This is a genomic window from Sphaerotilus natans, from assembly GCF_900156335.1.
In the GTDB taxonomy this organism is placed as follows: Bacteria; Pseudomonadota; Gammaproteobacteria; order Burkholderiales; family Burkholderiaceae_C; genus Sphaerotilus; species Sphaerotilus natans.
In genome coordinates this window covers 1-86,816 of the sequence record NZ_FTMZ01000021.1, presented here as the reverse complement: position 1 = coordinate 86,816, position 86,816 = coordinate 1, and the positions used below count along the sequence as shown (strand labels likewise).

Sequence of the window (86,816 nt, the reverse complement as noted above, 5' to 3'; positions counted from 1 at the left end):
GCACCGAGTCCAGCAGGGCGAACACCCGGCTGAACGTGTCGTGCGAGGCGATGCCCTGCTCGAAGGGCAGGAAGCGCCGCAGCCACTCCAGCTTGAACTCGCCCCACTCGCTGACATCGACCCAGTCCTCGGCGCCCGCGGCCACCGCGCACAGCGCCGTCAGCAGCAGTTCCTGCAGCGGGTACTGGAAGCGGCCGGTCTGCCGGCGCGGATCGGCCAGGTCTTCAAAGTGCTGCATCAGCTCATCGCCGGGGGCCGTCGGGTGGTCTTGCATCGTGTCTTGGGCTGCGAGGTCGGGCTGGATTGTTACCACTCAATCGGGGTGGTGGCTAATGCAATCGCCCTGGCTGCCTACCCGGCAGTTCACTTGGGTCAGCGTCTCCGGCAACCCCTCCCGATTTTCTGAGCTGCCTACCCGGCAGTTCACAGCAAGTCGAGCGCCGTGATCGCGGCGCTGGCTTTCTGAGCTGCCTACCCGGCAGTTCACTCGTGCAGCCCGAGCACGTCGCGATCCTGGCGTTTCTGAGCTGCCTACCCGGCAGTTCACTGGAAGCGCGAGTACGACAACCGTTACAACATTTTCTGAGCTGCCTACCCGGCAGTTCACCCGGGCGCTGCCCTGGCGCTGGGGGCTCAGGGTTTCTGAGCTGCCTACCCGGCAGTTCACATGGCTTGCATGATGGTAGTTCCTAGGGTAGTTTTCTGAGCTGCCTACCCGGCAGTTCACTTTCACGCGCGTTTCTCTCAACAGGACCACTTTTTCTGAGCTGCCTACCCGGCAGTTCACGGCGCTGCGCGAACAAGGCCGAGAGGCCGAGGTTTCTGAGCTGCCTACCCGGCAGTTCACGTTGAGGGACTGCTTCAGTTCAGGCGCGATCTTTTCTGAGCTGCCTACCCGGCAGTTCACGAATTGAGGGGGCGCGCCGCGCGCCCGGCACTTTTCTGAGCTGCCTACCCGGCAGTTCACACAGCTACTACAACCACCGCACCGGGCATGGTTTTCTGAGCTGCCTACCCGGCAGTTCACACGAAGAGCCGGTGGCTTACGAGGCGCTGATTTTTCTGAGCTGCCTACCCGGCAGTTCACCGAGTCGGTGATCGACTTCAACGCCGGACGCTTTTCTGAGCTGCCTACCCGGCAGTTCACAGGCGTGGCATCCGCTGCCGCGGCGCGTTGCTTTTCTGAGCTGCCTACCCGGCAGTTCACAGCCAGACAAGGCCGGCCTGCCAGCGGGGCATTTTCTGAGCTGCCTACCCGGCAGTTCACTCGGGATGCTGGCAAGCATCAACCCGCATGAATTTCTGAGCTGCCTACCCGGCAGTTCACAGGACATCCGGCAGCGCTGCGTGATCGACGAGTTTCTGAGCTGCCTACCCGGCAGTTCACTAGCACTGCGCTGTTGCCGGCCTGGGCCCAGTTTTCTGAGCTGCCTACCCGGCAGTTCACTAGAGCTGGCAGACACCCAAGTGCTTGTCGCGCTTGGACATTCTGCCAGATCCTGGCGCGAGACCCTCTTTCGGGGGCCTGCGCTAAGTGCTTGATTTTTAAGGAGCGGAGGCCGCCGCCCCGAAAAAGGGTCGTCAGAACCAGGGCACGGTGGCCGTGGCGCTGAGACCGTAGGCGTTGAAGGCGCCGGGCACCGGAGCGTCTTGCGGCGGGCCGTGCTGGATGAACAGCCGGAAGTGCTGGCCCGTGCTGCTGCTGCGCAGTTGCAGGCTCGGCAGCTTCAGGAAGGCTGCGACCTGATCGGGGATGCGCTCGCGCGCGGTGGCCTCGTCGATCTGCTGACGCCGCATCAGCCGGCGGCGCATGCGCTCCGGGCTGCTGTGGGATTGCCGTCGCGACACGCAGCAATGCCGAGCCTGTGCCGGCACGGCAGCGATGTCGCCGATCGTCAGGTGATCGCGCATGCCCCGCAGCCACGCCGTGTCCATCAGCATGGCCAGCGCCTCGCGCGAGCCATGCAGCCGCAGACACAGCCCCAGCTCAAGCCCCTTGACCTCTGGAAAGCTCACGCCGATGCAGGTGCAGCCCTGCGCAGCCAGCGCCCGGTGCAGCTTGGCGTACAGCGCCTCCATCAGCGCCAGAGGACCGAACTCGGGGTCCGGCAGCAGCCGGAGATCGAGATGGTGATCCATCGTTGTCACCACTCAGTCCTTGCCGGCATCACCGAAGACGCCACCCCGGACCAGCGTGGCCATCACGAAGTGCTGGTTCTCCAGGCTCGGGATTTGGTCCTTCAGCAGCCAGTTGTCCAGCAGCGTGTAGAAATCGGCCTTCTTGACGGGCGGCCGGCAGGCCGTGCCCAGCGTCGTCACCGAGCCATACGGCTCGACGGCGATCGGGCCGATCTGGTCTGCGGCAAAGTCCGGGTACCAGGTGTCGATCGTGCGCAGCGCGTTGCCGATCTTCTGCGAGTGCATGCCGGCGATGCCGCCGACCGTGTACAGCGTCTTGCTCTTGCCGGCCTTCTCCTTGTCAAGGATGAGTTCCTGGGACGGGAACACCTCCTGCCCGGCTCCGATGCGCACGAAGGCGGTCACCTGCAGCAGCACATGCCGCTGCCCCGCCAGCCCCTTGGCGATCAGCTCGCCCACGGCCTCGACCGCACCCGCCTGCTCGACCGGCAGCGCGTCGAAATTGCGCAGCGACAGCGCCAGCGCATCGAAGGTCCAGGTCTGCGCCGCCCGGCCCTCGACCCAATGCGCCACCTGCACCTCCACCTGCTCGGCCCCGACGCGGTTGCGCCACAGGAAGCGGCCGTTGGCCAGGTTGGCCGCATAGCGCCGCGCCAGCTCGCCAAAGCCCTGCGTATCGACATAGCCCTTCACGGTCGCCAGCAGCTTGGCCTGGTAGTCGGCGCTGTTGCAGGCCGAGGGCGTGCCGGCGCCACCCAGCACCCGCAGCGTGAAGGTGACCTTCAGCGTGTCGGCGTCCGCCGGCAGCGCGGCCACGTCGACGGTCTGCAGGTTGGGGTTCTGGATCGCCGCGTCCAGCTTGGCCGGATCGGCATCCTTGGTCTTGAGCCGGTTGGAGATCGTGCCGCGCACCGATTTCGCGCGCACCTCCACCGCCGGCCAGCCCGCGCTGTCGCCCCGCGCCTCCCAGGCGCCAGCGAAGAACAGCGCGTCAGACGGATCGAGCTTGCGCTCGAAGGCCAGGACGGATGCGGTGACCAGACCGGTCGACTCTTTCTTGGTTGCCATGATGAATCTCTCCTTGAATTTAGACGTAGTTGAACGGGGAATCTGGGTCTTCCAGCAGCTCTGACGGGGCAGATGGCTTCAGATCCACTTCGGGATACGGCTGAGCAGAAGGCCGGTAGGTGTTGCGGCAGCGGTAGAGGCCAGTGGCAGGGTCGTGATCGGGCCACCACATCAGATCGGTGGCGTCCCCCAGCCGATGCGGGCTGATCCATTGCCCCAGGCTGTAAATGCTCTCTACGAAACAAAGCGGCGTATTGCCGTCACGCGCACGGGTCACCGCGCCGGCCTCATGCAGTGCTGACAGCGCGACATAGCCCACCGGAATCGGCACGATCCAGCCGGGCCGCCGCTCGGTCTGCCATTCAATCTGTTCGGTGCCATCCGGAGCGTGGACACGCTGCGCACGCTGGGTCAGCGCGACCGTATCCAGCCATGCGTCCAGCAGCGTGGCATCGGGCGCCTCAGCACGCAGACCGGTCAACCGGCTGACAAGAAGATCGTCACGCGCCACCAAGGCAAAACCGGGCAACCAGCGTCGTGCCAGCCGACGCCATGCGCGGTCGCGTGCCTCGGCTTCGTAGTGCAATGGAAACGGCAGCAGCGCCGGCATGGTCTCCCGTGGCGAAGCGGACAGCGAGGGCATCACGCTGCCACCGGCCACCCGCATGCCGGCCAGCGTCTCAACCACGACACGGGCCTGCTGCTGCAGCGTGGCGTGATCGGCATGCGCCATGCCGGTGCCATGGAGACCGAACACCAGCGTGATGTCAAGATGCGCCCGCCCCTCCTCAACGATGGCTGACGTGCTGCCGTCCTTGTCCACCGGATTTCGAGTCAGGTTGAAACTGTACTCGTGCTTCGAGGTGGCCACCTGCGCCTGCAGGTCGTGGCAGATCACACCAACACTTCTGAACTCGAAGGGCGTCAGCGCCCCGAGGCGACGCTGGAGCGCGTGCATCAGCCCAGTGAACGCCGTGATGGATGGAAACCCCCAGGTCAGTGGACTGGAAATGGCGTTGGCGTTCTGGATGCGCAGCCTGGGCAGCACCAGCAGATGGTTGATGTCGGGCCGTTCAGTCGGCATGGTTCAGCTCCTGCTCATGATCGGCCAGCGCTTCCAGCAGATCGCGGCGCCAGTGGGCATGCTCGGCATCGCCCATCTTCAGCGCGTCGCTGGCGCCAAGCTGCGCGTTGAGCCAGTTGGCGTAGCGGCCAGCCAGCTCGTGCTGCCAATCGTTCCGGAGACATCCAGGCGAGCGGTCCAGGAAAGCCCGCTCGCAGTCCGGCAGTCGGCATTCGGGAACATCGCTCCAGCCTGGTGGCAGCTCGCGCATCTCGGCCGAAAACAGCAGGAACTGGTCATTCAGCTCGTCGGCCAGATCGTCGCGGGTGTCGCGGGTTTCCTTGTTGCGGGGCGGCTGGGTGGCAAGGAAGCTACGCAGTTCGCGAACAAGCCGGCGCACCTCCGGCCGCCGGCCGAAGCGGTGGAACAGCGTCTCGGTCTGCAACAGCGGCACCACGTCGCGGCTGCGCCACTGCGGTGGCAACGAAGCCAGCAAAAAATTGCTGCCGCGCCGCTCACTGTTGAGCTGACTGATGTTCTGGGGCTTGGTGCCGCCCAGATTCTGCTCGGCCAGATGCGGCCAGATGCGAATCGGGCGCTCATGAAATTGACCAGCCTTGCGGGCGTTCTGGGCCTCCTGCACCGCATCACCGAATCGCTCGGTGCGCAGCCGCTTGAAGACCCGGTGCGCCAGCGAGGTCGCATAGAGTGGCGCCAGCAGGTGGTAGTGCTCATCATCGAGCGCATCCGTGCCGGTCAGCCAGTAGAGCTGCTTGAGCTTGCGGTGCGAGGCGGGTGTCGGACAACGTTGACCGGTGATGTCAGCCAGCAGGGCCGTCTGCTCAGCCCGCAGCCCGAAGGCAAGGCCGATATCCTCGTCTCCTGCCTGCAGATGATCCAGCAGCGAGCGGCTCTCGAACCGCGTCGCCATGAGCACGGCAGCCAGATCGGCGACCTTCTTGTTCACCGCGCCATTGCCAGTGGCGTCAAGATCGAAGTCCTCGCCGAGCACATGCGAACCCACTTCCTGCAAGGCGTGCATGTCCTGTGGTCGGACCAGCAAGTTGGTGGCCATACGCACCGGCGGATCCGGATGCACCGCCTTGACCAGATGCGTTGCCAACTGCACTTGGCCGATGTACTTCAAGCCCTCGTCAAGCAATTGTGGCCACCGCCACGTCTCACGCAGGGCTGACCGGCGCGCTTCTGCGGCGGCGTCGCTGCCCTTGACCTGATCCAGCAGTTCGGCAAGCCGCTGCTGAATCGCGTGATGAATATGCTGCCGGATGTCTGCCGGCCTCCCTGAAAGATTCGGCACTGTCGGCCCTCCTTGGATCATGAGTCAAATGCGCCGCACGAACCCCAACACAGGGTGGGAATGCCAGCCCTGCGTGCTGTTCGGCAGACTCAACGTACCGAACCGCTCGGCACAACGCTGGAGTGACATCTCCATCGCATCGGCCAAGGTCTGCAAAGCCATGGCGTAGTCGGTGTCTGCCCATGGCACGATGCCGGGCCCCTGCACACGGTCATCAGGCCACGGCAGATGGCGAGCCTGGATCGGCGGATAGTCCGGGTGACCGGTCTTCTGGTCGATGACCTCGGTCAGTTCGATGCGATCGGGATCGTCGTCGCTAGGGCGCAGGCACAGGTCGATCTGCTGCCGATGATCAGCGCGGAACGGCTGGTGCTGCGGCAGCAGCGCGGTCATCAACACATCACGAGCCGGCCGGTCCCACCACCACCAGGCCGCCTCTCCGGTCGGCAACCCCTGATATGCAGCGGATCCGGCCCGCGGAGGCAGCAACGCCCGCTGCAGGCGATGGTGCTCCAGATCGACCCAACGCTGGGCCGACTCCAGCGGTTCAGGCTGCCGGATGCGCGGCCGGGCATCGACCACGCCGAATTCCTCGCGGCGCAGCAACTGCGGCAGCAGGTGGTGCTCCAGCAGGGCCGTCTTGTCCTCAAAGCCTGGCTTGCAATACACCGGCTCACCTGGCCTCCGACTGAAGTAGCGCAGATTGGTGTTCCAGACCCGCACGTTGGGTGTGCTGCATGCCCCCTCGCGATGACGCCGCACCCGGCCGACCAGCTGGATCAGTGACCGCATCGACGATGGCTCGACGATGGCCCAGTCGTAGTCGTGATCCCGACCGACCTCGGTCACCGGCGAGCCAAGCACGATGAACATCTGCTGCAGCGCCTGCGGATGGGCATCCAGCCGGGCGCGGATGTCGGGCAGATCGAACACGGCATTGGGCCGACGGCGGTCCAGGGCCGCGTCGAGGCGCTGCTCGATGTTCGAGCGCACCAGCAGCGGAAACTGCGAGTGGTAGACGCAGAGATGGATCAGGTGGCCTTCCTGCACGCCTGTCTCGAACAGCTTGAGCGCCACCTGCACCAGCGGTTCGATGTTGGCCATGCGGATCAAGCCGAAACTGACGCGCCGCTGCGGATACCGGGGATCAGGCACCGCATGCAGCGTGTGCAATTCGACGGCATGACGGCGCAGCAGCAGCGCCAGTGCGGCGTATCGCTCCTCGTCGCGACCGACTTGCTGCAGGTCGCGTACGTCAATCAGAGCACAGCGGCGCCGGGCCTGCGTGGCCGCCTGTTCGGCCAACTTGCCACTGCGCTGCGCTGTGAACTGCTCATGGGCCTGTCTGAAATGATCCAGCGTCGGGCAAGTGGTGGCCTGTCGCTGGAACTCGTCCACCCACAGACACACCACCTCGGGTGGCACCCCAGCCCGCCCAGGCTCAGCGCCACGATGGCGCTGGAATGCAGTCCGGCCAGCCCGGTAGGCCATGAACAGCCCCTGTACCAGCGAGGGCGTCAGCGTGGCTGAGGACAGCAGCACACGACTGCCAAGCAGCCCTGCCCAGTGGACGAGCCGGGTCAGTGCTGGCAGGTCAGCCAGATCGAAATCATCCGGCTCGTCGATCACCAGATCACTGGTGAGCAGACGCAGCATCGGGGCAATCTGCCGGCCGCCACGCAGGCTGTCCGTGACCGGAACAAGATGGTCGATGGTGCAAACCAGGATCGGTGCCACGAGCAGGCTCGTCACCTTTGGATCGTGCAGCGCGCGAGCCAGCAGCGGGTGATGGGTATCGATGGCAGCGTCACCACCGAATTCGACCGAGCCCTCTTCTTCCGGCTCCAGCAGCAATGCCTGCTGAGAAGCCGAACCGGTGGCCTCCGCACGCTGCTCGAAGTGATCGAAAAGTGCCCGACTTGCGCTGCCACCGACCCGAATGGCCAGTTGCTCGTCCTTGAGCTGCAACCGCTGCTGAAACGCCCTCCCCGTCTGCAGCGTCAGCGTGCGCAGCCCCATCGCGAAAACGCAGCGCATGCCCCGCTCAGGCTCAGCAAGGGCATCCATGATGCGGGCATTGGCCAGCGTCTTGCCGCAACCGGTGCTGGCCATGTTAACGATGAAAGCCCCATGTTGTTCGGCCGGGACTCGCTGTTCGGTCGCCAGATCAGCAGCCTTGTCCTGCCATCGGAAGCGTTCATCAGCACTTCGTTGACGCAGCAGCCGGGGCCGCCCCAAGTCAGGCAGGCTACGCCTCAGGCTGGGAAGTGCATGAGTGATGGCACGGCTGTCGGCCGCAACACCCAGCAGGTGCTCATCCAGGGTCTGATTGCCTACGGTGCGTCCGCGCAGATCCTTGCGGGTATTGGCCAACAACGTACAGCCGGCTGGCACGCTCAGACGCCCATCGGCCTGACGCTCGTCGGAGCCTTGCACACTCAAGCTGGAATAGTGATGGTCAGCCAGCATCAACGCCATTCGGCTCAGATGCATCACCCACGGCTCATCCAGCCATGCGAAACCAGCACGTCGATCAGGCCGCTGCACCAGGGCAAGCAGCCTTGTTGCCAGCCGGCGCGCCTGGGTACGCCAGTGAGGCAGTGTCACGGGCAGGACATGCGGGTCGAACGTCCAGTACGGCCGAACCTGTTCAGCAGGCGCACCGGCCACCACCTCGCTCCAATCGGCCTGCATGTGCAGCAAGGCATCACACAGACTCTCAGCGCCGAAACGGCCGCTCGGGCAACCAGCAAAGCGTTGCTGTCCGTGCTCATCATGAGCCGGCAACACCGGCAACCGATGGTGCGTCACCACCAGCCAACCGACCGCCTGCGCCAGCGGGGCGTGTTTCAGCGCCGCGAACGGTGTCGGCAGCGCACCGCTGTCCACCCCGTCGCGGCGCAGGCGGCGCGTCCAGGTGGCGTCATCCTCCGGGGTCGGCGCGATCAGCCGCTTCAGCCAGGTGGCATCGTCGTCGGTGCCGACAAACGCCTCGAACAGCCGCAGCGACACCCATTCATGCCGGTACTGGTTGCGCTCGGTCAGCCGGCCGGCCAGCCGCGCCTGGAAGGCCTCGCTCGCCTTGCCCAGGTCGTGCAGCAGCGCCGCCAGCGCGGTCAGCAGGTGGATGTCCTCGCCGGTGTGCCAGTCGTTCTCGTCGTTGGCACGCAGCACGTTGCGGAAGGTCGTCTCCGTCGGCACGGCACCCTGCGCATTGAAGCGGCTGGCATCACCGACGGTCCACAGCAGCTCGCTGTGGTCCAGCCCGCGGATCCAGTGACAGGCCACCGCCGTGTTCCGGCGCGCTGTCTTGCGCAGCAGGCGCCGCAGCGTGTCCAGCCCGTCTTGCGTGATCGGCGTCTGCCAGGTCCGGTCCCCACGCCGCTCGGCAAACTGATCGAGGATGCGACGGGTTTCCACCAGCGCGCGCTTGTCGCACTGCGAGATCAGCAGGATGTTCATCAGGACGGGATCGTGGGGGTGGTGGCCGTGCGGGCCTGAGCGCCCAGTCGCTGCGCGACATCCTTGAGCGTGTCGATCATGAAATCGAGCGACTCGCTGCGGGTCAGGGTCTCGATGCAGGCCTGGCGGAACTCCTGCTCGGTGTCCCCTCGCATGGCGGAGATGAAAGCCTGCGGCAGGATCACCGCATCCTTGACCAGATCGGCGACATCGAACACCAGCCCGCCGCGCCGCGTCTTGCCATGCAGCACCGCCAGACCATGCGGCAGGCCCAGCACCCAGGTGGCCGAGGCCCCCAGGCCATAAGCGAGATAGTTGCCGTGGTCAAGAAACCGGTTGGCCGTGTCGGTGCTGTCGCCCCGCTGGCTGCGGGTGAACTCGCCATAGCGTGTGGCCTGCGCGGCCAGCCGGTAGAGCTGCTTGGACAGACGCGCCTCCTCGGTCAACAGCGCCGTGTGGTCGGCCGCGCCATCAATCGCCTGAGAGGAGGCGTCCAGCAGCGCGTCCAGCGTCGCCAGATCAGGGCTCCAGCGCTCTCGATTCAGCGTGCGACTGTCGCGCCAGGCTTGGCGAACACGGCGCAAGCGAATCTGCTGGAAATCCCGTGCGGCCTGCAACCTCAGGCGGTCGTCAAACCAGAAGCGCACCCAGCCCTGGAGATATTCCGTGGGTCGGTATTCGCTCTGCGGCGACATCCATGCGATGTCGAGCCCACCGTCCGTGGCAGCGAACAGTGGCGTGCCACCGCCACCGCAGAACCCCACCATCACGCCGGCCTTGGCCAGCTCGCGCATCGCGGCCTGGGTCAGCGATGTGCCGGTGCCCAGAAGGATGGTCGTCGTGTTGGCGATCGGGATATTCCAGTACAGCGAGCGCGCGCCCTGCTCTGTGACGTACTCGACCCGCCCGCCGTTGACAAGCACGCGGCAATGCTCGAGGTAGTAGAGATTGGCGCGTTTCGAGTGAAGGATGCTCTTGAGGTCTGCGGCCCCGATGTCCTGCATTGACGATGACTCCCTTGCATCTGTGGCTTGTGCCACCTGTGTTTCTGCAAGGATCGTCGCACCGAATTGGGGAACAACATCGGCGGTTTTTCACAGATCAAGCTGCCGATACATCTGGTCGGACTGCAGCCTCTCGTCATCCAGAACGCCCCGAGCGTCTGCCCACCCCGATCACGGCACCGCCGGCAGATACCCCATCACCCCGAACAACGCCCCCTGCGGATCCTGCAGCATCGCGAAGCGGCCGATCTCGGGAATGTCGGTCGGGGGCAGCAGCACACGGCCACCGAGCGCGGCGCATTCGCCGGCGGTCTCGTCGACGTTGTCGACCGTGACATAGCTGCCCCAGTGCGGCGACATCGCCGGCGGGGCGTCGGGTGGCATCGGCATGATGCCGGCGACCGGCTCCGACCCCGATCGGCCTGCTCGGGCACAATGCCGCCCACCATGAGCCTCGTCTTCCCGCACACCTTCGTCCCCTGGTTCCGTTCGGTGGCGCCGCACATCCATGCGTACCACGGCAAGACCTTCGTCGTCGGCATGGCGGGCGAGCTGATCGCCGCCGGCAAGCTCAACGCCTTCGCGCAGGACCTCTCGCTGCTGCATGCGATGGGCATCCGCCTGGTGCTGGTGCACGGCTTTCGGCCGCAGGTCGACGAACAGCTGCGCGCCAAGGGCCAGACCTCGCGCTACAGCCACGGCAAGCGCATCACCGATCCGGTCGCGCTCGACTGCGCGCAGGAAGCCGCCGGCCAGCTGCGCTTCGAGATCGAGGCCGCCTTCTCGCAGGGCCTGCCCAACACGCCGATGGCCAACTCGACGGTGCGCGTCGTCTCGGGCAACTTCCTGACCGCGCGGCCGGTCGGCATCGTCGACGGCGTCGACTTCATGCACAGCGGCCTGGTGCGCAAGGTCGACGCCGGCCTGATCCGTCGCGCCATCGACATCGGCGCGCTGGTGCTGCTGTCGCCCTTCGGCTTCTCGCCGACTGGCGAGGCCTTCAACCTGACGATGGAAGACGTGGCCACCGCCACGGCGGTGGCGCTGCAGGCCGACAAGCTGATGTTCCTGACCGAGATCGCCGGCATCCGCGAGGACCTCGACGACCCGGAGAGCGCCATCGACACCGAGCTGTCGCTGGCCGAGGCGCGCCGGCTGCTGGAGCGCCTGCCAGCCCCCACCCGTCCGACCGATCCGGCCTTCTACCTGCAGCACTGCGTCAAGGCCTGCGAGGGCGGCGTGGAGCGCTCGCACATCCTGCCCTTCGCCGCCGACGGCTCCATCCTGATGGAGATCTTCACCCACGACGGCGTGGGCACGATGGTGGTGGACGAAAAGCTCGAGAGCCTGCGCGAGGCCACCTCGGACGACGTCGGCGGCATCCTGCAGCTGATCGAGCCCTTCGAGCGCGACGGCACGCTGGTCAAGAGGAGCCGCACCGAGATCGAGCGCGACATCGGCGCCTACACCATCATCGAGCACGACGGCATCATCTTCGGCTGTGCCGCGCTCTACCCTTATCCGGAAGCACGCACCGGCGAGATGGCGGCGGTCACCATCTCGCCGCAGGTCCAGGGCCAGGGCGACGGCGAGCGCATCCTCAAGCGCATCGAGCAGCGCGCCCGCGCGATGGGCCTCGACAGCATCTTCGTGCTGACGACCCGCACCATGCACTGGTTCGTCAAGCGCGGCTTCCAGCAGGTCGACCCCGACTGGCTGCCCGAGGCGCGCAAGCGCAAGTACAACTGGGACCGGCGCTCGCAGGTGCTGGTCAAGAAGCTGAACTGATCCCTCTCCACGACAAGAAAGGAAGAACCCCCATGGCACGTACCGTCCAATGCGTCCTGCTGAAGAAGGAAGGCGACGGCCTCGACTTCGCGCCCTATCCCGGCGAGCTGGGCAAGCGCATCTACCTGAACGTCTGCAAGGAAGCCTGGCAGCAGTGGCTCAAGCACCAGACCATGCTGGTCAACGAGAACCGCCTGAACCTGGCCGATGCGCGCGCGCGCCAGTATCTGGCGCGCCAGATGGAAAACTACTTCTTCGGCGCTGGCGCCGACCAGCCGACCGGCTACGTGCCGCCGTCGGCCTGAATTCCCGGGCACAGCCCCGAAACGAGCCAAGCCGGCCGCGTGCCGGCTTTTTTGCGTCCGCTCACATCACGCCACGCTGCGGCAAACCAGACCGGAATTCGTGGACAAAAGAACACAATTGCGAATGATTCACGTTAATTGCTATCATGCACGGGCTCACCAACCTGCCGGCCCTGGCCGGACTGTCATGACTGCAAAGAACACCCTGAAGACGCTCGCCGGACTGATTTCCTGCCTCGGCGCCCTGGCGGCCACCCCGGCCCTGGCCCAGGAACAGGTGCTGAACCTGTATTCGGCGCGGCATTACCAGACCGACGAAGCCCTGTTCTCGAATTTCACCAAGGCCACCGGCGTCAAGATCAACATCGTCAGCGCCGACGATGCCGGCATCCTGCAGCGACTGAAGAGCGAAGGCGCCGCCAGCCCGGCCGACGTGATCCTGCTGGTCGATGCCGCGCGGCTGTGGTTTGCGGAGACCAATGATCTGTTCGCACCGGTCAAGTCGAGCTATCTGGAGCAGCGCATTCCGGCGCAGCTGCGCGGCAAGGACGCCGGCCAGGGCTCGGAATGGTTCGGCTATTCGACCCGCGCCCGCGTCGTCGTCTACAACAAGCTGAAGGTCAAGCGCGAGGACGTGGACAGCTACGCCAAGCTGGCCGATCCGAAGCTCAAGGGCCAGTTCTGCTCGCGCAGCGGCTCGCATCCCTACAACCTGTCGCTGTTCGGCTCCTATCTGGAGCATGCCGGCCCGGCCGCGACCGAAGCCTGGCTGAAGGGCCTGGTGGCCAATCAGGCGCGCGACCCCAAGGGCGGCGACACCGACCAGATCAAGGCCACCGCCTCGGGCGAATGCGGCGTGGCGCTGAGCAACACCTATTACATCGCCCGGATGATGCGCTCGAACAAGCCCGACGAGCGTGCCGCGATGGAGCAGGTCGGCGTGGTCTTCCCCAACCAGCAGAGCTGGGGCACGCATGTGAACGTGGCCGGCGGCGCGATGGCGCGCCATGCCAAGAATCGTGTCGCCGCGGTCAAGTTCCTCGAATATCTGGCCACCGATGACGCCCAGCGCTACTTTGCCGACGGCAACAACGAATATCCGGCGGTCAGCGCGGTCAAGATCTCCAACCCGGCGCTGGACACGCTGGGCACTTTCAAGCAGGAACTGATTCCGCTGTCGGCCGTGGGTCAGAACACCCCGAAGGTGCAGCAGATGCTGGACCGCGCCGGCTACAAGTGACACCACGCAAAGTGGCGCGGTTCAGGATAACTTCCTGATTTTCCCAACGGGGATGGACAGCACGGGCGGATTGTTTCTAGAATCCGCCCGCACATCCATCCACCCTTCCGTTGGGAAAACAACATGAGCACGTATCAGGAACTCCTTGCCCGCCAGCAGGAACTCGCCCGCGAGCAGGCAGAACTCGAGCGCCAGATCCAGGAAACCCTGCGCGCCGAGCGCGCCGGCGTGATCCAGCAGATCAAGGCCATGATGGCCGAGCACGGCCTGACGGTCGCCGACCTGAGCAGCGGAAAACCTGGCCGCCCGGCCCGCTCGGCCTCGTCCGGAGATACCGCGCCGGCCCGCAAGGTCGCGCCGAAATACCGCGACCCGGACACCGGCGAGACCTGGTCGGGTCGCGGCCTGAAGCCGAAGTGGCTGTCGCACGCGATCGAGAATGGCCGCACGCTCGAGGAATTCACGATCACCCAGTGATCGGATCGTTCACCGGCCAGACCGGTGCTGCAAAAGCTGCCTGCGGGCAGCTTTTTTGTTGGTGCGCGCGGCGCATCCGTGTCTGGAAATGTTTCTGATACATTTGCGGACTTTTCCAGATGCTGTCAGCAGCCTCGGCAGCAAAACCATCCAGTACCCAATCAGATCAGACTTTGGCGCGTCTTAAACCTTGCGAAGCCGTTCGGCATTGACATCTGCACACACCGTCCCTATCCTCGCCGGTGACTTTTCTCACACTTCCTCACCCATGACAGGCTTGCGCACAAAGACTCGCTCGAAGATGCTGATCGGTTCGGTGCTGCTGGCCCTGTCGATGAGCAGCACGGGGGTCCGGGCTGCCCCGGAAGATGCGGCAGATCCGATCCTGCGCTTCCTCGGCCAGCAGACCCAGAAAGCCTCCGAGACCGCCTCCGACCTGATCATGTCGGCGATGAACTTCCTGGGCGTGCGCTACCGCTTCGGCGGCACCAGCGAGGAAACCGGTTTCGACTGCAGCGGCTTCACCCGTCATGTCTTCGAGAACAGCGTCGGCCTGCTGCTGCCGCGCCGCGCCTCCGAACAGGCCGAGGCCGCCGGCCTGCTGACGGTGCGCAAGGAAGACCTGAAACCCGGCGATCTGGTGTTCTTCAATACCATGCGCCGCGCCTTCTCGCATGTCGGCATCTATGTCGGCGACGGCAAGTTCATCCATGCGCCGCGCACCGGCAGCTCCATCCGGGTCGACGACATGAACCAGTCGTACTGGACCAACCGCTTCGACGGCGCACGCCGCGCACCGCAGGTCAATCCCGACGCGCCGGTGGTGCTGCGCTGAAGCATTGACGTGCCTGACGTCGCGCAGATGCGCGGCCGGCCCTTCGGGCACAATCGCGCCTCATGTCCGAACGCAACATCATCGCGATCCATGACCTGCGCAATCCGGCCTCAGGCGCGGGAATCCCGGAAATACCTGCACTGCCTGCAGGCGCCGAACTCTCGTCCGGCCTGCTGGCGGATTCCCTCGGACGCACGCTGCACGACCTGAGAATCTCGGTCACCGACCGCTGCAATTTCCGCTGCAGCTACTGCATGCCGAAGGAAGTCTTCGACAAGGACTATCGCTTCCTGCCGCAGACTGCCCTGCTGAGCTTCGAGGAAATGCTGCGCATCGCGCGCATCTTCGTGGCCTGCGGGGTACGCAAGATCCGGCTGACCGGCGGCGAGCCGCTGCTGCGCCGCCATCTCGAGGATCTGGTGGCGATGCTGGCGAATCTGCGCACCCCGGACGGCGCGCCGCTCGACCTGACCCTGACCACCAACGGCTCGCTGCTGGCGCGTAAGGCGGCTGCGCTGCGTCAGGCCGGTCTGCGCCGGGTCACCGTCAGCCTGGACGCGATGGATGATCGCATCTTCCGGGCGATGAACGATGTGGACTTTCCGGTGGCCGACGTGCTGGCGGGCATCGATGCGGCGGTGGCGGCCGGCCTGGGCCCGGTCAAGGTCAACATGGTGGTCAAGCGGGGCACCAACGAGCACGAGATCGTCGCGATGGCGCGCCATTTCCGCGAGCGCCACGGCGGCCAGGTGGTGCTGCGCTTCATCGAATACATGGATGTGGGTGCCACCAACGGCTGGCGCATGGACCAGGTGCTGCCCTCGGCCGAGGTGCGCGCGCGGCTGCATGCGGCTTTCCCGCTGATGCCGCTGGACGCCGCCCAGCCCGGCGAGACGGCCGAGCGCTGGGCCTATGCCGACGGGCGCGGCGAGGTGGGCTTCATCTCCAGCGTCACCCAGGCCTTCTGCGGCGACTGCAACCGCGCGCGGCTGTCGACCGAAGGCCAGCTCTACCTGTGCCTGTTCGCCGAACGTGGCCACGATCTGCGCTCGCTGCTGCGCGGCGCGCATCCGTCGGGCCGGCCGTGGAGCGATGCGGAGATCGCCGCGGCCATCGGCCTGATCTGGCAGCGCCGCGACGACCGCTACTCGCAGCTGCGCGCCAGCCAGCCGGCCGAGACCGCCACGACGGAGGGCAGCGGCCGGCGCCGCATCGAGATGAGCTACATCGGCGGCTGAGCGCGCTGCCGCCGTCGGGCCGCTCAGGCCTTCATCAGCAGGCAGACCGCACGGGCCTCGATCGACTCGCCGCGCCCCACCGGGCCGAGCTTCTCGGCGGTCTTGGCCTTGACGTTGACGCAGGCCACATCGAGACCGACGCAGCGCGCGATCGACTCGCGCATCGCGCTGATGTGCGGCGCCATCTTCGGCGCCTGCGCGACGATGGTGCTGTCGATGTTGACGATCTGCCAGCCCTCGGCGCGCACCCGGCGCGCCGCCTCGGCCAGCAACCGCGCGCTGTCGGCGCCCTTGAACTCGAGCGCGGTGTCGGGGAAATGCCGGCCGATGTCGCCCAGCGCCGCCGCGCCGAACAGCGCATCGGTGATGGCGTGCAGCAGCGCATCGGCGTCCGAGTGGCCGAGCAGGCCGCGCTCGTGCGGGATGGTCACGCCGCCCAGGATCAGCGGCCGGCCAGCGACCAGCGCATGCACATCCCAGCCCTCGCCGACGCGCAGCGCCGGCACCGTCATCGCCGTGGTCATCATGGCGGTCATGCGTGGGTGTGGTGGTGGGCGCCCGCCATCGCCGGCTTGTCCTTGTCGATCGCCGGATGCATGTCGTCCATCCACAGCACCTGATCGGCATAGCACTGCAGGTCGGTGGAGAGGTTGGACATCGCGCCGTGCAGCCAGAACTCCTTGTGCAGCTCGGACTTGATGTAGGTGATCGCCTCCTGGAAGTCGCCGTCGCCGGCCGACAGGATCAGGCGGTCATAGACGCCCTGGGCCGCCAGCTTGACGATCAGCGTGGCGATGCCGACATCCACGCCCTTCTGCACCGAGCGGTGGAACTGGTGCGAGCAGTTCGGGCAGGTGGTGTTCAGGTCCTTGATGGTGTAGAGCTGCACGCGCATCTTGGGGCCGCGCGGCGGCGCCGACTTCAGCCAGCTGTGAAAGGCGTTCTGGCTCTCGGTGGCCGCATCCGGCGTCGAGTTCAGGTAGTAGCACTCGTGCAGCGGGCCGCCGTTGGCGCGGGTGATCTCGGCCTTGAGCTTCAGGTAGTCGAAGGGCCGGTTGCGGCCGTAGTTGAAAAGATAGGCTCCGTCAACAATCCAGACAGTTTTCATGTGTTTTGTCTAAGTGAATCAGCAAAAACCAGATACGGTTGCGCATCATGCCACGATGGGCACAGGCAGAAATTAGACCGTGCCGAGCAGCCGCTCGGCGAGGGCAAAGTCCTCGGGCCAGGTGACTTTCAGATTGAGCAGGTCGCCGCGCACCAGACGCGGATCGTGGCCGAGAGCCTCGATCGCGCTGGACTCGTCGGTGAGGTGCTCGCCGGCCTGGCGCAGCGCCGGCTGCAGCAGGCCCAGGCGGAACATCTGCGGCGTCTGCGCCGCCCACTTGCCGGCACGGTCGACGGTGGCGGCCACCCGCGCATCCGGCCCCTGCGCGACCTGCTGCTTCAGGGTGTCGGCCACCGGCAGCGCCAGCAGGCCGCCGACCTCGTCGTCCCTGCAGGCGTCGATCAGCCGGTCGACCCAGGCCGGCTCGACCAGGCAGCGCGCGGCGTCATGCACCAGCACCCAGTCGTGCGGCATCACGCCCTGCTCGAGCAGCGCCTGCAGGCCGCCGGCGACGCTCTCGGCACGGCTGGCGCCGCCGCAGCGCGCCACCCGCAGCCGCGGGTCATGGACCAGCTCGCCCACCGCCGCCTCGAAGGCGGTGTCGTCCGGCGACAGCACCACCAGCACCGAGGCCAGCCGCTCGACCTGCAGCAGCGCGCGCAGCGTGTGCACCACCATCGCCTCGCCGGCGATCGCGCGGTACTGCTTGGGCGCGCCGGCACCGGCGCGCTGGCCGACGCCGGCACAGGGCACCAGCGCATGACAACAGGGGGACATTCCGATCAGCATCCCGCGATTGTCGCCGCAGTGGCGATAGAGTGCCGTCTGCACCCCACCCTTGCACACTGCACAGCCATGAGCGACTTCCCGCAGGACATCTACACCGAACCGTCGGGCTACAGCCTCGACACCCTCGCCTGCCTGGGCCCGCTGCGGCGCATGGCCGGCGTCTGGACCGGCCGGCGCGGCCTGGACGTCAAGCCCAAGGCCGACGGCCCGCGCAAGCAGGCCTATGTCGAGCGGCTGGAGCTGCAGCCCATCGACCCGGTCACCAACGGCCCGCAGCTGCTCTACGGCCTGCGCTACCACACGCACATCACCAAGCCCGAGCAGGTCAAGACCTATCACGAGCAGGTCGGCTACTGGCTGTGGGAGCCGGCCACCGGCGGCGTCGTCCACACGCTGACCATTCCGCGCGGCCAGGTGGCGATGGCCGCCGGCCAGGCCAGCGCCGAGGCCGACCACTTCGAGCTGCACGCCACCCAGGGCCTGGACACCTGGGGCATCTGCTCCTCCCCCTTCCTGGACCATGCGTTCAAGACCACCGCGTTCCGCATCCGCGTCGACTTCCATGACGACGGCAGCTGGTCCTACGAGGAGGACACGGTGCTGCAGATCCGCGGCCGGGACGAGCCCTTCCACCATGTCGACCGCAACCACCTCGAGCGCGTCGCCGAAGCGACGCCCAATCCGCTGGCGCGGGTGAAGGCCGGCTGAGCGGCCGGCCGGCAGGCCCGGGGCGGCGCGCCTAGAATCGCCGCCCATGCAGCTGCCCCAGATCGCCCCCGGAAAACGCTACACCGTTCCCCGCCCGACCGGCTCGGCCGACGCGCTGCTGCTGGCGCGCTTCGCCGAGCGGCAGGCCGGGCAGAAGAAGGTGCTGGCCGTCATCACCGCCGAGCCCGCCGACGTGCAGCGCCTGCCCGACGAGCTGGCCTTCTTCGCCCCGGGCCTGCGGGTGGCCGTCTTCCCCGACTGGGAGACGCTGCCCTGGGACACCTTCAGCCCGCACCAGGACCTGATCTCCGAGCGCCTGGCCACGCTGTGGCGCATCCACTCCGGCGAGGTCGACGTGGTGCTGCTGCCGGCCACCACCGCCCTCACCCGGCTGGCGCCGCCCGCCTTCCTCGCCGGCTACACCTTCCATTTCAAGAAGGGCCAGAAGCTCGACGAGGCGGGCCTGAAGTCGCAGCTCACGCTGGCGGGCTACCAGCATGTCAGCCAGGTCGTCTCGCCGGGCGAGTACGCGGTGCGCGGCGGCCTGATCGACCTCTATCCGATGGGCTCGGCCGTGCCCTACCGGGTCGATCTGTTCGACGACGAGATCGACTCGATCCGCGTCTTCGATCCCGACACCCAGCGCAGCCTCTACCCGGTGCCGGAGGTGCGGCTGCTGCCCGGGCGCGAGTTCCCGATGGACGAGCGCGCGCGCCAGGACTTCCGCGCCCGCTGGCGCGAGAAGATGGAGGGCGACCCGAGCAAGGCGCGCCTGTACAAGGACATCGCCCAGGGCATCGCCGGCGGCGGCATCGAATACTTCCTGCCGCTGTTCTTCGACGAGCCGGCCACCATCTTCGACTACTTCGGCGAGGGCGCGGTGCTGGCCCTGCACGGCGAGGTGGGCGAGGCGATCGAGCGCTTCCACGCCGAGACGCGCGAGCGCCACCGGCTGATGCAGCACGACCCCGAGCGGCCGATCCTGCCGCCCGAAGAGGTCTTCCTGCGCCAGGAGGACTTCTTCCAGCGCTGCAACCGCCATGCGCAGCTGGCCATCCGCGGCGCCGAGCCGGTCGAGTGGGCGCGCCCCCTGCCCGACCTGAGCATCGACCGCAAGGGCCAGGAGCCGCTGCACCGGCTGGAGGCGCACCTGGCGCGGCTGAGAAACGAGGCGGCAGGCGCACGCCTGCTGCTGGTGGCCGAGTCCGCCGGCCGGCGCGAGAGCCTGCTGGAGCTGCTACGCGATCACCGGCTGGAGCCGCCGGCGGTGGACTCGCTCGCCGCCTTCCTGGCCGGCGAGCACCGCTACGCGATCACCACCGCGCCACTGTCGTCGGGCTTCATCTGGACCGAGGCCGGCCCCGGCGGCGCGGTGCAGATCGTCACCGAGACCGAGCTGTTCGACAGCGCACCCACCACCCGGCGCCGGCGCCGCCAGGAGGCCACCAGCGATGTCGACGCGCTGATCAAGGACCTCTCCGAACTGAAGATCGGCGATCCGGTGGTGCATTCCAGCCACGGCATCGGCCGCTACCAGGGGCTGGTCAGCATCGACCTGGGCGAAGGCCCGACCGAGTTCCTGTTCCTCGAATACGCCGACAAGGCCACGCTCTACGTGCCGGTGTCGCAGCTGCAGCTCATCAGCCGCTACACCGGCGTCTCGGCCGACGAGGCGCCGCTGCACAAGCTGGGATCGGGCCAGTGGGACAAGGCCCGGCGCAAGGCCGCCGAGCAGGTGCGCGACGCCGCCGCCGAGCTGCTCAACCTCTACGCCCGCCGCGCCGCGCGCGAGGGCTTCGCCTTCCGCTACGCGCCGCAGGACTACGAGGCCTTCGCCGCCAGCTTCGGCTTCGAGGAGACGCCCGACCAGGCCGCGGCCATCCACGCGGTCATCCAGGACATGATCAGCCCGCGGCCGATGGACCGGCTGGTCTGCGGCGACGTCGGCTTCGGCAAGACCGAGGTCGCGCTGCGCGCGGCCTTCGTCGCCGTGACCGGCGGCAAGCAGGTAGCGCTGCTGGCACCGACCACGCTGCTGGCCGAGCAGCATTACCAGACGATCGCCGACCGCTTCGCGCCCTGGCCGGTCAAGGTGGCCGAGATGAGCCGCTTCCGCTCGCCCAAGGAGGTCAAGGCGGCGATGGAGGGGCTGGCCGCCGGCACCATCGACATCGTCGTCGGCACGCACAAGCTGCTCAGCCCCGACACCAAGTTCAAGAACCTGGGCCTCTTGATCATCGACGAGGAGCACCGCTTCGGGGTGCGCCACAAGGAGCAGATGAAGGCGCTGCGCGCCGAGGTCGACGTGCTGACGCTGACGGCCACGCCGATCCCGCGCACGCTGGGCATGGCGCTCGAAGGCCTGCGCGACCTCTCGGTGATCGCCACCGCGCCGCAGCGCCGGCTGGCGATCAAGACCTTCGTGCGCAACGAGAACAAGGGCACCATCCGCGAGGCGGTGCTGCGCGAGCTCAAGCGCGGCGGCCAGGTCTACTTCCTGCACAACGAGGTCGAGACGATCGAGAACCGGCGCCAGGCGCTGGCCGAGCTGCTGCCCGAGGCGCGCATCGGCGTCGCCCACGGCCAGATGCCCGAGCGCGAGCTCGAGCGCGTGATGCGCGACTTCGTCGCCCAGCGCCACAACCTGCTGCTGTGCTCGACCATCATCGAGACCGGCATCGACGTGCCGACGGCCAACACCATCGTCATCTCCCGCGCCGACAAGTTCGGCCTGGCGCAGCTGCACCAGCTGCGCGGGCGCGTCGGCCGCAGCCACCACCAGGCCTACGCCTACCTGATGGTGCCCGACATCGAGGGCCTGACCAAGCAGGCCGCGCAGCGCCTGGACGCCATCCAGAGCATGGAGGAGCTGGGCTCGGGCTTCTACCTGGCGATGCACGACCTGGAGATCCGCGGCGCCGGCGAGGTGCTGGGCGACAGCCAGAGCGGCAACATGATGGAGGTCGGCTTCCAGCTCTACAACGAGATGCTGAGCGAGGCGGTGCGGGCGCTCAAGGCCGGCAAGGAGCCCGACCTGCTCTCGCCCACCGGCTTCTTCGGCGGCACGACCGAGGTCAACCTGCACGCGCCGGCGCTGCTGCCCGACAGCTACTGCCCCGACGTGCACGTGCGCCTGAACCTCTACAAGCGCCTGGCCACCGCCGACCGGCTGGACAGGATCGACGCGATGCTGGAGGAATGCACCGACCGCTTCGGCAAGCTGCCCGCGCAAGGCCAGGCGCTGTTCGACCTGCACCGGCTGCGGGTGCAGGCGCGGCCCTACGGCATCCAGAAGATCGACGCCGGCCCGGCGGTGATGAACATCCACTTCCGCCCCAACCCGCCAATCGACCCGATGAGGATCATCGAGCTGGTGCAGAAGAACCGCAACGTCAAGCTCGCCGGCAACGACAAGCTGCGCATCGAGCGCGCCTATCCGGACGCCAAGGACCGCGCGCAATATGTCCGCGACATCCTGCGCGCGCTGGGGCAGCCGCTCAGCGCGTGATCGAGCCCACCGCAGCACGCACGCCCCCCATCGTCATCCTCGCGAAGGCGAGGACCCACGCCCGCCCCGCCATCCCGCGTGGGTGCCCGCCTGCGCGGGCATGACGGAAGGGGCGGGCCGCAGCCTCTACCGCCGCAGCACGCCCGCCCCCCCCATCGTCATCCTCGCGAAGGCGAGGACCCACGCCCGCCGCGCCCTGCCGCGCCATCCCGCGTGGGTGCCCGCCTGCGCGGGCATGACGGGAAGGCGGGCATGACGGAAGGGGCGGGCCGCAGCCGCTACGCCATCCGCATCCGCCCGGTCGTCGAGGCCGAGGCAGTCGGGAAGACCAGCCGCGAGCGCAGCTCCCGGTAGGCCTCCCAGTCGAAACGCTCGAGAAAGTCGACCGCCCGGGCCGCGCCTTCGCGGAACAGCTCGGCGCGGGTGGTGTCGTCCATGCTGAAGTCCAGCCAGTTCACGTCGCGGCAGGCGATGTGCTGCACCAGCTGGCGGTAGTCGTGGTTGTTCGACAGGAAGTCGTAGTCCAGCGCGTGGCGGGCCGAATCGAAGATCGCGCCGAACAGGCTCAGCGGCCCGTCGATGCGGCGCCGGCGCTCATCCTGCTGCAGCTTCACGCCGAAGGTCGGCCGGGTCGGAATGCGGCTGTAGTTGTGGAAGAGATGGATCGGGAAGTTCGAGATCACCCCGCCGTCGACGAAGATGCCCTGCGCCGGCAGCCCGCCCTCCTGCGCGGCGTCATAACCGACTGCATCGCGCCAGCGCCGCACCGCACCGTCGTCCTGCGGCACGCTCAGGCGCAGCGGCTCGAAGAAGAAGGGAATCGACATCGACGCCCGCGCGAACAGCGCCGGATCGGCCCGCGCCGGGTCGGCGAAATACAGCGCCGCATGGTCGGGAAAGACCACCTTGCTCTCGGAGGCCACATCGGCGGCGACGATCGCCAGCCGCCCGCGCGCCTCCTGCGGCTCGAGCAGCCGGTTCTGACGCCAGTTCCACAGCCCCGGCGGGGGCTCGGCCAGGCGCGCCTGCAGCGCCTCGAGCGTGCTCACGCCCTCGCGCGCCAGCACGCCGTGGATCCAGTCCTGGAAGACCGCGCCCGGATTGAGCCCGAGCCGCGTCTTCAGCAGGCCGCGCACCCGCCAGGCCCGCCAGGCCAGCCGCCAGGGGCTGGGATCGGGCGCCAGCGCCGCATCGATCAGCCGGCGGCTGCGGCGCCCGCCGTCGACGAAGCCGCGAAAGTCCAGCGCCGCCAGATCCTGCAACAGCTGCGGCCCCTTGGCCTGGGCGGGCGGCCCCAGCGCCGCCAGCAGCAGCGCATTGATCGAGCCCGCCGACGTGCCGCCCACCCCCAGGAAGCGCAGCCCCGCCTGCTCCAGCGCCCAGGTGTAGCCCACCAGCGCGATGCCGAGCATGCCGCCGCCCTCCATCACCAGATCCACATACTGGTGGCCCTGCTGGTCGACCAGGTCGCTGAAGCGCTTGTCGCGCAAGCGCTCCAGGCGCGGCATCAGCGCCTGCAGCGACGGATGACGGATCAGTGCATCGATGTCCATGGCCTGTTTCTCCCCCCGGAGATGACACGGAGTGTCTCAGGCGCGCAGTATCCACCGCGGGCATGACAGGCGCATCCTCGGAACGAAGGAGATGGGAAGCAATCGTTCCCCGCCTCCTCGCCCTCACCCTCGCTTGGCCACCAGCGTCAGGATGTCGTAGCTGGCCACCAGCTCGCCGTGCTGGTTGCTGACCTCGACATCCCAGGCCACCACGCCCTGGCCGACGCCACTCGGATCGACCCGGTTGCGGTCGATCTTGCGCTTGCAGGTCAGCCGCGCGCGAATGGTGTCGCCGATGCCCACCGGCTTGACGAAGCGCAGCGTGTCCAGCCCGTAGTTGGCCAGCACCGGCCCCGGCGCCGGCGACACGAACAGGCCCGCGGCCGCCGACAGCACAAAATAGCCGTGCGCGATGCGCTGGCCGAACTGCGTCTGCCGGGCAGCAACCTCGTCGAAGTGCATGTAGAAGAAGTCGCCCGAGATGCCGCCGAAGGCGACGATGTCGGCCTCGGTCACGGTGCGCCGGTGCGTCAGCAGCGACTCGCCGACCTGCAGATCCTCGAAATGGCGCCGGAAGGGGTGCACCTCGGTCTCGATGACCTCGGCGCCGCGCACATGCTCGCCGGTGATGGCCGCCAGCATCGTCGGCGAGCCCTGCACCGCGGTGCGCTGCAGCAGGTGCTTGACGGCGCGGATGCCGCCCAGCTCCTCGCCGCCGCCCGCGCGCCCCGGCCCGCCATGCTTGAGCGCCGGCAGCGGCGAGCCGTGGCCGGTCGATTCCTTGGCCGAGACGCGGTCGAGCACATGCACCCGCCCATGCAGCGCCGCCATCGCCGGCACCACCTGCGCGGCCACCCGGGGCGAGTGCGTCACCAGCGAGGCCACCAGCGAGCCGCGCCCGCGCGCGGCCAGCTCGACCGCCTCGTCCATCGAATCAAACGGCATCAGCGTGCTGACCGGGCCGAAGGCCTCGACGTCGTGCACCGCCGCGTCGCGCCACGGGTCGCGGCTGAGCAGCAGCGTCGGCGCGAAGAAGGCGCCGTGATCGGTGCCGGCGCCGAGCGGAATCACGTCGGTGCCGCCGCCGCAGACCAGCTCGGCGTGCTCGCGCAGGCGCGCCACCCGCTCGGCCACATCGGCCTGCTGCGCGTGCGAGGCCAGCGGGCCCATCTTCACGCCCTCCTGCGCCGGATCGCCCACCACCACCCGGGCCAGGCGTGCGCGCAGCCGCTCGGCCACCGCGTCGAGATGGCGCCGGGGCACCAGTGCGCGGCGGATCGCGGTGCACTTCTGCCCGGCCTTGACCGTCATCTCGCGCGCGACCTCGCGCACGAACAGCTCGAACTCCTCGTCGTCCGGCGTCACGTCATCGGCCAGCACCGCGCAGTTGAGCGAATCGGCCTCGGCGTTGAAGGGCACCGACTGGCGGATCAGGTTCGGGTGCACCCGCAGCTTGGCCGCGGTGTCGGCCGAGCCGGTGAAGGTGACCACGTCGCAGCCGTCGAGCCGGTCGAGCAGGTCCCCGGTGCCGCCGATCACCAGCTGCAGGCTGCCGGCCGGCAGCAGGCCGCTGGCATCGATCAGCCGCACCAGCGCCTCGGTCAGGAAGCTGGTCGCCGTCGCCGGCTTGCCGATGCAGGGCATGCCGGCCAGGAAGCTCGGCGCGAACTTCTCCAGCAGGCCCCACACGGGAAAGTTGAAGGCGTTGATGTGGACCGCCAGGCCACGGCGCGGCACCAGGATGTGCGTGCCGGCAAAGCCGCCGCCCTTGCCCAGCGGCATCGCCGGGCCCTCGTGCAGCACATTGCCTGAGGGCAGCTCGCCCGAGCCCAGGCTGGCGTACGCGAACAGCGTGCCGATGCCGCCCTCGATGTCGATCCAGGCGTCCTGCCGGGTCGCACCGGTGGGCGCGGAGGCCGCGTAGAGCGTCTCCTTGTGCTCGAGCAGGTATTTCGCCAGCGCCTTGAGCCGCTGCGCGCGCTGCTGGAAGTCCAGCGCCAGCAGGCCGCGCAGGCCGGCGACACGGGCGAAATCGACCGCCTCGGCGAAGTCGATCGCCTCGGCGTGGGTGTGGGCGACGACGCGGCCGTCGACCGCGCTGCGCAGCGCCGCCGCCGGCTCGGCGCCGAGCCAGCGCCCGGCAATGAAGCTCTGCAGATGCATCACGGTGCTCATGCTTTGATCCCCGCTCACGGTGCGTACTTCCAGGTGCCCTTGTCGATCTTGACCATCACGCGCGCGCGCTGGTCCAGGCCCAGGTGATCGGCCGCCGACAGGCTGAAGATGCCGTGCGCGCCGGGCAGCTCGCGCACCTGCTCGATCGCGTCGCGCAGCGCGGCGCGGAATTCCGGCGTGCCGGGCTTGGCCTTCTTCAGCGCCACCGGCGCGGCGGCGCTCATCAGCAGGCCGGCATCCCAGGCGTGGCCGCCGAAGGTCGAGACGCTGCCCTTGCCGTGGGCCGCCTCGTAGGCCGCGACATAGGCCAGCGCCGACTTGCGCACCGGATGGCTGGCGGGCAGCTGATCGGCCACCAGCACCGGACCGGCCGGCAGGAAGGTGCCCTCGACGTCCTTGCCGCCCACGCGCAGGAAGTCGGCGTTGGCCACGCCGTGCGTCTGGTAGAGCTTGCCGGCATAGCCGCGCTCCTTCAGGGTGCGCTGCGGCAGCACCGCCGGCGTGCCCGAGCCGGCGACCAGGATGGCGTCGGGCTGGGCCGACATCAGCTTCAGGATCTGGCCGGTGACCGAGGTGTCGTTGCGCGCATAGCGCTCGCTGGCCACCACGCGCAGCTTCTTCAGCTCGACCGCCTTGGTGAACTCCTGGAACCAGCCCTCGCCATAGGCGTCGGCAAAGCCGATGAAGCCCACCGTGCGCACGCCGGCGGCGGCCATGTGCTCGGCGATCGCCAGCGACATCTGGATGTCGTTCTGCGGCGTCTTGAAGACCCAGCGCTTCTTGGCGTCCTGCGGCTCGACGATGCGCGCCGAGGCGGCCATCGAGATCATCGGCGTCTGCGCCTCGGCCACCGCGTCGATCATCGCCAGCGAGTTGGGCGTGGTAGTCGAGCCGATGACGATGTCGACCTTGTGCTCGGTCAGGAGCTTGCGGGTGTTGGCCACCGCGGTGGTGGTGTCGGAGGCATCGTCGAGCACGATGTAGTTCACCTTCTCGCCGCCGATCGTCTTGGGCATCAGCGCGATGGTGTTCTTCTCCGGAATGCCCAGCGAGGCGGCCGGGCCGGTGGCCGAGACCGTCACGCCGACGTTGATGTCGGCCAGCGCGGCGGTGCTGAGCAGCGCAGCAGCCAGCGCCAGCAGGGTGCGGGGGGTGGGGTTTTTCTTCACGGGGTGTCTCCTCTGGGGGGTGGGGCGGGCACGCCCACATGCGGCAGCCCGCCAAGAAAGAGGTCGGCGACGATCGGGGCCATGGTCTCGTGGTCGAGCGAGCCGTCGGGCCGCAGCCAGGTGAACATCCAGTTGATCATCCCGAACAGCAGCATCGACACCGGCACCGCCAGCCGCGCCGCGTCCAGGTCCGGGCGCAGCTCGCCCAGCGCGCGCGCAAAGCCGTCGACCACCCGGCGCTCGGTCACCAGGATGCGCTCGCGGTCGACGTCCCCCAGGAAGCGCACGTCCTCGGTCAGCACCCGGTGCGCGTTCTGCGCGCCGGCATATTCCTGCACGAAGCGGATGATCAGCCGGTGCAGGCGCGGGCGCGCAGGCAGGCCCTCGGCCTCGATCTCGGCCACCAGCTCGGCCAGCCGGCCGACATGGCCCTCGGCGATCTGCACCAGCAGCGCGTACTTGTCGCGGTAGTAGTGATAGAGCGTCGGCTTGGACAGGCCGCAGGCCTCGGCCAGCTGGTTCATCGAGGTGGCGGGATAGCCGCGCCGCGCGAACAGGTCGGCGGCATGGGCGAGGATCATCTCGCGCTGGTCGTCATAGGCGGGGGAGCGGGTACGGGCCACGGGGTCAGGAAGCGTCGAGGGGTCGGGCGTCGGTCGGGGTGGCGCGCGTCGCGGCGGGGCTCGCTCAGCGCTCGTCGAAGGACAGCACGACCCGGGGGGTCAGCGGATGCGACTGGCAGGTCAGCACGAAGCCGGCGGCCACCTCGTGGGCCTCAAGGGAGAAGTTGCGATCCATGCGCACCTGCCCCTCGAGCACGCGGGCCCGGCAGGTGCAGCATACCCCGGACTTGCAGGAGAACGGCACGTCCAGCCCGGCACGCGCGGCCGCGTCCAGCAGGCTGGCGTCGCCGGCGCGGAACTCGATCTCGCGGCGCAGGCCGTCGCGCACGATGCTCACCGTCGCCTGCGGCGCGTCGCCCGGCAGCACCGGATGCAGCTGGGCCGGCGACTGACCGCGCTGGGCGTCGGGCACGCCGAAGCGCTCGACATGCAGGCGCTCGGGCGCCACGCCGGCCGCCTTCAGCCCGGCCTCGACGGTGTCGTTGAAGCCGTGCGGGCCGCAGACGAAGGCCTGGTCGATCGCCTCGGGCCGCAGCACGGTGCGCAGCAGCAGCGCCAGCTTGGCCTCGTCGAGCCGGCCGGCGTTGAGCGGCGTGTCCACCGGCTCGGCCGAGAACACCGGGTGCAGCGCCAGCCGGGTCAGGAAGCGGTTCTTCAGGTCCTCGAGTTCCTCGCGGAACATCGTCGAGCGCAGCGAGCGATTCGCATAGACCAGCGTGAAGCGGCTGGCCGGTTCGGTCTCCAGCACCGTCTTCAGGATCGACAGGATCGGCGTGATGCCGCTGCCCGCCGCGAAGCCGACGACATGGCGCCCGCCCTGCCCGCCCTGCCCCACCTGCGGCGCGGGCAGCTCCGGCAGGGTGAAATGGCCCTGTGGCGGAAAGACCTGCAGCGTGTCGCCGGCCTTCAGCGCGCCGCCCAGCCAGTTCGAGAAGCGCCCGCCGGGCACCCGGCGCACACCCACCCGCAGCACGCCGTCCTGCGGCGCGGCGCAGATGGAATAGGAGCGGCGCAGGTCCTCGCCCTCCACCGCGGCGCGCAGCGTCAGGTACTGGCCGGCGCGGAAGCGGAAGGTCTCGGCCAGCGCAGGCGGCACGTCGAAGCTCAGCAGCACCGCCTCTTCGGTGTCGGGGCGGACCTCGCGGACGGTGAGTTCGTGGAAATGCAGGCTCATGGTGTCGGGATCCGGTTCGGATTCAGATCGGCTTGAAATGCTCGAAGGGCTCGCGGCAGGCCAGGCAGCGCCACAGCGACTTGCAGGCGGTCGAGCCAAAGGCCGAGAGCCGCTCGGTGCGCGGACTATCGCAGCGCGGGCAGGACGGATCGGCGGGCGCGGCCGCGCGGCGGTGCAGCCGCACCGGCACGCCCTCGCCGGCCGCCACCGGCCCTGGCGGCGCGATGCCGTACTCGCGCAGGCGCTGGCGGCCCTGTTCGCTGATCCAGTCGGTGGTCCAGGCCGGCGCGCGGCGCAGCGTGACCGCAAAGGGCGCCAGGCCCGCGGCCTCCAGCGCCTCGGCGACGCTGGCCGAGATGACCTCGGTGGCCGGGCAGCCGCTGTAGGTGGGCGTGAGCACCACCTCCAGCGCGCCCTCGTCGTCCAGCCGCACCTCGCGCACGATGCCGAGATCGCGCAGCGTCAGCACCGGGATCTCGGGATCGGGCACCGGGTCGATCGCCTGCCACGCCGCCTCGATGCGGCCGAGCACCTGCGCGCCGCACATCACCAGGCTCCGCCCGGATAGGCGCGCTGCAGGTGCTGCATCTCGGCCAGCAGCCGGCCCATGTGCTCGCTGTGCACGCCGCGCCGGCCGGTGGTGACGTAGGCGCCCAGCGTGGGCACACGCACGCCGGCCTCGTCCAGCAGCGCCTGCATCGCCGCGTGCCAGTCCTCGCGCAGGTCGGCCCAGCGCGGGCCCAGGCCGCAGGCGGCCGCCGCCTCGTCGACCGCATCGGCCTCGAACAGCTCGGGCGTGTAGCGCCAGAGCCGGTCGAGCGCGTCCTGCAGCCGGCGGTGCGACTCGGGCGTGCCGTCGCCCAGGCGCACCACCCAGTCGGCGGCGTGCTGCTCGTGGTAGCGCGATTCCTTCAGCGCCTTGGCGGCGATGGCGGCCAGCTCGGCGTCGCTGGAGGTCTGCAGCCGCGTCCACATCAGCCGCATCCAGGTGGCGACCGCCGCATTGCGCAGCACGGTGAAGGCGAAGTCGCCGCGCGGCAGCTCCACCAGCGTCGGGTTCAGGTAGTCGCGCTCCTCGCGCAGGAAGGCGAGCTGGTCCTCGTCGAAGGCCGCTGGCGCGCCCCGCGCGTGGCCGACCTGGCCGGCGCGGGTCAGCAGCGCGCGCGCCTGGCCGATCAGGTCGAGCGCGAGATTGGTCAGCGCGATGTCTTCTTCCAGGATGGGCGCGTGGCCGCACCACTCGCCCAGGCGCTGGGCATGGATCAGGCAGAAGTCGCCCAGGCGCAGCAGGTACTGCACCGCCGGATCGCGGCCGGGCTGGATGGAGGGTGTGCTCATCGGTCGGTCGCTCCGCTCACATGTGGTTCACGGACTCGGGCAAGGTGTAGAAGGTCGGGTGGCGGTACACCTTGTCCTCCATCGGATCGAAGTAGATGTCCTTGTCGCCGGGATCGCTCGCGGTGATCTGGCTGGAGGGCACGACCCAGAGGCTGATGCCTTCCTGGCGCCGGGCGTAGACCTCGCGGGCCAGCTGGATGGCCATCGCCGCGTCCGGCGCATGCAGGCTGCCGCAGTGCTTGTGGTCCAGGCCGGCCTTCGGGCGGACGAAGACCTCCCACAGCGGCCATTCGTGGCGGGCAGCGTCGTGGCCCGTGGATGCGTTCGGGGTGCTCATGCGGAAACCTTCTTCGGTTCGGTATGCTTGCGGGCGTGGGCGAGTGCGGCCTCGCGCACCCAGGCGCCGTCTTCCCAGGCATCGACGCGCATCTGCAGCCGCTCGCGGTTGCAGGGCCCGTCGCCGCCGACGACGCGCCAGAACTCCGCCCAGTCGATCGGGCCGAAGTCCCAGTGCTGGCGCGCGTCGTTCCATGTCAGGTCCGGGTCGGGCAGCGTGACGCCGAGCTCCGCCGCCTGCGGCACGGTGGCGTCGACGAACTTCTGGCGCAGGTCGTCGTTGGAGATGCGCTTGATGCCCCAGCGCATCGACTGCGCCGAGTTCGGGCTCTGGTCGTCGGTCGGGCCGAACATCATCAGGCAGGGCCACCACCAGCGGTCGACCGCGTCCTGCACCATCGCGCGCTGCGCCTCGGTGCCCTGCTTCATCATCACCAGCAGGCTGTCGTAGCCCTGGCGCTGGTGGAAGCTCTCCTCGCGGCAGATGCGCACCATCGCCCGCGCGTAGGGCGCGTACGAGCAGCGGCAGATCGGCACCTGGTTCATGATCGCCGCGCCGTCGACCAGCCAGCCGATCACGCCGATGTCGGCCCACGTCAGCGTGGGGTAGTTGAAGATCGAGCTGTACTTGGCCCGGCCCGAATGCAGCGCGCCCAGCATCTCGTCGCGGCTGGAGCCCAGCGTCTCGGCCGCGGCGTAGAGATAGAGGCCGTGGCCGCCCTCGTCCTGCACCTTGGCCATCAGGATGGCCTTGCGCTTGAGCGTGGGCGCGCGGGTGATCCAGTTGCCCTCGGGCAGCATGCCGACGATCTCCGAATGCGCGTGCTGGCTGATCTGGCGCAGCAGCGTGCGGCGGTAGTTGTCGGGCATCCAGTCCTTGGCCTCGATGAAGCCGCCGTCGTCGATGCGCGCGTCGAAGCGTTCCTGCAGATGACGTTCGCGCTGCATCTCGTCGAGGCTGCGCACCGGGCGTGCGGCGCCCTCGCCGGGGCCGTCGCGGCCCATCGTGTCCATGGCTTGCGTGTACATCTTGGCTCCTGCTTGGCTCCTGAATGGGCTCGTGGATCCCGGGGGCCGCCTCAGCGCGGGCGGCGGTCGAACACCCGCCGGGCCTTGCCGACCAGCGTGCGCTCGAGCGAATCGCTGGGCAGCACCTCGACCCGGGTCGAGATGCCCACCAGCGTCTTGATGCGCTGCGCCACCCAGTCGGCCGCGGCGCGGGCATCGGCCGGCGACAGCGCCAGCCCCGGCTGGCTCTCGCAGCACACCCGCACCTCGTCGAGGTGCCCCTCGCGCCCGACATGGATCTGGTACTGGCCCGAGAGCTGCGCATGCGCCAGCACGATCTCCTCGATCTGCGTCGGGAAGACGTTGACGCCGCGGATGATCAGCATGTCGTCGCTGCGGCCGACGATCTTGCCGATGCGCCGGAAGGCGCGCGAGGTCGGCGGCAGCAGCCGGGTGAGGTCGCGGGTGCGGTAGCGGATCACCGGCAGCGCCTCCTTGGTCAGCGTGGTGAAGACCAGCTCGCCTTCCGAGCCGTCGGGCAGCACCTCGCCGGTCTCCGGGTCGATGATCTCGGGGTAGAAATGGTCCTCCCAGATCACCGGGCCGTCCTTGCTCTCGACGCACTCGCTGGCCACGCCCGGGCCCATCACCTCCGACAGGCCGTAGATGTCGACCGCGTCGATCGCGGCCTTCTCCTCGATCTCGCGGCGCATCGCCTCGGTCCAGGGCTCGGCGCCGAAGATGCCGACCTTCACCGACATCTCGCGCGGGTCCAGCCCCTGGCGCGCGAACTCCTCGACGATCACCTGCATGTAGCTCGGCGTGACCATGATGAGGTCGGGCTGGAAGTCGCGGATCAGCTGCACCTGCTTCTCGGTCTGGCCGCCGCTCATCGGGATGACGGTGCAGCCCAGGCGCTCGGCGCCGTAGTGCGCCCCGAGGCCGCCGGTGAACAGGCCGTAGCCGTAGGCGATGTGCACGATGTCGCCGGCGCGCCCGCCGGCGGCGCGGATCGAGCGCGCCACCAGATCGGCCCAGCGGTCGATGTCGCCGGCCGTGTAGCCGACCACCGTGGGCTTGCCGGTCGTGCCCGAAGACGCATGGATGCGCGCCACCTGCGTGCGCGGCACCGCGAACAGCCCGAAGGGATAGTGGTCTCGCAGGTCCTTCTTGGTGGTGAACGGAAACTTCGCCAGATCGGCGAGCGTCTTCAGGTCGTCGGGATGCACGCCGCGCGCGTCGAACGCCTGGCGGTAGTGCGGCACGTTGTCATAGGCATGGCGCAGCGTCTGGCGCAGGCGCTGGAGCTGCAGCGCGGCGATCTCGTCGCGGCTGGCGGTCTCGATCGGCTCCAGGTCGCCGGGGGCGGGTTGGCGCACAGGCATGGGGCGAAATCTCCTCAGACGGCGGGCGGCACGGTCGGCCGGCCCTTCATGCGGTGGGAGCGCCCGCGGAAGACCGCGATGCGCTCGCCGCGCTGGTTGGTGACGGTCACGTCGTACACGCCGGTGCGCCCGGCCAGCGAGACTTCCTCGGCGGCGGCGCTGAGCTGGTCGCCCTCGCGGCCCGGCGCCAGGAAGTCCACCGACAGGCCGGAGGCGACCGTCAGCGCGTTGTACGCGTTGCAGGCATAGGCGAAGGCCGAGTCCGCCAGCGTGGTGATCAGCCCGCCGTGGCAGATGCCGAAGCCGTTGAGCATGTCGGGGCGCACCGTCATCGTCATCACCGCGCGACCCGGCGCGATCGACGCCACCGCGATGCCCAGCGCCTGGCAGGCGCGGTCCTCGCGCATCATCGCGACGGCCACATGGTCGGCGGTGGCCTGGGGGTTCAGGTCGTGTGCGTTCATGGCGGGCGCTCAGCGGTCGGAAAAGCTCGGCGCGCGCCGGGCCATGAAGGCGGCGACACCTTCCTGATAGTCATGCGCGAAGCCCAGCTCGCGCTGCAGCGCCTGCTCGTGGTCGAGCGCGCCGGCCAGGTCGGTCTGCTGCGCCGCGTCGAAGGCACGGCGGGTCTCGACCAGCGCACGCGTCGGCATCGCGGCCAGCCGCGCGGCCAGCGCGCCGACCTCGCCAGCCAGCTCGGCGTCGTCGACGCAGCGCCAGATCAGGCCGATGCGCTCGGCCTCCTGGGCGGGCAGGCGATCGCCCAGCATCGCCAGGCCCAGCGCCTTCGCCCGGCCGACCGCCCGCGGCAGCAGCCAGGTGCCGCCGCAGTCCGGCACCAGGCCGATCTTCGAGAAGGCCTGGATGAAGCTGGCCGAGCGCGCCGCCACCACCAGATCGCAGGCCAGCGCCAGGTTGGCGCCCGCGCCGGCGGCCACGCCGTTGACCGCCGCGATCACCGGCACCGGCATCGAGCGCAGCCGCAGCAGCATCGGCCGGTAGAAATGCGCCAGCAGGTGGCCGATGTCGCTCTGCGGCGCCACCGCCGGATCGGCCAGATCCTGCCCGGCGCAGAAGGCGCGGCCCGCACCGGTCAGCACCACGCAGCGCACGCTGGCGTCTTCGGCCGCCGCGTCCAGCGCCAGGAACAGCGCGCGCAGCAGATCGGTGGTGAAGCTGTTGAGCACCGCCGGGCGGTCCAGCGTCAGCGTCAGCACCGCGCCAGCGCGCTCCTGGCGCAGCGGAGATTCAGGGTGTCCGGGATGTTCAGGCGTCACGTCAGGCATCAGGGTGTCTCCTGGGGTCTCGTCAATTGACCGACCGTTCGGTAGATATTAGTCTCCCAACTTGATCCCGGACAATCAAGGAGAAACCCGATGCCCTGCTACAGCCTCGAAGGCGTCATCCCGGTCGTGCACCCGAGCGCGCATGTGCATCCGACCGCGGTGCTGATCGGCGACGTGCATGTCGGCCCGAATTGCTATGTGGGCCCGTGCGCGAGCCTGCGCGGCGACTTCGGCCGCATCGTGCTGGAGGAAGGCGCCAACCTGCAGGACACCTGCGTGGTGCACGGATTTCCCGAGCAGGTCACGCGGATCGAGCGCAACGGCCACATCGGCCACGGCGCGGTGCTGCACGGCTGCACCGTGCGCCGCGACGCGCTGGTCGGCATGAACGCGGTGGTGATGGACGAGGCGGAGATCGGCGCGGAGGCGATCGTCGCGGCCTGCGCCTTCGTGCCGGCAGGCGCGCAGGTGGCGCCGCGCACGCTGGTGGCGGGCACGCCGGCCCGCAAGCTGCGCGACCTGAGCGAGGCCGAGGTGGCCTGGAAGCTCGAAGGCACCCGCACCTACCACGACCTGACGCGGCGCTGCCTGGCCACGCTGGTCGAGGTGCAGCCGCTGACCGAGGCCGAGGCGGTGCGCCCGGTGCTGCAGGCGCCGCCGGTGAAGTCGCTGATCGCGACGCGGCGGGCCTAGATCCTCGCCTGCGCGAGGATGACGGTGTCAGTCGTGGTCGTGGTCGTGGTCGCAGGCCCAGGACAGCAGCACGTCGCGGCGCAGCACCTGCAGCTCGACGCAGCGGCCCACCGGCAGCGTCACCTTGGTGGGCACATGGCCGAAGGGCAGCCCGGTCAGGATCGGCACCGGGCAGACCGCACGCAGCTGCGCCACCATGGTCTTGAGCGTGTAGCCGCGGTCCAGCGGCGACTTGCGCCAGCCGCTGAAGTCGCCCAGCACCACCGCCTTCTGCGCGGCCAGCACCCCGGCCTGGTGCAGCTGCAGCAGCATGCGCTCGACCCGGTAGGGGTGCTCGTTGATGTCCTCGAGAAAGAGGATGCCGCCCTCGATGCGCGGCCAGTGCGGCGTGCCCAGCAGCGAGCACAGCACCGTCAGGTTGCCGCCCCACAGCACGCCGTGGGCGTGCAGGCCGTCGAAGCCGGCCTCGGTGCGAAAGCCCACCGCCTCCAGCTCGCCGCTCATCGCCTCGATGAAGCAGTCGGGCGTGAGGTCGTCCAGGCCGCCGGGGCCGTCGCCGTCGGTGCGACCGAAGTCCTCGATGCCCAGCGGGCCGTGCCAGCTGCTGCGCCCGGTGTGCGCCAGCAGCGCCAGCTGCAGCGCGGTCTGGTCGCTGTAGCCGACCCAGCGGGTGCCGCGATCGACCGCCGCCGCCAGCCGGTCCCACTCGATGCGGTCAAGCAGCCGCGTCAGCCCATAGCCGCCGCGGGTGGCCAGCGCGATCGAGGGCGCGGCGTCGGCCACGCGGTGCAGCGCCGCCAGCCGGGTGTCGTCGTCGCCGGCGAAGCGCTGGAACTTCGCGGTCGCGCTGGCGTCGACCGTCACCGCGAAGCCCAGCCGCGCCAGGCGGGCGGCGGCGCGGCGCAGGTCGGGCGCGCGCATCACCACGCCGGACGGGCTGTAGAGGGTCAGCGTCGGCCGGGCCGCGTCGACAGGTTCGGTCAGGCTCATGGCTTGAATCCCAGGTTGTTCAGATCGTTCAGATTCAGATCGTTCAGGTCCAGCTCCAGCACCTCGCCGGCCGGGATGGCGGGCAGCGCGGCCGGCGGCGCCTGCAGGCAGGCCTGCGCCTCGCGCTCGCGCTGGCGCTGCGCCTTCTGCTCGGCGCGGCGCCGGGCGAAGAACTCGCGCAGCAGGTCGCCGCAGGGCCCGGCCAGCAGCCCGCCCTGCACCGTGGTGTGGTGATTGAGCTGCGGCTGCGCGAACAGATCGACCACCGAGCCGGCCGAGCCGGTCTTCGGATCCCAGGCGCCGAAGACCACGCGCTTGAAGCGCGCGTGCATCAGCGCCATCGCGCACATCGCGCAGGGCTCGAGCGTCACGAACAGCTCGCAGTCGGGCAGGCGGTAGTTCTCGATCAGCTCGGCGGCGTGGCGCAGCGCCACCATCTCGGCATGCGCGGTCGGGTCGTGGGTGGTGATCGGGCGGTTGTAGCCGGTGGCGAGGACCTGGCCGTCGCGCAGGATCACGGCGCCCACCGGCACCTCGCCGATCAGCGCGGCATTGAGCGCCTGGTCGAGCGCCAGGCGCATCGCGCGCTCGTCGGTAGGCGTGAAAAGGAAATCGGACATGCGCCGATCATAAGGAAGCGGCGTGAAGGCCTCAGCCCAGGGCGGACTCGACCCGGTTGCGCCCGGCCTGCTTGGCGCGGTAGAGCGCCCGGTCGGCGCGATCGATCAGCCGCTCGATCGGCTCCCCGTGCCCGCAGGCCCAGCCGATCGACAGCGTGACCGCGATCTGCGCGTCGGACGAATCGGACGCGTCGCGGCCGGTCTCGATGCGCAGCGCCTCCACCCCGCCGCGCAGCCGCTCGGCCAGCGCCCGCATGCGTGCGGCGCCCCGGTCGGGCAGCAGCAGCAGGAACTCCTCGCCGCCGTAGCGGCAGACCACCTCGGCGCCCTCCTCGTGCGCCAGCACCAGCAGCCGCGCCACCGCCTGCAGCACCCGGTCGCCGGCCTGATGGCCATGCCGGTCGTTGACCTGCTTGAAATGGTCGATGTCGACCAGCATCACGCCGATCGACATGCCGGCCCCGCTGCCGTTGTGCGTCAGCTCGTGCACCCGCTCGGTCAGGAAATGCCGGTTGTGCAGGCCGGTGAGCGGATCACGCCGCGCCTGCTCGGTCAGCCGCTCCTGCAGCGCCGCGATCTGGTCGAGCCGCTGCTGCAGCTCGCCGCGGGTGCGGTGCAGCAGCATCGAGCGCTGATAGGCGCCATAGGCAAAGCCGAGCAGATAGACCTCGAGCGTCAGCAGGCTCAGCAGCGCGGCGATCCGGTCGGTCTCGAGCACCGGCGTGATGCCCAGGCCGAAGGTCATCAGCACCGCGCCCGCCAGATAGAGCCCGAGCGCCTGCAGCGCGCCGCGCGGCCCGCGAAAGGCCATCAGGTTGGCGGTGATGCAGACCGAGGTGGCGGCGGTGATCCACAGCGGATGCCCCAGCCAGCCCGACCACAGGCCGAAGCACAGCGCATCCAGCAGCATGTGGCCGACCTCGGTCTCCCGGGGCTGGGCCGACCGGCAGGCACGCCAGTACATCAGCTGCGGCAGCAGCAGCAGGTGCAGCGTCAGCAGCGTCCAAGCCAGCGGTCCGACCGCCTCGAGACCGCGCATCTGCGCCGCCATCGCCGGCCACAGCAGCACGAAGGCCATCGACCGGTTGCGACGGTTCATCGCCACCAGCCAGTGAACCCGACCGGTCGGCACGCCGGGCTGGACCGTTTCGGATATCTGCAATGACATGCGGCAATGGAGTGCGTTTATTTCATTTTCGCACTCCTCGCTGCGGATGCAAGCAGGGTTTGTGGACGACAGGGATACCTGGGGGCGGCTTCAGGCCGCGGCGCCCTCGCTGAAGCGGTAGCCGATGCCGCGCACCGTGCGGATCAGCTCGCCCGCATCGGCCGCACCCAGCTCGCGGCGCAGCCGGCGGATGTTCTGGTCGACGGTGCGCAGGTCGACCGCCGCGCCCTCGCCCCAGACCTGGTTGCGCAGCATCTCGCGGGTCAGCACCCGGCCGGGCTGCTCGACCAGACAGCGCAGCAGCCGCAGCTCCACCGGCGACAGGTCGAGCTCGACCCGCCGGCCCTGGCGCCGCACGGTGATCAGGTGGCGGTCCAGATCGATGTCGATGCCGCCCTGCCGGTTCAGGTCGGGCGCATCGACGCGGTCCGGCAGGCCCTGCAGCCGCTCGACCAGATCCCGGGGCGCATAGGGCTTGTGCAGGCACAGCGCGACCCGGGGCACCCGGCTGCAGCAGGCCGGCGAGCCCGACAGCACCACGATGCGCACCGTCTCCGACAGGCGGGCGCAGAAGGCCAGATCGGCGCAGTCGGGCGCATCGGGATCGATCAGCAGCACATCGGGCAGCACCTCGCCGGCCAGGCGACAGGCCTCGGCCGAGGTGGCGGCGGTGACCGCAAAGAAGCCGGCCTCGCGCAGATGCAGCGCCAGCAGCTCGCGGATCACCGGGTCGGCCACGACGGTCAGCACCGTACGGCGGACGGCTCCGGCAGCGGATCGGGCGACATCGGACATGGCAGGCGGACTCCGGCAAATGTGAAACGTGATCTGACCCGCGATGCTGTCGCCCTCCCGTGACAACCGTTTGACAATGGATTTGACGGAACTCAGCCGATCATGACGGTCCAGTCGGCGCGCTCGCGGGTGGCGGCGATGCGCCGGGCATTGGGCTCGTCGGTCGACTCGGCCCAGGCCTCGGCCTCGGCGGGGGTGCGGCCGAAGCGGATGTGGCGCTCGACCAGCCGGCGCCGGCGCAGCGCGTCGTCGACGCCGACATACCAGGACGCGTCCAGCAGCCCGCGCACCGGCGCCCAGCCGTGCTCGTCCAGCAGCAGATAGTTGCCCTCGGTGATGACCAGCCGCACGGTGTCGGGCACGCCGATCGCGCCGGCCACCGGCTCCTCGATCTCGCGGCGGAAGACCGGCGCGTAGACCGTCTCGCCCGCGACGGGCGAACGCAGCCGGCGCAGCAGCGCCACGAAGCCGGCGCTGTCGAAGGTGTCGGGCGCGCCCTTGCGCGCGGCGCGGCCCAGGCGCTCGAGCTCGGCCTGTGCGAGATGGAAACCGTCCATCGGCACCAGGCAGGCCAGGCCGGGCTGCAGGCGCTCGCAGTGCTGCAGCAGCGCCTCGGCCAGCGTCGACTTGCCCGCGCCCGGCGCCCCGACCAGGCCGAGTACACGCCGCCCGCCGGTGCCGCTCGGGCAGGACAGCAGCGCCTCGAGCCGCTCGAGGGCTCCGGCGGGCAGGACAGGCGACGGCACGCCAGAGGACGACCCAGAGGGCAGGCAGAGAGAGGACATGGACAAGCTCCGTGCGATCGAATCGGTCAAGGAATCCAGGGATCGGAGCCGCGATTGTTCCACTGCGCACCTGGACGCATACCTGGACGCATGGCAGGACGGGATCGGTTCCATGCCGTGACAGGCTTCACGCGCCGCAGCGCCTGCCGCACAATCAGCGCGAACCCGGCAACCGCCGGACAGGGAGAGACGACGCGCGCATGCTGCTGCAGACCGACCGATCGCTGGCCCGCCATTCCTGGTACGCCGAGACGGCATCACGCCGTCAGGACCATCCTGCGCTGCAGGGCGAGGTGCGCGCGGAGGTGGCGATCGTCGGCGGCGGGCTGGCCGGGCTGTCGGCCGCGCTGGAGCTGGCGCAGCGTGGCCGGCAGGTGGTGCTGCTGGAGGCGCAGCAGCTCGGCTGGGCGGCCTCGGGGCGCAACGGCGGTCAGGCGCTGGGCGGCCTGGCCTGCGGCATGGACGAGATCGAGGCCCAGCTCGGTCTGGCCGATGCGCGTCGCCTGTGGGCGATGACGCTGGAGGCGCTGACGCTGATCCATGCCCGGCGCGACCGCTACCGCATCGCCTGCGACTGGCAGTCGGGCGCGCTGACGGTGGCCACCAGCGCGCGCAAGGCCGCCGCGCTGCGCCGCGAGGCCGAGCGCATGGCCAGCGTCTACGAGCATCCGACCCAGTGGCTGGACCGCGCGGCGCTGGGCCTGCACATCCGCAGCCCGCGCTATCACGGCGGCTGCTACGACCGCCGCGGCGGCCATCTGCATCCGCTCAAGTACGCGCTCGGCCTGGCCGACGCCGCCTGGCGCGAGGGCGCGCGGCTGCATGAGCACAGCCCGGTGCAGCGCATCGAGCGCCACCGCAGCGTCACGCTGCTGCGCACTGCGCAGGGCCAGGTCGTCGCCGACCAGGTGCTGCTGGCCGGCAATGTGCACCTGCCGGCCGTGGCCGACGCCGGCGCGCTGCCACCGGGCACCGGCGCGCGCATCATGCCGGTGGGCACCTATGTCGGCGTGACCGAGCCGCTCGACCCCAGCGAGATGGATGGCCTGCTGCCCACCCGCGCGGCGGTGTGCGACAGCAACTTCGTGCTCGACTATTTCCGCCCGACCGCCGACCAGCGCCTGCTCTTCGGCGGCAAGGTCAGCTACAGCACCCTGACCCCGCCGAACCTGGCCGGCAGCCTGCAGGCCCGCCTCGCCCGGGTCTTCCCGCGTCTGGCCTGGCGGCCGCTGACCCATGTCTGGGGCGGCTTCGTCGACATCACGATGAACCGTGCACCCGATTTCAGCCGCCTGCCCCCGGATGGGGCGGCCGGTGCACCGATCTATCTGCTGCAGGGCTTCTCCGGCCACGGCCTGGCGCTGACGGGCCTGGCCGGCAAGCTGGTGGCCGAGGCCATCTGCGAGGACGCCAGCCGCTTCGACCTGTTCGCGCGGCTGCGGCACCGCCCCTTTCCCGGCGGCGAGCGCCTGCGCACCCCGACGCTGGTGCTGGGCATGCTGTGGCACCGGCTGCGCGACGTCACGGGATGAAGCTGGGGAAGACCGCAGCCCGGACCGTGCCATCGGGGGAACCCGGTGGACGCACCCGATTGGTGCTGGCACACTCCGTGCAACACCTCGGTGCCCCTTGTCCGACCCGCAGTGAGGTCAGTAAGCCCAGCGCCTCCAGGCCAATAACCTGGTCGCGGCAAGCCCAATGAACAGCTCGATCCCGTCCCGCCGGCCCCCCGTGGTGCTGGTCCCGGCCTGCAACCGGATGCTCGGACAGCATCCCTTCCATGTCGCAGGCCAGAAATATGTCGATGCGGTGCGCCTGGCCGGCGCGCTGCCGCTGGTGGTGCCCTCCGCCTCGCGCGAGGAGCTCGACGCCCTGCTCGACCTGGCCGACGGCGTGCTGCTGACCGGCTCGCCCTCGAACGTGCACCCGAGCCATTTCGGCCAGCCAGTGCATGACACCACCCTGCCGCTCGATCCGGCGCGCGACGACTGGACCCTGCCGCTGATCCCGAAGCTGGTCGCACGCGGCATGCCGCTGCTGGCCATCTGCCGCGGCTTCCAGGAGGTCAATGTCGCGCTGGGCGGCACGCTGCACCAGGCGGTGCAGGAGGTCGACGGCCTGGCCGACCACCGCTCGCGCAGCGACGATCCGGTCGAGGTGCAGTACGGCCCGGCCCATCCGGTCCATCTGGTGCCCGAGGGCCTGATGGCGCGTGCGCTGGCCTCCCTGGGCCGACCGGCAGACATCGTCGTCAACAGCGTGCATGGCCAGGGCGTGAGCCGTCTGGCCGAGGGCCTGAACGTCGAGGCCCGCGCGCCCGACGGCCTGGTCGAGGCCTTCTCGATCGGTGGCCACCCGCAGGGTCCGGTCTTCCAGCTCGCGGTGCAGTGGCATCCCGAATGGCAGGCCGCCTCCAACCCGGTGTCGATGGCGCTGCTGCGCGCCTTCGGTCTGGCCTGTCAGGACTACCGGGACCTGCACCGCCCACCCAGTCGCTGAGTCCGCGCGCCCTGCCCCGAACGAGCATGAAGACCGCATGAGTTCCAGCGCTGGAGCCTCGTGCCGGCTCAGCTCGCCCGCATGTGACCGAGACTCCCCATGAACAGCGACAGGAAACACTTCAACTTCAACGACCTCGAGCAGTGGCTCGACCAGCACCGCGTCACCGAGATCGAGTGCCTGGTGCCCGACCTGACCGGCGTGGCGCGCGGCAAGATCCTGCCGCGCAAGAAGTTCACCGAAGACCGCGGCATGCGCCTGCCCGAGGCGGTGGTGGCCATGGGCGTGACCGGCGAATTCCCGGCCGAGGGCCCCTACTACGACGTCATCAGCCCGACCGACCACGACATGCACCTGCGCCCGGACCCGCGCACCGTGCGCATCGTGCCGTGGGCCAGCGACCCGACCGCGCAGGTGGTGCACGACTGCTACGACAAGGCGGGCAACATCGTGCCCTTCGCGCCGCGCTCGGTGCTGCGTCGGGTCTGCGATCTGTACGAGGCCGAGGGCTGGAACCCGATCGTCGCGCCCGAGCTGGAGTTCTATCTGGTGGCGCGCAACACCGACCCGGACATGCCGCTCAAGCCCCCGATCGGCCGCTCGGGCCGCGCCGAGACCAGCCGCCAGGCCTACTCGATCGACGCGGTCAACGAGTTCGACCCGCTGTTCGAGGACGTCTACTCCTACTGCGAGCAGATGGAGCTCAACGTCGACACGCTGATCCACGAGATCGGCGCCGGGCAGATGGAGATCAACTTCTTCCACGACCACCCGCTGGGACTGGCCGACGAGGTGTTCTTCTTCAAGCGCACGGTGCGCGAGGCGGCGATGCGCCACAACATGTTCGCCACCTTCATGGCCAAGCCGATCGCCGGCGAGCCGGGCAGCGCGATGCACATCCACCAGAGCATCACCGACACGCAGGGCCGCAACATCTTCAGCAACGCCGACGGCAGCGCCAGCGACATGTTCCGCTGGTACATCGGCGGGCTGCAGAAGTACATCCCGGCGGCGATGGCGCTGTTCGCGCCCTACGTCAACAGCTACCGCCGCCTTGCCCGCTTCACCGCCGCGCCGATCAACATCCAGTGGGGCACCGACAACCGCACGGTGGGCATCCGCTCGCCCGTGGCCTCGCCGGCGGCGCGGCGCATCGAGAACCGCGTCATCGGCGCCGACGCCAACCCCTATGTGGCGCTGGCGGCGACGCTGGCCTGCGGCTACCTGGGCATGAAGAACCGCGTCGAGCCCACGCCGGAATGCAAGGGCGACGCCTACCTCGGCGACTACCAGCTGCCGCGCAGCCTGGGCGAGGCGCTGGAGAAGCTGCGCGCCGAGCGTGATCTGGCCGCCGTGCTGGGCGAGGCCTTCGTCACCGTCTACACCGAGGTGAAGGAGACCGAATACGCCGAGTTCATGAAGGTGATCTCGCCGTGGGAGCGCGAGCACCTGCTGCTGCATGTCTGAACGCCCGCGGAACGACCGATCCCCTCGAACATCGACCGCTGTTCTTCACCGTCATGCCCGCGAAGGCGGGCACCCACGCAGGCCCCCACACCGCGCCCGGCGTGGCTCCCCGCCTTCGCGGGGATGACGGAGATACCCCAAAACATTCAGGACATCGACCATGACCACCACCCCCACCCGCACCACCGCCCGCACCACCGCCGACTGGCAGGCCGCTGACGCCGCCCATTTCCTGCACCCCTTCACCGACTTCCAGGCCCTGGCGAAGAAGGGCTCGCGCATCATCGAGCGCGGCGAGAACGTCTACCTCTGGGATTCCGACGGCCACAGGCTCTTCGACGCGATGAGCGGCCTGTGGTGCGTCAACGTCGGCTACGGCCAGCAGGCGCTGATCGACGCCGCCACCGCGCAGATGACGAAGCTGCCCTTCTACAACAGCTTCTTCCAGACCACGACGCCGCCGGCCGTCGAGCTGGCCGAGCTGCTCGCCGAGGTGACGCCGCCGCAGTTCAGGCACGTCTTCTTCGCCGGCTCGGGCTCGGAGGGCAACGACACCGTGGTGCGCATGGTGCGCCGCTACTGGGACCTGAAGGGCCAGCCCGAGCGCCAGGTCATCATCAGCCGCTGGAACGGCTACCACGGCTCGACGATGGCGGGCGCGTCGCTGGGCGGCATGAAGTACATGCACGCGCAGGGCGGCCTGCCGATTCCCGGCATCACCCACATCGACCAGCCGCACTGGCTGGAGCACGGCGCCGGCCTGAGCCGCGACGAGTTCGGCCTGAAGGCGGCGGGCTGGCTGGAGCAGAAGATCCTGGAGGTCGGCCCGGACAAGGTGGCCGCCTTCATCGGCGAGCCGGTGCAGGGCGCCGGCGGCGTGATCGTGCCGCCCGCGACCTACTGGCCGGAGATCCAGCGCATCTGCGACCGGTACGGCATTCTGCTGGTCAGCGACGAGGTGATCACCGGCTTCGGGCGCACGGGCAACTGGTTCGGCTGCGAGACGATGGGCACCCAGCCCGACCTGATGACGTTTGCCAAGGGCGTGACCTCGGGCTATGTGCCGCTGGGCGGCGTGATGGTGGGCGAGCGCGTCGCCAAGGTGCTGATCGAGCAAGGCGGCGAGTTCGAGCACGGCTACACCTACTCGGGCCACCCGGTGGCCTGCGCGGTGGCGCTGGCCAACATCCGCCTGATGCGCGAGCAGCACCTGGTCGAGCGGGTGCGCGACGAAACCGGCCCGCGCCTGGCCGCCGTCTTCGAGTCGCTGCGCGATCACCCGCTGGTCGGCGAGACGCAGAGCTGCGGCCTGATGGCGGCGCTGCAACTCGTGCGCGCCAAGGACGGTGCGGACGGCCGCGGCACGCCCTTCGACCCGGCGCTGGAGGTCGGCATGGTCTGCCGCGGCCACTGCTTCGGCAACGGCCTGATCATGCGCGCGGTCGGCGACCGCATGATCATCGCCCCGCCGCTGGTGATGACCGTCGCCCAGGTCGACGAGCTCGCCGGGCTGATCCGCAAATGCCTGGATCTGACGCTGGAAGATGTGCGGGCACGGGGCTGGGTGTAATTGGGCCGCCTAGTTTTCCACCATCGCTGAACGCAACCCGAGATGCTCGACGAACGGATCAAAATCCCTGTCGCTGTAAAGCAGGGGCAGATCGTCCTCGATGCAGCGAGTTGCGATCACCGTGTCGATGGTCTTGCGGATGGTCACGCCTTGCGCTCGCAGGGCGCGGTAGTTCCTTGCAGCCTGCAGGGCCATCTCTGGCCCGCCAAGCGTGATCACCTCCAGGGCGGTCATCAGCCGTCTGGCTTGATTGAAATCCTTCTCCGTACTGAATCCCTGCAGCACTTCAGCCAGGATCAAGTCACCCACGGCGATCAGCTCGGTGCCCAGCAGCGAGTCCAGCCGCTCGGTCTGCGGCGTCACCGCGCCACGGAAGAAATCGATCCACACGCTGGAGTCCACGACGATCATTTGTCGGCTCTCATGGCGTTCAGGTCACCTTCCCACCGCAGCTTGCCTCGCAAGCGGCGAAGCTCCTCCTGTTGCCGCAACCTCAGCAAGGTGCGCAGTCCCAGCTCGACGGCTTCCTTCTTGGTCTTCAAGCCGGTCAAACGCAGGGCATCGCTCATCAGCTTGTCGTCGATTTCAATATTGGTGCGCATGATGTGTACCGTTGATGCAAAGCATACACATGCTAGCGTCCTGGCATCACTGCGGCAAGGTGATGCCAGGCTGCATGCCGTCCTTCCAATCCCCTCATCCCCCCCAGGCGCACGGAAACCTTCATGACCCCCACCCCCACCTGGCACGACCGTGCCGCCGCGCTCACGCTGGATGGGCGCGCCTTCATCAATGGCCAGCGCGTGGCCAGCGCCAGCGGCGAGACCTTCGACAAGCATTCGCCGATCGACGGGCGGCGGCTGGGCGCGATTTCGCGCGGGCAGACGGCGGATGTCGATGCGGCGGTGGCCTCGGCCCGCGCGGCCTTCGACGACGGGCGCTGGGCGCGTCAGCCGCCGGCCGCGCGCAAGAAGGTGCTGCAGCGCTTCGCCGAGGCGATCCTGGCGCACCGCGACGAGCTCGCGCTGCTCGAGACCCTCGACATGGGCAAGCCGATCCGCTTCGCCCGCACGGTCGACGTGCCGGCCACCGCGCGCACCATTGCCTGGTATGCCGAGGCGATCGACAAGGTCTACGACGAGATTGCCCCCACCGGCCCGAACGCGCTGGCGATGATCACCCGCGAGCCCATGGGCGTGATCGGCTGCATCGTGCCGTGGAACTACCCGATGATCATGGCGGCCTGGAAGCTCGGGCCCGCGCTGGCCACCGGCAACTCGGTGGTGATGAAGCCCAGCGAAAAGTCGCCGCTGACAGCGCTGCGCCTGGCCGAGATCGCGGTGGAGGCAGGGCTGCCCGCCGGCGTGTTCAACGTCGTGCCCGGCTTCGGCCACGAGGCCGGCGAGGCGCTGGCGCTGCACAGGGAGGTCGACGCGATCGGCTTCACCGGCTCGACCCGCACCGGCCGGCGCATGCTGGACTACGCCGGGCGCTCCAACCTCAAGCGCGTCTACAACGAGCTCGGCGGCAAGTCGGCCTTCCTGGTGTTTCCCGATCACAAGGACCCGGCACGGGCGGCGCGCACCGTCGCGGGCAGCCTGTTCTTCAACCAGGGCGAGTCGTGCAACGCGCCCTCGCGCGTGCTGGTGCACGAATCCATCGCCGACGACTTCGTCGCCGAGGTGCGCGCGCAGATGCCCGCCTGGCAGCCGGCCGATCCGCTGGACGAGCGCACCACGATGGGCGCGCTGGTCGACGAGGGCCAGCTGCGCACCGTGCTGGGCTACATCGACGCCGGCCGCGCCGAGGGCGCCACCTGCCACGGCGGCGCGCAGGCCCGCGGCGAGACCGGCGGCTTCTACGTCGAGCCGACCGTCTTCGACCACGCGACGAACGCCATGCGCATCGCCCGCGAGGAGATCTTCGGCCCGGTGATGGCAGTGATACGCTTCGGGACCGAGGAGGACGCCGTGCGCATCGCCAACGACTCGCCCTACGGCCTGCAGGCCAGCGTCTGGTCGCATGACCTGGACCGCGCGCACCGGGTGGCACGCGCCTTGCGAGCCGGCACGGTGCATGTGAACCAGTACGACGAGGACGACATCACCGTGCCCTTCGGCGGCTACCGCCAGAGCGGCAACGGGCGCGACAAGTCGCTGCACGCGCTGGAGAAGTACACCGAGCTGAAGACCACCTGGCTGCGCATCGACGGGGCCTGAGCGGCGTGATGAAATGACGTGCGCTCACGCCATAATCGCGGCCGCGCGCCGGGGGCCATGCAGCCTGTCACGCCAGCGCACCGGTTCGCGGCCCTATTTGTCCATCCGATCATCCATCCGACTGTCCTGACTGGAGTGTTCATGAAGCTGTTCTCGTCGCGGCCCGCCCAGGCCCTCAACGTCGTGGTCGCCGCCGTCGCGGCGCTGTGCTCGGCCGGCGTCCAGGCGCAGGAGTCCAAGGTCCTGAACATCTACAACTGGGCCGACTACATCGCCGAGGACACGATCAAGAACTTCGAGAAGGAGACCGGCATCAAGGTCCGGTACGACAACTTCGACTCGAACGAGGCGCTGCACGCCAAGCTGATCGCCGGCAAGACCGGCTACGACATCGTCGTGCCGGGCTCGAACTGGGCCAAGCAGCAGATCGAGGCCGGCCTGCTGATGAAGCTCGACAAGAGCAAGATCCCGAATCTGGCCAACCTCGACCCCGCCATCCAGGCCCAGCTGGCCAAGATGGACCCGGGCAACGAGCACATCGTCGACTGGCTGTGGGGCTACACCACGGTCGGCATCAACGTCGACAAGGTCAAGGCCGCGCTGGGCGGCCAGCCGCTGCCCGACAACGCCTGGGACCTGGTCTTCAACCCGGACTATGTGAGCAAGCTCAAGGGCTGCGGCGTGGCGGTGCTCGACACCCCGTCGGAAATCATGCCGCTGGCGCTGAACTACATCGGCAAGGATCCGCACAGCAAGAACGCCGACGACTACAAGGCCGTGGCCGAAATGCTGAAGAAGGTGCGCCCGTCGGTGACACGCTTCGTGGGCTCGGGCTCGGACTACATCGACCAGATGGCCAAGGGCCAGCTCTGCGCGGTGGTGGGCTGGTCGGGCGACATCATGATCGCCAAGGACAAGTCGGCCAAGGCCAAGAAGCCGCAGAACCTCGAGGTGCTGCTGCCCAAGAACGGCGGCCTGCTGTTCTTCGACACCATGGCGATCCCGAAGGACGCCAAGAACGTCGACAACGCCCACAAGTTCATCAACTACATCCTGAAGCCCGAGGTGCACGCGTCGCTGACCAATGCGGTCTTCTACGCCAACCCGAACAAGGCCTCGCTGAAGTTCGTCAAGCCGGAGCTGGCCAAGAACCCGGCCGTGTTCCCGGACGAGGCGGCGCTGGCCAAGATGATCGCCCCGGGCGTGCCGGACCAGGCCACCCGCAAGCTCATCACCCGCACCTTCACCAACTTCAAGGCCGGTCGCTGACCCGGGCTCCCAGAGAAGAGGACACAGACTCATGGCCAAGCCCCAGGCGGACGGCGCCTTCCTGCGGATCGACTCCGTGGTGAAGGAGTTCGGCGACTTTCGCGCGGTCGACCAGGTCAGCCTGGACATCGCCAAGGGAGAGATCTTCGCGCTGCTCGGCTCGTCGGGCTGCGGCAAGTCGACCCTGCTGCGCATGCTCGCCGGCTTCGAGACGCCGACCTCGGGGCGGATCATCCTCAATGGCCAGGACCTCGCGGGCAAGCCGCCCTACGAGCGTCCGGTCAACATGATGTTCCAGTCCTATGCGCTGTTTCCTCACATGACGGTGGCCGACAACATCGCCTTCGGCCTGCGCCGCGACGGCCTGCCCAAGGCCGAGATCGCGCAGCGGGTCGAGGAGATGCTGCGCCTGGTGCAGCTGACGAAGCTGGCCGCGCGCAAGCCGCACCAGCTCTCCGGCGGCCAGCAGCAGCGCGTGGCGCTGGCGCGCAGTCTGGCCAAGCGCCCGCAGCTGCTGCTGCTCGACGAGCCGCTGGGCGCGCTCGACAAGAAGCTGCGCGAGGCCACCCAGATCGAGCTGGTCAACATCATCGAGCAGGTCGGCGTGACCTGCGTGATGGTGACGCACGACCAGGAAGAGGCGATGACCATGGCCTCGCGCATCGCGGTGATGAGCGAGGGCCGCTTCCTGCAGGTCGGCAGCCCGGCCGACATCTACGAGACACCGACGACGCGCTTCGTCGCCGACTTCATCGGCAACGTCAACCTGACCGACGGCCGCATCGTCGTCGACGAGGCCGACCATGTGCAGATCGAGTGCGCCGACTTCATGCACCACATCGGCCACGGCATCACCGGCTACCTCGGCCAGCAGGTCACGGTGGCGGTGCGCCCGGAGAAGATCTCGCTGAGCGCCGAGCAGCCCGCAGGCCGCTTCAACCAGGTGCCCGGCACGGTCAAGGAAATGTCCTACTTCGGCGACACCACGCTCTACCACCTGGAGCTGGCCAGCGGCGCGCGGCTGAAGGTGACGGTCGAGAACGACAGCCGCGACCGCAGCAACGCGCCCACCTGGGGCGACCGGGTCTGGGCGCACTGGCAGCCCAATGCCCAGGTCGTGCTGACGCAGTGAGGAGCTGAAGGCATGGCCCGACCCTCTTCCGCCGCGACCCGGCTGCGCTCGCTGTTCAGCGGCCGCACGCTGCTGATCGGCACGCCCTTCCTGTGGCTGCTGGTGTTCTTCCTGCTGCCCTTCCTGATCGTGCTGCGCATCAGCCTGGCCGAAATGGACGGCGCGATGGTGAGCGACCTGTTCACCTACGCGAACAACGAGCTTTTCATGAAGCTCAAGCTGCAGAACTACCTGACTATCCTGGAGGATGACCTCTACCTCAGCACCTACGCGCAGTCGCTGAAGTACGCCGGCATCACCACCGCGGTCTGCCTGGCCATCGGCTACCCCTTCGCCTATTTCATGGCGCGCTCGCCCTCCACCGTGCAGCCGCTGCTGCTGATGGGCGTGATGCTGCCGTTCTGGACCAGCTTCCTGCTGCGCGTCTACGCCTGGAAGGGCCTGCTCGACGCCGACACCGGCTGGGTAGGCACCTTCCTGAACGCGATCCATGCCGATGCGCTGCTGCTGCCGCTCGGGCTGATCTCGGCCGAGGGGCAGTACATGTACACGCCCTTCTCGCTGATCCTGGGCATGGTCTACACCTACCTGCCCTTCATGATCCTGCCGCTGTACGGCACGCTGTCCAAGCTGGACCTGCGCCTGCTCGAGGCCGCGCAGGACCTGGGCGCCACGCCCTGGCAGGCCTTCTGGCGCATCACCGTGCCGCTGTCGAAGGGCGGCATCATCGCCGGCGCCATGCTGGTGTTCATCCCGTGCGTGGGCGAGTACGTCATTCCTGAGCTGCTCGGCGGCCCGGAGACGCTGATGATCGGCCGGGTGCTCTGGGACGAGTTCTTCTCCAACAACGACTGGCCGATGGCCTCGAGCGTGGCCGTCACCATGGTGCTGCTGATCATCGTGCCGCTGGCGATCTTCAACCGCAACCAGGCCCAGGAGGCGCGCAAGTGATCATCACCCCGGCCGCCCGCTGGACCAGCCGCCTCTGGCTGGCTGCCGGCTTCCTGTTCCTCTACCTGCCGATCATCGCGCTGGTGGTCTACAGCTTCACCGACTCGCCGGTGCCCAATGTCTGGGCCGGCTTCTCGCTGCGCTGGTACGACAAGCTCGTCGGCGACGAGGACATCCGCCACGCGCTGTTCCTGTCGCTGCAGATCGCCGCGGCCAGCGCCACCGGCTCGGTGGTGCTGGGCACGCTGGCGGCGCTGACGCTGGAGCGCCATCCGCGCTTCCGGGGCCGCACCCTCTTCTCCGGCATGATCAACGCGCCGCTGGTGATGCCCGAGGTGATCGTCGGCCTGTCGCTGCTGCTGATGCTGGTGTCGATGCAGCGCCTGTTCGGCGTGCCCGAGCGCGGCCTGACCACCATCTGGCTCGGTCACATGCTGGTCGGCATGGCCTACGCGACGGTGGTGATCGCCGCGCGGCTGCGCGACCTCAATCCGCAGTTCGAGGAGGCCGCGCAGGACCTGGGCGCACGCCCGCTGCAGGTCTTCTTCCTGGTGACGCTGCCGATGATCGCGCAGTCGCTCCTGGCCGCCTGGCTGCTGACCTTCACGCTCTCGCTCGACGACGTGGTGATGTCGGCCTTCCTGTCGGGGCCGGGCTCGACGACGCTGCCGCTGGTCATCTTCAGCCGCGCCCGCCTGGGGCTGGATCCGACGGTCAATGCGCTGGCCACGGTGGTCATCGTGGTGGTGGCGGTCTTCGTGGTGGTCTCGAGCTACATGATCGCGCTGCGCGAAAAGCGTCTGCAGCAGGAGCAGAAGGCGGCGACGAAGGCGGCGGGATGAGCGCGACCCCGGCCGGTGGGGCGATGGCCGCCCCCCTGCGCGCGCCCTGGCGATCGTGGATCTGCCTGGCCGCCAGCATGGCGCTGGTCGGCAGCTATGTCGGCCTGTCGAAATGGCTGGTCGCGGTCTTTCCGGTCTTCCTGCTGGCGGGCTTGCGCTTCGGCATCGCCGCGCTGGCCATGGGCGGCTGGACCCGCCGCCCCGCCGACGAGCCGGTGCAGACCCGGCAGGACCGCGGGCTGCTCTTCCTGCTGAGCCTGCTGGGCAATTTCCTGTTCTCGATCTGCATGCTCTTCGGCGTGCAGCTCAGCACCGCGCTGGCCGCCGGGGTGATCATGGCGGCGCTGCCCGGCGTGGTGGCGCTGCTCTCGCGCGTCTTCCTGGGCGAACGGCTGTCGCGCCAGGTGCTGGCGGGCATCGCCTGCGCGGTCAGCGGCATCGCGCTGGTGACGCTGAGCAAGACGGGGGCCGCCACCGAGGCCGGCACCTCGCCGCTGCTGGGCAACCTGCTGCTGCTGGCGGCGGTGGTCTGCGAGGCCAGCTATGTGGTGATCGGCAAGAAGCTCTCGGGCCGCCTGGGCCCCAAGCGCATCAGCGCGCTGGTCAACCTCTGGGGCCTGGCGCTGGTGGCACCACTGGCGCTGTGGCAGGCGCGGCAGTTCGACTTCTCGCAGGTGGCACTGCCGACCTGGGGCCTGCTGGTGTTCTACGCGCTGGCCGCCAGCATGATCACCGTCTGGCTGTGGATGACCGGGCTGCGCCATGTGCCGGCCTCGCAGGCGGGCGTGTTCACCGTGATGCTGCCGGTGTCGGCCGCCGCGGTCGGCGTGCTGCTGCTGGGCGAGCCCTTCAGCGCGGCGCAGGCCGGCGCCTTCGCGCTGGCTCTGCTGGGCGTGGTGCTGGCGACCTGGCCCGGACGCGGCCCTTCGGGCACAAGCACATCCGCGCACTGATCGCCGGCCGGGCCGGCTCCGACCCTGTCGGACACAGGGGCTGTTGCGCTTGGGCCACCCATTCAATTGTGCACAACTAGACTGTGTGCATCATGAATTCCGGCTCCGCAGACGCCCCCCTCCCGACAGACGCCTGGCTGGCCCTGGACCAGCAGCTGTGCTTTGCGCTGTATTCGGCCTCGCTGGCGATGACGAAGCGCTATCGCCCGCTGCTCGACGCGCTCGGCCTGACCTATCCGCAGTACCTGGTGATGCTGGTGCTGTGGGAGCGCGACGGCCAGGGTGTCGGCGAACTCGGCGAGCGGCTTTCGCTCGACTCCGGCACGCTGACGCCGCTGCTGCGCCGGCTCGAGGACGCCGGCCTGCTCGAACGCCGCCGCAGCCGCGACGACGAGCGCCGGGTCACGGTCGTGCTGAGCGCCGCCGGCCAGGCGCTGAAGGTCCGCGCGGGCGAGATTCCGCGCCAGATCGCCGCCTCCACCGGCTGCTCGCTCGACGAACTGGCCGCGCTGCGCGGCGAGCTCGCCCGGCTGCGTGCCGCCCTCATCGATTCTCCCCCCACCCCCTGAAAGGAAAGACCATGTCCCTGCAGCACGTCCTCTACACCGCCCATGCCACCGCCACCGGCGGCCGCGACGGCGCCGCCACCAGCGACGACGGCCGCCTGAACGTCAAGCTCTCGGTGCCCAAGGGCCTGGGCGGCGACGACGGCGCCGGCACCAATCCCGAGCAGCTCTTCGCCGCCGGCTACGCCGCCTGCTTCATGGGCGCGATGAAGTTCGTCGCCGGCCAGAAGAAGATCGCGCTGCCGGCCGGCCTGAAGATCGACTCGGCCGTCGGCATCGGCCCGATCCCGAACGGCTTCGGCATCCAGGTGACGCTCAACATCCATGTGCCCGGCGTCGAGCGCGCGCTCGCCGACGAGGTGGTGCAGGCCGCCCACATCGTCTGCCCCTACTCGAACGCGACCCGCGGCAACATCGACGTGACGCTGAACCTGGTCTGATCCCGGTCTGATCCCGATCTGATCCGAGGCGGCGGCCGGACCTCAGCCGCCGCGGCGCGCCAGCAGCCGCAGCAGCACCTCGATGCGCGCCTGCGCCGAGGTGAGCGCGCCGGCATCCGGCAGCAGATCGGTGGCCGACGGCACGATGCAGCCGGCACCGCCGCGCAGCGCGCGCAGCACCAGCACGCCGGCAGCCTGCGCCCGCAGCAGCGCCGCCATCAGGTCCTGGTGCACCGAGCCATTGCCGGTGGCAGCGACCACCAGACCCTGCACGCCGACCTGCACCAGCAGGTCGACCAGCCGGCCGTCGGCACCCGCGTGGCTGGTGACGATCTGCACGTCGGGCCAGATGTCGGCCGCCAGCACCTTCAGGCCCAGCGGCTGCTCCACCGGCCATTCCCGCAGCCGGCGCAGCTGGCCGGCCTCGACATGGCCGAGCGGTCCGGCATCGCCGGCGCTGAAGGCGTCGAGCCGGTAGGGATGGACCTTGCGGACCTCCGCGCCCGACCAGACCTGCCCTCCCAGCACCGCCATCACCCCGCGTGCACCGGGCCAGCCCACCACCGTCAGCGCGTCGTCGAGGTTCTGCGGCCCGTCGGGCTGCGGCGCGCTGGCCGGACGCATCGCCGCGGCCAGCACCACCGGGCGCGACGGCGCCAGCACCCGGTGCAGCAGGTAGGCGGTCTCCTCCAGCGTGTCGGTGCCGTGGGTCACGATGATGCCGTCGACCTCCGGCCGATCCAGATGGTGCTGCACCCGCTCGGCCAGCCGGCGCCAGATCGCATGGCTCATGTCCTTGCTGTCGACCTGCGAGACCTGCTCGGACTCGATGCGCCAGCCCGCGTCGATGCGCCGGCGCAGACCCGGCACCCCGTCGATCAGATCCTGGACCGAGACCTGGCCGGCCTTGTAGCCGACCACATCGGTGCTCTGCTCGGCCCGGCCGGCGATCGTGCCGCCGGTGCCCAGGATGACGATATGGCGGCCGCTCTGCGCGGGCCGATGGGAGAGCACATCGATGCTTGTCATCTGCATTGAACTGGATAAAAATACAGTCACTGGATACTGGATATCTGAACAGCCCCAAGGACACCCGATGGATGCGAGCCCGAAACTCACCCCGCGCCAGCAGGACATCATGGCGCTGATCCTGCGCACGATCGAGACGACCGGCGCGCCGCCCACGCGGGCCGAGATCGCCACCGAATTCGGCTTCCGCTCGCACAACGCCGCCGAGGAGCACTTGCGTGCGCTGGCCCGCAAGGGCGTGATCGAGCTGGTCGGCGGCACCTCGCGAGGCATCCGGCTGAAGTCTGACATATTGCGCAGCCTGAGGTCGGGCACGGCCGACAGCGCCGAACCCCCTTCGCCCGACACGATGAGCGTGCCGCTGGTCGGCCGGGTCGCCGCCGGCAGCCCGATCCTGGCGCAGGAACACATCGAACGCAGCTACGCGATCGAGCCGCATCTTTTCACCCGCCGCCCCGACTACCTGCTGAAGGTGCGCGGCATGAGCATGCGTGACGCCGGCATTCTCGACGGCGACCTGCTGGCGGTGCAGCGCGGTGCCCGGGCGCAGGTCGGGCAGATCGTCGTCGCTCGGCTGGGGGACGAGGTCACCGTCAAGCGACTGCGCCACAGCCCGACCGGCGGCATCGAACTGCATCCGGAAAACCCGGACTTTCCCGTCATTCATGTGCAGCCGGATGATCCGGACTTCTGCATCGAAGGCCTGGCCGTCGGCCTGATCCGCAACAGCCCGATGCTGTAGCGGCCGGCGGCCACACCGCTCGCGGAGCGTCGGCCGCCCTTGCCTCTCGTCCCGACCCGGACTCGCGGGTCGCCTGTCGCGCCATGCGGCCCCTCCGGCCGGGCGGGCTGATGCTCGCCTGCACCGGTACCCTCAAGATCCGGGAGGTTCCGATGTTTCCGATGCTCGCCCGCTGGCTGCGCCGCGCTCCGCGCCCGATACTGTCGCCGAATCTCGCAGCGGACTTCGCACCCGATCTCGATCTGGCCGCAGTCGCGGCGATGTCCGACCGGCCACTGCCCCGGCCCTCGCTCTCACCCCTCTCACCCCTCTCGCCGGCATCGCCCATCGTGCCGCGGCGGCCCGCGTCTGCGCCGGGTATCGTGCTCTCGCGCAGCATGCCGACCTCGGCGCGCCAGGCCTTCCCCCGCCGGCTTCCCGATGCCGCAGACGAACGCCTCCATCTTCAGATCGATCCCCAGGACCCGCGTCGGGTGCGCATCAGCGGCAGCATGCGCGAGGTCTGCGCCGCGCTGGACGCGCTGATCGCGGTGCAGTGACCCAGGCACGGCCCGGAGGAAAAGCAAAAGGGCCGGCAAGGCCGGCCCTCGGAGTCGCAGGCGTCACCGCCAGCGAGGCATCAGCCCATGTGCAGGCCGCCGTTGCACGAGAAGTCCGCGCCGGTGGTGAAGCCGGAATCCTCGCCTGCCAGCCAGGCGACGATCGAGCCGATCTCCTCCGGCGTGCCCAGACGCTTGACCGGAATGGTGGCGATGATCTTGTCGAGCACGTCCGGACGGATCGCGCGGACCATGTCGGTGCCGATGTAGCCCGGGCTGACGGTGTTGACGGTCACGCCCTTGGCGGCGAGTTCCTGCGCCAGCGCCATCGTGAAGCCGTGCATGCCGGCCTTGGCGGCCGAGTAGTTGGTCTGACCGGCCTGGCCCTTCTCGCCGTTGACCGACGAGATCTGGATGATGCGACCGAAACCGCGCTCGACCATGTCGCCGACCACCTGCTTGGTGACGTTGAACATCGAGGTCAGGTTGGTGCTGATGACCGCGTCCCAGTCCTCGCGGGTCATCTTCAGGAACATGCGGTCCTTGGTGATGCCGGCGTTGTTGACCAGCACGTCGATCGGGCCGTGCTCGGCCTTGGCCTTGGCGAAGGCCTCGACGGTCGAGTCCCACTCGGCGACGTTGCCGACCGAGGCGTAGAAGGTGTAGCCGGCCGCAGCCTGCTCGTCGAGCCACTTCTGGAAGTCACGGGTCGGGCCGCAGCCGGCGATGACCTTGAAGCCGTCCTTGTGCAGACGACGGCAGATCGAGGTGCCGATGCCACCCATGCCGCCGGTGACGTATGCGATTTTCTGTGCCATGTCTGTCTCTCCTTGTGATGGGTCTGCGCTCACAGCGAGCGCAGACGAGTGAAGGCTCGCGAAAGGGACCGAAAGGGAAATCAGCGCTCGACCGTCAGCGCGACACCCATGCCGCCGCCGATGCACAGCGAGGCGATGCCCTTCTTCGCGTCACGGCGCTGCATCTCGTGCAGCAGCGTGACCAGGATGCGGCAGCCGGAGGCGCCGATCGGGTGACCGATGGCGATCGCGCCGCCGTTGACGTTGACCTTCGACAGGTCCCAGCCCATTTCCTGGTGGACCGCGCAGGCCTGGGCCGCGAAGGCCTCGTTGATCTCGAGCAGGTCGAGGTCGGCGGCGGACCAGCCCGCGCGCTCCAGGGCGCGGCGAGCCGCCGGCACCGGGCCCATGCCCATGAAGGCCGGATCCAGGCCGGCGCTGGCGTAGGAGGCGATGCGCGCCATCGGCTTCAGGCCCAGCGCCTCGGCCTTGGCGGCCGACATCAGCATCACGGCAGCGGCGCCGTCGTTGATGCCCGAGGCGTTGCCCGCGGTGACCGAGCCGGCCTTGTCGAAGGCCGGACGCAGACCCGCCAGCACGTCCAGACTGGTCTTGCGGTTGATGAACTCGTCCTTCGAGAAGACGACCGGGTCGCCCTTCTTCTGCGGGATCGAGACCGGCACGATCTCGTCGTCGAAGCGGCCGGCGTCCTGGGCGGCCGCAGCCTTCTGCTGCGAGGCCAGCGCCAGCGCGTCCTGCATCTCGCGGGTGATGCCGTACTTCTTGGCGACGTTCTCGGCGGTGATGCCCATGTGGTACTGGTTGTACACGTCCCACAGGCCGTCGTTGATCATGGTGTCGACCAGCTTCCAGTCGCCCATGCGCTGGCCGTCGCGCGAGGCGGGCAGCACGTGCGGGCTGGCGCTCATGTTCTCCTGGCCGCCGGCGATGATGATCTCGGAGTCGCCGTCACGGATGGCCTGGGCGCCCAGCATCACCGCCTTCAGGCCCGAGCCGCAGACCTTGTTGATGGTCATCGCCGGAACGCCCTGCGGCAGACCGGACTTGATGACGGACTGGCGGGCCGGGTTCTGGCCCGAGCCGGCGGTCAGCACCTGGCCAAGAATGACTTCGCCGATCTGCTCGCCGGACAGGCCCGTGCGCTGCAGCAGCGAGCGGATGACCGTGGCGCCCAGCTCGGGCGCCGCGGTCTTGGCCAGCGTGCCTCCGAACTTGCCCACGGCGGTACGTGCCGCTGCAACGATCACGATGTCGGTCATGCGTTTTCTCCTGATTCAGTGTCCAGTGGGTCCTTTGCGGACCGCGGTTGAAAGACGGGCACGCCGCGTCGTCAGACCTTCTGCTTGACGTAGCGCCCCGGAGCCGGCTCGATGACCTTGTGCTGGCGGTTGCCATAGGCCTTCGGCGCGGCCTTCTTCTTGCCGGCGTGCTGCGCCAGCCAGTCGGCCCAGTCCGGCCACCAGCTGCCCGGCACCGAGGTGGCGCCGGTCAGCCAGTCGTCGGCCGAGGCCGGCAGTTCGTCGTTCGTCCAGAAGTTGCGCTTCTTCTTGGCCGGCGGATTGACCACGCCGGCGATGTGACCGGAAGCACCCAGCACGAAGCGCCGCGGGCCCTTGAACAGCTTCGTGCTCTGGTAGGCAGCGTCCCACGGCACGATGTGGTCCTCGCGCGAGGCGTAGAGATAGACCGGCGCCTCGATCTTGCCGATGTCGACCTTCTCGCCGCAGACGGTCAGCGCGCCCGGCACCTTGAGCTTGTCCTCGAGGTAGGTGTGGCGCAGGTACCAGCAGTACATGTTGCCCGGCAGGTTGGTGCTGTCGGAGTTCCAGTACAGCAGGTCGAACGGCGGCGGCGTCTCGCCCTTCAGGTAGTTGCCGACCACATAGTTCCAGACCAGATCATTCGGGCGCAGGAAGCTGAAGGTGGCCGCCAGCTCCTTGCCGCGCAGCATGCCCGGGCCCTGCGGCGCGTCCGTGCCGATGGTCATCTCGCGCAGCCGCACCGAGGTCTCGTCGACGAAGATGTCGAGAATGCCGGTGTTGCTGAAGTCCAGCAGCGTGGTCAGCAGCGTGACGCTGGCCGCCGGCTGCTCGCCGCGCGCGGCCAGCACCGCCAGCGCGGTCGTCAGGATGGTGCCGCCGACGCAGAAGCCCAGCGTGTCGATCGTGTCGCTGCCGCCGATCTCCTGGACCACGCGGATGGCCTGGATGACCGCCTTCTCGATGTAGTCGTCCCAGGTGAACGCGGCCATGTCGTCGCCGGGGTTGCGCCAGCTGACGACAAAGAGGCGGTGGCCCTGCTCGACGGTGTAGCGGATGACGGAGTTGTCCGGCTGCAGGTCGAGGATGTAGTACTTGTTGATGCACGGCGGCACGAACAGCATCGGGCGCTCGTGCACCTGCGCGGTCAGCGGCTTGTACTCGATGAGCTGGAACAGCTCGTTCTCGAACACGACCGCACCCTCGCTGGTGGCGACGTTGCGGCCGACCTCGAAGACCGACTCGTCGGTCTGCGAGACATGGCCCTGGCGGATGTCGTTGACCAGCTGCTGCACGCCCTGGGCGATGCTCTCGCCGCGGGTTTCCAGCGCCTTCTTCTGCGCCTCGGGATTGAGCGCCAGATAATTGGACGGGGCGCTGGCGTCGATCCATTGCTGGACCGCGAAGCGGATGCGGGTACGGGTTTTCTCGTCCCCCTGCACCGCCTCGGCCAATTGCATCAGCGTGCGGGCGTTGAGCAGATAGCTGGCGGCCGCAAAACCGGAGGCCGGATTGTCGGTCCACTCGGCGGTGGAAAAGCGGCGGTCCTTGGGCAGGCTGACCTTGCCGCCGGACTGCAGCCCGGCATTCCAGAGCTCGGCGGCTTCCTTCAGGTATTCACCCTGGATGCGCGCCAGCTCCTGCGGCGGGATCTGCATGCGCGAGAGCGTGAGCAGGTTCTCGCCGACACTCTGGCCCATGCCCTGCAGCTTCTCGCCGGTCCGGCCGAAGGCGGACAGGTCAGGCAGGTTGAACGTCGACGGGTCGAAAGGGTTCATTCATCTCCTCCGAAGGCACGGTATCTGCGTTCAGAGGCATTATGCACGGCCATTTCATACAGAACCCTTTCTCCGGGACCACAGGAAACCCCCATGTACCTGATTGCGATCGCGTGGCTTTATGTCAGCTTGATGATGGCCGCCGCCGAGGCGATGCACCCGCAGGGCACCATACTCGGTGCGATCTTCACCTTCCTGCTCTATGGCGCGCTGCCGCTGTCGATCGTCATGTATCTGATGGGCACACCGATGCGGCGCCGGGCACGCCACCTGCAGGAACAGGCCGAACGTGCACAGGCCCAAGAGCTTGATGCAGATCAAATGGAAACCCGCGGCACCGCGGGAAAACCCGAAACAAGTTCTAACGATTCACTGCGCAAAGAATCGTAAGACACGGCGGCGTACCTTTTTTTAGTCGGATTGCAGCAACATCCAGACGGCAATTCCACACGAATGATCGGATCAGCACCCAGATTGGGGCGCGATCGTCGGATCGATCCAGACCAGCGCGGCCATGCGCCCGGTGCAGGCACGGTGGCGATAGGAGAAATAACGCGTCGGATCGTTGCGCGTGCACCACGACAGGCTGCTGTCGTTGCCACTCAGCGCCACCACCCCGGCGCGATGCAGACGCGCCCGCCCCAGCGCGGCCAGATCCAGCATCGAGCGGCCCTGGCCGCCCGGCGAAGGCTGGTGGAAGGCACTGCGCTCGCCCGCTCCCGTGCCGAGAAAGGCCGCCACCACTTCCGGGCCGACCTCGAAATGCGTCGGGCCGATGCAGGGGCCGAGCCAGCACTCGATCTCGTCCGGCGCGGCGCCCGCCAGCGCGCACACCCGCGCCAGCGTGGCCTCCAGCACGCCCGCCGCCAGCCCGCGCCAGCCGGCATGGGCCGCGCCGACCGCCCGCCCCTGCCGGTCGGCGAACAGCACCGGCAGGCAGTCGGCGACCTGGATCTCGCAGGCGCGCGCCGACGTGGCGGTCACGCAGCCGTCGGCGCGCACGCGCTCGGCCGGCTGCGCCTGCTCGGCCCCAGGGGGCAGATCCTCCAGCGTGCAGACGTCCGCGCCGTGGACCTGCGCCAGCAGCACGCTCGATCGGCCGATGGCCGCATGCAGCCGCGCGCGGTTCTCGCGCACCGCAGCCGGGTCGTCGCCCACCTCGTCGCGCAGGTTCAGGCTGTCCCAGGGCGCCTGGCTCACGCCGCCGGCGCGGGTGGTCATCACCGCGCCGACCCGCGCGCTGGAGAAGACCGGCCGCAGCCAGTCGGCCGGCCAGGCCGCATCGCGAGGCAGCACCGGCTCAGGCCTCGGCATCGGGGCAGGACGAGGGCTGGGCGGCCTGGAAGGCCGGCCGCGCCATGCAGGCCTCGAAGACGCGCATCACCGTCGGCACATGATCGAGGCGGCAGTGAAAGCGCTGCGCGTTGAAGATCTGCGGCACCAGCACGCAGTCGGCCAGCGTCGGCGTGTCGCCATGGCAGAAGGTGCCGGTGGCGGCGTCGGCCGCCAGACGACGCTCGACCACCTCCAGCCCGCTCTCGACCCAGTGGCGATACCAGGCGTTCTTGGCGTCCTCGCTGGCGCCGAGCTCCTTGACCAGGTAGCGCAGCACGCGCAGGTTGTTGAGCGGATGGATCTCGCAGGCGATGTCCAGCGCCAGCGAGCGCACCCGCGCGCGGCCGAGCGGATCGCGCGGCAGCAGCGCCGGCTCGGGATGGACCTCGTCGAGGTACTCGATGATGGCCAGCGACTGCGACAGCGTCGCGTCGCCGTCCTTCAGCAGCGGCACCAGGCGCTGCGGCGAGATCTCGGCATAGGGGGCGTCGAGCTGCTCGTTGCGCACCAGATGCACGCCGTGATAGTCGTGGGGCAGGCCCTTGAGCGCCAGCGCGATGCGCACGCGAAAGGATGCGGAGGAACGGAAGTAGCTGTACAGGTCCATGGCTTGCAGGTCTCCTCGGTCAGCGAAGCGGCGCGGCACGCCGCGGCATGAACGACTCCTCGTTGTTCGTGTTCATTGTTTCAGATCATGCCATGCACGGCGCACTACACTGGCCGGATGCTCCTGCCGCGCCGTATCAAGCACTGCCGCGAATGCGGCTCCCCGGTCGACTACCGCATTCCTGCGGACGACAACCGCGAACGCGCCACCTGCCCCGCCTGCGCGACCATCCACTACGAGAACCCACTCAATGTCGTCGGCACCGTGCCGTTCTGGCAGGACAGCGTGCTGCTGTGCCGACGCAACATCGAGCCCCGGCATGGCTTCTGGACGCTGCCCGCCGGCTTCATGGAGCTGGGCGAGACGGCCGCCGAGGGCGCGCTGCGCGAGACGCACGAGGAGGCCGGCGCCCGCATCGAGCTGCTGGAGCTGTTCTCGCTGCTGAACGTGGTGCGGGTCGGCCAGGTGCATTTCTTCTACCGCGCCCGGCTGCTCGACACCCGCTTCGACCCCGGCCCGGAAACGATCGAGGCCCGGCTGTTCCGCCACGACGAGATCCCCTGGGACGAACTCGCCTTCCGCACGGTGCGCCTGACGCTGGAGCGCTTCTTCGCCGACCAGGCGCGCGGTCAATACGGCCTGCACTGCGCCGATATCGCCTGAGCCCGGACTGACCCTTGCCCATGAATCCGAACCGACCCGGCGCGCCTGGCGCGCCTGCGGCGGCGGCCCCTGTGCCGCCGTCCGTGCCCCGTGATCCCGCCACCGAGCGCCTGCGCGAGGACCTGATCCACCCCGACCCGCTGCTCGACTGCCTGCTCGAGGTCTGCCGGCTGCACGGCGTGGCCAGCTCGCGCGCGGCCCTGTCGGCCGGGCTGCCGCTGGAGAACGGCCGGCTGACGCTGGCTCTGGCCGAGCGGGCCGCGCAGCGCGCCGGCCTGTCGACCAAGCTGCAGCGCCTGCGCGCCGACCGCATCGACACCGCCACGCTGCCGGCGATCCTGATCCTGCGCGGCAGCAGCGCCTGCGTGCTGCTGGGCTGGACCGAGGAGGGTGACGCCCGGGTGCTGCTGCCCGAGACCGGCCAGGGCGCGGTGGTGATGCCGCGCAAGGACCTGGCGCGGCGCCATGGCGGCGTGGTGCTGTTCGTGCGCCCGCACTTCCGCTTCGACGAGCGCACGCCCGAGGTGCGCCGCACCCGCTCCGGCCACTGGTTCTGGAGCGCGATCGCCAGCCAGCGCGGCGTCTACCGCGACGTGCTGTGGGCGGCGCTGCTGATCAACCTGTTCGCGCTGGCCTTCCCCATCTTCACGATGAACGTCTACGACCGGGTGGTGCCCAACCATGCGGTCGAGACGCTGTGGGTGCTGGCGCTGGGCCTGCTGCTGGTGCTGCTGGCCGATCTCTACATGCGCTCGCTGCGCAGCCACTTCGTCGACGAGGCCAGCGCGCGCATCGACGTTCAGCTCTCGTCCTCGCTGATGGAGCGGGTGCTGGGCATGCGGCTGGAGCACCGGCCGCAGTCGGTCGGCTCCTTCGCGGCCAACCTGCGCGGCTTCGAGACGGTGCGCGACTTCATCGCCTCCTCGACCGTCACCGCGATGATCGACCTGCCCTTCGCGCTGATCTTCCTGGCGGTCATGGCCTGGATCTCGCCGTGGATGGTGCTGCCGGTGGTGGCGGCCTTCGTGCTGATCCTGGTGATCGGCTTCATCCTGCAGCACCGGCTGCACGAGCTGTCGGAGTCGACCTACCAGGCCAGCGCGCAGCGCAACGCCACGCTGGTGGAGGCGCTGACCGGCATCGAGACGATCAAGACCCAGGCCGCCGAGGGCGTGATCCAGGCGCGCTGGGAGCGGGTCAATCTCTTCCTGGCGCGCACCAACGTGCGCATGCGCGCACTCTCCAGCCACGCCAGCTACGGCACGCAGTGGCTGAGCCAGATCGTCTCGCTCAGCGTGATCCTGATCGGCGTGCACCTGATCTCGCAGCGCGAGCTGACGATGGGCGCGCTGATCGCCTGCACCACGCTGGCCAGCCGCGCGCTGGCGCCGGCCGGCCAGATCGTCGGCCTCCTGATGCAGTACCAGGGCGCGCGCACCGCGCTGGAGTCGCTCGACCGCATCATGGCCCAGCCGGTCGAGCGCGAGCCGGGCGCGGCCTTCCTGCACCGGCGCGAGATCCGCGGCGACATCGAGCTGCGCGACGTGCGCTTCGCCTATCCCGGCCGCGACGATCCGGTGCTCGACGGCATCAGCCTGAAGATCGCGCGCGGCGAGCGGGTGGCGCTGATCGGGCGGGTCGGCTCGGGCAAGACCACGATCCAGAAGCTGATGCTGGGCCTGTACCAGCCCACCAGCGGCGCGGTGCTGCTCGACGGCATCGACCTGCGCCAGCTCGACCCGGCCGACGTGCGCCGCAACCTGGGCTATGTCTCGCAGGACGTGACGCTGTTCTACGGCTCGCTGCGCGAGAACATCACGATGGGCCTGCCCTACGCCGACGAGAACGCGGTGCTGGCCGCGGCCGAGACCGCCTGCCTGCTCGATTTCGTCAACCGCCACCCCAAGGGCTTCGACATGCCGGTGGGCGAGCGCGGCGAGCTGCTCTCGGGCGGCCAGCGCCAGAGCGTGGGCCTGGCGCGCGCGGTGCTGCACAACGCGCCGCTGCTGCTGCTCGACGAGCCCACCAGCGCGATGGACTTCTCGACCGAGGCACAGGTGACGAAGCGGGTGACCGAGTTCGCGCAGGGGCGCACCGTGGTCCTGGTGACCCACCGCACCTCGATGCTGGCGCTGGTCGATCGCGTGGTCGTCGTCGACCAGGGCCGCATCGTCGCCGACGGTCCGCGCGACCGCATCCTGGAGGCCCTGCAGTCGGGCCGCATCGCGAGGGCCGCCTGAGCGCGGGCGGACACAGCAGATGAACGAGAAACTGATGAAGAGCGGCAGCGGCCTGATCGGCGTGCTCGAGAAGACCCGCGTGGCCCTGGACCCGCTGACGCGCCGCCTGCTCGGCCGCACGGTGGCCGACGAAGGCCGCCAGCCCGACGGCCTGGCCGACTTCGAGCGCGAGGCCGACGAGCTGATGTCGCGCCAGCGCACCGCGCGGGCCCAGCGCATCGTGCGCTCGGCGGTGGTGGTGGTCTGCGGCCTGATCGTCTGGGCCGCCTTCGCCGAGATCGACGAGGTCACCAAGGGCGACGGCCGGGTCATCCCGTCGCGCCAGCTGCAGGTGGTGCAGTCGCTCGACGGCGGCGTGGTCTCCGAGATCCTGGTCCGGGAGGGCCAGCAGGTCGAGGCCGGCCAGCTGCTGCTGAAGATTGACGAGACCCGCGCGACCTCCGGGGTCAACGAGAGCGCCGCGCAGGCCTTCGCGCTGCAGGTCAAGCAGGCGCGGCTGAAGGCGCTGGCCGAGGGCATCGCCTTCCGCCCGCCCGCCGGCAGCGGCACGCCCGACGAGAACCGCATCGTCGATGAGGAGCGCAACCTCTACCAGTCCAAGGTCTACGAGCTGGAGTCGATGCTCTCGGTGGTGCAGCAGCAGGCGGCGCAGCGCCAGCAGGAGGTCTCGGAGGCTCAGGCGCGGCGCTCGTCGGCGCAGCGCTCGATCGACATCTCCACCCAGGAGCTCAAGCGCACCCGGCCGCTGCTGGCCTCCGGCGCGGTCTCCGAGGTCGAGGTGCTGCGGCTGGAGCGCGACATCAGTCGCTTCCGGGGCGATGCCGAGCAGGCCGCAGCACAGATCGGCCGCGCTCAGGCCGCCATCGGCGAGGCCCAGCGCAAGGCCCGTGAGACCGAGCTGACCTTCCGCAACGAGGCCCGGCGCGAGCTCTCCGACGTGCTGGGCAAGCTCAACGCGCTCAACCAGGGCGCGGTCGCGCTGGCCGACAAGGTCGACAAGGCGCAGGTCAAGTCGCCGGTGCGCGGGCGGGTGCAGCGCCTGCTGGCCAACACCATCGGCGGCGTGGTGCAGCCGGGCAAGGACATCGTCGAGATCGTGCCGCTGGACGACGCGCTGGTGCTCGAGGCCAAGGTGCTGCCCAAGGACATCGCCTTCATCACCCCCAACCAGCCGGCCACCGTCAAGTTCACCGCCTACGACTTCTCGATCTACGGCGGCCTGGAGGCCAAGGTCGAGAACATCAGCCCCGACACCCAGGTCGACGAGAAGGGCAACGCCTTCTATGTGGTGCGGGTACGCACCGGCCAGCCCAACTTCGGCGACGACAAGCCCATCATTCCCGGCATGACCGCCGAGGTCGACATCCTGACGGGCAAGAAGACGGTGCTGTCCTACCTGCTCAAGCCGGTGCTCAAGGCCAAGGCCTACGCGCTGCGCGAGCGCTGAACGTCGCCACACGCCTGCCCGGCCTGCGTGCCATCGTCCGAAGCCCCTCGACCGAGGGGCTTTTTTCTGCCTGCAACACAAGATTCCCCTGCAGACCACGGCGCCCCCTGCCCGGCGATCGCGCAAATCGTTATCCTGTTCACGAACCCTGTTCCGGTGAAGCCGATCACGGATGAAGGCGCTTTTCACGCATTAGCGCCCACCGGAAATGAACTATTCTGGCGAGATCGCCAAGACGAACAGAGAGGTCCCTCATGGCAACGAGCCCCGTCCCCGCCGCCGCTGCGTCCACGAAGTCCGCGCTGCTCAGCGCCCAGGCCAGCCTGCTGCAGAGCCTGCAGAAGCTGACGCTGCAGCAGAACTACGTGCCGGCGCGCCTGCCCGAGGGCAAGGTGGTCGGCATCTGGGGCGAGGCCATCGTGCGCATGCCCGACGGCGAGGTGCGCGAGCTCAAGATCGGCGACATGGTGCGCAAGGGCCATGTGATCCTGACCTCGCAGAACGGCATCGTGCAGCTCGAGGTCGACGGCAGCCGCTACGCGCGACTGCCTGCGCGCGAGATGATGGAAGCGCCCGCCGCCGGTGTGGGCGGCGGCGAGGACGGCTCGCTCAGCGACAGCCTGCGCATCGCGCGCATCGCCGAGGTGGTCTCGCCCGCCGAATATGAATACGGCTTCGACGGCAGCAATCCTTACGTGCCTTTCGGGGCGGTTGGCGACATCACGATCGGGCTGCCGACGCTGTCGGTCAGCGCACCCTCGGTGCGCGAGGATGCCGGGCATGCCGTCTTCACCGTAAACCTCAGCCGCAGCACCGATACCGCCACCTCGATCAGTCTGGCCCTGAGCAACGGCAGCGCCCAGGGCGGCGGTGTCGACTACGGCAGCACCGGCACGAACAATCTTCAGGTCTCGCTCGACGGCGGCCAGACCTGGGTCGATGGCGCCAGCGTGACGCTGCCGGCCGGCGTGGTCAGCTTCCTGGTGCGCACGCCGGTGGTCAACGATGCGCTGCGCGAAGGCGACGAGACCTTCGTGCTGACGGCCACCGCGGTGGCGGGCGATGTCAGCCCGGTGCCGGCCAGCGGCACCGCGACCATCGTCGACGACGAGGCCGCGCCGGTCATCCAGCCCCTGCCCGACCAGACGGTCAACGAGGGCGCCGGCACCGTCACCTTCACCATCACGCTGTCGGGTCCGTCCGAGCAGACGATCAGCGTCGACTACCGCACCGTGCCCGGCACCGCGCTGGCCGGCCAGGACTACAGTCCCATCACCGGCACGCTGACCTTCGCGCCCGGCGAGACCTCCAGGACCATCACCGTCCCGGTCATCGACGACACCGTCTTCGAGGGCGCGGAGACCTTCACGCTCGAGCTGAGCAATCCGGTCAACACCAGCGTGAGCAAGCCGGTCACCACGGTGACCATCGTCGATGACGGCAGCGGCAGCGTGCCCCCGGGCGTGACCCCGACCGACGACACGCCGCATGTGCGCAGCGTCTCCAGCCCGACCATCGCCGAGGGCGGCAACCTCGACTTCCAGGTGGTGCTGAGCAATGCCTCGGCCACGCCGCAGGTGATCTCGGTCGTGCCCAGCTCCGGCACCGCCACGCTGGGCACCGACACCGGCGCGCCGCTGGTCTCCTTCGACGGCGGCCTCACCTTCAGCCCGATCACCGGCACCACCGTGACCGTGCCGGCCGGCAGCAGCAGCTTCATCGTCCGGGTGCCGACGATCGACGACAGCATCAGCGAGCTGCCTGAGACGATGCAGCTCGACGTGCGCGCCCCGGCCGATACCGCGCCGACCACCGGCACCGGCACCATCACCGACAACGACGGCACGCCGACCGTCTCGATCAGCGGCCCGGCCGAGGTCGGCGAGAACGCCGGCACCGTCACCTACACCATCACGCTGTCGAATCCGAGCAGCCAGACGGTCACCGTGCGGGTCGCCGCCCAGGACGGCACCGCCACCGTCGGCAGCGACTACACGCAGATTCCGGTCGACCAGCAGTTCGTGACCTTCGCGCCCGGCGAGACCACCAAGACCGTGACCCTCACGGTCATCGACGACGCCGTCTTCGAGGGCAAGGAAACCTTCTCGGTGGTGCTCGACAGCCCGAGCAACGCCGCGCTGGGCACCGCACGCGTCACCACCACCATCAGCGACGACGGCACCCAGGGCGAGACCGACGACCGCCCGACGATCGCCATCAACGACGTGGTCGTCAACGAGGCCGGCAACTACGCCGAGTTCACCGTCACTCTGACTGGCGCGACCGCGCTGCCCGTCAACGTCGCCTTCGCCACCCGGGACGGCACCGCGCTGGCTGGCTCCGACTACACCGCCACCTCCGGCGTGCTCACCTTCGCGCCTGGCGAGACCTCCAAGACCATCCGCGTCCCGATCGTCAACGACAGCCCCGCCGTCTACGAAGGCGCTGAGGCCTTCACCGTCGAGCTCTCCGCCTCGGCCGACGCCAGCCAGCCGCTCAACGCCCGCATCACCGACCCCAGCGGCACCGGCACCATCGTCGACGACGGCACCGGCACGGTGAACCCCAACCCCGACGGCAGCACCCCGGCCCCGGACGACGACCGCCCGAAGATCTCCATCAACGATCCGGCCGAGGTCAACGAGGGCGACGGCACCAACACCGTCACCTTCACCGTCACCCTCAGCAACACCAGCAATCTGCCGGTCACTGTCGCCTACACCACTGTCGATGGCACCGCCCTGGCTGGCGCCGACTATGTCGCCCAGAACGGCACCCTGACCTTCGCCCCCGGCGAGACCTCCAAGACCATCACCGTCACCATCCTGGACGACGCGGTCTACGAGGGGCCCGAGTCCTTCCTGGTCAACCTCTCCGTCCCCACCAACTCCGTCATCCTCGACGGCTCCGGCACCGCCACCATCAAGGACGACGGCACCGGCACCATCGTCGACCCCACACCGACCGATCCACCGCCGGCGCCCGATGACGACCGCCCGCGCATCTCCATCAACGATCCGGCCGAAGTCAACGAGGGCGACGGCACCAACACCGTCACCTTCACCGTCACCCTCAGCAACGTCAGCGACCTGCCGGTCACCGTCGCCTACGCCACCGCCAACGGCACCGCCCTGGCCGGCGCCGACTATGTCGCCCAGAACGGCACCCTGACCTTCGCCCCCGGCGAGACCAGCAAGACCATCACCGTCACCATCCTGGACGACGCGGTCTACGAAGGGCCCGAGTCCTTCTCCGTCGAGCTGTCCGCCCCCACCAATTCCGTCATCCTCGACGGCTCCGGCACCGCCACCATCAAGGACGACGGCACCGGCACCATCGTCGACCCCACCCCGACCGATCCGCCGCCGGCGCCCGATGACGACCGCCCGCGCGTGCTGGCCATCAGCAATGCCGTCGCGGCCGAAGGCTCGCCGCTCGACTTCACCGTCGCGCTCAGCAACGCCTCGACCACCACCACGAGCGTCACGCTGACGCTGACCGACGGCAGCGGCAGCATCGCCACCGACACCGCGCAGCAACTGCTGGTGTCCTTCGACGGCGGCACCACCTTCACCACGCTGACCGGCATCATCAGCGGCACGAGCGTGAGCATCTCGGTGCCCGCCGGCGTGAGCAGCTTCCTGGTGCGCGTGCCCACCACCGACGACACCGTCTTCGAAGGCCCGGAAACGCTGACGCTGCGGGCCGCCACCTCGACCGACACCAGCGCAGGCACGCTGCCGGTCACCGGCACCGGCACGATCTACGACGACGGCACGAACAAGAGCGTCAGCGATCTGGTCTTCAGCGGCACGCTGTCCGAAGAAGGCCTGAGCGGCGGCCTGGCCGACAGCACCGGCGCGACGGCCGGCGCCGACACCACCAATGTCACGACGTTCACCGGCAACCTGGCACTGTCGAGCACGCTGACCGGCGCCGGCCTGGTGCTGGCCTGGAACGCCACCCAGGCGGCCTCGCTGCAGTCCTCGGCCACCGGCACCGCGCTGACCTGGACGGTCAGCACCGACGGCCGCACCCTGACCGGCTCGGCCGACGGCAGCACCATCCTGACCGCGGTGCTGAACGACACCGGGGCCTACACCGTCACGCTGTCGGGCCCGGTGCGCCATGCCGGCAGCGGCGAGGACACGCTGTCCTTCAACCTCGGCTTCACCGCCACCCAGGGCAGCTACAGCGCCAGCGGCGTGGCCACCCTCACCATCGAGGACGATGCGCCGGCCACGATCGCCGACCAGTCCACCAGCGTCACGCTGCAGGACACCAATCTGCTGATCACGCTCGACACCTCCGGCTCGATGCTGTCGACGCTGACCACCGGCGCGCTGGCCGGCACGACCCGGCTGGATGCCGCGATCGCGGCGATCAAGAAGCTGCTCGACAGCTATGCCGAGTTCGGCAATGTCGCGGTGCAGCTGGTCACCTTCTCTGACACGGCCACCACGCCCAGCAGCACCTGGATGAGCGTCAGCGCGGCCAAGGTGCTGCTGGAGAACCTGACCACCGGCGGCAACACCAACTACGACGCCGCGCTGGCAGCCGCGCAGGCCGCCTTCTCGACCTCCGGCCGGCTGACGACCGGCCAGAACGTCGCCTACTTCTTCTCCGACGGCAACCCGACCGCACCGAGCGGCTCGATCGGCGTGGATGCCACCGAGGAAGCCGCCTGGGCCAGCTTCCTGGCCGCGCAGCAGATGAACGCCTACGCGATCGGCATGACCTCGGATGTGAGCGCCTCGCGTCTTGATCCGATCGCCTGGACCACCACCGGCGGCACCGCGGCCAGCTCGATCATCGTCAGCGACCTCAACCAGCTCAGCGGCGTGCTGCAGAGCACCGTACCGATCCCGACCGGCGATCTGGTGACCGGCGGCGAGATCCGCAGCGGCGGCCAGATCGGCGCCGATGGCGGCTTCGTGCAGTCGGTGACCATCGATGGCGTGAGCTACGCGCTGGCCAGCGCCAGCGCCCGCACCATCGTCGTCAGCGGCGGCACCAGCGCGGCCACATTCGATGCCACCAACAAGCTGCTGACGGTCACCACCGCGCAGGGCGGCAAGTTCATCATCGACATGGACGACGGCACCTACGAATACCGGGTGCCGGCCAGCGTCGCGGCCAAGGTGGCCACCGAGGAGATGCGCTACGTGGTGTCGGACAAGGACGGCGACACCGCCTCGGCCACCGTGACGGTGCGGGTCAACGATCCGTCCATCGTCGGCACGATCAATGCCGATACCCTGACCGGCGACGCCACCACCGCCGACTACATCAGCGGCCTGGGCGGCAACGACACCCTCAGCGGCCTGGGCGGCAACGACACCCTGGTGGGCGGCACCGGCAGCGACTGGCTGACCGGCGGCGCGGGCAACGACGTGTTCGCGTGGTCGCTCAACGACCAGGGCAGCAAGGGCGCACCGGCGGTCGACACCATCACCGACTTCGAGATCGGCGCCGACATCCTGGACCTGCGCGACCTGCTGGTCGGCGAGGGCTTCGGTGCCGGCAACACCGCCGGCAATCTGGCGAACTATCTGGACTTCGAGGTCAGCGGCACGAACACCACGATCCATGTCAGCACCACCGGCGCCTTCACCGGCGGCACCTACAGCGCCGCCGCCGAGGACCAGACCATCGTGCTGCAGAACGTCGACCTGCCCTCGGCGCTGGGCCTGACCAGCGGCGCGACCGACGCGCAGATCATCAGCGCGATGCTGACCCAGGGCAAGCTGGTGGTGGATCCAGCCTCCGGGACCTGATCGGCACCAGAACGAAGGGGCTGCGATGGCAGCCCCTTCTTTCATGGCATCGCGCGCCGGATCGCGCGTCGGCTCAGCGGATCGCCGGCCCGGTCACGCCATCGACCCCGGCCGCCCACAGCGCGGGCAGATCGGCCGGATCGCGCACCCCCTCGACGAAGACCTGCAGCCCCACTCCGTGCAGCATGCCGACCGAGCTGCGCAGCCAGAGCCGGCGCGTCTCGTCGCCCGCCAGGCCGGCGGTCCAGGTCGAGGCCAGCTTCACATAGTCCAGACCCGCCTCGAGCAGCCGGCCGATCGCGGCCAGCCGGTCGCCGGCATGCTCCAGGCCGACCCGCACGCCCAGCGGCCGCAGCAGCCGGCACAGCTCGTCGAGCGACTCCGGGTGGCGCTGCAGCGCCATCTCGTCCACCTCGAGCCACAGCAGCCGGGCCGCCTCGCCGGCCGCAGCCACCCGCGCACGCAGCCGTGGCAGGAAATGCGGATCGGCCAGCGACTGGGGCGACAGGTTGACGCCGCGTGGCTGGTGATCCGCACCGATCGCGGTCAGCACCAGCGCGACCGCGGCCATGTCGACATCGCTGCCCAGCCCGGTGCGCAGCGCCATCGGCAGCCAGCGGCTGGCCGGCTCCAGCGGCCCGCCCTCGACCAGCTGCAGGCGCAGCGGACATTCCTGGTGCAGCAGCACACCGCGTGCGTCGCGCACCGGATAGGGCTGCACCTGGATGCGCGCGGCCATCAGCGTGTCGAGCAGCGCCCGGCGCCAGGCATCCTCGCCGCCCTGCACCGGCGCCTCGTCGATGCCGTCGAGGTGGCAGCGGAACGGCCCGGCGGCCTCGGCCACCGCCAGCGCCCGGTCGGCGGTGGCCAGCAGCTCGGCCACCGGGCGATCGCGGTGGCAGCCGGTGGCCGACATCACCACCGCGACATCGTCCAGCCCCTCGACCACCGTGCGCAGCCGCTGCATCAGCGCCTCGGTCAGCTCGCGCGCCGGCAGCGCGCGTGGATGCAGCACCGCGAAGTCGCTGCCGTTGAGGCGGCCCGCCACCAGCGGCGCCGGCTGTCCGGGCACCGCCTCGGCCAGGACCGCCGCGATCGAGCGCAGCAGCTCGTCGGTGCGCAGATGGCCGAGCCGGCGGTTGACATCGGCCAGCGCCAGCAGCCGCACCAGCACGATCTGCGTCTCGCCGGCACCGTCCTCGCGGCCCAGCTCCGACTCCAGCACCGCCATGAAATGGCCGCGGTGCGCCAGCCCGGTCAGCGCGTCGCAGCTGGCCTGGCGGCGCAGCTGGTCGACCTGGCGCGACTGTTCCTGGAAGAACTGGTTGACCCGCCCGACCATCATGTTCATCGCCTGCGCCACCCGGCGCAGCTCCGGCGTGGCCGGCTCGGCCATGCTGACGAAGCGGCGCTGCGTCAGCGCCTCGGCCTGATCCACCACCGCATCGAGCTGGCCGCGCAGGCGCCGCACCGCCAGATGGCCGATCAGCGCCGCCAGCACGCCCACGCCCAGCGCCCACAGCGTCATGCGCACGCTCGACCACCACAGGTCGGCATGCGCGAAGGCCGACTGGCTGCGCAGCTCCAGCGTGCCGATCTGGTTCCAGCCGTTCGAGACCTGGGCCACCCCGGCACGCGGATGCACCGGCACCTGATCGACGAACCAGGCCGGCACGTCGCGCACCGCCACCTGCGCGGTGCGCTCGACCAGAACCCGGCCATCGGCGCCGACCAGCCGGATCGACTGGTAGTGCCCGGTATCGAACTGCGAGGCGATCGCCAGCTCCAGCAGCGCCGCGTCCCCACGCTGCTGCGACAGCGACAGCGCCAGCGTCTGCGCGTTGTCGTTGTTCTTCATCGACAGCTGCGTCTCGAGCGAGCCTCGTGCCGTCCAGACCGACATCAGCACGCTGCCCGCACTGGCCAGCACGATCGTGCCCATGATGAGGATCCACACCTGCCGGATCAGGGACATGGCGGCTCCTTCGAAGTGCGTGTCGTCATGGTTGTCGTCATTGCGAAAATCATCGTTGTTTTTTCACCAACTGGTACCAATGCAAAGCCTCAGAAAAGACCCTGCTCGCGGGCCTTGATCAGCACCTCGCGCCAGCGGGACAGCCGCGCCGTGGGATCCCCGGCACCGGGGCCCTGCGTGCCCTGCCACAGTCCGTCGGCATTGAAGCTGAACACCGGCTGCAGATCGGGCCGGCGCGAGGCCGGGCGGATGTCGCCGATCAGGTTGTCGAGGATCAGCGGCTCGGCCGTCGGTGACGGATAGTAGGCCAGCACCATGTGCGCCTGCTGCACCCCGCCGACGCCGCCCAGCGTCGCGCGCACATAGACCAGACGCAGCTTCGCCTGCGGCACGCCCGCGGCCATCAGCGCGAAATACTTGCCGATCGCGTAGTCCTCGCAGTCGCCCTGACCCTGGGCGAACATCTCCAGCGGCGTGGCCCAGTAGTCGATCTGGCCCCAGACCTCGATGTCGTCACGAAAATAGATGCGCCGGTTGAAGAACTGGTTGACAAGCTCCAGACGTCGCTCGTCGTCCATGCGCTGGCCCATCTGCACCGTCTCGATCAGGGCCTGTGCCAGATCGACGCTGCGTGCGCCGTGGCGCTGCGCCTGGCGCAGCATCTGCTGGGTGTCCCAGGCCCGCGCGCCGGCCGACCACAAGCCGCCCCCCAGCGCCAGCACCAGCGCCGCCACCACCGGCAGCAGCGCCAGCAGCACCGGCGAGGATCGCCCCCGCAGGGACCGGCCTCGCCAGCGGCTGAATCCAAGCAAAGGTGAACCGGACACGACAACATCCATGCCCGCCTTGTCGGCAAGGAGTTGTCAGAACCGTAGGCATCGGTCACGAAACTGTGCGCCCGGAAGTGAACAATGCGATTTTGTACTCAGGCCACTTGGAGGCAGGCAACACGCTGTGGAATACTCGTTGAAGGTTGTTCGCGAGTTGCTCTCACATTTCCGCTCGGGAATCCAACCTCCATCCGCGTGTCACGAAGGGAGAGACACGCCGGCAATGTGTTTCTCCATCAAATGTCCCGTCCGAAGGCCAGCACAAGGATCCAGGAAACAATGAACAAGGCAGCCTCTCATCTCGTCATCGGCCTGATCGCCTTCGCCTGCCAGGTCGCCGTTGCCCAGAGCACCGACCCGCTCAAGGATGCGGTCCAGCGCGCGATCACCACCAACCCCGAGGTCACGGCGCGACTCAACGCCTTCCGGGCCTCCACCGACGAGATCGACGTGGCCCGCGGCGCCTACTACCCGCGCGTCGACCTCTCGGCCGAGGCCAACCGGATCAACGAGCGCATCGGCTCGGTCAGCCAGAACATGAACAGCGCCGGTGTCGCGCTGTCGGCCACCCAGCTGCTGTGGGACGGCTTCCAGACCATGAACCAGGTCGACCGGCTGAACCATGCCCGCCTGGTGCGCTATTTCGAGTTCATCGACACCAGCGAGCAGGTCGCGCTCGAGAGCGTGCGCGCCTACATCGACGTGCAGCGCCAGCGCAAGCTGGTGCGCATGGCCGAGGACAACTATGTCCAGCACCGCCATGTGCATGACCAGATCCAGTCGCGGGTGCGCGCCGGCGTCGGCCGGGGCGTCGACCAGGAGCAGGCCGCAGCCCGTCTGGCGCTGGCGGAGTCGAACCTGACCACCGAGACCTCCAACCTGCATGACGTGACCGAGCGCTTCCGCCGGCTCACCAGCGGCCTGCCGCCGGTCGAGATGCCGTCGGTGACCGGCCTGGAGCGCGGCCTGCCCGCCACCAGCGGCGCGGCGCTGGAGCAGTCGGTCAAGCGCAATGCCGCGATCGCAGCGGCGGTCGAGAACCTGCGCGCCGCGCAGTCGGTCTCGCGCGAGCGTGAAGGCAATCTCTACCAGCCGCGGGTCGAGGCCCGGGTGCGTGCCGCCGCCGGCCGCAACCTCGACGGCACGCTCGACCAGAAACGAGACACCACCGCCGGCGTGGCGCTGAACTGGAACCTGTTCAACGGCGGCGCTGACAAGGCGCGCGTGCGTCAGGCCGCCAACCTGCTGGGCCAGGCCACCGACACCCGCGACAAGGCCTGCCGCGACGCCCGCCAGACCGCCGCGATCGCCTACCAGGACACCCAGAAGCTTGCCGAGCAGCTCGCCTACCTCGACCGCCATGTGCTGTCGAGCGAGAAGGTGCGCGATGCCTATCGCCAGCAGTTCGACATCGGCCAGCGCACGCTGCTGGACCTGCTGAACTCCGAGAACGAGCTCTACGGCGCCCGCCGCGCCTACATCAACGCCGAGCATGACCTGCAGGTCGCGCGGGCCCGCACCCACGCAGCCACCAGCAGCCTGGTCGCCTCGCTCGGCCTGACGCGCGCCGGCAGCGCGGAAGACGAGCCCGCGGAAGGCCGCTACTGGCAGGCCGGCGACGATGCCGCCACCCGCTGCCCCATCAGCGCCACCGATCTGACCGTCACCCCGAAGGCCGATCTGGACGCCCGGGCGCGTCAGCTTGGCGCCTCGCTGGCACCGCTGCCGGGCGCACGCGGCGCCGCACCGGCCGCGGCCACGCCGGCCGCCCCGGTCGACATCTCCGCACCGGATCCGGCGCCCAGCACTCCGGTGTCGCAGCGCCTGCTCGACTGGGCGGCCACCTGGACCAGCAAGGACGCGACCCGCTACCTCAGCTTCTACGACCCGAGCTTCAAGCCCGAGGGCAACACCTCGCGCAGCGCCTGGTTCGCCAATCGCACCAAGCTGCTGCAGAAGAGCGGCGCGGTCGAGATGAAGATCGCCAATGTGCAGCGCCGCACCGTCTCGGCCAATGTGGTCGAGACCCGCTTCGACCAGATCTACACCTCCAAGGACCTGAACGACAAGGCCCAGAAGGTGCTGACCTGGAAGCGCCGTGGCGCCGAGTGGTACATCGTCAAGGAAAGCACCAAGCGCTGACGCGCCTCTCCCCTGCCGGCCCCACGGGGCCGGCAGCGTCCCCGGCCTCGCGCCACAACCCGCCCCCACCTCTTCGCTTCCCAACTTCCTGCCGCCCGTGTTGTGCAGCGCTTGCACAACAGATGTTCACATTCTCTCGCCCAAAAAAGATAATGATACTCCATTATCAAAAGAGAGATGGTGCATGACTGTTCACGCCCCGACGTTTGTCCCGAAGATCCTGCCGCTGGCAGTGGTCGCCGCCTTGGCCAGCCCGATGCTGCCCGCCCGCGCCGAGTCCGAGGCCAGCGATCCCGCGATCGTGCTGGGTGGCGTGACCGTGAGCGGCCGCAGCGGCGGCGTGCTCAAGACCCGCCAGGTGCTGACCTCGGTCGACATTCTCGGGGCCGACCGCATCGAGGACCGCAACGTCGCGCAGAGCTGGGAACTGCTCGGCCTGCTGCCCGGCATCCAGCTCACCGAGACCCGCATGGGCGCCGAGTCGGGCAAGCCGACCTTCCGCGCCTTCAACGGCGAGGGCTACATCAACGGCATCAAGGTGCTGATCGATGGCATCCCGAGCAATGTCAACAGCGGCAACCAGCGCTTCATCGACATGGTGTTCCCGCTGGACATCGACAGCATCGAGGTGGTGCGCGGCACCAATGATCCGCGTCACGGCCTGCATGCCATCGGCGGCAGCATCGATGTGGTGACCCGCCAGGGCGGCAACTACGGCGAGGCGCGGCTGAGCGCGGGCAGCTTCTCGACCCGTGAGGTCCAGCTCGCGTTCGGCAGGGAAGCTGGCGGCTTCGCGCAGAACTACTTTGTCGGGCACCAGCATTCCGACGGCTACCGGGCGCACTCGGCGTCGGAGCGGCAGGCGGTCGGCGGCAAGTGGTTCCTGTCCTCGCCGAACGGCGACCTGCGGCTGGGCCTGATCGCGCGGATGTCGGCGCAGCGGGCCGAGGAGCCGGGCTTCATGACCGCGGCGCAGATGGCCGAGGACCGCTGGCAGAGCTTCGCGCACAACGCCAACGACGGCGACACCCGCGACATGCGCCAGGCCAGCGTGCATCTGGACTGGAAGATCCGCCCCGATCTGCACCTGTCGGGCCGGCTCTACAACAACATCTACCAGGACGACCGCCGCGTCACCTTCACCGGCAACAGCGGCCTGAGCAACAGCCCGCGCCAGCGCCGGGTCTGGGACGAGGAGCAGAACGGTCTGTCCGGCCGGCTGACCTGGCGCGCCGGCGCACAGCTGACGCTCGACGGTGGCGTGCAGCTCGAGCGTCAGCGCAACCACTACCAGCGCTGGCGCTACGCCTACGCGCTGCCGACCGATTTCAGCCAGCCGACCACCACCTCCAACGACGACAGCCATTCGCTCGACAACAGCGCGGTCTTCGTGCAGGCGCTGGTCCAGGCCACGCCGACGCTGCGGCTGGTGCCGGGCTGGCGCATCGACCGCTTCCAGGGCGACACCCTGATCAACACCAGCGGCCTGCGCGGCAGCCTGCAGGACTACGGCCCCATCCACCAGCCCAAGCTCAGCATGATCTGGAGCCCCTCGGCCTCGACCAGCGTCTATGCCAACTGGGGCCGTACCTTCCAGATCCTGACCGGCTCGCGGGCGCCGGCCTATCTGACCTCGGCCTCGCAGGCGCCCTTCGGGGCCTCGATCAACACCGGCAAGGAGCTGGGCGTGAAGCTCGCGCCGCTGGACGGGCTGGAGACGCGGGTGGCGCTGTGGCGGCAGGACGCCACCGACGAGGTCGCCAACATGCCCAGCACCGGCACCACCGTCGGCCTGGGCCGCACCCGCCGCCAGGGCCTGGACCTGCAGGCGACGCTGCGCGCCAGCGAGCAGCTGCGCCTGTGGGCCTCGCACTCGCTGCAGGAGGCGCGGGTGGTGCAGGCCTACACCGCCAGCGGCGTGTCGCTGGCGGGCAAGGAGGTGTTCTCGACGCCGCGCCACATCTCCAATCTAGGCATCGAGTACAGCCCGGACGCCCAGTGGCGCCTGACGCTGCAGGGCCGCGCCCAGGGCAGCCACTACATCGATGACCTGAACGCACAAGGCAAGCATGGCGCCCATGTGCTGTTCGACCTGAGCGTGCGCCGTGCGCTGTCAAGCCGCGCCAGCCTGGACCTGCAGGTGCGCAACCTGGCCGACCGCCAGCACGCCTACACTTGGTACGACAACTTCTTCTGGCCCTCGGGCAGCGCGCAGCCGATGAGCTCGCCGGGCGCGCCCCGCTCGGTGACGCTGGCCCTCAACCTGAAGATGTGAGGTCTTCGCGGCTTCGCCGCCAGGTCACCGACTTGTGACAGGATGTGTCCTTTGCGACTTGCCTGTCCTGCCGTGCCCTTCTCACTGATGTTCTCCCGGCCCCCGTCGGGCCTTGCCGCTTCGGTGCGCGCAGGCCTGGCGGTGACCGCGATGGCCTTGGGCCTGATGCCGTCGGCGCAGGCCTGCACGCTGCCTGCACCGGGCAGCCTGCTCACGCTGGCCGAGGCGATGAGCCGCGCGCTCTGCCACGACCCGCGCACCCGCCAGAGCAGCGCGCTGCTGCAGGCCCAGGCCGCGCGCGAACAGCTCCAGCAGGCCGCACGCGCGCCGGTGCTGGGCGCCCGGCTCGATCTGGGCCGGCAGTCGGGTGCCTGGGCCGATGCCACCGGGCGCAGCCGCTCGATCGCGCTGGAGCTGGACTGGCTGCTGCTCGACGGCGGCCAGCGCGAGGCGGCGCAGGACGCGGCGCGGCAGCAGCTGATCGAGGCCGCCGCCAGCCATGACGCGACGGTGCAGACCGTGCTGATCGAGACGGCCGAGGCGCACCGGACCGCGCTCGACGACAGCGAGGGGCTGCGGCTGTGGCGCGATCTGGAGCTGCGGCTGGCCGAGCTGCAGCGCCAATCACGCCTGCGCAACCGCCGCGCCGACGGCCCCGATCATGCCGACGTGATCGAGGCCCGGCTGGCGCTGGAGCAGGCCCGGCTCGCCCGGCTGGAGGCCGAGGAAGCCGTGGCGCTGGCCCAGGGGCGTCTGGCCTGGCGGCTTGGTGCGCCGGCCGGCACCGTCTGGCGGCTGCCGCCGCCTTCGTCGGAAACCTCTCCAGCCAGTTCGCCCGGCGAGGTGGCGCAGCAGATGCCGCAGTGGCTGGAAGCGGTCGAGCGCGAGCATCCCGAGCTGCGGGCCGCACGGGCACGCGCCGCCGCGGCGCAGGCCGCGCGCGTCCAGAGCGAGCGGGCAGGACGCCCCTCGCTGTCGATGTCGGCGCGGATCGGGGCGGGTCGGCGTGACGATCCCACGCTGGAGAGCGGTCGCCTGAGCGGCGGCGCCCGGCAGGCCGCGCTGACCCTGAGCCTGCCGCTGCTCGACGGCGGTGCGCAGGCCGCGCAGGTCCGCGCGGCACGCGCCGAGCATGAGGCGGCCCTGGCGGCGCTGGACAGCGTGCGGCGCGACGCCACCCTGACCGCCTGGGAGCACCTGCTGGTGCTGCGGCACGCCGATGCGCTGCGGCAGGCCCATGCCGATGTGCTGCGCACCCGGCGCGCGCTGCTCTTCACCGAACTGGGCCGCCACCGCGACAGCGACGCCTCGGCCACCGATCTGGCCGACGCGATGCTGTACGAGACCGAAGCCCGCATCGCGCTGCAGCGCGCCGACAGCCGGGTTCAGCTGGCGCGCTGGCGCCTGGCGCTGGCCGCCGGCCAGCGGCCGCAGCGGCCAGCGATCGAGCCCGCCTCGGCACCCGCCATGGCTCCCCTGCCCCCTGGGGCCGATCGGACCGAGCCCGCACCGCGCCCGGGCGGCCCCTGCCGCCTCGGTGCGCCACCGCCGCGCGAGGGCTGGTGCGTGCCGCGCTGAGCGCCGAAGAACGCCCAGAAAATCGGTTCCATCGTGATAATGTAAACAAAATTTACCAATTGTTTCATTGATTCACACTGTCATCTCCAACCCACCCGGCCTCAGGAGACTCGACATGAATCCGATTCCCGCCATCGCACCGACCGGACCGCAGGACCGCGCCGTCTTCGCGCGCCGGGAGTCCGCCGTGCGCGGCTACTGCCGCCGCTTCGACACGGTGTTCACCTCCGCACGCGGCAGCCTGATGCGCGACGAGAGCGGCCGCGAGTACATCGACTTCCTGGCCGGCTGCGCCGCGCTGAACTACGGCCACAACGAGCCGGCGATGAAGGAGGCGCTGCTGCGCCACATCGGCGCGGATGGCCTGGCGATGGGGCTGGACCTGCACTCGGCGGCCAAGCGCGATTTCCTGGAACGCTTCGAGACGCTGATCCTGCAGCCGCGCGGCCTGCCGCACCGGGTGCAGTTCACCGGCCCGACCGGCACCAATGCGGTGGAGGCCGCGCTCAAGCTGGCCCGCAAGGTCACCGGCCGGCACAACGTCATCGCCTTCACCAACGGCTATCACGGCGTGACGATGGGCGCGCTGGCGACCACCGGCAACCGCTACAACCGCATGGGGCTGCCGCTGTCGGGCGTCACCCGGGTGCCGTTCGACGGCTACCACGGCGAGGGGCTGGACACCAGCGCGCTGCTGGCGCAGCTGCTCGAGGACCCGTCCGGCGGCGTCGATGCGCCGGCGGCCATCCTGCTGGAGACGGTCCAGGGCGAGGGGGGGCTCAACGCGGCCTCCGCCGCCTGGGTGCAGCGCATCGCGCTGCTGGCGCGGCAGCACGGCGCGCTGCTGATCATCGATGACGTGCAGGCCGGCTGCGGCCGCACCGGGCCGTTCTTCAGCTTCGACGGCATGGGCGTGGTGCCCGATCTGGTGGTGATGTCGAAGTCGCTGTCGGGCTTCGGCCTGCCGATGGCGCTGGTGCTGGTGCATCCGGATCACGATCGCTGGCAGCCCGCCGAGCACAACGGCACCTTCCGAGGCAACACCCATGCCTTCGTCACCGCCGCCGCCGCGCTCGACACCTACTGGCGCGAGCCCGGCTTCACCGACGAGATCGCCCGCCGTGCCGCGCTGGTGCACGCGCATCTGGAGCGCATCGCCCGCGAGGTGCCCGGCGCCCGGCTGAAGGGGCGCGGCATGATGCAGGGCCTGGACGTGCTCGGCGGCGATCTGGCCGCGCGGGTGTGCACGCTGGCCTTCGAGCGCGGCCTGATCATCGAGACATCGGGCGCGCATGACCAGGTGCTCAAGGTGCTCGCGCCGCTGAACACCCCGCTGCCGCTGCTCGAGCAGGGTCTGGCGCTGCTGCACGGCGCGGTGGCCGACGCGGTGGCCGGCACGCTGCGCCGCGCCGCCTGACACGGACCAGGCCTGGATCGCGCCCGTCATGGACCGCCTGACCCCGCCGCCGGCCCTGCTGCAGCAGGCCGATGCCGATCACCGCCTGCGCTGGCGGCCGCACGAGCGGCTGCACCATCTGTTCGAGGCCCGCTGCGATGCCTGGGCCCGCGAGGGCCGCGCCGAGCGCGCCGCCGCGCTGCAGACCGACGACGGCCCGGTCAGCTACGCGGACCTGGACCGGCGCGCCAACCGGCTGGCCCGGCATCTGCGCGACGGGCTGGGCCTGCGCCCGGGCGAGCGGGTCGCGCTGCTGTTCGACAAGACGGTGCACGGCCATGTGGCGATGCTGGCGGTGCTCAAGGCCGGCGCGGCCTATGTGCCGCTCGACCCGGGCTTTCCGGACGAGCGCTGCGCCTTCATCTGCGCCGATGCCGAGGTCGGCCGGGTGCTGTCGGTGCAGCGCCATGCCGACCGGCTGGCCGGGCTGGGCGTGCCGGGGCTGTGCCTGGACGACCCGGCGCTGGAGGCGGCGCTGGCGCGTGTCGACACCGCCCGCCTGCCCACCCGCGACCCCGATCCCGAGCCCGGCGTGGCTGATGCGCTGTGCTACGTCATCTACACCTCCGGCTCGACCGGACGCCCGAAAGGCGTGCCGATCGATCACTCGCAGATCTGCAACTTCGTGCGGGTCGCCGCCGAGACCTACGGCTACCGCGCCGACGACCAGGTCTACCAGGGCCTGACGATGGCCTTCGACTTCGCGGTCGAGGAGACCTGGGTGCCGCTGAGCGTAGGCGCGACGCTGCATCCGAACCAGAGCGGCACCAGCCTGCTCGGCGCCGATCTGGGCGAGTTCCTGCGCCGGCGGCGCATCACCGCGCTGTGCTGCGTGCCCACCGCGCTGGCCACGCTCGAGGAGGATCTGCCCGATCTGCGGCTGCTGATCGTCTCGGGCGAGGCCTGTCCGCGCGATCTGGTGCAGCGCTGGGCCACGCCGGCGCGGCGCATGCTCAACGCCTACGGCCCGACCGAGACCACCGTCACCGCGACGCTGGAGGTGCTCGATCCGGCCGCGCCGGTCACCATCGGCCGGCCGCTGCCGACCTACAGCGTGCTGATCCTCGACCCGGAGGCGCCCCGGGTGCTGCCGGCTGGCGAGACCGGCGAGATCGTCATCGCCGGCGCGGGCGTGGCGCGCGGCTACCTGAACCGGCCGGAGCAGACCGCCCGGGTCTTTCTCGACGACTTCGTCGGCGTGGACCCGAATCCGTCGGGGCGGCTCTACCGCACCGGCGACCTCGGCCGCCTGCGCGAGGACGGGCGGATCGAGTACCTCGGCCGCATCGACACCCAGGTCAAGATCCGCGGCTACCGCATCGAGCTGACCGAGATCGAGTCGGTGCTGATGGCCCAGCCCGGCGTGCGCCAGGCGGTGGTGCACACCTGGTCGGCCGCGCCCGGCCAGGTCGAGCTGGTGGCCTACTGGACGGTGCGCCCCGGCTGGCCCGATCCGCCCTCCCCGGCCGGACTGCGCGAGGCGCTGCGCACGCAGCTGCCCGACTACATGGTGCCGCGCCTGTACGAGCAGCTCGACGAGATGCCGATGCTGGCCAGCGACAAGGCCGACCGCAAGGCGCTGCCCGCGCCGCGCGCGCCGGCGCTGTCCGGCGGCGCCGAGGCGATGGATCCGGCCGAGCGGCCGCGCCCGGGCACCGAGCAGACGCTGGCGGCCGCGCTGGCGGCCACGCTCGGCAGCGCGGCGCACGAGCTGTCGGCCACCGCCCATTTCTTCGATGACCTGGGCGCCAATTCGCTGCTGATGGCGGGATTCGGCGCGCGGCTGCGCCGCCAGCTCGGGCGCAGCGACGTGACGATGCGCGCGATCTACGCGCATCCCAGCCTGCGGGCGCTCTCGGCGCATCTGGAGCAGACCGCGGCCACCACCATGGCCACCGCCACCTCGGCCGATCCCGTCCCTCAGTCGCAGGCCGAGGCACCCGCCTGCGCGTCGCGCGCTGCCTATCTGGGCTGCGGCCTGGCCCAGGTGCTGATGGCGCTGGCCTGGCTGACGATCCACTTCCAGGCCCTGCTGATCGGCATGGACTGGCTGCTGACCGCCACCGATGCGCTGCAGGCCTATCTGCGGGCCGCGCTGGCCGGCTCGGCGCTGTGGGCGCTGGCGGTGCTGCTGCCGGTGGCGCTGAAGTGGCTGCTGGTCGGCCGCTGGCAGGCCGGCAGCTTCCCGCTGTGGAGCGGCCGCCATCTGCGCTGGTGGGCGGTGCGCCAGCTGATGCGCTTCAACCCGATGGTGATGTTCGCGGGCTCGCCGCTGCTCAACGGCTATCTGCGGCTGCTGGGCGCGCAGGTCAGCGCGCACGCGCACATCGCCACCCCGGTGCTGCCGGTCTGCACCGACCTGATCCGCATCGGCGACGACAGCCTGATCGGCCGCCAGGTGCGCCTGCCCGGCTGCCGGGCCGAGGCCGGCCGGATCCTCGTCGGCCCGGTCGAGGTCGGTCGCGGCTGCCATGTCGGCGACCATGCGCTGCTCGACATCGACACCCGCATGCAGGACGGCAGCCAGCTCGGCCATGCCTCGGCGCTGCTGCGCGGTCAGACGCTGGCCGCCGGCATGCATGCGCACGGCGTGCCCGCCCAGCCGACCGCCACCGACTTCTGCCGGGTGCCGGCGCAGCCGCGGCCGACGGCGCTGCGCCGCCGGCTGTATGCGCTGTGGCAGCTGCTGGTGCTGGGCAGCGTGTCGCTGCCGCTGCCGCTGTGGGGGCTGTGGCTGCTGTCGGGCGAGCCGGGACGACGCCTCGAGGAGCGCTTCGACCTGCATCTGCTCGGCCACGGCCATGCGGCGCACTGGGCCGATCTGGGCGGTGTCGCGCTGGGCGGCGCGCTGGCGCTGCTGGGCGGCATGACGCTGTGGGCGCTGCTGATGGCCACGCTGCCGCGGTGGCTGTCGCGGGCGATCGTGCCGGGGCGGCTGTACCGCTTCTACGGTCTGCACCACTGGCTGCTCGGCCTGATCACCGCCTGGAGCAACTCGCGCTGGCACAACATGCTGGCCGGCGACAGTCCGGATGTGGTGGTCTGGCTGCGCGCGGTGGTCGGCTACCGCTTCGTCGGCGGCATCGAGCAGACCGGCTCGAACTTCGGCCTGACGCAGCAGCATAACCTGCCCGGACTGAGCCACTTCGGCCCGGGCGCGATGGTCTCCGACGGGCTGACGATGGCCCAGGTCGAGCAGGGCCCGGGCGGCTGGCGCGTCGGCCCGACCCGGCTGGGCGCGCGCAGCTTCGCCGGCAATGCGGTGCTGCTGCCCACCGGCGCACCGCTGGGCGACAACTGCCTGCTGGCCACCCGGGTGATGGTGCCGCTGGACGGGCCGCGGCGCGAGAACATCGGCCTGCTCGGCTCGCCGGCCTTCGAGATCCCGCGCTCGGTGCTGCGCGACCGGCCCGATCCGCGCTGGAGCGATCCGGCCTGGCGGGCGCAGGCGCTGCGGCGCAAGACCCGGGTCAACCGGCTGACGATGCTGCTCTTCGTCGGCGCGCACGGCGTCGGCGCGGCGCTGGTGGCGATGGTGCTGTATGGCGCCTATGTCGGTGTGCCAGGCCTGCCGCCGGCGCTGTCGCTGGCGGCAGGCACGCTGGTGGCGATCGTGCTGGAACTGCTGTGGTTCGTGCTGGTCGATCGCGCCAGCCTGGGCTGGCGCCGGCTCGAGCCGCTGACCTGCTCGATCCTGGAGCCCGGCTTCTGGCGCCATGAGCGCTTCTGGAAGCTCGGCTTCGCCGGCGACGGCGTGCTGATGACCGCGCTGCGCGGCACGCCGTTCATGGGCCTGCTGTGGCGGATGCTGGGTGTGCGGGTCGGGCGGCAGCTCTTCGACGACGGCGCCTCCATCGTCGAGAAGACGATGACCACGCTGGGCGATCACGTCACGCTGGGCGATCAGTCGCTGATCCAGGGGCATTCGCTGGAGGACGGCCTGTTCAAGTCCGGCCGCATCGTGCTGGGCGACCAGGTCACGCTGGGCGAGCGTGCCTTCGTGCACTACGGCGTGCAGGTCGGCCCGCAGGCGCGGATCGCGCCGGAATCCTTCGTGATGAAGGGCGAGCAGCTCGAGGCCGGCAGCCGCTGGCAGGGCAACCCGGCGCAGGCGACCGGCGGGGCGTGCTGAGCGGCCCGTGTGGCGGCCAGGCCGGACGCGCTCAGGGCGCCGCCGGCACGCTCAGGCCGAACAGCTCCGCCATCGCCACCCGGTACTGCGCCAGACCGATGGCATTGGTGTTGTGGTGGGTGCCGCCCTCGACCAGCTCGAAGCGCTTGGGGCCGCGCGCGGCCTCGAACAGGCGCCGGCCCAGCTCCGGCCGGATGGTGCGGTCCTCGCTGCCATGCACCACCAGCAACGGCGAGCCGATCTGCGCGACCCGCTCGACCGAGGCGAAACGCTGGGTGATCAGCGGCTCCAGCGGCAGCCAGCCCCAGCGGTAGGAGGCGACCACCTCCGGAATCGAGGTGAAGGTCCCCTCCACCAGCGTGCCGGCCTCGTCCGCCACCCGGGTGGCCAGGTCGATCGCGATCGCCCCGCCCAGCGAGTGCCCGAAGATGTAGCGCGGCCGCCCGGGATGCTCGCGGGCCAGCCAGTCCCAGGCCGCCCGGGCGTCCTCCAGGGCCAGCGTCTCCGAGGGCAGCTCGTCGCTGCTGCGGCCAAAGCCGCGGTAGTCGATCGCCAGCACCGAGAAGCCGAGCTGCCGCAGCCGCTGCGCCCGCGCCGCCGAGCCCACCACATTGAAGCGCGCCCCGTGCAGATAGAGCAGCACCGGCGCCTGCGGGTCACGGGCAAAGCGCTCGTGCGCGCTCCACAGGCCATGCAGCCGCACCGGCCGACCGGTCTCGGCGGAATGGAAGTCGATCCAGACCTCGTCCATGCCCCGCGCGATCTCCTCGGCGCGCCCCCAGCTGCGGTCCGAGGGCTGGAAGATCCAGGCCCGCTGACGCTCGTCCAGCGAGGTGCAGCCCGCCGACAGCAGCGCCAGCGCGGAAGACAGGATCAGCAGGAAACTCAGCGCAGACAGGCGTTTCATGGCCGGCGCATGGTCGCAGAAACGGGAAAGGGGAATGCGGCGTGGGGTTACGGCAGCAAACCCGGTGCCAAAGCAAAAAACGACTTGGCACTGCTGCCAAATCCTTGTTGCTGAACGCTTGCTGCGTCTTTTGTTTTGGTGGGCCCTGAGTGACTCGAACACTCGACCTACGGATTAAGAGTCCGCTGCTCTACCAACTGAGCTAAGAGCCCGTCACCACCGCGTGTGCGA

The 86,816-nt window shown here is 69.5% G+C and carries 72 protein-coding genes, 1 tRNA gene and 1 CRISPR repeat array; of the genes, 33 read left to right on the top strand and 40 right to left on the bottom strand.

The features are described from left to right. The 8 genes from BW996_RS16730 to BW996_RS16695 form a co-directional block, all read right to left on the bottom strand. On the bottom strand, window positions 1-274 hold a 274-nt coding region (locus BW996_RS16730; protein WP_139330922.1), incomplete at its 3' end, for a transposase family protein. A 125-nt stretch (window positions 275-399) separates the two neighbouring features. Continuing rightward, a CRISPR array of direct repeats spans window positions 400-1,447; the repeat unit is 28 nt; unit sequence TTTCTGAGCTGCCTACCCGGCAGTTCAC. A 134-nt stretch (window positions 1,448-1,581) separates the two neighbouring features. Further along, window positions 1,582-2,139 carry a type I-F CRISPR-associated endoribonuclease Cas6/Csy4 gene (gene cas6f / locus BW996_RS16725; protein WP_037477060.1) on the bottom strand — a complete coding sequence of 186 codons (558 nt, stop codon included), beginning with the start codon at window positions 2,137-2,139 and terminating at the stop codon, window positions 1,582-1,584. A gap of 12 nt (window positions 2,140-2,151) precedes the next feature. Continuing rightward, window positions 2,152-3,207, bottom strand: coding sequence for a type I-F CRISPR-associated protein Csy3 (gene csy3, locus BW996_RS16720; RefSeq protein WP_037477062.1), 1,056 nt, complete (start codon window positions 3,205-3,207; stop codon window positions 2,152-2,154). 19 nt (window positions 3,208-3,226) lie between these two features. Continuing rightward, complete coding sequence (gene csy2, locus BW996_RS16715) at window positions 3,227-4,291, bottom strand: type I-F CRISPR-associated protein Csy2 (RefSeq protein ID WP_037477064.1); 1,065 nt, start codon at window positions 4,289-4,291, stop codon at window positions 3,227-3,229. Further along, window positions 4,281-5,588, bottom strand: a complete 1,308-nt coding sequence (gene csy1 / locus BW996_RS16710) for a type I-F CRISPR-associated protein Csy1 (protein WP_162177936.1) — start codon at window positions 5,586-5,588, stop codon at window positions 4,281-4,283. The genes csy2 and csy1 overlap by 11 nt, the downstream gene beginning before the upstream one ends. 24 nt (window positions 5,589-5,612) lie before the next feature. Then, window positions 5,613-9,050: a type I-F CRISPR-associated helicase Cas3f gene (gene cas3f, locus BW996_RS16705; RefSeq protein WP_037477066.1), complete on the bottom strand. Its 3,438-nt coding sequence runs from the start codon at window positions 9,048-9,050 to the stop codon at window positions 5,613-5,615. After that, window positions 9,050-10,054 carry a type I-F CRISPR-associated endonuclease Cas1f gene (gene cas1f / locus BW996_RS16700; RefSeq protein WP_037477068.1) on the bottom strand — a complete coding sequence of 335 codons (1,005 nt, stop codon included), beginning with the start codon at window positions 10,052-10,054 and terminating at the stop codon, window positions 9,050-9,052. Before cas1f ends, cas3f begins: the two co-directional genes overlap by 1 nt. 171 nt (window positions 10,055-10,225) lie before the next feature. Beyond that, window positions 10,226-10,444, bottom strand: a complete 219-nt coding sequence (locus tag BW996_RS16695; RefSeq protein ID WP_051631396.1) for a VOC family protein — start codon at window positions 10,442-10,444, stop codon at window positions 10,226-10,228. A 57-nt stretch (window positions 10,445-10,501) separates the two neighbouring features. Between BW996_RS16695 and argA the strand changes: the two genes are divergently transcribed. From argA to moaA, 6 genes are all read left to right on the top strand, one after another. Then, window positions 10,502-11,842 carry an amino-acid N-acetyltransferase gene (gene argA, locus BW996_RS16690; protein WP_037477069.1) on the top strand — a complete coding sequence of 447 codons (1,341 nt, stop codon included), beginning with the start codon at window positions 10,502-10,504 and terminating at the stop codon, window positions 11,840-11,842. 32 nt (window positions 11,843-11,874) lie between these two features. Continuing rightward, a complete protein-coding gene (locus BW996_RS16685) occupies window positions 11,875-12,147 on the top strand; it encodes an oxidative damage protection protein (RefSeq protein WP_037477070.1) in 273 nt (90 codons plus the stop codon). Between the two features lie 187 nt (window positions 12,148-12,334). Then, window positions 12,335-13,387 (top strand): Fe(3+) ABC transporter substrate-binding protein, encoded by a 1,053-nt coding sequence (locus BW996_RS16680; protein WP_037477071.1) that lies wholly within the window; start codon window positions 12,335-12,337, stop codon window positions 13,385-13,387. 123 nt (window positions 13,388-13,510) lie between these two features. After that, a complete protein-coding gene (locus BW996_RS16675; RefSeq protein ID WP_037477074.1) occupies window positions 13,511-13,864 on the top strand; it encodes an H-NS histone family protein in 354 nt (117 codons plus the stop codon). A 334-nt stretch (window positions 13,865-14,198) separates the two neighbouring features. Beyond that, window positions 14,199-14,699, top strand: a complete 501-nt coding sequence (locus tag BW996_RS16670) for a C40 family peptidase (RefSeq protein WP_139330926.1) — start codon at window positions 14,199-14,201, stop codon at window positions 14,697-14,699. 62 nt (window positions 14,700-14,761) lie between these two features. Continuing rightward, complete coding sequence (gene moaA / locus BW996_RS16665) at window positions 14,762-15,937, top strand: GTP 3',8-cyclase MoaA (RefSeq protein WP_037477076.1); 1,176 nt, start codon at window positions 14,762-14,764, stop codon at window positions 15,935-15,937. Between the two features lie 23 nt (window positions 15,938-15,960). Here the strand turns inward: moaA and ispF are convergent, their stop codons facing one another. The 3 genes from ispF to ispD all read right to left on the bottom strand — a co-directional run bounded on the left by ispF (window position 15,961) and on the right by ispD (window position 17,822). Continuing rightward, window positions 15,961-16,473, bottom strand: coding sequence for a 2-C-methyl-D-erythritol 2,4-cyclodiphosphate synthase (ispF, locus tag BW996_RS16660; protein WP_310732026.1), 513 nt, complete (start codon window positions 16,471-16,473; stop codon window positions 15,961-15,963). Further along, window positions 16,470-17,045: an NYN domain-containing protein gene (locus tag BW996_RS16655; protein ID WP_051631397.1), complete on the bottom strand. Its 576-nt coding sequence runs from the start codon at window positions 17,043-17,045 to the stop codon at window positions 16,470-16,472. Before BW996_RS16655 ends, ispF begins: the two co-directional genes overlap by 4 nt. Before the next feature lie 72 nt (window positions 17,046-17,117). Beyond that, entirely contained in the window at window positions 17,118-17,822 is a 705-nt protein-coding gene (gene ispD / locus BW996_RS16650; RefSeq protein WP_081837885.1) for a 2-C-methyl-D-erythritol 4-phosphate cytidylyltransferase, read from the bottom strand. 78 nt (window positions 17,823-17,900) lie between these two features. On the opposite strand from ispD, the gene BW996_RS16645 reads away from it, so the two are divergent. Next, window positions 17,901-18,542, top strand: a complete 642-nt coding sequence (locus BW996_RS16645) for an FABP family protein (RefSeq protein WP_037477081.1) — start codon at window positions 17,901-17,903, stop codon at window positions 18,540-18,542. A 46-nt stretch (window positions 18,543-18,588) separates the two neighbouring features. Continuing rightward, window positions 18,589-22,050 (top strand): transcription-repair coupling factor, encoded by a 3,462-nt coding sequence (gene mfd, locus BW996_RS16640; RefSeq protein WP_037477085.1) that lies wholly within the window; start codon window positions 18,589-18,591, stop codon window positions 22,048-22,050. A 278-nt stretch (window positions 22,051-22,328) separates the two neighbouring features. Here mfd and BW996_RS16635 read toward each other — a convergent pair whose 3' ends face one another. From BW996_RS16635 to BW996_RS16580, 12 genes are all read right to left on the bottom strand, one after another. Then, entirely contained in the window at window positions 22,329-23,603 is a 1,275-nt protein-coding gene (locus BW996_RS16635) for a patatin-like phospholipase family protein (RefSeq protein ID WP_051631398.1), read from the bottom strand. A gap of 123 nt (window positions 23,604-23,726) precedes the next feature. Next, window positions 23,727-25,778, bottom strand: a complete 2,052-nt coding sequence (gene paaZ, locus BW996_RS16630) for a phenylacetic acid degradation bifunctional protein PaaZ (RefSeq protein ID WP_037477087.1) — start codon at window positions 25,776-25,778, stop codon at window positions 23,727-23,729. Between the two features lie 14 nt (window positions 25,779-25,792). Continuing rightward, complete coding sequence (locus tag BW996_RS16625; RefSeq protein WP_037477089.1) at window positions 25,793-26,947, bottom strand: ABC transporter substrate-binding protein; 1,155 nt, start codon at window positions 26,945-26,947, stop codon at window positions 25,793-25,795. Then, on the bottom strand, window positions 26,944-27,570 hold the full coding sequence (locus tag BW996_RS16620; RefSeq protein WP_037477091.1) for a TetR/AcrR family transcriptional regulator: 627 nt from the start codon (window positions 27,568-27,570) through the stop codon (window positions 26,944-26,946). The genes BW996_RS16625 and BW996_RS16620 overlap by 4 nt, the downstream gene beginning before the upstream one ends. A gap of 64 nt (window positions 27,571-27,634) precedes the next feature. Beyond that, on the bottom strand, window positions 27,635-28,744 hold the full coding sequence (gene paaE / locus BW996_RS16615) for a 1,2-phenylacetyl-CoA epoxidase subunit PaaE (protein ID WP_037477093.1): 1,110 nt from the start codon (window positions 28,742-28,744) through the stop codon (window positions 27,635-27,637). A 22-nt stretch (window positions 28,745-28,766) separates the two neighbouring features. Continuing rightward, window positions 28,767-29,291 carry a 1,2-phenylacetyl-CoA epoxidase subunit PaaD gene (gene paaD, locus BW996_RS16610; protein ID WP_037477095.1) on the bottom strand — a complete coding sequence of 175 codons (525 nt, stop codon included), beginning with the start codon at window positions 29,289-29,291 and terminating at the stop codon, window positions 28,767-28,769. Further along, window positions 29,291-30,082 carry a 1,2-phenylacetyl-CoA epoxidase subunit PaaC gene (gene paaC / locus BW996_RS16605; RefSeq protein WP_037477097.1) on the bottom strand — a complete coding sequence of 264 codons (792 nt, stop codon included), beginning with the start codon at window positions 30,080-30,082 and terminating at the stop codon, window positions 29,291-29,293. Before paaC ends, paaD begins: the two co-directional genes overlap by 1 nt. A 16-nt stretch (window positions 30,083-30,098) precedes the next feature. After that, window positions 30,099-30,419 (bottom strand): 1,2-phenylacetyl-CoA epoxidase subunit PaaB, encoded by a 321-nt coding sequence (gene paaB, locus BW996_RS16600; RefSeq protein WP_037477100.1) that lies wholly within the window; start codon window positions 30,417-30,419, stop codon window positions 30,099-30,101. Next, the gene (paaA, locus tag BW996_RS16595) at window positions 30,416-31,447 is read right to left on the bottom strand and encodes a 1,2-phenylacetyl-CoA epoxidase subunit PaaA (RefSeq protein WP_037477104.1); all 1,032 of its coding nucleotides are present in this window, start codon (window positions 31,445-31,447) and stop codon (window positions 30,416-30,418) included. Before paaA ends, paaB begins: the two co-directional genes overlap by 4 nt. Window positions 31,448-31,497: 50 nt before the next feature. Continuing rightward, window positions 31,498-32,811 (bottom strand): phenylacetate--CoA ligase PaaK, encoded by a 1,314-nt coding sequence (gene paaK / locus BW996_RS16590; protein WP_037477106.1) that lies wholly within the window; start codon window positions 32,809-32,811, stop codon window positions 31,498-31,500. A gap of 14 nt (window positions 32,812-32,825) precedes the next feature. Then, window positions 32,826-33,275, bottom strand: coding sequence for a hydroxyphenylacetyl-CoA thioesterase PaaI (gene paaI / locus BW996_RS16585; RefSeq protein ID WP_037477109.1), 450 nt, complete (start codon window positions 33,273-33,275; stop codon window positions 32,826-32,828). 9 nt (window positions 33,276-33,284) lie between these two features. Continuing rightward, window positions 33,285-34,097 (bottom strand): enoyl-CoA hydratase-related protein, encoded by an 813-nt coding sequence (locus tag BW996_RS16580; RefSeq protein WP_037477112.1) that lies wholly within the window; start codon window positions 34,095-34,097, stop codon window positions 33,285-33,287. 90 nt (window positions 34,098-34,187) lie between these two features. Here BW996_RS16580 and BW996_RS16575 point away from each other — a divergent pair, with 90 nt between their 5' ends. Then, window positions 34,188-34,790 (top strand): phenylacetic acid degradation protein PaaY, encoded by a 603-nt coding sequence (locus BW996_RS16575; RefSeq protein ID WP_037477115.1) that lies wholly within the window; start codon window positions 34,188-34,190, stop codon window positions 34,788-34,790. Window positions 34,791-34,817: 27 nt separating this feature from the next. On the opposite strand, the gene BW996_RS16570 is transcribed toward BW996_RS16575, so the two are convergent. The 5 genes from BW996_RS16570 to BW996_RS16550 all read right to left on the bottom strand — a co-directional run bounded on the left by BW996_RS16570 (window position 34,818) and on the right by BW996_RS16550 (window position 39,148). Beyond that, window positions 34,818-35,780, bottom strand: coding sequence for an LD-carboxypeptidase (locus BW996_RS16570; RefSeq protein ID WP_051631399.1), 963 nt, complete (start codon window positions 35,778-35,780; stop codon window positions 34,818-34,820). Beyond that, the gene (tadA, locus tag BW996_RS16565; RefSeq protein WP_051631400.1) at window positions 35,777-36,400 is read right to left on the bottom strand and encodes a tRNA adenosine(34) deaminase TadA; all 624 of its coding nucleotides are present in this window, start codon (window positions 36,398-36,400) and stop codon (window positions 35,777-35,779) included. Before tadA ends, BW996_RS16570 begins: the two co-directional genes overlap by 4 nt. A 31-nt stretch (window positions 36,401-36,431) precedes the next feature. Continuing rightward, entirely contained in the window at window positions 36,432-37,568 is a 1,137-nt protein-coding gene (locus BW996_RS16560) for a GGDEF domain-containing protein (RefSeq protein WP_076459014.1), read from the bottom strand. A 90-nt stretch (window positions 37,569-37,658) separates the two neighbouring features. Beyond that, the gene (locus tag BW996_RS16555) at window positions 37,659-38,363 is read right to left on the bottom strand and encodes a winged helix-turn-helix transcriptional regulator (protein ID WP_081837886.1); all 705 of its coding nucleotides are present in this window, start codon (window positions 38,361-38,363) and stop codon (window positions 37,659-37,661) included. 92 nt (window positions 38,364-38,455) lie between these two features. Continuing rightward, window positions 38,456-39,148: a nucleoside/nucleotide kinase family protein gene (locus BW996_RS16550; protein ID WP_051631403.1), complete on the bottom strand. Its 693-nt coding sequence runs from the start codon at window positions 39,146-39,148 to the stop codon at window positions 38,456-38,458. Window positions 39,149-39,348: 200 nt separating this feature from the next. On the opposite strand from BW996_RS16550, the gene BW996_RS16545 reads away from it, so the two are divergent. The 4 genes from BW996_RS16545 (at window position 39,349) to BW996_RS16530 (ending at window position 44,684) form a co-directional block, all read left to right on the top strand. After that, complete coding sequence (locus BW996_RS16545) at window positions 39,349-40,680, top strand: NAD(P)/FAD-dependent oxidoreductase (RefSeq protein ID WP_037477124.1); 1,332 nt, start codon at window positions 39,349-39,351, stop codon at window positions 40,678-40,680. A 166-nt stretch (window positions 40,681-40,846) separates the two neighbouring features. Continuing rightward, window positions 40,847-41,647 (top strand): gamma-glutamyl-gamma-aminobutyrate hydrolase family protein, encoded by an 801-nt coding sequence (locus BW996_RS16540; protein WP_037477127.1) that lies wholly within the window; start codon window positions 40,847-40,849, stop codon window positions 41,645-41,647. A 99-nt stretch (window positions 41,648-41,746) separates the two neighbouring features. Then, entirely contained in the window at window positions 41,747-43,114 is a 1,368-nt protein-coding gene (locus tag BW996_RS16535) for a glutamine synthetase family protein (protein ID WP_037477129.1), read from the top strand. A 160-nt stretch (window positions 43,115-43,274) separates the two neighbouring features. Continuing rightward, window positions 43,275-44,684: an aspartate aminotransferase family protein gene (locus BW996_RS16530; protein ID WP_037477132.1), complete on the top strand. Its 1,410-nt coding sequence runs from the start codon at window positions 43,275-43,277 to the stop codon at window positions 44,682-44,684. A 9-nt stretch (window positions 44,685-44,693) separates the two neighbouring features. Here the strand turns inward: BW996_RS16530 and vapC are convergent, their stop codons facing one another. Together vapC and BW996_RS16520 are read right to left on the bottom strand one after the other, a co-directional pair. After that, window positions 44,694-45,095: a type II toxin-antitoxin system VapC family toxin gene (gene vapC, locus BW996_RS16525; protein ID WP_037477134.1), complete on the bottom strand. Its 402-nt coding sequence runs from the start codon at window positions 45,093-45,095 to the stop codon at window positions 44,694-44,696. After that, complete coding sequence (locus BW996_RS16520; RefSeq protein WP_037477137.1) at window positions 45,092-45,286, bottom strand: type II toxin-antitoxin system VapB family antitoxin; 195 nt, start codon at window positions 45,284-45,286, stop codon at window positions 45,092-45,094. Before BW996_RS16520 ends, vapC begins: the two co-directional genes overlap by 4 nt. Before the next feature lie 123 nt (window positions 45,287-45,409). Between BW996_RS16520 and BW996_RS16515 the strand changes: the two genes are divergently transcribed. The 8 genes from BW996_RS16515 to BW996_RS16480 all read left to right on the top strand — a co-directional run bounded on the left by BW996_RS16515 (window position 45,410) and on the right by BW996_RS16480 (window position 53,056). Next, on the top strand, window positions 45,410-46,903 hold the full coding sequence (locus BW996_RS16515; protein WP_037477140.1) for an aldehyde dehydrogenase: 1,494 nt from the start codon (window positions 45,410-45,412) through the stop codon (window positions 46,901-46,903). A gap of 141 nt (window positions 46,904-47,044) precedes the next feature. Then, a complete protein-coding gene (locus BW996_RS16510) occupies window positions 47,045-48,172 on the top strand; it encodes a polyamine ABC transporter substrate-binding protein (protein WP_037477182.1) in 1,128 nt (375 codons plus the stop codon). A gap of 31 nt (window positions 48,173-48,203) precedes the next feature. Beyond that, window positions 48,204-49,304 carry an ABC transporter ATP-binding protein gene (locus tag BW996_RS16505; protein WP_037477143.1) on the top strand — a complete coding sequence of 367 codons (1,101 nt, stop codon included), beginning with the start codon at window positions 48,204-48,206 and terminating at the stop codon, window positions 49,302-49,304. Window positions 49,305-49,316: 12 nt separating this feature from the next. Beyond that, the gene (locus tag BW996_RS16500; RefSeq protein ID WP_037477146.1) at window positions 49,317-50,255 is read left to right on the top strand and encodes an ABC transporter permease; all 939 of its coding nucleotides are present in this window, start codon (window positions 49,317-49,319) and stop codon (window positions 50,253-50,255) included. Then, window positions 50,252-51,097, top strand: coding sequence for an ABC transporter permease (locus BW996_RS16495; protein WP_037477149.1), 846 nt, complete (start codon window positions 50,252-50,254; stop codon window positions 51,095-51,097). Before BW996_RS16500 ends, BW996_RS16495 begins: the two co-directional genes overlap by 4 nt. Window positions 51,098-51,120: 23 nt before the next feature. Continuing rightward, complete coding sequence (locus tag BW996_RS16490) at window positions 51,121-52,050, top strand: DMT family transporter (protein ID WP_037477151.1); 930 nt, start codon at window positions 51,121-51,123, stop codon at window positions 52,048-52,050. A 92-nt stretch (window positions 52,051-52,142) separates the two neighbouring features. Beyond that, the gene (locus BW996_RS16485) at window positions 52,143-52,619 is read left to right on the top strand and encodes a MarR family winged helix-turn-helix transcriptional regulator (RefSeq protein WP_037477154.1); all 477 of its coding nucleotides are present in this window, start codon (window positions 52,143-52,145) and stop codon (window positions 52,617-52,619) included. An 11-nt stretch (window positions 52,620-52,630) separates the two neighbouring features. Next, window positions 52,631-53,056 carry an organic hydroperoxide resistance protein gene (locus BW996_RS16480; RefSeq protein WP_037477156.1) on the top strand — a complete coding sequence of 142 codons (426 nt, stop codon included), beginning with the start codon at window positions 52,631-52,633 and terminating at the stop codon, window positions 53,054-53,056. Between the two features lie 42 nt (window positions 53,057-53,098). Here the strand turns inward: BW996_RS16480 and BW996_RS16475 are convergent, their stop codons facing one another. Beyond that, on the bottom strand, window positions 53,099-54,085 hold the full coding sequence (locus tag BW996_RS16475) for an asparaginase (protein WP_051631405.1): 987 nt from the start codon (window positions 54,083-54,085) through the stop codon (window positions 53,099-53,101). A 67-nt stretch (window positions 54,086-54,152) separates the two neighbouring features. Here BW996_RS16475 and lexA point away from each other — a divergent pair, with 67 nt between their 5' ends. Beyond that, window positions 54,153-54,827: a transcriptional repressor LexA gene (gene lexA, locus BW996_RS16470; RefSeq protein WP_037477157.1), complete on the top strand. Its 675-nt coding sequence runs from the start codon at window positions 54,153-54,155 to the stop codon at window positions 54,825-54,827. A 152-nt stretch (window positions 54,828-54,979) separates the two neighbouring features. Beyond that, window positions 54,980-55,366 (top strand): hypothetical protein, encoded by a 387-nt coding sequence (locus BW996_RS21435; RefSeq protein WP_139330921.1) that lies wholly within the window; start codon window positions 54,980-54,982, stop codon window positions 55,364-55,366. Window positions 55,367-55,446: 80 nt separating this feature from the next. Here BW996_RS21435 and phbB read toward each other — a convergent pair whose 3' ends face one another. The 3 genes from phbB to phaC all read right to left on the bottom strand — a co-directional run bounded on the left by phbB (window position 55,447) and on the right by phaC (window position 59,143). Then, a complete protein-coding gene (gene phbB, locus BW996_RS16465) occupies window positions 55,447-56,184 on the bottom strand; it encodes an acetoacetyl-CoA reductase (protein ID WP_037477159.1) in 738 nt (245 codons plus the stop codon). An 80-nt stretch (window positions 56,185-56,264) separates the two neighbouring features. Next, on the bottom strand, window positions 56,265-57,443 hold the full coding sequence (locus BW996_RS16460) for an acetyl-CoA C-acetyltransferase (protein ID WP_037477161.1): 1,179 nt from the start codon (window positions 57,441-57,443) through the stop codon (window positions 56,265-56,267). A gap of 71 nt (window positions 57,444-57,514) precedes the next feature. Further along, complete coding sequence (gene phaC, locus BW996_RS16455) at window positions 57,515-59,143, bottom strand: class I poly(R)-hydroxyalkanoic acid synthase (RefSeq protein ID WP_051631406.1); 1,629 nt, start codon at window positions 59,141-59,143, stop codon at window positions 57,515-57,517. 171 nt (window positions 59,144-59,314) lie between these two features. Here phaC and BW996_RS16450 point away from each other — a divergent pair, with 171 nt between their 5' ends. Next, window positions 59,315-59,611, top strand: coding sequence for a hypothetical protein (locus tag BW996_RS16450; protein ID WP_051631404.1), 297 nt, complete (start codon window positions 59,315-59,317; stop codon window positions 59,609-59,611). Between the two features lie 72 nt (window positions 59,612-59,683). Here BW996_RS16450 and pgeF read toward each other — a convergent pair whose 3' ends face one another. Together pgeF and maiA are read right to left on the bottom strand one after the other, a co-directional pair. Then, a complete protein-coding gene (pgeF, locus tag BW996_RS16445; RefSeq protein ID WP_245801923.1) occupies window positions 59,684-60,517 on the bottom strand; it encodes a peptidoglycan editing factor PgeF in 834 nt (277 codons plus the stop codon). Window positions 60,518-60,521: 4 nt separating this feature from the next. After that, a complete protein-coding gene (gene maiA, locus BW996_RS16440; RefSeq protein WP_076459012.1) occupies window positions 60,522-61,163 on the bottom strand; it encodes a maleylacetoacetate isomerase in 642 nt (213 codons plus the stop codon). Window positions 61,164-61,280: 117 nt separating this feature from the next. On the opposite strand from maiA, the gene BW996_RS16435 reads away from it, so the two are divergent. From BW996_RS16435 to BW996_RS16420, 4 genes are all read left to right on the top strand, one after another. Then, window positions 61,281-61,826 (top strand): NUDIX hydrolase, encoded by a 546-nt coding sequence (locus BW996_RS16435; protein ID WP_076459011.1) that lies wholly within the window; start codon window positions 61,281-61,283, stop codon window positions 61,824-61,826. Between the two features lie 20 nt (window positions 61,827-61,846). After that, window positions 61,847-64,066 (top strand): type I secretion system permease/ATPase, encoded by a 2,220-nt coding sequence (locus BW996_RS16430; RefSeq protein WP_037478381.1) that lies wholly within the window; start codon window positions 61,847-61,849, stop codon window positions 64,064-64,066. A gap of 19 nt (window positions 64,067-64,085) precedes the next feature. Then, complete coding sequence (locus BW996_RS16425) at window positions 64,086-65,513, top strand: HlyD family type I secretion periplasmic adaptor subunit (protein ID WP_037478383.1); 1,428 nt, start codon at window positions 64,086-64,088, stop codon at window positions 65,511-65,513. Between the two features lie 254 nt (window positions 65,514-65,767). Continuing rightward, entirely contained in the window at window positions 65,768-71,290 is a 5,523-nt protein-coding gene (locus tag BW996_RS16420) for a Calx-beta domain-containing protein (protein ID WP_076459010.1), read from the top strand. Window positions 71,291-71,363: 73 nt separating this feature from the next. Here the strand turns inward: BW996_RS16420 and BW996_RS16415 are convergent, their stop codons facing one another. Together BW996_RS16415 and BW996_RS16410 are read right to left on the bottom strand one after the other, a co-directional pair. Next, on the bottom strand, window positions 71,364-73,265 hold the full coding sequence (locus BW996_RS16415) for a bifunctional diguanylate cyclase/phosphodiesterase (protein ID WP_037478387.1): 1,902 nt from the start codon (window positions 73,263-73,265) through the stop codon (window positions 71,364-71,366). Between the two features lie 89 nt (window positions 73,266-73,354). Then, window positions 73,355-74,023: a transglutaminase-like cysteine peptidase gene (locus BW996_RS16410; RefSeq protein ID WP_241461828.1), complete on the bottom strand. Its 669-nt coding sequence runs from the start codon at window positions 74,021-74,023 to the stop codon at window positions 73,355-73,357. Window positions 74,024-74,374: 351 nt separating this feature from the next. Here BW996_RS16410 and BW996_RS16405 point away from each other — a divergent pair, with 351 nt between their 5' ends. From BW996_RS16405 to BW996_RS16385, 5 genes are all read left to right on the top strand, one after another. After that, window positions 74,375-76,237 carry a TolC family outer membrane protein gene (locus tag BW996_RS16405; RefSeq protein ID WP_037478389.1) on the top strand — a complete coding sequence of 621 codons (1,863 nt, stop codon included), beginning with the start codon at window positions 74,375-74,377 and terminating at the stop codon, window positions 76,235-76,237. Window positions 76,238-76,421: 184 nt separating this feature from the next. Beyond that, window positions 76,422-78,512, top strand: coding sequence for a TonB-dependent receptor (locus BW996_RS16400; RefSeq protein ID WP_037478391.1), 2,091 nt, complete (start codon window positions 76,422-76,424; stop codon window positions 78,510-78,512). Window positions 78,513-78,599: 87 nt separating this feature from the next. Then, the gene (locus tag BW996_RS16395) at window positions 78,600-80,090 is read left to right on the top strand and encodes a TolC family protein (RefSeq protein ID WP_162177949.1); all 1,491 of its coding nucleotides are present in this window, start codon (window positions 78,600-78,602) and stop codon (window positions 80,088-80,090) included. Between the two features lie 115 nt (window positions 80,091-80,205). Next, window positions 80,206-81,507, top strand: coding sequence for a diaminobutyrate--2-oxoglutarate transaminase (gene ectB / locus BW996_RS16390; RefSeq protein ID WP_051631567.1), 1,302 nt, complete (start codon window positions 80,206-80,208; stop codon window positions 81,505-81,507). A 28-nt stretch (window positions 81,508-81,535) separates the two neighbouring features. Further along, window positions 81,536-85,678 (top strand): Pls/PosA family non-ribosomal peptide synthetase, encoded by a 4,143-nt coding sequence (locus BW996_RS16385; RefSeq protein WP_051631568.1) that lies wholly within the window; start codon window positions 81,536-81,538, stop codon window positions 85,676-85,678. A gap of 31 nt (window positions 85,679-85,709) precedes the next feature. Here BW996_RS16385 and BW996_RS16380 read toward each other — a convergent pair whose 3' ends face one another. Beyond that, on the bottom strand, window positions 85,710-86,585 hold the full coding sequence (locus BW996_RS16380; protein WP_037478394.1) for an alpha/beta hydrolase: 876 nt from the start codon (window positions 86,583-86,585) through the stop codon (window positions 85,710-85,712). A gap of 136 nt (window positions 86,586-86,721) precedes the next feature. Next, a tRNA-Lys gene (locus BW996_RS16375) sits at window positions 86,722-86,797 on the bottom strand. Between the last annotated feature and the right edge of the window lie 19 nt (window positions 86,798-86,816).

Excerpts from the sequence above, each read along its gene's own strand:
- BW996_RS16425 (WP_037478383.1), top strand. The coding sequence starts at position 64,086 with ATGAACGAGAAACTGATGAAGAGCGGCAGCGGCCTGATCGGCGTGCTC.
- BW996_RS16550 (WP_051631403.1), bottom strand. The coding sequence starts at position 39,148 with ATGTCCTCTCTCTGCCTGCCCTCTGGGTCGTCCTCTGGCGTGCCGTCG.
- BW996_RS16420 (WP_076459010.1), top strand. The coding sequence starts at position 65,768 with ATGGCAACGAGCCCCGTCCCCGCCGCCGCTGCGTCCACGAAGTCCGCG.
- BW996_RS16450 (WP_051631404.1), top strand. The coding sequence starts at position 59,315 with ATGTACCTGATTGCGATCGCGTGGCTTTATGTCAGCTTGATGATGGCC.
- paaI (WP_037477109.1), bottom strand. The coding sequence starts at position 33,275 with ATGAACGCACACGACCTGAACCCCCAGGCCACCGCCGACCATGTGGCC.
- BW996_RS16460 (WP_037477161.1), bottom strand. The coding sequence starts at position 57,443 with ATGACCGACATCGTGATCGTTGCAGCGGCACGTACCGCCGTGGGCAAG.
- paaD (WP_037477095.1), bottom strand. The coding sequence starts at position 29,291 with ATGTGCGGCGCGCAGGTGCTCGGCCGCATCGAGGCGGCGTGGCAGGCG.
- BW996_RS16475 (WP_051631405.1), bottom strand. The coding sequence starts at position 54,085 with ATGACAAGCATCGATGTGCTCTCCCATCGGCCCGCGCAGAGCGGCCGC.
- BW996_RS16510 (WP_037477182.1), top strand. The coding sequence starts at position 47,045 with ATGAAGCTGTTCTCGTCGCGGCCCGCCCAGGCCCTCAACGTCGTGGTC.
- BW996_RS16385 (WP_051631568.1), top strand. The coding sequence starts at position 81,536 with ATGGACCGCCTGACCCCGCCGCCGGCCCTGCTGCAGCAGGCCGATGCC.
- BW996_RS16485 (WP_037477154.1), top strand. The coding sequence starts at position 52,143 with ATGAATTCCGGCTCCGCAGACGCCCCCCTCCCGACAGACGCCTGGCTG.
- csy3 (WP_037477062.1), bottom strand. The coding sequence starts at position 3,207 with ATGGCAACCAAGAAAGAGTCGACCGGTCTGGTCACCGCATCCGTCCTG.
- ectB (WP_051631567.1), top strand. The coding sequence starts at position 80,206 with ATGAATCCGATTCCCGCCATCGCACCGACCGGACCGCAGGACCGCGCC.
- BW996_RS16680 (WP_037477071.1), top strand. The coding sequence starts at position 12,335 with ATGACTGCAAAGAACACCCTGAAGACGCTCGCCGGACTGATTTCCTGC.
- BW996_RS16415 (WP_037478387.1), bottom strand. The coding sequence starts at position 73,265 with ATGTCCCTGATCCGGCAGGTGTGGATCCTCATCATGGGCACGATCGTG.
- mfd (WP_037477085.1), top strand. The coding sequence starts at position 18,589 with ATGCAGCTGCCCCAGATCGCCCCCGGAAAACGCTACACCGTTCCCCGC.
- BW996_RS16560 (WP_076459014.1), bottom strand. The coding sequence starts at position 37,568 with ATGTCATTGCAGATATCCGAAACGGTCCAGCCCGGCGTGCCGACCGGT.
- BW996_RS16380 (WP_037478394.1), bottom strand. The coding sequence starts at position 86,585 with ATGAAACGCCTGTCTGCGCTGAGTTTCCTGCTGATCCTGTCTTCCGCG.
- BW996_RS16395 (WP_162177949.1), top strand. The coding sequence starts at position 78,600 with ATGTTCTCCCGGCCCCCGTCGGGCCTTGCCGCTTCGGTGCGCGCAGGC.
- paaE (WP_037477093.1), bottom strand. The coding sequence starts at position 28,744 with ATGAGCCTGCATTTCCACGAACTCACCGTCCGCGAGGTCCGCCCCGAC.
- BW996_RS16555 (WP_081837886.1), bottom strand. The coding sequence starts at position 38,363 with ATGTCCGATGTCGCCCGATCCGCTGCCGGAGCCGTCCGCCGTACGGTG.
- paaC (WP_037477097.1), bottom strand. The coding sequence starts at position 30,082 with ATGAGCACACCCTCCATCCAGCCCGGCCGCGATCCGGCGGTGCAGTAC.
- paaB (WP_037477100.1), bottom strand. The coding sequence starts at position 30,419 with ATGAGCACCCCGAACGCATCCACGGGCCACGACGCTGCCCGCCACGAA.
- BW996_RS16515 (WP_037477140.1), top strand. The coding sequence starts at position 45,410 with ATGACCCCCACCCCCACCTGGCACGACCGTGCCGCCGCGCTCACGCTG.
- BW996_RS16670 (WP_139330926.1), top strand. The coding sequence starts at position 14,199 with ATGAGCAGCACGGGGGTCCGGGCTGCCCCGGAAGATGCGGCAGATCCG.
- lexA (WP_037477157.1), top strand. The coding sequence starts at position 54,153 with ATGGATGCGAGCCCGAAACTCACCCCGCGCCAGCAGGACATCATGGCG.
- phaC (WP_051631406.1), bottom strand. The coding sequence starts at position 59,143 with ATGGGCCAGAGTGTCGGCGAGAACCTGCTCACGCTCTCGCGCATGCAG.
- BW996_RS16500 (WP_037477146.1), top strand. The coding sequence starts at position 49,317 with ATGGCCCGACCCTCTTCCGCCGCGACCCGGCTGCGCTCGCTGTTCAGC.
- BW996_RS16580 (WP_037477112.1), bottom strand. The coding sequence starts at position 34,097 with ATGCCTGACGTGACGCCTGAACATCCCGGACACCCTGAATCTCCGCTG.
- BW996_RS16430 (WP_037478381.1), top strand. The coding sequence starts at position 61,847 with ATGAATCCGAACCGACCCGGCGCGCCTGGCGCGCCTGCGGCGGCGGCC.
- BW996_RS21435 (WP_139330921.1), top strand. The coding sequence starts at position 54,980 with ATGTTTCCGATGCTCGCCCGCTGGCTGCGCCGCGCTCCGCGCCCGATA.
- tadA (WP_051631400.1), bottom strand. The coding sequence starts at position 36,400 with ATGTCCGATTTCCTTTTCACGCCTACCGACGAGCGCGCGATGCGCCTG.
- BW996_RS16695 (WP_051631396.1), bottom strand. The coding sequence starts at position 10,444 with ATGCCGATGCCACCCGACGCCCCGCCGGCGATGTCGCCGCACTGGGGC.
- paaA (WP_037477104.1), bottom strand. The coding sequence starts at position 31,447 with ATGTACACGCAAGCCATGGACACGATGGGCCGCGACGGCCCCGGCGAG.
- BW996_RS16480 (WP_037477156.1), top strand. The coding sequence starts at position 52,631 with ATGTCCCTGCAGCACGTCCTCTACACCGCCCATGCCACCGCCACCGGC.
- BW996_RS16655 (WP_051631397.1), bottom strand. The coding sequence starts at position 17,045 with ATGAAAACTGTCTGGATTGTTGACGGAGCCTATCTTTTCAACTACGGC.
- BW996_RS16540 (WP_037477127.1), top strand. The coding sequence starts at position 40,847 with ATGAACAGCTCGATCCCGTCCCGCCGGCCCCCCGTGGTGCTGGTCCCG.
- maiA (WP_076459012.1), bottom strand. The coding sequence starts at position 61,163 with ATGGACCTGTACAGCTACTTCCGTTCCTCCGCATCCTTTCGCGTGCGC.
- cas3f (WP_037477066.1), bottom strand. The coding sequence starts at position 9,050 with ATGAACATCCTGCTGATCTCGCAGTGCGACAAGCGCGCGCTGGTGGAA.
- cas1f (WP_037477068.1), bottom strand. The coding sequence starts at position 10,054 with ATGCAGGACATCGGGGCCGCAGACCTCAAGAGCATCCTTCACTCGAAA.
- cas6f (WP_037477060.1), bottom strand. The coding sequence starts at position 2,139 with ATGGATCACCATCTCGATCTCCGGCTGCTGCCGGACCCCGAGTTCGGT.
- paaZ (WP_037477087.1), bottom strand. The coding sequence starts at position 25,778 with ATGAGCACCGTGATGCATCTGCAGAGCTTCATTGCCGGGCGCTGGCTC.
- BW996_RS16530 (WP_037477132.1), top strand. The coding sequence starts at position 43,275 with ATGACCACCACCCCCACCCGCACCACCGCCCGCACCACCGCCGACTGG.
- vapC (WP_037477134.1), bottom strand. The coding sequence starts at position 45,095 with ATGATCGTCGTGGACTCCAGCGTGTGGATCGATTTCTTCCGTGGCGCG.
- moaA (WP_037477076.1), top strand. The coding sequence starts at position 14,762 with ATGTCCGAACGCAACATCATCGCGATCCATGACCTGCGCAATCCGGCC.
- BW996_RS16570 (WP_051631399.1), bottom strand. The coding sequence starts at position 35,780 with ATGAGCCTGACCGAACCTGTCGACGCGGCCCGGCCGACGCTGACCCTC.
- BW996_RS16545 (WP_037477124.1), top strand. The coding sequence starts at position 39,349 with ATGCTGCTGCAGACCGACCGATCGCTGGCCCGCCATTCCTGGTACGCC.
- BW996_RS16405 (WP_037478389.1), top strand. The coding sequence starts at position 74,375 with ATGAACAAGGCAGCCTCTCATCTCGTCATCGGCCTGATCGCCTTCGCC.
- ispD (WP_081837885.1), bottom strand. The coding sequence starts at position 17,822 with ATGTCCCCCTGTTGTCATGCGCTGGTGCCCTGTGCCGGCGTCGGCCAG.
- BW996_RS16400 (WP_037478391.1), top strand. The coding sequence starts at position 76,422 with ATGACTGTTCACGCCCCGACGTTTGTCCCGAAGATCCTGCCGCTGGCA.
- BW996_RS16435 (WP_076459011.1), top strand. The coding sequence starts at position 61,281 with ATGCTCCTGCCGCGCCGTATCAAGCACTGCCGCGAATGCGGCTCCCCG.
- paaK (WP_037477106.1), bottom strand. The coding sequence starts at position 32,811 with ATGCCTGTGCGCCAACCCGCCCCCGGCGACCTGGAGCCGATCGAGACC.
- BW996_RS16635 (WP_051631398.1), bottom strand. The coding sequence starts at position 23,603 with ATGGACATCGATGCACTGATCCGTCATCCGTCGCTGCAGGCGCTGATG.
- BW996_RS16685 (WP_037477070.1), top strand. The coding sequence starts at position 11,875 with ATGGCACGTACCGTCCAATGCGTCCTGCTGAAGAAGGAAGGCGACGGC.
- BW996_RS16575 (WP_037477115.1), top strand. The coding sequence starts at position 34,188 with ATGCCCTGCTACAGCCTCGAAGGCGTCATCCCGGTCGTGCACCCGAGC.
- BW996_RS16490 (WP_037477151.1), top strand. The coding sequence starts at position 51,121 with ATGGCCGCCCCCCTGCGCGCGCCCTGGCGATCGTGGATCTGCCTGGCC.
- BW996_RS16645 (WP_037477081.1), top strand. The coding sequence starts at position 17,901 with ATGAGCGACTTCCCGCAGGACATCTACACCGAACCGTCGGGCTACAGC.
- ispF (WP_310732026.1), bottom strand. The coding sequence starts at position 16,473 with ATGACCGCCATGATGACCACGGCGATGACGGTGCCGGCGCTGCGCGTC.
- csy2 (WP_037477064.1), bottom strand. The coding sequence starts at position 4,291 with ATGCCGACTGAACGGCCCGACATCAACCATCTGCTGGTGCTGCCCAGG.
- phbB (WP_037477159.1), bottom strand. The coding sequence starts at position 56,184 with ATGGCACAGAAAATCGCATACGTCACCGGCGGCATGGGTGGCATCGGC.
- BW996_RS16535 (WP_037477129.1), top strand. The coding sequence starts at position 41,747 with ATGAACAGCGACAGGAAACACTTCAACTTCAACGACCTCGAGCAGTGG.
- argA (WP_037477069.1), top strand. The coding sequence starts at position 10,502 with ATGAGCCTCGTCTTCCCGCACACCTTCGTCCCCTGGTTCCGTTCGGTG.
- BW996_RS16505 (WP_037477143.1), top strand. The coding sequence starts at position 48,204 with ATGGCCAAGCCCCAGGCGGACGGCGCCTTCCTGCGGATCGACTCCGTG.
- BW996_RS16520 (WP_037477137.1), bottom strand. The coding sequence starts at position 45,286 with ATGCGCACCAATATTGAAATCGACGACAAGCTGATGAGCGATGCCCTG.
- BW996_RS16675 (WP_037477074.1), top strand. The coding sequence starts at position 13,511 with ATGAGCACGTATCAGGAACTCCTTGCCCGCCAGCAGGAACTCGCCCGC.